The sequence below is a fragment of the Palleronia rufa genome, assembly GCF_000743715.1.
Lineage (GTDB): Bacteria > Pseudomonadota > Alphaproteobacteria > Rhodobacterales > Rhodobacteraceae > Palleronia > Palleronia rufa.
The window spans coordinates 57672-169442 of the sequence record NZ_JQEY01000004.1; the positions used below are offsets into that span (position 1 = coordinate 57672).

The window sequence follows — 111771 nt, forward strand, 5'->3', positions numbered from 1 at the left end:
CTTCAGGGGGCATATCGGCAGAACGGGGCCGGCTGTCAAGGGCCGTCGCCCCGGGGGTGCGGCTGTGCGATGCCCGTCCATGGCGCAGGCGTCGCCGCCCCCCGGCGACGGCGCCGCGCCGCGGCCCGGCGCCGCCGGCTCAGCCCGGGCGGGTGGCGGTTCCGTCCAGGTCGATGACAAGGGAAAACTCGGTTCCGGAGGCGTCCGATTTCACGGTCATCCGGCCGCCGTGGGCCTTGGCGATCTGGTCGGAGATGAACAGCCCCAGACCGAGTCCCTGGAGCGAATTGTCGTCGCTCGTTCGGGAGAACGCCTGGAACAGCCGGGGACGCACGGCGTCCGGTATGGGCGTTCCGTGGTTGTGCACGGACATCACGAAGGCGCCCCGGTCCTTGAGCACGGACACGCGAATCGTGCGGTTCGAACTGCCGTGGGTTATCGCATTCGCGATCAAGTTGGACAGCACCTGCTCCAGTCGGCCGGGATCGCAGCGGAGCGGGCCGTCGAATGCGTAGCGGAACGCGATCGCCCTGTCGGGATGCGCCAGACGAATTTCGGTGATGACCTTCTCGAAACGCTCGGCCAGGTCGTGAACCTCGGTCATGGCGACCGGGATCCCGCCGCCGAGTCTGGCCCTTGCGAAATCCATGATCGTCTCGATCAGTCCGTGCATCCGGGCGGAACTGTCCCTGATCGCGGTCAACATGTTGGAGGTGGTTTCGCCGTTGTTCTCCCGGGACGCCATGCGGACCGCCGCGTTGATCGCCGCCAGGGGATTGCGCAGGTCATGGCCCAGGATGGCGATCAGTTGCTCTCTCAGCAGAGCCTCGTCCTCATAGGTCTGCAGGCTGGTTTCCCGCTCCTTTACGCGGGTCACATCGCGCGCGGTGCAATAGAAGTGTTCGCCTTCCTGGACCGCGACCCAGGACAGCCAGCGGTAAGACCCGTCGTTGCACCGGTACCGGTTCTCGAAATAGACGACCGGCGTGCCCCGCTTCAGCGCGTCGAAGACCTCCGTGCTCCGCTCCATGTCGTCGGGGTGCAGGAAGTCGCGGAACGTCCTGTCGCGGATCTCGGCTTCGCTCCAGCCGAGCGTCGCCTGCCACGCGGGGTTGGCGTCGACGAAGCGGCCCTCGCCGTCCAGGACGCCCAGCAGGTCCGGGGACAGGCGCCAGGTCTCGGACTGCGGGGAACCGGGGTCAGCCATAAGTCGATCCGCAACGCGTCATCCGCAAACCCCGGGAAAAAATCGGTTTCAGGGTAGGGGCCGGTCCGGGCCGAGACAATAGCGCATCGGGGGGGGCGGCGATCGCCGGCGGCCGCGCCGCTCAGGGCAGAAGGGTCTTGGTCATCCGGTGGGTCGGCACGGCGATGCGCAGGTCGATGCCGGGCGGAACCCAGAGCGGGCTGTCGAAGGTTGCGGCGATGCGCCAGCCCCGCCGCAGGTAGAACCGCCGCGCGCGGTCGTTGCCGGCGGTGCAGAACAGATGCGCGCGGGCGGTCCCGCCGGCGCGCAGGGCGTCCTCTGCCCGGGCGAGGAGGGCGCCCGCCACTCCGGTTCCGCGGGCCGCGCGGTCCACGAAGAGGCGGCTCAGCTCATCGCCCGTCACGGCGACCATGCCAAGGATCCGGGGGTCCGCCGCGACCCAGGTCGGCCCTGCCGCCGCGGCGCGCCAGATGCGGAAATGTTCCGGGTCGCGCCAGGCCAGGACCGCGGGCGGGACCAGCGCCGCATGGGCGTCGTGCCATCCCCGGTGCCACAGGCGCAGGATCCGCGCCGCGTCCCCTGGCCGGGCCGCGCGGACCGCCATGGCGGCGGTCATTGCAGGTCGGAGAAGGCGTCGGTCAGGCGGGCGCAGGCCTCTTCGATCTGGGCGCGGGGCATGGCGATGTTGAAGCGCAGGAAGCCGTCCCCGCCGGCGCCGAAGGTGGGGCCGTGGTTGACGCAGAGCCTGGCCTCTTCCTCGACCCGGTACAGGACCTCTGCCTGGGTCATCCCGGTGCCGGAGAAATCCACCCACGCCAGATAGGTGGCCTCCAGCGGCATGGAGGCCAGGCCCGGGATCGCCGCCACCGTGTCGTCGAAGAGCCTGCGGTTGGCGTCGAGATAGGCCATCAGGTCGTCCACCCAGGCCGCCCCCTCCGGACTATAGGCGGCCTCTGCCATCACCAGCCCGAAGGAGTTGGGCGACAGGCCCAGGGCGGCCAGCCGCGTCTTGAACCGGGCGCGCAGGGTGTCGTCGGCGATGGTGACGTTGCCGGTGTGGCCGCCGGCCAGGTTGAAGGTCTTGGTGGTGGCGGTCATGGTCACCAGCCGGTCCCGCGTCCCCTCGACCAGCGCCATGGGGATGTGGCGGTGGCCGGGGAATACCAGGTCCTGGTGGATCTCGTCGGAGACCAGCACCAGATCGTGGCGGCGGGCGAATTCGGCCAGCGCCTCGTTCTCCGCGCGGGTCCAGACCCGGCCTCCGGGGTTGTGCGGAGAGCACCAGATCAGCATCGTCTCGCGGCCGGTCATCCGCGCGTCGAAGGCGTCCCAGTCGGGCAGGTAGCGGTCGCCTTGCAGGGACAATTCCAGCTCGCGCACCTCGCGCCCCGCGGCGCGGATGACCCGGGCGAAGGCGTGATAGACGGGGGTGAAGAGCACCACGGCGTCGCCCGGTTGGGTAAAGGCGTCCACGCAGAGCCCGGTGCCGTTCACCAGACCGTGGGTGGTGGTCACATGCGCGGGGTCGAGCGTCCAGCCGTGCCGCGTCTCCATCCACCAGCGGATCCGCTCCAGATAGGCGGCGTCGTCGCCGTAATAGCCGTACACGCCGTGGTCGATCATGGCCCGCAGCGCGTCCTGCACGACATCGGGCGGGCGGAACTCCATGTCGGCCACCCACATGGCCAGCCCGTCGTCGGCGGGAACGCCGTAGATCGCCTCCATGCTGTCCCACTTGGCCGAATGGGTGCCGCGGCGGTCGATGATGTCGTCGAAGCTCATGCTGACTCCTGTGCTGCGCCGGGTGACAGTGGGGCACCGGGCGCCGGGATCAAGGCCGAAGCCGTGCGCATCCCGGCGCCGTCGGGCCGGAAGGGAGAGGCCCGGCCGGGTGGACGGCGGGTTGCGCGGCCGGGGGAGCGGCCCCGTCGAAGCCGCGGAATGTCGCCGGGGGGGGGACGTCCCGGCGTCCGCGGATGCCGCGCCGGCGTGGCGGACGGGCTGGGCATTGCGCGGCGGCGGCCCGTCGCCTAAATCGGGGCAATGTCGATCCTGCCCATCCTTCTCCACCCCGATCCGCGCCTGAAGACCCGCGCCGAGGAGATCGGAGTTCCCGACGCCGCGGTGCGCGATCTGGCGGCCCGGATGCTCGACACCATGTACGACGCGCCCGGCATCGGCCTGGCCGCCCCGCAGGTGGGGGTGCTGCGGCGGCTGATCGTGATGGATTGCGTCAAGGAAGAGGGCGCCGCCCCCCGGCCCATGGCCCTGGTCGATCCGGCGGTGGAATGGGTGTCGGAGGCCATGGCCACCTATGAGGAAGGCTGCCTGTCGATCCCCGACCAGTACGGCGACGTGGAGCGCCCCGCGGAGGTCGAGGTCACATGGACCGACCTTGACGGGGTGCGGCGGCGGGAGCGCTTCGCCGGGCTCTGGGCGACCTGCGTGCAGCATGAGATCGACCACCTGGATGGCAAGCTCTTCATCGATTACCTCAAACCGCTGAAGCGTCAGATGATCACCCGCAAGATGCAGAAGCTGAAGCGCGAGCGGGCGCGCACGGCTTCGGCATGACGCGCGCCGCCACCCCGCGCCGGTGACCCCGGCCGAGATCTACCGCCCCCGGCCCCTGCGCGCCCTGCCGGGCTGGCGCGTCGGCGGTCTGCGGCTGAAGCTCTACCATATCGGCACCGCCGCCCCGGGGGAGGCGCTTCTGGCCCTGGCGCGGGACGAGGCCGCGCGGATCGCGCCGGAGGCGGCGCGGGAGGGCGGCGCCCACGGTCTGGGATTTGCGGTGCTGCACGAGGGCGAGGACGGGACCTGGCTGCTTTTGGACTGGTGGGCCCATGGCGGGATCCTGTGCCAGCGCCTGTCGCTGTCGACCGGGGCGGGGTTCGATCCGGTCGCGCCGCGCCCGCTGGTGGCCTGCGTGTGGGAACTGCCGGTCCTGGCCCATGAGCGCGACGCCTGGGTGCGGCACATGATGCGCGATCCGGCCTCGCCGGAGGGCTACCTGGCAGACCTGCGCCCCGGCGCGACGGTATGACCGCGCAAGGGGGGCGCGGCGACCGGCCGGCCCCCGGTCCGGGGCGGCGGGGACGCGGATGGCACCCGTCCGCCCTGGCGTGCGCCGTGGCGTCTGCGCGCCGCCCGGCGCGTGCCGGGCCCGGGCGCGTGGCGCCACGCGCCTGATGGCCCGCCGCGCCATCCTCGTCTGGCCGGACCGGCGGCTGAGGACGCCCGCCGCTGAGGTGGCGCGGGTGGACGACGCGGTGCGGGCGGTCTGGGCGGACATGATCGACACGATGGAGGCGATGCCGGGCGTCGGCCTTGCCGCGGTACAGATCGGCGTCATGCAAAGGCTGGCGGTGGTCGATGCGAGCGAGACGCGCGGGCAGGCGGTGCGCATGGCGAACCCGGTGGTGCGCCATGCCGGCGAAACGCTCTGCACGCATGAAGAAGCCTCTCCCTGCCTGCCCGGCGTCTCCGCCCGGGTCGCGCGGCCCTGCGCGGTGACGGTGACCTATCTGGACGAGACCGGCGCCCCGGCCGAGCGCGCGTTCGCCGGGCTCTGGGCGGTCTCCGTACAGCACCAGATCGACCACCTGGCCGGGCGGCTCTACGTCCACCGGCTGAGCCGGGTGCGGCGCGACATGCTTCTGAAACGCGCGGCGCGCGGCTGACCGCGCGGGCGCGTGCGGCGCTGCCGGACAGTGCCGAAGGGCCCCGGCCGCGCCCTTGGCCCGGGCTGCCCGCCAGGCTAGGTCGGGCGCAGGCGCCGGTGCGCGCCGGCCGGATCCGGTGCGCGCGCCGGGCGGGACCAGTCCTGCCCGGCCTGAGCGCGCGAGACCGGCCAGGGCGCGGCGGAGACGCGGGCGCCGAGGGTATCACAGAGGGAAAGAGCCATGCGCATCGTCTTCATGGGAACGCCGGAATTCTCCGTACCCGCCCTGCGGGCGCTGGTGGCCGCGGGGCATGAGGTGGCGTGCTGCTATACCCAGCCGCCGCGCCCGGCGGGGCGGGGCAGGCGCGACCGGCCTTCGGCCGTGCAGCTGGCGGCGCGCGAGCTTGGCATCGACGTGCGGCACCCCGTCTCGCTGAAAGGCGCCGACGCGCAGCGGGCCTTTGCCGATCTGGGCGCGGAGGTGGCGGTGGTCGTGGCCTACGGGCTGATCCTGCCGCGCGCGGTGCTCGACGCGGTTCCGCGCGGGTGTCTGAACATCCACGCGTCGCTGTTGCCGCGATGGCGCGGCGCGGCCCCGATCCAGCGCGCCGTGATGGCGGGCGACGCGGAGACCGGCGTGTGCATCATGCGCATGGACGCGGGGCTGGACACCGGGCCGGTGCTTCTGCGCGCGCCCACGCCGATCGGTCCGGAGGAGACGGCCGGCGACCTGCACGACCGGCTGTCGGACCTGGGCGCCGCGGCGGTGGTGTCGGCCCTGGACCGGCTGGACACGCTCGACGCACAGCCGCAGCCCGCCGCCGGCGTCACCTATGCCGCCAAGATCGACAAGGCCGAGGCGCGGGTGGACTGGACCCGGCCCGCGCCGCAGGTGGACGGGCTGATCCGCGGGCTGTCGCCGTTTCCGGGCGCGTGGTGCACGGTCTCTGGCGCGCGGGTGAAGCTGTTGCGCAGCCGCCTGGCGGAGGGCGGCGGCGCACCCGGCACGGTGCTGGGCGCATTGACGGTGGCCTGCGGCGCGGGGGCGGTGGAGATCACCGAACTCCAGCGCGAAGGCCGCCGCCCGCAACCCGCGGCGGAGGCGCTGCGGGGCATGGCGCTGCCCGCCCGGCTGGACTGAGCGGCCGGGCGGTCCTGCCGCCGCGGGAGGGCTGGCACCGGCACCGCCTGAGCGCGCGTTCGCCCGGATGTGTCACCGCCGCAGACAAGGACAGGCCGTCTCCATGGACGACAAGTTGGCGGTGCACCGGGTTTGTCGCATCGACTCTCGTTCGGCCCGCGTTCCGCCGGTGCCGACCCGAAAACGCCCATGAAACGGTGTGTATCGTCCCGCAAACGCGCGGCGTGCGGTCTCTTCCGGCAACGAACCGAGTGAGACGGCGTGAGAAACCCGGTGAACGTCTACAAGGCCCCTGCGCGCCTCGCGGCGCCCCAGAAGGGGTTAGGGGTGCGGCGGCGGGGGCGCGCGGGGACGGCTTTCCAGGGCGGCCCGGCCTCTTATATCTGACGGATGGGCAAGGACGACCTGGCGCAAGAGCGCACCGACTGGGCCGAGGACCGGACCGACTGGGCCGAGGACCGCACGCGGCTGGCCGCCGAGCGCACCTTCGCGGGCTGGGTGCGGACCGGGCTGACCGCCATCGTCGTGGCGCTGGGCCTGCAGGCGGTGTTCCGCCCGTTCGAGCCGACCTGGATGCCCAAGGCGGTGGCCACCGCGTTCCTGCTGACGGCGCTGGTGATCTTCGTCGCCGGCTGGCAGGAGGCGCGCCGGTCCTGCCGCGCCATCGACACGCACAGCGCGGACGCGCAGCCGCTGCGCCGGATCTCTGTCCTGTCGGCGCTTCTGGCAATCGGGACGGTGGGGATCGGCGCGGTGCTCTGGCTGCTCTGAGCCGGGCGCGCTAGTCTGGCCGCGCCCCTGCGCCGAGTCGCCCCATCTCCCCCGAACCGACCGAGGTCCCATGCCAGACGCCCCCGCCTACCAGGTCCTTGCCCGCAAGTACCGCCCCCAGACCTTCGCCGATCTGGTCGGCCAGGACGCCATGGTGCGGGTGCTCAGCAACGCGTTCGAGGCCGACCGCATCGCCCAGGCCTTCATCATGACCGGCATCCGCGGCACCGGAAAGACCACCACCGCGCGGATCATCGCCAAGGGGATGAATTGCGTCGGCCCGGACGGGCAGGGCGGCCCCACGGTCAGCCCCTGCGGCGCGTGCGAGCCCTGCCGCGCCATCGCCGAAGGGCGCCACGTGGACGTGATGGAGATGGACGGCGCGTCGCAGACCGGGGTGGGCGACATCCGCGACAACATCATCTCGACGGTCAGCTACGCGCCGGCCTCGGCGCGCTACAAGATCTACATCATCGACGAGGTCCACATGCTGTCGACCAGCGCGTTCAACGCGCTCTTGAAGACGCTGGAGGAACCCCCCGCCCACGTGAAGTTCATCTTCGCCACCACCGAGATCCGCAAGGTGCCGGTCACCGTCCTGTCGCGCTGCCAGCGGTTCGACCTGCGCCGGATCGAGCCGGAGCAGATGATCGCCATGCTGGGCCGCATCGCCGCGGCGGAGGGGGCGGCCGTCTCGGACGAGGCGCTGGCGCTGATCGCCCGCGCCGCCGAAGGCTCTGCCCGCGACGCGCAGAGCCTGCTCGACCAGGCGATCAGCCACGGCGCGGGAGAGACCACCGCCGAGCAGGTGCGCGCCATGCTGGGGCTGGCGGACCGGGGCCGGGTGCTGGATCTGTTCGACATGGTGATGCGCGGCGATGCGGCCGCGGCGCTGTCCGAACTGTCCGGGCAGTATGCGGACGGCGCCGATCCGCTGGCGGTGCTGCGCGACCTGGCCGAGATCACCCACTGGATCAGCGTGGTCAAGATCACGCCCGGTGCGGCCGACGATCCCACCGTCGGCCCGGACGAGCGGGCGCGGGGCCGCGACATGGCCGACCGGCTGCCGATGCGGGCGCTGACGCGGATGTGGCAGATGCTGCTCAAGGCCCTGGAAGAGGTGGGCCACGCCCCCAACGCGATGATGGCTGCGGAGATGGCGATCATCCGCCTGACCCATGTGGCGGACCTGCCCAGCCCCGGCGATCTGGTGCGCCGGCTGAACGATGCGCCGCCGCCGGAGACCGCGTCCCCCGCTCCCGGCCCGTCCCCCGCTTCCGGCCCCGCCCCCGCCGCGCCGCCGCAGGCGCCGTCCGGCGGCGCGCCGGTCGGGCGGGGCGGCGGCACCGGCAGCGGCAGCGGTGGCGGCGGCGCGACCGTTCTGGCGCAGCGGCCCGACGATGCGCTGGCGCGCTACGCCCGTTTCGACCAGGTGGTGGAGATGATCCGCGCCAACCGGGATGCCAAGCTGCTGATCGACGTGGAGACCGGCGTGCGCCTGGTGGCCTACGTCCCCGGGCGTATCGAGTTCGAGCCGGCGGACTCCGCGCCGCGCGACCTGGCCGCCCGGCTTTCGGGTGCGCTGCAACGCTGGACGGGCGTGCGCTGGGCCGTCTCAGTGGTCTCCGGCGGCGGCGCCCCCACCATCGCCGAAACGCGCGACGCGGCGGCGCTGTCGCTGCGCGAAGCGGCGCTGGCCCATCCGATGATGCAGGCGGTGCTGGACGCCTTCCCGGACGCCCGGATCGTCCATATCCGCACCCCCGAGGAGATCGCCGCCGAGGCGCGGGCCGACGCCCTGCCGGAGGTCGATGACGAATGGGACCCCTTCGCGGAAGACTGACCGCGCCGCCACGCGCGGTGGAACCCGGACGGGGGCTGCGGGTGTTGTGCCCCGCAGGGAGCGCATGTCGTGGTCCCATACCATTCAAGAGGAAACGCCATGCTTCGCTCCATCATCTACATCGTCGGCCTCATCGTCGTGGTCCTGATCGTGCTGCGCCTGCTCGGCGCCGCCTGACCCTGCCCCGGCCGCGCGGGCGCCCGGTCCGGGGCCTTGCGCGGTCGGCCCGCCGTCCGTATCTGACACCCGACACCAGCTTCGGGAGAGCGATATGTTCAAGGGATTGGGCGGCCTGGGCGACATGGGCAAGATGATGAAGGCCGCGCAGGAGATGCAGGGCAAGATGGAGTCGCTGCAGGACGATCTGCGCGCCATCACGGTCACCGGCGAAAGCGGGGCCGGGATGGTCCGCGCGACCTCCACCGCGAAGGGCGAGCTTGTGGGCCTCGATATCGATCCGTCGATCTTCAATGCCGACGAAAAGGAGGTCGTCGAGGACCTGATCCTGGCCGCGATCAAGGATGCGCAGCAGAAGGCCTCTGACAAGAGCCAGGAAGAGATGCGCAAACTGACCGAGGGGCTCGGACTGCCGCCCGGCATGAAGCTGCCGTTCTAGGCCGGCCCGGATGCCGTCCGGCCCGCAGCTTGCGAAAGCGCGTCGCGATCCGTCGCGGCCATGAGCGACGGGTCCGACCGGATCCAGGCGCTCATCGACCTGATGGCGCGGCTGCCGGGGCTGGGGCCGCGCTCGGCCCGGCGCGCGGTGCTGCATCTGATCAAGAAGCGCGGCGCGCTGATGCGCCCCCTGGCGCAGGCGATGCTGGACGTGGCCGACGACGCGCGCGAGTGCCTGGTCTGCGGCAATGTCGGAACGGACGAGATCTGCGCCATCTGCCGCAGCGACAAGCGCGCCACCGGCGAGATCTGCGTGGTCGAGGACGTGGCCGACCTCTGGGCGATGGAGCGGGCGGGGGTGTTCCGCGGACGCTACCACGTGCTGGGCGGCACCCTGTCCGCCCTGGACGCCGTCGGCCCGGATGAGCTGCGCATTCCCCGGCTGGAATCGCGCATCGCCGAGGACGGCATCACCGAGGTCATCCTGGCGCTGGGCGCGACCGTGGACGGGCAAACCACCGCCCATTACATCTCGGACCGGCTGGCGGGCCGGGAGGGGCTGTCGGTGACCAGCCTGGCCCAGGGCGTTCCGGTGGGCGGTGAGCTGGACTATCTCGACGACGGCACCATCGGCGCGGCGCTGCGGGCGCGCAGGGCGCTCTGACCGGGCCGCGTCGCCGGCCATCTGGTAGGCGGCCACGCGCTTTCCACAACTTGTTGCAGGTCCGCCCCAAATAAAGCCTTTACAGGCCGGGCCTCATTCAACACCATATCTTGTAAGGGCAGGGGGCCCGACCTCCCGTCCTTGGGGCAGGCACCGATCTCTGGTGCGATCGCGGATCGCGGCGGAGTGAAACAGGCGGAGGCGATCATGTCGCTCAGCGCGCAATTCATCGAAACCGACGATCTCGACCCGATCGACATGGTCGAGAATCTGGCGGAATACAACGACTGGGAATTCGACCGCGTGGCCGAGGACCAGATCGCCATGGCCGTGAAGGGGCGCTGGCGCACCTATTCGCTGACGCTCGCCTGGGCGCCCTGCGACGAGACGCTGCGGCTGATCGCGACCTTCGAGATGGAGCCGCCCGCGCACCGCCTGCCGGCCCTCTACGAGGTGCTGAGCGAGGCCAACGACAATTGCTGGCTGGGGGCCTTCACCTATTGGGCGGAGCCCAGGCTGATGGTCTATCGCTACGCGCTGACCCTGACCGGCGGGCAGATCGCCACGGCCCAGCAGATCGACCGCATGATCGACGCCGCGGTGCGCAACTCCGAGCGGTTCTACCCGGCGTTCCAGCTGGTCTGCTGGGGGGACCGGACCCCGTCGGACGCCATGCAGGTGGCCATCGCCGAAGCCTACGGCACGGCCTGACCGCAGCGGCGCGAGGCGGCGCCCGCGCGGCGACGGCAGGGGCCTGCGTCTGTCGCGCGGGGCGACGATGCGGGGCGGACCCGTGCGGGTCCGGGACCGCGCGGCAAGGGCAAAGCGGCCCGGCACGGACGCGGGGCGGGCGTCAGGACAGCTTGGCGTGAACCTCGTCCAGGTCGATCTCTCCCAGCGGAAGCTTGTTGCCGGGATTGTGGAAATCGTAGCGGAACAGCCGGAAATCGCGGTGGTAGATCTCCCACATCAGGTGCATGGAGAGATCGTCGAAATAGGCCTCGACCGGGTGGGCGCGTCTGGGGCCGTGGCCCTCGCTCTCGTTGAAGCGGGGGATGGCGTCCAGGTCCACCGCATGGCGCGCGTCGATCCGGTCGAGCACCTGGCCCATCCCGTCGTTGAACGTCTCCGTCCACACGATCCGGTCGTAGCGCCCGCCATTGGCGATGAAGGTAGAGACATGGCCCGAGGTGGCCGACCAGTGGATGTCCGGATCCATCGGCTTGCGCCAGCGGATGGTGTCGCGCACGAAGAGCAGGAACCGCCGGAACGACGCGATCTGGTCGAACGGCTCCTCTCCCGACGCGCCGCCCACATCGACGCCGTATTTCTGCATCAGCATCGGCACCATGTTGCCGCGGTAGCGCTTGCCGTTGCGCTGGATGCCGCAGATCTTGTCGAAGAAGGACGACAGGATGCGCGTGTAGGGGTTCCGCACGCAGGTAAAGGAATAGACCTGGTGCGAGGTGACGGCGCGCACGATCTGCGCCTGGCTGTCCTCCATCGCCCATTTGTGCAGGCCGGAGGCGGCGTCGTGGATGTCGCCGTCGAAGAACGTGCCATGGTCGGAATAGTACATGATCTGCCCGATGGTCGAGCAGGCGCATTTCGGCACGACGCGGTAGACCATGCTTTCGCTCGTCGTCATCCAGGTGCCTGGAAAGCCCATCGGTCCCGTTCTCCCTGACGGTCGCAGCCCCCGCCGCGCGAAAAAAGCAAACGGGGCCTGTAATTGCAATCTCGCTTCACGCTATGAGGGCGAGACCTGGCCGGTTGAGGGAGGGGATACGCCACAAATGGCTAAGATCGCGTATATTCTGCTCTGCCACACCGATCCTCACGCGATCATCGCCCAGGCCCACCGGATGACGTCGGTGGGCGATTTCATCTCCATCCACTTCGACCGCCGCTCTTCCCAGGCTGAGTTCGACCTGCTGGCCAAGGCGTTCCGGGACAACCCGCGGGTGGTTCTGGCCGATCGGGTCAGGTGCGGCTGGGGCGAATGGAGCCTGGTCGCGGCGACGCTGAACGCCCTGCGCGCGGCGATCGACAGCTTCCCCAGGGCCACGCATTTCTACCTGCTGTCGGGCGATTGCATGCCGATCAAGTCGGCCGAACATTGTCGCGCCATGCTCGACCGCGAGAACGTGGATTTCATCGAAAGCCACGACTATCACCGGTCGGACTGGATCAAGACCGGCTTCACCGAGGAGCGGCTGATCTACCGGCACTACTTCAACGAACGCACCCAGAGGCGTCTGTTCTATGCCTCCTACGAGGTGCAGAAGCGGCTGGGGGTGACCCGCGCGCCGCCCCGCGACCTGCAGGTGATGATCGGCTCGCAATGGTGGTGCCTCAGGCGCGCCACGGTCCAATCGGTGCTGGCCTTCTGCGCGGCGCGGCGCGACGTGATCGCGTTCTTCCGCACCACCTGGATTCCCGATGAGGTGTTCTTTCAGACCCTCGTGCGCCACCTGGTGCCCCATGTGGAGCTGCGCAACCGGACGCTGACCTTCCTGATCTTCTCCGACTACGGGATGCCGGTGAATTTCTACGACGACCATTACGATCTGCTGCTGGGGCAGGACTATCTGTTCGCGCGCAAGATCAGCCCCGGCGCGCTGGACCTCAAGCGGCGGCTGGGCGATCTCTATGCGCGCACCGGGGTGACGTTCGCGCCGGCCGGCGACGGGCGGAGGATCCACGCCTTCCTGACCGGGCGCGGCCGGATCGGGCGGCGGTTCGCGCCGCGGTTCTGGGAACGGGGGGCCACGCTGGGGCTGGACCGCGAGCTGACGCTGCTGGTGTGCAAGAAATGGCATGTGGCCAAGCGCCTGGCCGCGCGGATCACGGAGGTGACGGGCGTCCCCAGCCTGGGATACCTGTTCAACGAGGTCGAGGCGGGGCTTCCCGATCTGGGCGGGATCGAGAAGACCCTGGCCAAGCGCCAGCGCCACCGCAGGGCGCTGCTGCGTCTGGTGCTGGACCATTTCGGCGGCGACCGGCTGGTTCTTTGCCTGGACAGCGACGCGATCGACATCATGCGCGACTTCGACGCGGACCGCTGCACGGTGCGCATCGTGGAGCTGGAATGCGCCTTCGGCGACGACTACCTGGCCGGCCACGCCCGGCGTCTGGGCCTGCTGGGAGAGGACGCCTCCGCCGCCGCGCTGGGCCGGCTCCTGCCCACCCTGCGCGCAGACATCGCCTTTGAGAGCGATGCGATCCGCGACGCGGGGTTTGCCCATCTGACGCGCCTTTCGGAGCGGCAGAGCCCGGACGAGCGGGTGCGCCACCTGGCCGAGGGGCTGGAGATCCCCGGAGAGACCGCCGCCCGGATCCTCGACCTGCCGCATCTGTTCAGCGACTGACCCGAACCCAAGGAGACGACGATGCCCCACGCCTATGACGACCAGAACGTGTTCGCCAAGATCCTGCGCGGCGAGATTCCCAACGATACCGTGCTGGAGACCGAGCATACGCTCGCCTTCAACGACATCGGCCCGCAGGCGCCGGTGCATGTGCTGGTGATCCCCAAGGGCGCCTATGTCAGCCACGACCATTTCTGCGCCGAGGCAGAGGATGCCGAACTGCTGGATTTCGCCCGGGCCACGGCGCGGATCGTCGCCGAGAAGGGCCTGTCGCTGGCGGAGGGCGGCGCGGGCTACCGCGTGATCTCGAATGCCGGGGTGCACGGCGTGCAGGAGGTGCCGCATTATCATCTGCACATCCTGGGCGGCCGCCGCCTGGGACGGATGCTGGAAAAGACCTGAGCGACGGTACGGCTCCGTACATCCAAGGCGCGGACCGTCCCCGGCCCGCCGACCGTGGATTCGTCGGCCCGGCCACGCCCTTCGCGGGGCAGCGTCTGTCACCTCGGCACGGCCCTTTCCGTCGGCACGGCCTTCACGTCGGAACCGTACTTCGTGTGAGGGCGCGCGTCGCGTCGAGACGGCCCCCGGCCACAATGGTGGGGCGGCCGTCAGCGGTGGATGTCGCGGTCCAGGGCGCGGGCGCCGACGAAGGCCCAGGCGGCGTCCTCATCGTCGAAGGTGCGCACATCCACGGGAATCAGCGCGCCCATGGTCCGGATCATGCTTTCCGCGCTGTCGGGGGCGTTGACCACCGCGTATTTGTCCACGTTGGTGAGCGACCGAAGCCGCGACTTGATGACCGACCAGTCGGCGTTCGCGCCGCGCTCGGCACCGCCGTACCGGTCGAAGATCAGCAGCATCGACACCTTGTCATGGGTGTCGAAGGCGCGGTTCATGTAATCGGCCATGGCCGACATGTCCTCTGCGCTGACCTCGCCCATGATGTGGAAGGCATAGACGCCGTCCGTGTCGTTGGGCGTTTCGCGGACGCTGGCGGTCGTGAACATGGCTGGGCCTCCTGTCTGCTTTCCTTGGGTAGAGGCGCGAAACGGCGGAACGGTTCCCGCGAACCGCCGGTCAGCTGCCGCGCCGCGACAGCGCATCGGCGATGCGGGACTGGCGCGGAACGTCGCCGGCGCCCGCGGGCCAACCCTCGCGCTGGCGGGTCCGGTCGCCGTCGGTATCCTCTGTCTGGTCGTGGAGCAGCAGCACCCGGGTCGGGTAGGGCAGATCCACCCCTTCGGCGTCGAGCGCGGCATAGACGCGCTGGATCACCCGGCCCCAGATCCCCACGGTGCTGGCGCGGTCCGAGGCCGTCCACCAGCGCAGGCGGATGAGGTTGCCGTCTGCCTCCATGGCCCAGGGGATCGCTTCCGGGGCGGGGTCGGACAGGATGCCGTCGATGGCGCGGCAGGTGTCGACCATGACCCGGCAGGCGGTGTCGAAATCGTCCGAGCAGCCGATCAGCACGTCGTATTCGGAACGCGCCGTGGCGAAGGCGGTCTTGACCACCACGGAATCGGTGTAGATGTCGGAATTTGGGATCACCACGCGGCGATTGTCGTAGGTGCGGATCAGCGTCGCGCGGGTCTCGATCCGCTCCACGGTGCCCTCATGCCCGCCGGAGACGGCGATCTGGTCGCCCACCTCGAAGGGCTGGCGCACCAGGATCAGCACGCCGGCCAGCAGATTCTGGAGGATGTCCTTGAACGCGAAGCCGATCGCGACCGACCCGATGCCCAGCGCGCCGAACAGGTCCGCCGGGGTGATCGACGGGGCGATGATCGTCACCGCCAGCATCACCGCCAGGATCATCACCATCCAGCGCACCAGCGCGCCGGCGACGTCGCCCAGGTTGGCGCGCCCCCGCCGCGTCGCCGCGTGCCGCGCCCAGCGCGCCAGCAGCCGGCCCAGCAGGTAGAACAGCAGCAGGATCGCCAGCGCCGCGATCATATTGGGCACCAGCCGCACGGACCCCTCGATCCAGCTCTCCAGCTTGTCGATGATCCGCCCGGTATCGGCCTCGATCTGGTCCATGTCGCGCGCCCCCTCGCGGCCAAGTGCGGGGATGCGGCCCGGGTTCCCTCAGGCGGCGTGGTCCGGGGCGCGGGTCAGGTCCAGGAACACGTCCTCCAGATGCGGCTCTTCGATGGACACGTCCGCGATCTCTATGCCTGCCTCGCGCAGCGCCGACAGGATGTCGCCGGGCTTGACCTTGGTTCGGGCGTAGTTGAACGCCAGCCGCCCGTCGTCGCGGCGGTCCATCTGGACGCCGTCGGGCAGCGGCAGGTCGCCCGTGAGCGGCGTCGCCGGCTCGATCACCAGCGTCTTGGTGTCGATGCGCGCGATCAGCCGTTTCGTGGTGTCGCGGATCAGCAGCTCGCCGTGGTGGATGATGGCGATCTCGTCGCACATCGCCTCGGCCTCTTCCAGGTAATGGGTGGTCAGGATGATCGTCATGCCGCGGCGGTTCAGCTTGCGCACATTGGCCCAGAGCATCTGGCGCAGTTCGATGTCAACGCCCGCCGTGGGTTCGTCCAGAACCAGGATCTGCGGGTCGTGGACCAGCGCCTTGCCCAGAAGCAGCCGGCGGCGCATCCCGCCCGACAGGGCGCGCGCATAGGCGTTGGCCTTGTCCGACAGGCCGATCAGCTCCAGGATCTCATCGGTCCGGCGCTGGGCGCGCGGCACGCCATACAGCCCGGCCTGTACCTCCAGACTGCCCCGCGGGGTGAAGAACGGGTCGAGGTTCAGCTCCTGCGGCATGACGCCGATCGCCGCGCGGGACTGGCGCGGGTTCACGTCCTGATCGAACCCCCAGATGCCGACCCGGCCGGAGGTCTTGGTCACGAGTCCCGCCAGGATGTTGATGAGCGTGGACTTTCCCGCCCCGTTCGGCCCCAGCAGACCGAACACGGATCCCTGCGGAATGTCGAGGTCGATGCCCTTGAGCGCCTGTTTCGGCGGCTCGCCCTTGTGGCCCGCGTAGGTCTTGGTCAGACCCCTGAGTTCGATGGCATTGCCACCCATGTGAACCGCCCCGCCTTGTCGCTGCCGCATTGTCCGGTAACATTCCGGCTCGACCTAACCTCCGTCCTGCGGGGCGGCAAGTGCCGAAGGAACCGACCCATGTCAGAGAAACCCGTCGATCTGGAGGGACCGCTGCCCCCCACCGGCGCCCATGACGAACCGGAGACCGAGCAGGTGACGACCGCGCGGGTCTCCTGCGACGGCGGCATGACCCATCCGCGGGTCTGGCTGCAGATCCCGGAGGCCCGCGGCTGGGTGGAATGCGGCTATTGCGACAAGCGGTTCGTGCTGGCGGACGGTGCGGACGGGCACTGACATCGGACGCCGGGCCCCCGGCCGCGCCGCGGCGCTGGCGGGCGCGCTTGCGGTGCTGCTGGCCGCAGCGCCTCTGGCGGCCGCGCAGACGCGCCCGGCCCATGGCCTGGTCGAGACGCGGACCGGCCTGCCGCGCACCCTGCCCCTGGTGGTGGCCGGGCCCGACGGGCGCGACGCCTTCGTGGAGATGCGGGACGCCCGCACGGGTGACGTGGCGCTGACCGCCTATGCGCGGGCCGGCCGGCCGTTGCGGGTGCTGATGCCGCCGGGACGCTACACGCTGCGGGCCGCCCTGGGGCGGGACTGGCAGGGGCCGGAGCGTCTGTTCGGCGACGAAACCGGCCGCTACGTCCATCCCGTCCCGCTCGACTTCCGCGCCGGCTACGCCAGGAAGCGCGGGCAGTTCGTCGATCTGGCGGCCGGGTCGGCGCGCGGCATCGCCACCTGCGGTGTCGCCGTCATGGCCGGGCGCGACCGCCCGACGCCGCCCGTGCCCGGTGCCGACACGGCCCCCGGGGTCAGCACCTCGGTCGCGCCGGACACTCCGGCCGGTCCGGTCTTGCCGCCCGGCCCGCGCGATCCCATGCTCGACGGATGGCCGGATCTGGGGGCGAGCTACGCCGACATCGTTCCCGATGTGCCGATCGGCCAGAAGCTGGGAGAGGGGCGGCTTCCGTCGCTGGACCCGCCCGCGTTCGACGTGCCGCGCCGCACCGTCCTGCGCGAACGGGCCTGCGATCCCGACTGACCGGCACGGCGGACCCGGCCGGAGACGCTGCGGGCGCGCCGGAACCGCGGGGTCCGGCCCGCGCCCCGCGACGGCGCCGGGCGGCGCGGTCAGGCCGACCACACCGCCCCTCTCGCGGCCCGCCCGGCGGCGCTGGTCCCCGGCGCGGGATCGTGTCAAACAGATGCGGTCAATCCAACAAGGGGGGCGCCACGTGCCGTTCGGCAAGGGCCATCACCTGCATCTGGTCGATGGATCGGCCTTCATCTTCCGCGCCTTCCACGCGCTGCCGCCGCTCACCCGCAAGTCCGACGGGCTGCCGGTGGGCGCGGTCTCGGGATTCGTGAACATGCTGTGGAAGACCATCCAGGACAACAAGGGTCCGGACGCGCCGACCCATGCGGCGGTGGTGTTCGACAAGGGTTCGCACACGTTCCGCAACGACATGTACGATCTCTACAAGGCCAACCGGGACGAGATGCCCGAGGCCCTGCGCCCGCAGATCCCGCTGACCCGCGAGGCCACGCGCGCCTTCAACGTCGCCTGTCTGGAGCAGGAGGGGTTCGAGGCCGACGACATCATCGCCACCCTCGCCTGCAAGGCGCGCGACGCGGGCGGACGGGTCACCATCGTGTCCTCGGACAAGGACCTGATGCAGCTTGTCGGCGGCGGCGTGGTGATGTTCGACGCCATGAAGAACACCGTCATCGACCGCGACGGGGTCGAGGCCAAGTTCGGCGTCGGGCCGGAGCGGGTGGTGGACGTCCAGGCGCTGGCCGGGGATTCGGTGGACAACGTGCCCGGCGCGCCCGGCATCGGCATCAAGACCGCCGCGCAACTCATCAACGACTACGGCTCGCTTGAGGAGCTTCTCGACCGCGCCGGAGAGATCACCCAGCCAAAACGCCGCCAGACCCTCATCGACCACCGCGCCCAGATCGAGCTGTCCAAGCGGCTCGTCCAGCTCGATTGCGGTATGGACCTCGGCTACGATCTGGACACGCTGGAGGTGCGCGACCCCGACCCCGAGGCGCTGATCGGGTTCCTGACGGGGATGGAGTTCCGCACCATCGTCCGCCGCGTGTCCGAGGAACTGGGCGTCGCGGCCCCCGCCATTCCGGAATCCGCCCCGGCCGCAGAGGCGGAGGCGGCCGAGCAGCCACCGTTTCCCGAGGACTACACCTGGATCCGGACCGAGCCGGAACTGGCCGACTGGATCGCCCGCGCGACCGCCCAGGGCTACGTCGCCCTCGACACCGAAACCACCGCCCTCAATGAGATGCGGGCCCTTCTGGTCGGCGTGTCGCTGGCGCTGGAACCGGGTGTCGCGTGCTACATCCCCCTGGCGCACAAGCAGAACCCGGAGGCCGATCTCTTCGCCTCCGACGCGCTGGCCGAGGGGCAGGTGCCCTTCGACGCGGCCCTGGCGCTGCTGAAACCGCTGCTGGAAGACGCTTCCGTGCTGAAGATCCTGCAGAACGCCAAGTACGACACCAAGATCCTGGCGCGGCTCGGCATCGACGTGGCCCCCATCGACGACACCATGCTGCTCAGCTACGCGCTCCACGCCGGTCTGCACGGGCACGGGATGGACACGCTGTCCGAGCGCTACCTGGGCCACAACCCGATCCCCATCAAGGAGCTGATCGGGTCGGGCAAGGCTCAGGTCACCTTCGACAGGGTCGATTGCGTCAAGGCGGTGCGATACGCGGCAGAGGACGCCGACATCACGCTGCGCCTGCACGACCTGTTCAAGCCGCAGCTGCACCGCCACAGCGTCACCACCGTCTACGAGACGCTCGAACGCCCGCTGATCCCGGTCCTTGCGCGCATGGAGATGGCCGGCATCCAGGTGGACCGCGACACGCTGTCCCGCATGTCGGGCGCCTTCGCGCAGAAGATGGCTGGGCTGGAGGACGAGATCCACGCCCTGGCCGGGGATCGCTTCAACGTCGGGAGCCCCGCGCAGGTCGGTGAGATCCTGTTCGACCGGCTCGGCCTGCCCGGCGGCAAGAAGGGCAAGAACGGCAAATACGCCACCCCCGCCGACGTGCTGGAGGATCTGGCGACCGAACATGCCCTGCCGGGCCGGATCCTCGACTGGCGGCAGGTGTCCAAGCTGAAATCGACCTACACCGACGCGCTGCAGGACCATATCGACCCCGCGACGGGACGGGTCCACACCTCCTATTCCATCGCCGGGGCCAATACCGGACGGCTCGCCTCGACCGACCCGAACCTGCAGAACATCCCCATCCGCACCGAAGAAGGCCGCCGCATCCGCGAGGCCTTCGTGGCGCCGCAGGGCCGGGTGCTGGTCAGCCTCGACTATTCGCAGATCGAGTTGCGGATCCTGGCCCATATCGCCGGGATCGACGCGCTGAAGGCGGCGTTCAGGGACGGCCAGGACATCCACGCCGCCACCGCGTCGGAGATGTTCAACGTGCCCCTGGACCAGATGACGCCGGAGATCCGCCGCCAGGCCAAGGCGATCAATTTCGGCGTGATCTACGGGATTTCGGGCTTCGGGCTGGCGCGCAACCTGCGCATCCCCCGCGACGAGGCGCAGGGCTTCATCGACCGCTATTTCGAGCGTTTCCCCGGCATCAGGGACTACATGGCGGAGACGACCGCCTTCGCAAAGGAGCACGGCTACGTCCAGACGCTGTTCGGTCGCCGGATCAACACGCCCGAGATCAACGCCCGCGGGCCCGGGGCGGGCTTCGCCAAACGCGCGGCGATCAACGCGCCGATCCAGGGCACGGCCGCCGACGTGATCCGCCGCGCCATGATCCGCATGGAGGCCGCCATCGCCGGCCTGCCCGCGACAATGCTGTTGCAGGTGCACGACGAGTTGCTGTTCGAGGTCGAGGAGGGGCACCAGGACGCGCTGATCGCCCGCGCGCGGGAGGTGATGGAGCAGGCCAGCCTGCCGGCGGTCGCCCTGTCGGTGCCGCTGCTGGCGGATGCGGGGCAGGGCGCCAATTGGGCCGAGGCGCATTGAGCGCCCCGGCCTGAGCGGCTCAGCGCGCAGTCGCGGCGTTGCCGTGCCAGTCGGGGCCGGCGGTCGCCACCGGGGCGAAGGCGTCCCCGGACTGGGCCAGAAGCATGATCGCCAGCGCGACGGCCAGTTTCAGCGTCAGGACCATCCCGAGGCGGGACAGGTCGGCGGCGCGCTGGTCGGCGCAGGGGCGCGCCGGCGCGGCGGGATCGGGGTGGGTGTGTGACAGGATCATGGGGTATCTCCGTGCGGAAGAGTGGGCGTCCTCTCCGGAACTACATCGGCGTACGCATCTTGTGAAACGAATGATCGGCAGGGCTTCCATCACGAAAATAGATGCAATGCGGCCCCAGCCCGCCACCGCGGCGGGCCGGGCGCGGCCATGAGCCGTCCGCGCAGGCCCGCCGCCGTCCCGTCGCGGCTGGTGGCGTTCAACAAGCCGATGAACGTCCTCAGCCAGTTCACCCCGGACGGCCGCTGGCCGGGTCTGGGCGCGCATCTGGACCTGCCCGGGCTCTATCCGGCGGGGCGGCTCGACCGCGACAGCGAGGGTCTGCTGCTGCTGACCGACGACGGCCGGTTGCAGGCGCGGCTGACCGATCCCCGCTACAAGATGCCCAAGACCTATCTTGTCCAGGTCGAGGGCACGCCGTCGGACGATCAGCTTCGCGCCCTGCGCGCCGGGGTGACGCTGAAGGACGGGCCGACCCGCCCGGCGGGGGCCGAACGCATCGCCCCGCCGGGTCTCTGGCCGCGCGACCCGCCGGTGAGGTCGCGCAAGACCGTTGCCGATTCGTGGCTGCGCCTGACCCTGCGGGAGGGGCGCAACCGCCAGGTCCGCCGCATGACCGCTCATGTCGGGCTGCCGTGCCTGCGGCTGGTGCGCTGGGCGATCGGTCCGGTCGACCTGGACGGGCTTGCGCCCGGCGCCTGGCGCGCGCTCGACCCCCGGACGATCAGCCCGGACGGCCGGATCGGCGCGATTCCGCCGATGTGACCGGGGTGTGACGTTCGGCGGCCAAAACGGCAAGCGGACCGACCGCGGGCATGACAGCCCGGCCGATCGCTGCGACGTTCCCCCGGTATCCGAAGACATCCGCAAGGAGGCCCGCCATGGTCGCACGCTTCATTCTGCCCGTTCTTTGCCTGATGGCAAGCCCCGCCCTGGCCGAGCGGACGGCGGTCCGCGACATGGTCTCGAAATCCGGCGAGGTCTATGCCGAAACGCGGCTGCCCGCCGGCAGCCGGCTGACCGGCGCCGGAAAGGTCATCCGGCTGAGCGCCGATTGCCGCGCGGAAATCGCGGGAGAAGGCGAGGGGCGCTGGTTCTGGACCGCAGAGGGCACGACCGTGCGCGTCGCTGGACGCGCTATTCGGTTCCGCGACGTGCCGCTGCTGTCTCTGGTGCGCTGCGTGGGTTAGTGCGGGGCCGCGCGTCATCGGGTCACGGCCGGGAACGAATGGCGCGCCGATGCGCTGACCGGGCGACACGCAACGACCCGAGGATTTTTGTCATGCCCACCACCCCCACACCCGACGCCAAGGCCCCCGATCTCAAGCTGCCGCTGATCATCGGCACGGATTGGGAGCTTTCCGCCCAGTCGCCGGGCGCCTTCACCCAGATCATCGTCTATCGCGGCCTGCATTGCCCGGTCTGCAAGAGCTATCTCGGCCAGAGCCGCGCGCTCTACGACCGGTTTCTGGAAAAGGGCGTGGAGACCATCCACGTCTCCATGGACAGCGAGGACCGCGCGCGGCAGGCCCATGAGGACTGGGGGCTGGACCCGATCCCCATGGGCTACGGGATGACCGCCGACCAGGCCGCGGACTGGGGCCTTTATGTCTCGCAGCCGATCCAGGACAGCGAAAAGGCGGATTTCGCGGAACCGGCTGTGTTCTGGGTGCGCCCGGACGGACGGCTCTATCTGGCCGCCGTGTCGAACTCGCCCTTCGCGCGCCCGGATCTTGAGGCACTGTTGGGCAAGGTCGACTTCATCAAGAACAACGACTACCCCGCCCGCGGCCAGCAAAAGGCTGCCTGAGCGCCCGCGCCGCCGACCATGGCCGGATGTCCCGGTGCGCGTTGTCCCGCGCGTCACCGGCCGACCCGGCGACACGACGCCGGGCCTCTTCTGTCGTGCCACGCGGATGCGGCCGCCGCCGTCTCCTTGAGGGCGGTTTCAATCCGTGACAGGGCGGGCGGCGATCCGCCGCGCGCGGTGGGCATTCCGTTGCAAGACGCGCGCGGCGGATCGGCCAGGCCGACATGCCTTGTCACGTCCGGGCACCAAGTGCAGGGCATGTCCGCGTCGGTCGCGACGCGGCGAGCGCTGATCATCGAGCCGCCCGGACGGGAACCGAGATTGCAGTTGGGCCAGTCCCGGCCGCAGATCGCGACACGCAGTCCCTGAGTTGCGGTTTTACGATGGCCGATCCCGAGCCTGCGGATGCAGGGCGCGGCGACGCAATCTGTGATGTTGTTGAAGTCGCACCGCAGGCGTGTTCGAGCCAACGGAAACCGTTCGATCGCGTCGAAGGCCCGGTCGACGGTTCGGACGGCCCGACAGCGCGGTTGACCGTGAATGAGCGCGGTCACGCCGGATGCCCGGATTGCGAAGGGCGCCGCCAAGCGAAAATATCCAAGGTCGCCCGCGACACCGTGGCTGAGGCAAAGAGGACCGGCCACCTCCGGCGCGGTGCCCGGGCGTGAGAAACGAGCGCACCGGATGGCTGCCCGCGTCCGTCACGGTGGGGATCCTGGTCGCCAGACCTCCCCCCGTCCGGCCGACCGCGTGTTCCGAGCGCCCCTTTTTCCACCGGCGGCGCGCTGACCGCGCGGTATCGGATGGCCGGGATCGTCAGCCGGTCATCACCCCGCCAAGCCTCCTGGCTTGCCTGAGAGACGCGGCGCGATGACCGCCCACTCGGTTTCGCTCAGTTCGTGTCCGCCCGTCAGCGCGCCACGACAACGCAGAAGTGGAATCCGTCCACGGGGTCACGACCCAGCCGGAGGTCCGTGCCCGTCGCAGGCGTAAAAAACGTCGAGCGTGCGGCCGGGCGCGTCCGCGAACGTGCCCGCGGCGGTCAGCCTCCGCATCCGGTCGACGCGGAACATGCGGAAATCGTCTCTGAGTTCGCACCAGGCGATCAACGTCCAGACCTTGCCCCAGAACACCAGCGACAGCGGCCGCACATGGCGCAGTGTCGGCGTCCCCGCCTCGTCGCGGTAGTCCATCGCCAGCCGCGTCCGCCGGTCGATGGCGTCGTCCAGCAGGTCCAGCCTGGCGCGGGTCGCCGCGTCCAAATCAGGCGTCTCGAACGCGTGGATCGGCACCCGGTCGGCGGCGCGGGCAAGGTCCGGTGGCATCACGGCCGCGATCTTGGCCAGCGCGTCCGCCGCCGCCCCCGCCATCGCGCGCCCGCCCCAGGCCTGGACCAGCCGCGCGCCGGTCACCAGGGCCGAGACCTCGGGGCGGGTGAACATCAGCGGCGGCAGATCGAAACCGGGGCGCATCACATAGCCCACGCCGGCCTCGCCCTCGATCGGTACGCCGGAGGCCATCAGGTCGGCGATGTCGCGGTAGATCGTCCGCTCGCTGACCTCCAGGCGTTCGGACAAGCGCCGGGCCGTCGTCAGCCGGCCGCCGCGCAGAAGCTCGACCAGGCGGTAGAGACGGTCGGCCCGGCGCATCGCTCAGGCGAACAGGCCGATGGAATTGCCGTCCGGGTCGGTGGCGTAGAAGAACGTGCCCGCCGGGATCTCGATCGGGTCGGACACGACCGTGCCGCCGTTCTCGCGGATGCGCGCGGCGGCCGTGTCCAGACCGTCCGGGGCGGCCAGGTGGATCGTCGGGCCGCTGCCGGCGGCGGCGGGCGTGCCGGGGTAGAGGTGCCCGCTCACGCCATCGTCGTCCATCCCGGTCAGCGCGACGATCGGGTTCGGTCCGCCGTTTCGGGTCTCCAGATCGCGGCCCATCAGGGCGCTGTAGAACGTCCGCGCACGCTCCAGATCCGTCACCGGGATCTCGAACCAGACACAGGTGTTGCTCGTGGTCATCGCGTTCTCCTTTGCGGGTTGCACGGGACCGGGTCTAGCGCCCCCCTGCTGACAGCATCCTGTCAGCAGACTGTCAGCGCGGTGCCGCAACGGCAAGCCAGCGGCGGCCGGAGCCGTCCGTGACGCCGGTCGGCCAGGGATCAGTCGGGCAATTCCGCGGCCGGGATGATCGCAAAGAACGTGTCGCGCGACACCACGCCGAACCAGTCGGTGCCGTCCTGGTCGCGCACCTCTCCCAGATCGACCAGCCGGTAGAAACTCTTGCGGTCGATCCGCGCCTCGAGGTTGCGGCGCACCGTCACATAGGGCGCCGGCGCGCCGTCGGCGTCGCGCACCACCCGGATCGGGTGCTCCGGGTCGGCGGTCACCGTGTCGCCGACGTTGGTGGTAAAGGTCAGCGCGCCGTCCGCGGCCTCCACGTCCACGGCGATGAACGGCACGTCCTCGACCACGATGCCCAGTTTCTCGACCGGTGTGACCAGGAAATAGGCGTCGCCCTCCTTTTTCAGCACGGTGGAGAACAGCCGCACCAGCTTGTGCCGCCCGATGGGCGTGCCCTCGTAGAACCACGTGCCGTCGCGCCGGATCCGCATGTCCATGTCGCCGCAGAACTCGGGGTTCCACTTGTCGATGGGCGGCAATCCGCCCTTCGCGGCGGCGCGGGTCACCTCTTCCAGCGCCTTGGCGTCCGGCATCACAGCCATTTGTCCCACCCCCTGTTTTGTCATTTGCGCAGGGTGCGATACCTCTGCACGATGCCGGCCATTACCTAGACGCCAACGGAGCAATGTCATGTCGGACCCCATTCTCGACGAGATCGACGCCCTCGGCGGCAAGCTGGCGCAGGCGCGGGACTCGATCACCCGGCGCTTCATCGGCCAGACCCGCGTGGTCGATCTGGTGCTCTCCACGCTGCTCTGCGGCGGCCACGGGCTGCTGATCGGCCTGCCGGGGCTGGGCAAGACCCGTCTGGTAGAGACCCTGTCCACGGTCATGGGGCTGGACGGCAAGCGCGTGCAGTTCACCCCGGACCTGATGCCCGCCGACATCCTGGGGTCGGAGGTGCTGGAGACCGGCGCCGACGGCTCGCGCGCGTTCAAGTTCATCGAAGGGCCGGTGTTCTGCCAGCTCCTCATGGCCGATGAGATCAACCGCGCCAGCCCCCGCACCCAGTCCGCGCTGCTGCAGGCGATGCAGGAGAAATCCGTGACCGTGGCGGGTCAGCCCCACGCGCTGGCCGCGCCGTTCCACGTGCTGGCCACCCAGAACCCGATCGAGCAGGAGGGGACCTATCCGCTGCCCGAGGCGCAGCTCGACCGGTTCCTGGTGCAGATCGACGTGCCCTACCCGGACCGCGAGACCGAGCGCGACATCCTGCTGGCCACCACCGGCGCCGAGGAGGAGGCCGCCCATGCCGTCCTCACCGACCATGAACTGATCGCGGCGCAACTGCTGCTGCGCCGGATGCCCGTGGGCGACGGGGTGACCGAGGCGATCCTGGATCTGGTGCGCGCCTGCCGCCCGGAGGATCCCACCGCATCGGCGGCGATTTCCGAACATGTCGGCTGGGGGCCGGGCCCGCGTGCGGCGCAGGCGCTGATGCTCACCGTGCGGGCGCGGGCGCTGCTGGACGGCCGCCTTGCGCCCAACGTGGAGGACGTGGCCGAGATGGCCGCGCCGGTCCTGATCCACCGCATGGCCCTGACCTTCGCCGCCCGCGCCCGCGGAGAGGACCTGTCGCACCTCATCGCCGACACGATCCAGGGCCTGACGCGCACCCGGTCCGCGGCGTGAGCGATCCCGTCGCCCTGAGATCCCGCGCCGAAGCGCTCGCAGCGCCCCTGCCGCCGCTGCTGGCGGGCGCGCGGCATCTGGCGGCGTCGGTGATCCTGGGCGCGCACGGACGCCGCAGGGCCGGGCAGGGGGACGAATTCTGGCAGTACCGCCCGCTGGTGGCGGGCGACGAATCGCGCGCCATCGACTGGCGCCGCTCGGGCCGGTCGGACGCGCATTTCGTGCGCCAGAAGGAGTGGCAGGCGGCGCAGTCGGTGTCGCTCTGGGTGGATGCCTCAGCGGCCATGGGGTTCGCGTCCGACGCGCGGCTGCCGCCCAAGCGGGACCGCGCGGTGGAACTGGCGCTGGCCCTTGCGATCCTTCTGGTCCGCGCCGGCGAAAGGGTGGGCCTGTCGGGCCGGACGCTGCCGCCGCGCGGGGGAGAGGTGCAGTTGCTGCGGCTGGCACAGGCGCTGGAGACGGCGCGCGACCGGGGCGAATACGGCGCGCCGGAGGCGCGGGCCATGCCGTCGCGGTCGCGCGCCGTGTTCCTGTCGGACTTTCTGGGCGACATCGGCCCGGCCCGCGACGCGCTGACCTCGGCCGCCGACCGGGGCGTGTCGGGCGTGCTGATCCAGGTGCTCGACCCGCAGGAAGAGGCGTTTCCCTTCGACGGGCGCACGATCTTCGAAAGCATGGGCGGCGGCATCCGGCATGAGACCCTCAAGGCCCGCGATCTGCGCGGCCGCTACCTGGACCGGCTCGCCGCCCGCAAGGCAGAGCTGGCCGATCTCGCCCGCGCCACCGGCTGGCAATACAGCACCCACCACACCGACCATCCGGCCTCGACCGCGCTGCTCTGGGCCCATGCCGCGCTCGAAAGGGTGGTGTGATGCTGGTGCTCGGGCCCCTGGGCTTCACCGCTCCGTGGCTGCTGGCCGGGCTGGTGGCGCTGCCGGTCCTGTGGATCCTGCTGCGCGCCGTGCCGCCCGCGCCGATCCGGCGGCGGTTTCCGGGCGTGGCGCTGCTGCTGGGTCTGGCCGATGACGAGCAGCAGTCCGACCGGACGCCCTGGTGGCTGCTGGTGCTGCGGTCCGTCGCCGTGGCGCTGCTGATCCTGGGCTTCGCCGGCCCGGTGCTGAACCCCGACACGCGCGAACCGGGCTCCGGTCCGCTGCTGGTGCTCATGGACGGCACCTGGGCCGATGCGCGCGACTGGCCGCGCCGGCTCGACCGGGCCCGCCAGGCGCTGGACGAGGCCGAGCGCGACGGCCGCCCCGCCGCCGTGGTGCTGCTGACCGCGCGACCGGAGGGCGACCTGCCGTTCCGCGCCGCCCAGAGCTGGTCCGCGCAACTGGCCGGGCTGACGCCGTCGCCCTGGGCGCCCCGGGATGCCGCGGCCTGGGCCGGGGGGCTGTCCGGGCGGTTCGACACGATCTGGCTGTCGGACGGGCTCGACTACGACTGGCGCGCGCCGGTTCTCGCGGCGCTGGAGGATCGCGGCGCCGTGCGCGTGTTCGAAAGCCCGCGCCCGATCTACGGGCTGCGCCCCGCCGCCTTCGAGGACGGGGCCATCGCGCTGTCCGCCACGCGGGCGAAGGGTGCGGGCGCGGCGGGGCTGCGGATCGCCGCGCACGGGCTGGATCCGAACGGCGTCGAACGCGAACTGGCCACCACCGACCTGACCTTCGAGGACGGCGCGACAGAGGCCGAAACCGCCCTGTCCCTGCCGCCGGAACTGCGCAACCGCATCACCCGGTTCGAGATCGCCGGCAGCCGGTCCGCCGCCGCCGTCAGCCTGACCGACGACGCGCTGAAGCGGCGCGAGGTGGCGCTGATCGCCGGGCGCGACGACCGCGAGGGGCTGCAGCTTCTGTCGCCCACCCACTACCTCGAGCGGGCGCTTGCGCCGGTCGCGGACCTGCTGGGCGGATCGCTCGACGATGTGCTGCTGGCCAACCCGGACGCCATCGTGCTGGCGGATGTGGCGACCCTGCCAGGCGCGCAGGCCGACGCGCTGGCCGACTGGGTCCGGGACGGCGGCCTTCTGGTGCGCTTCGCCGGGCCGCGGCTGGCGGCGTCCGACAGCACGCGCGGCGACGCCGATCCGCTGATGCCGGTGGACCTGCGGGCCGGGGGCCGCTCGGTCGGGGGCGCGATGAGCTGGGGCGAGCCGAAGAGGCTCAGCGCCTTTCCCGAAGCCTCTCCCTTCGCCGGGCTGCCGGTGCCCGATGACGTCACCGTCAACGCCCAGGTGCTGGCCCAGCCGGGTCCCGCCCTGTCAGAGCGCACCATCGCCTCGCTCGCCGACGGCACGCCGCTGGTGACCCGCGCCCGGCTGGGCGACGGGCAGGTGGTGCTGTTCCACGTCACGGCCAATGCGGAATGGTCGTCGTTGCCGCTGTCGGGCCTGTTCGTGTCGATGCTCGAACGGCTGGCCGTGTCCACCCGCCCGGCGCGTCCGGAAGCCGGCGAACTGGACGGCACCACCTGGGTGGCCGACAGCCGCCTGACCGCCTTCGGCCGGGTCGAGGACGCCGGAACCCTGCCCGGCGTGCCGGGCGCGCGTCTGGCCGGCGAGGCGCCCGGCCCGGACATGCCGCCCGGCCTCTACGCCGGCGAGGACCGCCGCATCGCGCTCAACGTCATCGGTCCCGACACGCGTCTGGCGCGGACCGGCTGGCCCGCGCGGATCGCGGTCGAGGGGCTTGCGACCACGCGCGAGACGCCGCTGGGCGGGCCGCTGCTGTCGCTGGCGGTGCTGCTGCTGGCGCTCGACGTGCTGGCGGCGCTGTGGCTGGCCGGACGGCTGACCGGCCCGCGCGCGGCGGCGGCGGTCCTGGCGCTGGCCCTGGCGTGGCCGGGCGCCGACCCGGCCCTGGCCCAGCAGACGGCACCCGGTGCCGTCGCCACCGACGAATCCTTCGCCGTCGAGGCCACGGCAGAGGTCACCCTGGCCCATGTGGTCACCGGCGACGCCGACGTGGACCGCGTGGCCAGGGCCGGTCTGCTGGGGCTGGGGCGCACGTTGGCGCGGCGCACGTCGGTCGAGCCGGCGGAGCCGATCGGCGTGGATCTCGAGACCGACGAGCTGGCGTTCTTCCCGCTGCTCTACTGGCCGGTCACCGTCGACCAGCCGATGCCGTCGGACGCGGCCTATGCGCGGCTCAACGCCTATCTCAGAACCGGCGGCATGATCCTCTTCGACACCCGCGACGCCGATCTGTCGGCCTCCGGCGGGACCACGCCGGCCGGGCGCAAGCTGCAGGACCTGGCCCGCCCGCTGGACATCCCGCCGCTGGAGCCGATCCCGGGCGACCACGTGCTGACCCGGACGTTCTACCTGCTGCAGGAATTCCCCGGCCGGTTCCCGACCGGCCCGATCTGGGTCGAGGCCGCGCCCCCCGATGCCGTGCAGGTCGAGGGGATGCCGTTTCGCGACCTCAACGACAACGTGACCCCGGTGGTGATCGGCGGCAACGACTGGGCCTCCGCCTGGGCAGTGGACGAGACGGGGCGGGCGCTGTTGCCCGTCGGCCGGGGCTATGCCGGCGAGAGGCAGCGCGAGATCGCCTATCGCTTCGGGGTGAACCTGGTGATGCATGTGCTGACCGGGAACTACAAGTCGGACCAGGTGCATGTGCCGGCCCTGCTCGACCGGCTGGGCAACTGAGCGGTGCGGCGGGAGGGGGCTTTGCGCCCCCGCTGCCTGCGGCAGCCCCCCGCAGGATACTTGTGGAAAGATGAAGGCGCGAAGATGAAGGACAGAGCCGTTTGACCCAGAGCGTGATCTTCGACCCGGCCGTGGGCTGGACCGTGCTGGCGGTGCTGGCGGCGGTGGCGGCGGCGGTCGTCGGGCTGGCGCTCTGGCGCGGGCTGGCGGGCTGGTGGCTGCGCGCGCTGGCCGCGCTGGCGCTGCTGGCCGCCCTGTCCGGTCCGTCGCTGCAGAGCGAGGACCGCGCGGCGCTGTCGGACATCGTCATCGCCGTCGTGGACGACAGCGCGTCGCAGCGCCTGTCGGACCGGGCGGCGCAGAGCGAGGCCGCCCTGGCGAAACTGCGCGCGGAGATCGCCGCCCTGCCGGACACCGAGCTGCGGGTGGTCCGACTGGACGACGGGGCGGGCGACGAGGGCACGCTGCTGATGACCGCGCTCGCCGAGGCCATGGCCGGGGAGCCGCGCGACCGGATCGCCGGGGCGGTGCTGATCTCTGACGGGCGGCTCCACGACATCGCGCGCGCGCCGGACCTGCCGGCGCCGCTGCACCTGCTGCGCACGGGGCGCGACACCGACTGGGACCGCCGCCTGGAGATCACCACCGCGCCGGCCTTTGCCATTCTGGGCGAGGAGGTGGCGCTGCGCCTCAGGATCGACGATCAGGGCGCGGTGCCGGACAGCGAGACGGGGCGCGTGTCGCTGGAGATCTCCGTGGACGGGGCCGAGCCGCAGAGCTTCGACGTGCCCACCGGAGAGGAGCTGGAGCTGCCCGTCCGCCTGAGCCACGCGGGCCGCAACGTCATCCAGTTCCGCGTGCCCGGGGCCGAAGGCGAGCTGACCGACCGCAACAACGCCGCCGTGGTCCAGGTCAACGGCGTGCGCGACCGGCTGCGGGTGCTGCTGGTGTCGGGCGAGCCCTATGCCGGCGAGCGGACCTGGCGCAACCTGCTGAAGGCCGACGGCAGCGTGGATCTGGTGCATTTCACCATCCTGCGCCCGCCCGAGAAGCAGGACGGCGTGCCGGTGTCGGAACTGTCGCTGATCGCCTTTCCGACCCGTGAGCTGTTCCTGGAGAAGATCGACGAGTTCGACCTGATCATCTTCGACCGGTACCAGCGTCGCGGGATCCTGCCGGCGCTCTATCTCGACAATGTGCGCCGGTACGTGGAGGACGGCGGCGCGGTGCTGGTCGCCGCCGGACCGGATTTCGCCACCGCCGCGTCGCTCTACCGCTCGCCCCTGGGCGACATCCTGCCCGCCGCGCCGACCAGCCGCGTCCTGGAACAGGCGTTTCTGCCGGAACTGACCGACACCGGCCGCCGCCATCCCGTGACCGAGGGGCTGGACGGCGGCGGCGACGCGCCCGACTGGGGCCGCTGGCTGCGCCAGATCGAGCTGGAGCCGCGGTCCGGCGAGGTGGTGATGACCGGCGTGGAGGGCAGCCCGCTGCTGGTGCTGGACCGCGTCGGGGAGGGACGCGTGGCGCTTCTGGGGTCCGATCAGGCCTGGCTATGGTCGCGCGGCTTCGAGGGCGGCGGGCCGCAGCTCGACCTGCTGCGGCGGCTGGCGCACTGGACCATGAAGGAGCCGGAGCTGGAGGAGGAGGCGCTGACCGCCACCGCCGAGGGCCAGCGGATGACCGTCACCCGGCGCACCCTGAAGGCGGAGGTGCCGCCGGTGACGGTGGAGGGGCCGGATGGCGAGAGCGTCACCCTGGAGTTGCAGGAGGTGTCCCCCGGCCGGTTCGAGGCCCGCTATTCGGGGCCGCAGATCGGGCTCTATCGCCTGACCCAGGGAGAGGAGAGCGCGGTGATCGCGCTCGGGCCCCAGAGCCCGCGCGAGTTCGAAGAGACCGTGGCCAGCGGCGACGCCCTGGAGCCGCTGATCGAGGGCACCGGCGGCGGCATCCGCGCCATCGAGGACGGCGTGCCGGACATCCGTCAGGTGCGCGAGGGGCGTCCCGCCGCGGGGCGCGGCTGGCTGGGGATCACGCCGCGCGGCGCCTACCTGACCGCCGACGTGACCGCGGTGCCGCTGCTGCCGGCCTGGCTGTGGCTGCTGCTGGGCGCCGGGCTGGCCGTGGCCGCCTGGCTGCGCGAGGGGCGCCGCTGAGCGAACCGGAGGCCGCGCGCCCCGGAACCGACCCGGCCGGGCCGGTTTCGCCGCGCGGCGCCCCGGACCGTCGGCCGGCATCGTGGGTCCCAGATACGCTCCGCCGATCCGTCCAGTCGGCGTGCGGACGGCGCGCGGCGCGGCGGTCCGGCCCGGCGCGGGCACCGATCCCGTGCCGGGGGCCGCTGCCGGCCACCCGGCGGTGCGGCGGCGGGGGCCATGCGGGACATGACGGCCCACTGGACGGGCCGGCCGCCCGCCGGGTCAGGCGAAGATCACGTAGGTCGAGGCCACGACCGCGACGATGATCGCGCCCACTGGCTTGGCCAGCCTCCAGGTGTTCAGGTCAACGTCGCCGGAATCCTCGGCCACGTAATCCGTCGCGCGGGGATAGAGCCGCCCGATCGCCAGCATCACCGCCACGTTGAACACGAAGAGCAGCGCCATGACGTGCAGGTAGTGGGGGTAGTTCTCTGCGCCGACGACGAAGGGCTTCAGCACGAACTGGCTGAGGATGTAGAGCCCGACGCCTGAGGCAAGCCCGATCTTGGCCGCCACGGGCGGCACGCGCTTGGTGAAGATGCCCACCAGGATGATCGTCAGGATCGGGATCGAATAGGCGCCGTTGACTTCCTGCAGATAGCCGAACAGCCCTTGCGGCGCGTTGGCGATGAAGGGCGCGATGGTCATGGCCGCCAGCGCCAGCAGCCCGCCGAAGACCTTGCCGGCGCGGATCGTCTCCCGGTCGCCGGCGGAGGGCTTGAGGTACTGCTTGTAGAGGTCGCTGCCGAAGAGCGTCACGCTGGAGTTGAGCGCGGAGTTGAAGGACGACAGGATCGCCCCGAAGAGCACCGCGGCGAAGAGACCGCGCAGCGGAAAGGGCAGCACCTCGGACACCAGCATCCCGTAGGCCTTGTCGCCGGTTTCGAGCTCACCGGGAAACATCTGCCAGGCGATCAGCCCCGGCAGCACCACGATGATCGGCCCCAGCACCTTGAGCACCCCGGCATAGAGCAGCCCCTTCTGGCCCTCCCTGAGGTCCCTTGCCGCCAGGGCGCGCTGGATGATCGCCTGGTTGGTGCCCCAGTAGAACAGCTGCACCAGCATCATGCCGGTGAAGATCGTGGCGAAGGGCACCGGATCGTCGGGGCCGCCGATGATCTCGAACTTGTCGGGGTTCTCGGCCCAGAGCACCGACAGCCCCCGGGTCAAGCTGCCCCCGCCGATGGCCATGAGGCCGAAGACCGGCACCAGCAAACCGCCCAGGAACAGCCCCACCGCGTTGATCGTGTCCGACACCGCGACCGCCTTGAGCCCGCCGAAGATCGCGTAGACAGATCCGACCAGGCCGATCGCCCAGACCGTGATCCACAGCGCGGCGGTGTCGTTCACCCCCAGAACGCCGGCGACGCCGAACATCTCCGACAGGGCCAGGGCGCCGGAATAGAGCACGATGGGCAGCAGGATCACCGCATAGCCGGTCAGGAACAGCAGCGACGTTGCGGACCTGGTCTGGGCGTCGTAGCGCCCCTCCAGGAAGGCGGGGATGGTCGAGACCCCGCGCTGGAGGTACTTGGGTAGCAGCACCAGCGCCGTGACCACCATGGCGATGGCCGCCAGCGTCTCCCAGGCCATCACCAGGATGCCGTAGCTGTAGGCCTGTCCGGTCAGGCCGACGATCTGTTCGGTGGACAGGTTGGTGAGCAGCAGCGACCCGGCGATCACCGGCGCCGTCAGGCTGCGCCCGCCCAGATAGTAGCCCTCACCCGATCCGGCATCCGTGCCGCGCGTCCAGAGCCAAGACAAAATGGCCACCATGGCCGTGAATCCCACGAACATGGCGATGTTGAACGCGCCCATGCCAACCCTCCCCTGTGGCCCTGCCTGCGTTCACCACCTAGGGCTGTGCGCCGCCGGAACCAGACGGGCGCGGGGACGGCGCCGTGCGCTGCCGGCGCGGCCGGGTCGGGACCCGCGGCGGCGATGCGGAACGGGCGCGTCCGCGGCGCACGCCGCCGGGCAGGCGGCTGCGGCGGGGCGGCGCCGGTCAGTCCAGCGGCAGCGCCAGGCGGTCGTCGCCCCAGCCCCCTGTCAGGGTGCGGGCACGGATATGCACCCTGTCCACGTCTGCCGGCACGGCGACGCCGCCAAGGCTGCGGGTGAAGGGCTGTTCGGTCACATGCGGGTGGACCAGTTCGCGGGTGGCCAGAACCGTGCCGTCCTCCAGCTCGACCCGCCCGGCGTCGGCGTAGTCCTCCCAGCCAATATCGCCGTGGCGCAGGGTGACGGAGACCTGCCGGCCCGCGCCGTCGGGCGCGGATGTCGCGGCGACGATACGGGCGGGGTCGGCGCCGGCGGCGCCCGCGGCGACGAGCGCCAGCAGACAGAGGGGCAGGCGGGACATGGGCATCTCCGGTCGGGTCGCGCGCAGCATAGCGCGGCGGGCCGGGCCCGCAGCCCCCGTCGTCGGCCCTGGTCAGCCGGTGCCGTCCCCGTCCGCGCCGCGCGCGCCGCGATCCCGGTCCGGGGCGGCATCGACCGCCGCAGGCCCCGCCCCGGCGCCGGGTTCGGCGCCGCCGTCGGGCCGGTGCCCGCCGATCAGGATCGCGCGGGGCAGGGACCGGAACTCCCGCGCCCAGATCGTCCAGAGCACCGCTGCGGCCGCGAGCATCAGCGCGACCCACCCCGCCAGCCACGCCACCGCCGCCAGCGCCACGTAGAGCGCCCTGAGCCCGCGGTTGAAGTTCCACGCGGCGCGGATGTTCAGCTCGGCGGCGCGGCCCGCGCGGGCGACCGCCTCAGGGTGTCCGGGGTCGTTGGGGACCGCCGCCATCACCACCGCGCAATAGCCAAAAAGCCGGTTCGCCCAGACGAACTTCAGGAATCCCTCGGTCAACAGCAGCGCGACCAGCGCCAGCTTGATCCGGTAGACCACCGGCGGCGCCTTTTCTCCGAACTCGGTGGCCACGCCGCTCAGCGTCTCGGCATTGCCGATCAGCGCCAGCACCCCGCCGATGGCGATCACCGTGGTCGAGGCGTAGAACGACGTGCTCTGCCGCAGCCCGCCCAGGATGGTCGCGTCGAAGATGCGCGGCTGGCGGGTCAGCATCTGCCGCATCCAGTCGCGCCGTTCGCGCATCATCAGAACCGTCACCGACGGCCGGTCGGCGCCGACGCGCTCGATCGCGCGGCCAACGATCCACCAGCCGCCAAAGAGCAGCAGCAGCGCCGCCGCGTCGCCCGCCGAAAAGAGCCGGATGTGGTCGATCAGGGCCATGCTGCGTACCTATGCCGCCCATCGACCGCTTGCCAGTGCCCGCCCGCGGTCCTAGCCTTGGCGGCAGGAGGACCGTTCCATGCAGATGCCCACGCCCGATACCGCGATCCTGTCGCGCCGCGCTGCGGTGCTGCGCCGGCTGGCGGCGGCGCTGCCGGAGCCGGCGCTGATCTCCGATCCGGCGGCGCTCAGGACCTACGAATGCGACGCGCTCACCGCCTATCGCTGCCCGCCCATGGCCGTGGTCCTGCCCGGTTCCACCCAGGAGGTGTCGGCCTGTCTGCGGATCTGCCACGAAGAAGGCGTGCCGGTCGTGCCGCGCGGGTCGGGCACGTCGCTGGCCGGCGGCGCGCTTCCCACGGCGGATTCGATCATCCTGGGCGTCAGCCGCATGACTGAGGTGCTGGAAACCAGCCTGGCCGACCGCATCATCCGGGTCCAGACCGGAATCACCAACCTGTCGGTCAGCGGCGCCGTCGAGGACGACGGGTTCTTCTACGCGCCGGACCCGTCCTCGCAGCTGGCCTGCGCCATCGCCGGCAACATCGCCATGAACTCCGGCGGCGCGCATTGTCTGAAATACGGGGTGACCACCAACAACCTGCTGGGCGTGACCCTGGTGCTGATGGACGGCACCGTGGTCGAGATCGGCGGCGGCCACATGGACGCTCCGGGGCTGGACCTGCTGTCGGTCATCTGCGGTTCCGAGGGCCAGCTGGGCGTCGTGACCGAGGCGATGCTGCGGATCCTGCCCCGCCCCGAAGGCGCCCGGCCGGTGCTGATCGGCTACGACAGTTCCGAGACCGCGGGACAATGCGTCAGCGACATCATCAAGGCCGGGATCCTGCCGGTGGCGATCGAGTTCATGGACCGTCCCTGCATCCGCGCCACGGACGAGTTTTCCGGCGCGGGCTATCCCGACTGCGAGGCGATGCTGATCGTGGAGGTCGAAGGCTCCGACCCCGAGATCGACGAGCAGCTCGGCATCATCAGCCAGATCGCCCGCCGGCTCGACCCGGTGGAGCTGCGGGTGAGCGGGAGCGCCGAGGAAAGCGCGCGGATCTGGCTGGGGCGCAAGTCGGCCTTCGGGGCGATGGGGCAGATCAACGACTACATCTGCCTCGACGGCACGATCCCGGTGAGCGAGCTGCCCGCCATGCTGCGCGGCATCGCCGATCTGTCCGGCAGATACGGGCTTGAGGTGGCCAATGTGTTCCACGCCGGCGACGGCAACATGCACCCGCTGATCCTGTTCGACGCCAACGCGGACGGCGAGCTGGAAAAGGCCGAGGAGCTGGGCGCGGAGATCCTGACCCTGTGCGTGAAGGTCGGCGGCTGTCTGACCGGAGAGCACGGCGTTGGTGTGGAAAAACGCGACCTGATGGAGACCCAGTTCGACCCCGCCGATCTGGAGGCGCAGATGCGGGTCAAGGACGTGTTTGATCCGGGATGGCTGCTCAACCCGGCCAAGGTGTTTCCGCTTTCGGTCAGCGCGGGACGCCGGGGGATCGCGGCGGAGTAGATTTTCGGAATCGAAAATCTGCGCTCCGCGGGGGATATTTGTGGAAAGATGAAGATGCTGGAGCCCGTATCGGAGAGCGCGCTCGCCCAGGCGGTCAGGGGCGCGGACGGCCCGCTGGCGATCCGCGGCGGCGGCACGCGGGGCGGGGCGCCGCCGCGGGACGGCACCGTGCTGTCCGTCGCCGGTTTGACCGGGATCACCCTCTATGAGCCCGGCGCTCTGACGCTGGTGGCGCGGGCGGGCACGCCGATGGCCGAGATCGACGCCGCCCTGGAGGCGGAGGGGCAGCGGCTGGCCTTCGAGCCGTGGGACGCGCGCGCCGTGCTGGGGCGTGACGGGGTGCCGACCCTGGGCGGCTGCGTGGCGACCAATGCCAGCGGCCCGCGCCGCATGGTCGCCGGGGCGGCGCGCGACAGCGTGATCGGGATGCGCTTCGTGGACGGGACCGGCACGGCGGTGAAATCCGGCGGCCGGGTGATGAAGAACGTTACCGGGCTGGACCTGGCCAAGCTGCTCTGCGGCTCCCGCGGGGCGCTGGGCGTCATCACCGAGGTCAGCCTGAAGCTGCTCCCCGGCATCGCCGCCACCGCGACCCTGGCCGCCGACGGCCTGTCGCCCGACGCGGCCGTCGCCGCCATGTCCGCGGCGCTGTGCACGCCCTATGAGGTCACGGGCGCCGTCCACGATCCGGCCGGACCGCGCACCCTGCTGAGGCTGGAGGGCACGGAGGCGTCGGTCTCCTACCGCGCCGATGCGCTGGCCCGCGCGTTGTCCCGCCACGGCGACTGGCGCGCAGAGCACGGTCCCGGCCCCTGGGCCGACCTGCGCGACGCGCGCGATTTCGCGGGCGGGGCGGGCGATCTGTGGCGCATCTCGCTGCGGCCGTCCGACGCGCCCGCAACCGTCGCCGCCCTTCCGGGCCGCTGGCGGATGGACTGGGGCGGCGGGCTGATCTGGGCCGAGGCGCCCGAGGGCACCGACCTGCGCGCGGCCCTTGCCGGCGCCGGCCACGCGACGCTGGTCCGGGCCGGCGCAGACACCCACCGGGCGCTGGGCACGCTGCACCCCGAACCGGCCCCCGTCGCCCGGCTGACCGACGGGCTGCGCGCCCGGTTCGACCCGCGCGGCCTCTTTTCCGCCCATCCCGGCGTGCCGGCATGAGCGTCCCCACCCGCATCCGAAGGGCCTGACCGCCATGCAGACCAGCTTTAGCCCCGAACAGTTGCGCGACCCCGCGACCGCCCGCTCGAACGAGGTGCTGCGCGCCTGCGTCCACTGCGGCTTCTGCACCGCGACCTGCCCGACCTACCAGGTCCTGGGGGACGAGAACGACAGCCCCCGCGGCCGGATCTACCTCATCAAGGACATGCTGGAGAACGACCGCCCGGCCGACGCCAGGACGGTGAAGCACATCGACCGCTGCCTGTCCTGCCTGGCCTGCATGACCACCTGCCCGTCGGGCGTGCACTACATGCACCTGGTGGACCACGCCCGCGCCCATATCGAGCGGACCTACCGCCGCCCCGCCAGGGACCGGGCGCTGCGCTGGATGCTGGCGCGGATCCTGCCCTATCCCGCCCGGTTCCGGCTGGCCCTGCGCGCGGCGCGGCTGGGCCGTCCGTTCCGCCGCATGATGCCGGATCCGCGCCTGGCCGCGATGCTCGACATGGCGCCGGACCGGGTGGCGCCGCGCTCGCCGGTGGACCGGCCCCAGACCCACGCGGCGGACGGCGCCCGCCGGATGCGGGTGGCGCTGCTGACGGGCTGCGCGCAATCCGCACTCGACCCGGCCATCAACGAGGCCACCGTCCGCCTTTTGACCCGTCTGGGGTGCGAGGTGGTGGTGGCCCGCGGCATGGGCTGCTGCGGCGCGCTGGTCCACCACATGGGCAAGGAGGCCGAAAGCCACGCCCAGGCCGGCGCCAACATCCGCGCCTGGCAGGCGGTCAGGCGCGACGGCGGGCTGGACGCGGTGGTGGTCAACACCTCCGGCTGCGGCACGACGGTCAAGGACTACGGCCACATGATGCGCACCACCGACATGGCCGAGGCGGCCGCCGAGATCAGCGCGCTGACCGTGGACATCTCCGAACTGCTGGGCCGCCTGCTGCCGGGCACGGACCCGATCGCGCCCGTCAACGAAGCCGCCGAGGACATCGCCGGCACCGACGCCGTGGCCCCGCGCAACGCCGGCCACGGGCTGCGCGTTGCCTACCACGCCGCGTGCTCGCTCCAGCACGGCCAGCAGGTCAAGGCGCCGCCGAAGTCGCTTCTGGCGCGTGCCGGGTTCGAGGTGGTCGAGCCCAAGGACAGCCATCTGTGCTGCGGCTCCGCCGGCACCTACAACCTGATGCAGCCCAAGATCGCCGCGGAGCTGAAGGCGCGCAAGCTTCGGACGCTGGCGGCGAAAAGCCCGCAGGTGATCGCCGCCGGCAATATAGGCTGCATGGTCCAGCTTTCGGGCGGCACGGACATTCCCGTGGTCCACACGGTCGAGCTTCTGGACTGGGCCACCGGCGGCCCGCGCCCGGCCAAGATCCCGCCGTCCATGGCGCGGCCCCGCCCCGGTGCCGGCGCGTCCGGTGCGTAGCCGCCGCGCCCGGGGGTCCGGACGCGGCGTCCGGCCGCTCTCGCGGATCGTGGCCCTGTTCGCGTTGGTGCTGCTGGTCGCGGGACAGGCGGGCACCGCGGCTCCGGCCGGGACCGCGGACCGCGCCTATGGCGCCGTCGGGCGGCTCCAGATCGCGGGGCGCGGCTTTTGCACCGCCACGCTCATCGCGCCCCGGCTGGTGCTGACCGCCGCCCATTGCGTGACCCGGGACGACGGCAGCCTGCGCGCCCCGGACGACCTGCGCTTCGACGCGGGCCTGCGGGCGGGCGTGTCGAACGCCCGCCGCGTCGCGTCCCGCGTGGTCGTGCCCGACGGCTACCGCCCGTCCCTCGCCCTGACCCAGATCGCCCGCGACGTCGCCCTGATCCAGCTTCGCCGCCCGATCGGCGCGCGCCAGGTCGATCCGCTGCCCGTGGGCCGGGCCGCGGGCCGCCGCGTGTCGGTCGTGTCCTACGCCAAGGACCGCGCCGACAGCCCGGCCCTGCAGAGCGCGTGCAACATGCTGGGACGGCGTGAGGGGGCGATGCTGCTCGACTGCGCGGCCGGGTTCGGCAGTTCCGGCGCGCCGGTCCTGTCGCGCGCCGGCGGGGTGACGCGCATCGTCGCGGTGATCTCGGCCAAGGCCACCGCCGACGGCCGCCTCGTCACCCTGTCCACCGAGCTCGACGGCGTCCTGCCGCGGCTTCTGGCCCGGATCCCGGACGCGTTCTGACCGAGCCCTGTCCAAGCCGTTGACCGGACTACGACTTTTTTGCCTATCCCGGCTCTTGAACGGGCGGGCGGCGTTTCACATATCTGTTCCGTCGGATGCCGCATCAGGGTCCGGCGCACCGCCCGTTCCCGTTTCAGGGGAGGGCACACATTGGTAATCGCTTCGAAAAGGATCAATCCGATGAGAACCTTCGACCTCGCCCCGCTCTACCGCGCCTCGGTCGGCTTCGACCAGATGGCCGAGCTTCTGGACCGCGTCCAGCGCGACAGTTCCGGGGCCCAGACCTATCCGCCCTACAACATCGAGAAGACCGGCGACGACGCCTGGGCGATCGAGATTGCCGTGGCCGGTTTCAGCGACGCCGACCTGTCGGTGGAGCAGCGCGAGAACGCGCTGATCGTCACCGCCAGGAAGGCCGATGACGACGCCGAGCGGACCTATCTGCACCGCGGCATCGCCACCCGCGCGTTCGAGCGGCGCTTTCACCTGGCCGATCACGTTCGCGTGGACGGGGCGCGCCATGCCAACGGGATGCTGGTGATCGAGCTGAAGCGCGAAGTCCCGGAGGCGCTGAAGCCCCGCCGCATCGCCATCGAAGGCTCCGGCCAGACCGTCGATCATCAGATCGCGGCCGAGTAACCTTCACCCGACCCCACCGAAGGCCGCGCCACCCGCGCGGCCTTTTTCGTGTCCTGCGCCGGGGCCGGGTCGCGGCGGCGCCCTCCGGCCGGCGGCTTTCCTCCCCCGCCTGTCTCACGACGCCGGACCGCCTCCCCGGACGCGGTCGTGTCGCGCCGGGGCAGGGTCGCGGCAGCACCGCCGGCCGGCGGCCTTTTCCACGACGCCGGAACGCCTCCCCGGATGCGGTCGTGTCCTGCGCCGGGGCAGGGATCGGAACGGGGGTCCGCCGTGCGACCGCTTCTCGGGGCCGGAACCGGAGCCAGAGCCGACCGCGAAGCAGAAGCCGGGTAGAACCGCGACGGGGGTTGGACCGGGGCACGACCATCGCTCGTTCGGCTGCCGAAGGCGGCGCCACGCCAGCCCGGCGCGCGACCGGTCGTCTGCGCCGCGTCCGAAAGGATCCTGCCCCGGCGCCATGGGTGCCGTCCGCCTTTCGGAGCCGGAGCCGGAGCCGGAGCCGACCGCGAAGCCGAACCCGGGCCGGACCGCGACGGGGGCCGGACCGGGGCACGACCATCGCTCGTTCGGCTGCCCAAGGCGGCGCCACGCCAGCCCGGCGCGCGGCCGGTCGTCTGCGCCGCGTCCGAAAGGATCCTGCCCCGGCGCCATGGGGTGCCGCCTCCGCCCACGGACCCCTGTCCGCGGGCCCATGGGCCTCCCGCCTCAGGTCCCGCGCCGCTTCGCCCGCAGGGTCGGGTCGGCCCGGCCCGGATCCTCCGGCCAGGGATGGCGCGGATACCGCGCGCGCATGTCCTTGGCCACATCCGCGTAGGATCCCGCCCAGAACCCGGGCAGATCCTGCGTCACCTGCACCGGACGCCCCGCCGGCGACAGCAGCGACAGCCGCAAGGGCCGCCCGGCCACCACCGGATGCCGCGTCATCCCGAACAGCTCCTGCACCCGGATCGCCACCTGGGGCGCGTCGCCGCCGTAGTCGATGGGCACCCGCCGGCCCAGCGGCGTCACCAGATGCTCCGGCGCCTCGCGGTCGAGCACCCGGGCCTCCTCACGGGACAGCCGCCCCCGGAGCGGCTGCAGCAGATCGAACCGCGCCCAGTCTTCGGCCGAGCGCACCCCGGTCAGCCAGGGCAGCAGCCAAGCATCTGCCGTCTCCAGCAATGCCTCCTCCGCCGTGTCGAAGAGCCCGGCCAGCGCCACCCGCGCCAGGAACCGCCGCGCCGCGTCGGAGGGCCGCAGACCCAGGAGCCGCACCCCCTCCAGCATCGCCGCCGCCACCCGGTCGGGCGGCGCGTCGGGCCAGGTCCGGTCGTCCAGCGCGATGGCGCCCAGCCGCTCCTGGCGGCGGGCCACCACGCGCCCCTCGCGCCGCGACCATGCGCAGACCTCCACCCAGCCGATGCGCTCGCCCAGCACGGCGCGCAGCTCCGCCTCCGCGATCGCCGCGGCCTGACGGATCCGCGCCTCGCGCGGGTGGCCGTCGGTGTCGGTCACCACGATCAGCCGCTGCCCGGCCAGCGCGTCGCCCTCGGCCATGGCGGCGCCCTTGCCCCCCGACAGGAGCCAGCGCGGCGCCTCCCCCGGCCGGCGCAACCCGATCCGGTCCGGATAGGCCAGCGCGGCCTGCTGCGCCGCGCTCAGCCCCCGGTCCGGGCCGCCGTACCGCCTGAGCCGCCGCGCCTCGTCCCGGATGCGGCCCACGGCGCCCATGGCCGCCCCGAACGCCCCCGGCGACCCAAGCGCCCGGAGCCGCAGCGTCAGATCGACGCCCCGATCCCTCAGGATGTCCCGGTCCGACAGCAAGGCCGCCAGATCGGCGGCCTCGCGCCCCCCGCGATGCAGCATGTGGGCCAGCCGCGGATGCAGCGGCACCGCCGCCAGCGCCCGGCCGTGGTCGCTGATCCGCCCGTCCTCCAGCGCCCCGAGCGCTGCCAGAAGCGCCCGCGCCTCGGCCAGCGCGCCCTCGGGCGGCGGCGTGAGAAAGGGCAGGGCGGTGCCCTCCGGATCGCCCCAGAGCGCCAGGTCCAGCGCCAGCCCGGTCAGGTCCGCCGCCGCGATCTCGGGCGGCGCATGGGCCGGCAGCGCGCCGTCCTCGCCGCGGGTCCAGAGCTTCCAGGCCACCCCCGGCGCCACCCGGCCCGCCCGGCCCGCCCGCTGCGCCGCCTCGGCGCGGCTGACCCGCTCGGTCACCAGCCGCGTCATGCCGCTGCCGGGATCGAACCGCGCCCGCCGCGCCCGTCCCCCGTCCACCACGATGCGCACGTCCTCGATGGTCAGGGAGGTCTCGGCGATGGCCGTCGCCAGCACCAGCTTGCGCCCGGGCGACGGCGCGATGGCGGCCCGCTGCTCGGCAAAGGGCAGCGCGCCGTAGAGCGGCCGCACCTCCACCCCCGGCAGGTCCAGCCGCGCCATCACCCGGCGGATCTCTCCCTCGCCGGGCAGGAACGCCAGCACGCCGCCGGCGTCCTCCGCCACCGCGCGGCCGATCAGCGCCGCCATCGCCGCGTCGAACCGCATGTCCCTGGCCACCCGCCGCTCCAGCCAGCGCGGCGCCACGGCGAACGCCCGGCCGGCACTCGTCACCACCGGCGCGTCCCCCAGCAGCGCCGCCACGGGGCCTGCGTCCAGCGTCGCAGACATCACCACCACGGCCAGATCCGCGCGCAGCGCCTGGCGCACCTCCCAGACCAGCGCCAGCCCCAGGTCGGCGTTCAGCGACCGCTCGTGGAACTCGTCGAAGATCACGCAGCCGACGCCCTCCAGCCCGGGATCGCGTTGCAGGCGCCGGGTCAGGATCCCTTCCGTCACCACCTCGATCCGCGTCGCCTCCGACACCACCCGGTCGCCGCGCACCGCATAGCCCACGGTCGCGCCCACCCGCTCGCCCAGGGTCCGGGCCATCCGCTCGGCCGCCGCCCGCGCCGCCAGCCGCCGCGGCTCCAGCATCACGATCCGCCCGGGGATCTGCTCCAGCAGCGCCAGCGGCACGCGCGTGGTCTTGCCGGCGCCCGGCGGCGCCTGCAGCACCGCACGCCCCGCCGACGCCAGCGCGGCGCGCAACTCTCCCAGAACGGCGTCGATGGGCAACTCCATGTCCCCGGCCTACAATCCCGCACGCCCCTTGCCCAGCCGCCCGCCCGTTCATCTTTCCCCAAATATCCCGGGGGGCCGCGCAGCGGCGGGGGCAGCGCCCCCTTTCCCTTTGCGGCGCGCGCGGCCCGCTCTGGACAAGAGCCGCCCGCGCCAGCATCAAGCGGCCATGGACACCGACGCCCTCGCCACCCGCCTTCTCGACGGCGACCGCCGCGCGCTGTCGCGCGCCATCACGCTGGTGGAAAGCGCGCGCGCCGACCACCGCGCCGCGGCGGTGAAGCTTCTTGCCCGCGTCGCCGACCCCGCGCGCCAGGCGCTCAGGATCGGCCTTTCCGGCACGCCCGGCGTCGGCAAGTCCACCTTCGTCGACGCCTTCGGCACGCGGCTCACGGGGCAGGGGCTCCGCGTCGCGGTGCTTGCGGTGGACCCGTCCTCGACCCGGTCCGGCGGCTCGATCCTGGGCGACAAGACCCGCATGGACCGGCTGGCCCGCGACCCCGCCGCCTTCATCCGCCCGTCGCCCAGCCAGACGGAACTGGGCGGCGTCGCCCGCCGCTCGCGCGAGGCCATCGCGCTGTGCGAGGCCGCGGGCTTCGACGCGGTGATCGTCGAGACCGTCGGCGTCGGCCAGTCCGAGACCATGGTCGCCCGCATGACCGACCTCTTCGTGCTGCTGCTGGCCCCGGGCGGCGGGGATGAGCTGCAGGGCGTCAAGCGCGGCATCATGGAGACCGCCGACCTGATCCTGATCAACAAGGCCGACGGCGCGCTGACCGCCCAGGCCCAGGCCACCCGCGCCGACTACGCCGGCGCCCTGCGGCTCCTGCGGCGGCGCGACGGCGATCCCGACGGCTTTCCCAAGGCGCTCGCCGTCTCGGCCGTCTCCGGCGACGGGCTCGACACCGCCTGGAAAGAGATGCAGGTCCTCGCCGCCCATCGGCGCGACACCGGACACTGGGACCGCACCCGCGCCGCCCAGAACCGCCACTGGTTCGAGGATGCCGTGCGGCAGGGCGTCATGCGCCACCTCGGCAGCGACCCCGCCACCCGCGACGCCATGGACGCCCTGGGCCGCGCCGTGGCCGACGGGCGCACCCCCCCCGGCGCCGCGGCCGAGCAGATGCTCGCCACGCTCCTGGGTTCCGCCCGCGACCGGGCCGCGGGCGGCCACGGCACGGGTTGACGCCCCCGCCCGCTTCCCCTAATGCGCGTCAACTCAACCATCCCACGTCCACGGGCCCCGCCGCCCGGGCACGCATTCAAAGGACAATGCCATGTCGCGCGTCTGCGAACTGACCGGCAAGGGCCCGATCACGGGCAACAATGTCAGCCACGCCAACAACCGGACCCGGCGCCGCTTCCTGCCGAACCTGAACGACGTCACCCTGATGTCGGAAACCCTGGGCCGCACCGTCAAGCTGCGCATCTCCGCGGCGGCCCTGCGCACGGTCGATCACCGCGGCGGTCTCGACGGGTTCATGGCCAAGGCCAGGGAGTCCGAGCTTTCGGCCCGCGCCCTGAAGATCAAGAAAGAGATAGAGAAGTCGCTGACCGCCGCCTGACCGGCGCGGTTCGCAGCGCCCCGGGCGGCCCGCGGCGGCCGTGAACCCGACCGGCCCCGCATCTCCCGCTCCGGCCGCGCCGGACCGGCGGCCGGCCCCCGGCAGTGGCTCCCACAGCAGGTCCGCCCCGCCGCCCGAATGGCTGCCGCTCCGCCCTGACCGGCGATACCCGGACCGCTCCGCCCGGCGGGCGCCGTGACCGCCTCGCCGGGACGGTAACTTCACCGCCTCGCCTGGGTCCCACACTCATAAATCGCTAGCGGCGTTTGGGGATGCTGATTCACTCTGAGAAAAGAGGAGGGCAGCATGGTGCTACGTCGCTACGAACTGACCGAATTCGAATGGTCGATCATCGAACCGCTTTTGCCGAACAAGCCGCGTGGTGTGCCGCGCGTCGATGACCGTGGGGTGCTGAACGGCATTTACTGGCGTCTCAAGACCGGTTTGCCCTAGGCCGACATTCCCGAACGCTATGGCCCCTATACGACCTGCGACAACCGGTTTGTTCGCTGGGCGAGGCTGGGTGTTTGGGACCGAATATTCCAAGCGGTGTCAGAGGTTTGCGAAGGTTCCGCGCAATCCGTGGACAGTTCGTCCATCCGCGTCCACCAGCACGGGGCGAACGCAAAACGGGGGGCGAAGCGGCCACCGGCCCCGCCGGTCTGGCTGACCTTCGAGCCGTCTGCATGGGGCGCTCGCGAGGCGGTCTGACGACCAGGATACACGCCGTCACCGATGCGCGCGGGCTGCCGATCACGCTGAAACTGACCGCCGGACAGGCCCATGACGGCCGCTCCGCCGACGACATGTTGGGCACGGCCGGGCCAGACCCTGCTGGCGGATCCGGCCTGCGACAGCAACCGCTGCGCGATCAACTCGCAGCGGTTGGCGCGAAAGCGGTCCTCAGGCCGATCTCACGCCGTACCGCCCCGCCACCGTTGGACAAGGAGGCTTACCGCCGCCGCAACCGGATCGAGCGGTTCTTCTCAAAACTCAAGCATTACAGGGCGATAGCGACCCGATACGAGAAACACGACGCCAACTTCCTCGCATTCGTCAAACTCGCCGCAACACGCATCTGGTTGCGCGTCTATGAGTCGGTGACCTAGGCCGCCGCCGTGACCGGCCACGGCCACGCCGCATCCATCCGGCCCGTTTCCGCCGCGGCCCGGTCTCCGTCACGGGCCGCATCGAGGCGCGCACACCCGGCCACCGTCCGAGGCCCCTCCCAGCGGCGTCACCCGCCCGGCTGAGGTCACCGCGCCACCTCCGCCACGCCCCGCCGCCTCCGTCATGCCCCGGACGCCGCCGCCTTCCGTCCGCGGCGCGCCCTCCGCGTCCCGAACGCCGCCGCCTCCCGTCCGCGGCGCGCCCTCCGCGTCCCGAACGCCGCCTCCGTCGCGCCCCATCGCTTCCGCGCGCCCCGAACGCAGATCTCCGTCACGCCCCCACCACCTCCGCGTGCCCCGGACGCCGCCGCCTCCCGCCCGCGGCGCGCCCTCCGCGTCCCGAACGCCGCCTCCGTCACGCCCAACCGCTTCCACGCGTTCCGAACGCACACCTCCCGTCCGCGGCGCGCCCCGGCGCCCCGGACGCCGCCGCCTCATGTCCGCGGCGGGCCCAGCACCTCGTCCACCCAGGCGGGGACGACCTCGCTCGCCGGGCCATAGCGCGCGTCGTCGAACCGCCCGCCGGTCCGCTCCAGGTTCAGCTCCAGCGTCGCCACCCCCGCGTCTCGCGCGGCGTCCACGAACCCCGCCGCCGGATAGACCGTGCCGCTGGTGCCCACCGCCACGAACAGCGCCGCCCGCGCCAGCCCCGCCTCGATCTCGTCGAGCCCATAGGGCATCTCTCCGAACCACACCACGTCGGGCCGCACCGCCTGGGCGCCGCAATTGGGGCAGGCGTCGAACGGGCACATGACCTCGGGCGCCTCCCAGGACCGGCGGCACCTGTTGCAAAGCGCGCGGTCCAGCCGCCCGTGCATGTGCAGCACGTCAGCGGCTCCCGCGGCCTCCAGAAGCCCGTCCACGTTCTGCGTCACCAGCATCGCGCCCGCCTCGCGCTCCAGCCGCGCCAGCGCCCCGTGGGCCGCATTGGGCCGCGCGCCCGCCGCATTGGCCCGCCGCGCGTTGTAGAAGTCCAGAACCCTGACCGGGTCCCGGGCATAGCCCTGCGGCGTCGCGACATCCTCCAGGTCGTATCGCGACCAGATCCCGCCGGCGTCGCGGAACGTTCCCAGCCCGCTTTCGGCGGACAGCCCCGCCCCGGTCAGAACGAAGATCATCGGCCCCTCCCTCCGCGATGCGGTCCCTGACTACGGACAATCCCGGCGGCCCGCAATTCTGGACGCGCCCGCACCCGTGCCCTAGCTCACGACCCATGGCGCGCCGCATCCTCTTCGTCTGTCTGGGCAATATCTGCCGCTCACCCGCGGCAGAGGCGGTGCTGCGCCACAAGGCCGGCCGCGCCGGCCGCCGGCTCGAGATCGCGTCGGCCGGCACCGGCGACTGGCACGCGGGCGACCCGCCGCACCCGCCCATGGTCCGCGCCGCGCGGGCCCGCGGATACGACCTGAGCGGCCAGCGCGCGCGCCAGATCTCGCCCGGGGACTTCGACCGCTTCGACCTGATCCTGGTGGCCGACGACGCCAACCTGCGCGACGTGGAGGCGATCAGACCCCCCGGCAACGCCACCCCGGTGAAACTCTTCGCGCCCTATGCGGGCGGGGCGGAGACGGCGATCCCCGATCCCTACTACACGGGGGATTCGACGGCGCCCTGGATCTGGTCGAGCGCGCCGCCGACGGGCTTCTGGATCAGCTGCAGTAGCTCTCCGCGGCGGTGCCGAAGGCGCGGTACTTGCGCCAGAAGACCTCGTCGCTGTCGCGGTCGGACTGGCGGATCTCCTGCGCGCGGGCCGGTTCGCTGAAGAATTTCGCGGCCATCTTCTGGTCGCGCCGGTCCAGCGTGATGTCCGCGACCTGCTGGATGCAGCCGCAAAGCTGCCGCTTTCCCGCGCCGCGGTCCGATTGCTGGCAGGCGCGCTCGATCGGACCGGCACTGGCGCATCCCGCAACGATCACGCCCGAAAGGGCCAAGGCCCAGGTTTTTCTCATGTTCTGCCTCATATGTCTGCCGGCGCCGGGATTGTCCCCGGTTCTGTCCGGTTCGTTGCCGTGGGCGGGACGCTAGCACGGCCCGCCCGGCGGCACCAATTCACGATATGCCGGCAGGCGCGGGGCGTTTCCCGAAACCCACAGTCAGCCGCGGATCTCCATGCCGCGGCATCCCTCCGGCTCCGCCGCCGCGGCGTCGACGCCGTCCACGCGCGCGGCGGACGGCCCCGTGCCCAGCCGGTCGATCATCGCGTCCAGCGCCGCGCCGTCGCCCTCCAGATGCGCCTCCACCGTGCCGTGGGGGCTGTTGCGGACCCAGCCCGAAACGCCCGTTTCCTGGCCCGTGTCGCGCAGCCAGGCGCGGAAGCCCACGCCCTGCACCCGCCCCCGGACCGTCACCCGCCGTGCCTGTGTCATCCCGTCCTCCTGTTCAACGCCGCCCTTCCACCTAAGATGATCGGGGCGATCCGCCATGAGAGAGAGCCATGACCGAGCAGAGCGACACCGCCCGCATCCTGACCTTCGCCACCCAGGTCGGCGCCCCCGACACCCCGCCCGAGGACACCGCCCGCGCCCGCGGCTGGCTGGACGACGCCGGCGCCCCCACCGACGAAGGCCGCGCCCTCGTCAAGAGCCTCGACGACCAGACCGGAACGCGGTCGGTGTTCCGTTAGGCGGCGGGGCGCGGCCGGGCGGGCCGGGACGCCTGCGGACGACGCCCGGGAAAGCCGCGGTGCTGCCCTCTCCCCTCCATGCCGCGGGCGGACCGGATACCGGCCGTGGCGCCGCCGCCGCATCGACCCTGCGCGCACCGCAAACACGCCCGCGATTGGCCGGGCCGTGCCCCAAGGCTACTCCGACGGAACCCGAGCCGCCTTGCCGGGGTGTGCAACGGGTCGCGCCGAGTCTCGCTCCGCCACGAAATCGAGCAGCCTTTCGAAACTGGGAGAGATCATCCTCAGCGCGGTGGCGATCTCGGCGTTGGACATCTGCTGCGGCGGCCCGGCGGGCGTGTTGTTGACATCCACGACGTAGATCCGTCCGTCTTTCCTGTCGCGCAGCACGTCCAGTTCGCCGTAGTCCAGCCCCAGTTCCCTCGCGAACATGAGCAGGCCGTCACGCTCGGACGGTGAATATACGTCTTCGGGATCGCATATCTTCGCCGATGTATGGTCCTTCAGCCCGCCGGACTGCGGCCGACGTTTCGCGTAGACGATGGGGATCTCCTGCCCGTAGACCGGCGTCCGCAGGTCCACCGCCTCTCCCGCCACGACCGTATCGATATAGCGTTCGTAGACACGGTCCGGGTCGATGTCCTCTTGCCGCAGGGGCCCGTGCAGGATCCGGCCCTCGAAGGTATAGTTGCCGTTCGGCTTCTCGACCATTGCGCCGTCATGGCTCTGCGGTGCGACCGCAAGCGCATAGCCGAAGACCTTCTCGAACACCTCCGCGACCCGCCGCTTCGACACGTCGCCGCAATCGCGATTGACGGTCGGCTTGTCAGAGGGGAACCGGCAGGGCTGAACGCGATATTCGAAGTGAAAGGCGACATCGTGCGGCTCTTTCGGATCGGTGACGATCCGAAATCCGTTCAGCGCGCAGAGCTTGAACAGCACCTGATAGCGGGACGGCACGTCGGGCCAGGCCAGGATGCGCCGGCTGGGGCGAAGCGCCAGCCGCAGCACGACCGGCGCGGGTTCCACAAGATGCGCCATCTCCCATCCGACATCCACGGATCTGCGCATGTCGGACCTGGCCGGCTCCGGCAGGACGCGTGCAATTCGCTTGAGCAATTTGAGTGACAGGATAACGGAAACTCCCTCCCGAGAAGAACGAGGCGGTCATGATCCTGAAATCCGGTCAGGGTCATGCGGCGGCGGCAACGCAATCAACTCGGCAAGGTCGTGGACTACAGACGTAGGCGGGGGGGTTGATGACCTTTCGACCCGTTCGTGTCCAGAGAATTCCGGCGCATTGTCCCTCGAATGTGGATCGGCCGAATGGGTTTTCGTTATTGCATTGGCCGGTTTGGTTATCTGGGTTGAATTGCGGCGCCGGACTGCAATTCCAGGGGGCGTACCGTCGTCCCGTATCCGGACGCGGCCCGGCGCGGCACCGGTCCCCGGCGACTGACGGACACGTGGATGCGCACCGGAACCGGGGGCGCCGGCGAACCCGGGTGTCCCACGCGCTCCGGTCCCTCCCGGGCGCTCCGTCCGACAGCCATCGCCCGCGACGCTCAGGCCCCCCGGGCCCGGTGCGGCCCCGACCGCGTCACCCCACCCCCTCGACAACACCCCCGAACGCCCGCATATCCTGCGGCCATGACCGAGCTCGCACACATCCGCAACTTCTCCATCGTCGCCCATATCGACCACGGGAAATCCACCCTGGCCGATCGGCTGATCCAGCTCACCGGCACCGTGGCCGAGCGCGACATGAAAGAGCAGCTCCTCGACGCCATGGACATCGAGCGTGAGCGCGGCATCACCATCAAGGCCAACACCGTCCGCATCGAGTATCCCGCCCGCGACGGCCACACCTATGTGCTCAACCTCATCGACACGCCGGGCCACGTGGACTTCGCCTATGAGGTGTCGCGCTCCATGCGCGCGGTGGAGGGCTCGCTGCTGGTCGTGGACGCCTCCCAGGGGGTCGAGGCGCAGACGCTCGCCAATGTCTACACCGCCATCGAGGCCGACCATGAGATCGTGCCCGTCCTCAACAAGGTGGACCTTCCCGCCGCCGAGCCCGACCGCGTGGCCGAGCAGATCGAGGACGTCATCGGGATCGAGGCGCACGACGCCGTCCATATCTCCGCCAAGACCGGCCTCGGCATCCCGGAGGTGCTGGAGGCCATCGTCACCCGCCTGCCGCCGCCCCATTCCGGCGACCGTGCCGCGCCCCTCAAGGCGATGCTGGTGGACAGCAAGTACGACGCCTACCTCGGGGTCATCGTCATCGTGCGGATCATCGACGGGGTGCTGAAAAAGGGCGACCGCATCCGCATGATGAAGACCGGCGGCACCTACGACGTGGACGACGTGGGCGTGTACCGCCCCGCCATGACCGCCGCCGCGGAGCTGGGGCCGGGTGAGATCGGCTATCTCAACGCCTCGATCAAGCAGGTCCGCGACACCCGCGTGGGCGACACGATCACCCACGAAAAACGCCCCTGCGACGCGCCGCTGCCCGGCTTCAAGCCGTCGATCCCGGTGGTGTTCTGCGGCCTCTTCCCGGTCGACGCCAACGACTTCAACGACATGCGCGACGCAATGGAAAAGCTGGCGCTCAACGACGCCTCCTTCACCTTCGAAATGGAGACCTCCGCCGCGCTGGGCTTCGGCTTCCGCTGCGGGTTCCTGGGCCTGCTCCACCTTGAGGTCATCCGCGACCGGCTGGAGCGCGAGTACGACATCGACCTGATCACCACCGCGCCGTCGGTGATCTACCACATCCACCAGCGCGACGGCACGATGACCGAGCTGCACAACCCGGCCGATTTCCCCGACCCCGGCACCATCGACCGGGTGGAAGAGCCGCGCATCAAGGCCACCATCCTGGTCCCCGACGACTACCTCGGCGACGTGCTCAAGCTCTGCCAGGACCGCCGCGGCATCCAGATGGACCTGACCTATGCCGGCTCCCGCGCCATGGCGGTCTACGACCTGCCGCTGAACGAGGTCGTGTTCGACTTCTACGACCGGCTCAAATCGGTCACCAAGGGCTATGCCAGCTTCGACTACCAGATGATCGGCTACCGAGAGGACACGCTGGTGAAGATGTCGATCCTGGTCAACGACGAACCCGTGGACGCCCTGTCGATGATGGTCCACCGCGACCGGGCCGAGATGCGCGGCCGCGCCATGTGCGAGAAGCTGAAAGAGCTGATTCCCCGCCACATGTTCAAGATCCCGATCCAGGCCGCCATCGGCGGCCGCGTCATCGCCCGAGAGACCCTGTCGGCCATGCGCAAGGACGTGACGGCGAAATGCTACGGCGGCGACGCCACGCGCAAGAAGAAGCTGCTGGAGAAACAGAAAGCCGGCAAGAAGAAGATGCGCCAGTTCGGCAAGGTCGAGATCCCGCAGGAGGCGTTCATCAACGCGCTAAAAATGGATGGGTGAGGCGCGGTCCGGGCTTTGCCCGGATTGATCTGTCCAGCGGACCGATCAAAGCGCCGAACGCCCGAGGCCATGCCGAGGGCCGGGGGTGGCTATAAAGAGTTGAAGAGCGACATATTGGGAGAGAAAGCACATTGGAAGAAAGTAAGTTTATGTCTGCGGAGGAGGAGAAGCTTCGCGAAACATATCTAAAATATCTAGGGATAGAGGGCAAACATAATAAAAATAAGCGACGAACCGCGCTTGATCGAGCGTGGAGCACAAGAAATTTTGAAATTGAAATGTATTGGAAGCGTTCGATCTATTTCTGGGGCTTTCAAATTGTATTCCTTGGATCTTTCCTGCTGCTGATTGGCGCGTACATAGATTCCGAGGCGAGTAACAGAATTCTAGTCTTTGTCATCCTCGTCAGTATCGCTTTACTTGCGAGCTTTTTTGCCTTCGTTTGGACCCTTGTAGAGCGCGGCTCAAAAGACTGGCAGGACAATTGGGAGAGGCACATCGACTTGTTGGGGGACGAGTTTACTGGCGCACTTTACAAAACTTATCTGTTTTCAAAAGTGAACAAAAAAGACGGGTACGCCCCCTATAGCGTGTCAAAACTTAATTCTCTTACAACCAAAGCCGTTATGTGTTTCTGGGTTTTCGTTTCGATGTTGACAGTTGCAGACGGTATCCGTGTGTTGCTCGACCAAGAGATTGCCGCCCTTTCAATGCAAATTATGTTGGTCGCAGGATTTTTTGCGCTCTTTATGATCACGCTAACTATCATGCACATGATCGGAACTAATTCTCTCAAGTCGTCCGATCTCGGGAAAAGGGTAAGTAAGCATACTTCAGATGATCATTGTGGTCGTACCCGGTATTTCGTTCAGAGAAGGTGGCTTAACGATCCGTGCAAGAGGGGCTAACGCTACTAACAGGAAATGTTGTCTCTGAACGCGCGTTTGGATATGAGTGTTGGATACTCACGTCTTTAACACTGTTTGTGCGAGTGAGCTTCACTCTATCGCTTGGAGTTTCCGCCTCTTCCGTCAGCACTCGGACGTGCGCTCCGCGCCGCGGTCCCCAGATCGTCCACCGGTCGGTTCATTGCTTGCACTCTCCCATCCACGGCTCAATCATCAGGGACAGTCCACTCCGTCCCCGTATCGCTCCGTCGCCGCTGTCAGCCGCGACCGTCCTGCGATCCGTCGCCGCCGTCAGCGGCGACCGTCCCTGCGCTGCGCGCGTTCGGTCCTTGAACCGTCCGCTGGACGGTTCATCGCTTGCGCGAACCGGACCTCACCCCGGGAAACCACATCCCCATCCAGATCTCGACCCATTGGGTCATCATCTGGGTCTGGGCATTCTGCATCTCGGCCATCATCTGGCCGCGGGCGGGGGCGGCGATCTGGTTGGCGGCGCTGAGCCAGGCGCTCATGTAGGGGTTCTTCATGTCACTCTCCTCGGGGATGTGCGCGGTGTGCCGCTGACCAAAGGTAAGAAGGCGGCCCCGTTCCCGGAACCGCCCGCCTCAGACTTTCGTCGGTGTCGGCGGAATGCCGCCGACGGCGTGGCTCAGAGGTCGTTCTCGACCTGTTGCGCGGTGCCTTCCACGGCGCGGCCCGCGGACTGGATGTCCTGCCCGGCGCCGCCGATGGTCTCGCAGGCGGTGAGGCCGAAGAGGCCCAGAAAGATGAGGATGCGTGCGGTCATGTCGGTCTCCAGATGGGTTGGTGGCAGTCCCGGTCCAACGCGCGCCGCGCGGCGCGCGTTCCGGGCGCGGCGTCAGTGCGCGCGTGCCGGTGTGGCGGGGCGGGCGGACAGCGCGTAGACCGCCGTCGCCACCAGCGCATAGACGCCGTTCACCAGGAATACGAAGCCCCAGGGCGCGCCGGCGCCCCAGATCAGCTTGGCCGACAGCGACGCCAGCAGGTCCAGCACCACGATGCCGGTGATCCAGGCCGTGGCGCGGTTCATTCGCGCAAAGATCGGGATCAGCGCCAGGGCGAAGACGACGGACCAGAACGCGCGACCGGCCGACAGGATCAGCGGCATCAGCTCGGCCCCCGCCAGCGCGGTGATGGCGATCGCGTTGCCGATCAGCCCCAGGATGCCGGCAATGACGGCGGCGAGGACGGTGCGGGTGGTGAACATGGCGGTGCAGGCTCCTGCGATTGGGTCATGTATCAAGCGCCCGGGCGCGCCGGCGGTTCCATCCCGCGCCTCAGTCGGGAAGGTCGAGTCCGCGGCGCAACTCCTCCCAGGCGGTCAGCAGACGGTCGTTCCGGCGGCGCTGTTCGGCCACCGTATAGTCGCAGACCTGGGCGATCAGATCGGCCTGGCGGACCGGCACCACCGCGGCCATCCTCTGCCCGTGGCTGGTCAGGTAGAGATGCCCGCTTTCCTGCCGCACCCAGTCGAGATGGTGCGACACCCGGGCGCGGAACAGGCTCACGGTGGTGGTCTGGAACTTGGGCAGCATCGCGGGGCTCCGTCCGGTCGGCGATGGGGGCATCCTGGGCGCGAAAGGTTGCCGAGGGCCTGCGGCACCGTGCGCCCGCGCGCAAATCGGCGGATTTTTGACGCGGGGCGTACGAAACGGGCCGATTTCGGGCGCGGGGCGTACAATCCGCGGGCGGGTTTCGGCGCGTCAGGCGTCGAGAAAGGCGCGCACCGCCGCCACGAACTCCCGCGGGCGGGCGGCGTGCAGCCAATGATCCGCGCCGGGGATCGCGGCAAAGCGCGCCTTGGGAAAGAGCGTGCGGATCGCATCGTGCATGTCCCGCGTGACGTAGTCGCTGTCCCCGCCCGACAGGAACAGCGCCGGGGCCCCGTAGCTGCCCCGCGTGTCCGGCCAGCCAGAGATCGCGCCCATCTCCCGGCCCAGAACGTCGAGGTTCAGAAGCCAGCGTTTGTCTTTCATATCAAGGCTTTGCAGCAGAAACGACCGCACGGCCGGGGTGTCCACCTGCGCCGCCAGGGCCGCGTCCGCATCGCGCCGGGTGTCGATCGCGGCAAGGTCCAGCGCCTGCATCGCCCGCACCAGATGCGCATGGCTGTGCCCGTAGGCCACCGGCGCGATGTCCGCGACCACCAGCCGCCGCACCCGTTCGGGCTGCCGCAACGCCAGCACCATTGCCGCCTTGCCGCCCATGGAGTGGCCCAGAACGTCCCACCCCGGCTCCATCGCCCCGGCAAGATCGTCCGCCAAGGCATCGTAATCATGGGTCTTTTCGCGGGGGGAGTCGCCATGGTTGCGCATGTCGACCGCCCGCACCGGACCCCGGTCGGACAGCCGCCTGGCGATCACATTCCAGTTTCGTGCCGACCCGAAGAGCCCGTGGGCGATCAGCAGCGGCGGCGCCGGGCCGTCGCTGTCGTAGTCCACATGGGCCAGATCGACCATCAGAGGCCGGGGTAGATCGGATACCGTCCGCAGAGCTCCGCGACCTCGGCCCGGACCTCGGCCTCGACCGTGTCGTTGCCGTCGCCGCCGTTGGCCGCCAACCCGTCCACGACCCGCACGATCCAGTCCGCGATCCGGCGGAACTCGGGCTCCGCGAAGCCGCGGGTCGTGCCGGCGGGCGTGCCCAGCCGGATGCCGCTGGTGATCGTCGGCTTTTCGTCGTCGAAGGGGATGCCGTTCTTGTTGCAGGTGATATGCGCGCGGCCCAGGGCGGTCTCCGTCGCGTTCCCCTTCACGCCCTTGGGACGCAGGTCCACAAGCATCAGATGGCTGTCGGTGCCGTCGGTGACGATGTCGAGCCCACCCTTCATCAGCTGGTCGGCCAGGGCGCGGGCGTTGGCGATCACCTGCCGCTGGTAGGTCTTGAAGCCCGGCTCGAGCGCCTCCTTGAACGCCACCGCCTTGGCGGCGATCACATGCATCAGCGGTCCGCCCTGGATGCCGGGGAAGATGGCCGAATTGACCTTTTTCGCGATCGCCTCGTCATCGGTCAGGATCATGCCGCCACGGGGGCCGCGCAGGGTCTTGTGGGTGGTGGTGGTCGCCACATGGGCATGGGGGAAGGGAGAGGGGTATTCGCCGGCCGCCACCAGCCCCGCGAAATGCGCCATGTCCACCAGCAGCCATGCCCCAACTATATCGGCAATCTCGCGCATCCGGGCGAAATCCAGGATCCGCGGAATGGCCGATCCGCCGGCGATGATCATCTTGGGCCGATGCTCCTTGGCGAGCGCCTCGATCTGGTCGTAATCGGGCAGCAGCGTGTCGCGCTTGACGCCGTATTGCACCGCGTTGAACCACTTGCCGGACTGGTTGGGCCGGGCGCCGTGGGTCAGGTGCCCGCCCGCGTCCAGGCTCATGCCCAGGATCGTGTCGCCGGGGGTCAGCAGCGCCGTGAACACCCCCTGGTTGGCCTGGCTGCCGGAGTTCGGCTGCACATTGGCGAAGCCGCAGGAGAACAGCTGCCTGGCGCGCTCGATGGCCAGCGTCTCGGCGATGTCCACGTACTGGCAGCCGCCGTAATAGCGCCGGCCGGGATAGCCCTCGGCGTATTTGTTGGTCAGCACGGAGCCCTGGGCCTCCAGCACCGCGCGGCTGACGATGTTCTCGCTCGCGATCAGCTCGATCTCGTCGCGCTGGCGGCCAAGTTCCCTGTCGATCGCCGAGGAAAGCTCGGGATCGGCGGTGGCAAGGCCGGTGGTGAAGAAACCTTCGTCGCGGTGCGGCGCATTCATGGGGCAGCTCCTTTTCGCATGGGCGAGAACCGGATGCGCGGTGCTTATCGCATGGTCGCGCGCCGGGAAAGTCCCGCGTGCGACACGCTGCTTGTCATTCCCGTCATGGCGGGCAACCGTGCGCGCGGGGGAGGGACGCCGATGGACCGCAGGATCGCCTTCGTGGCCGGGCGCAGCGACGTGGCGCAGCAGGCGCTGGGCGTGCTCAGTCGCCGCTACGGCAACGTCACCGTGGAAAAGGCCGACACGATCGTGGCGCTGGGGGGCGACGGGCACATGCTGCGCACGCTGCACGACACCCAGGCCCTGAACGCGCCGGTTTACGGCATGAATTGCGGCACCATCGGGTTCCTGATGAACGAATACGCAGAGGACGGGCTTCAGGAACGGCTCGCCGCGGCCGAGACCGAGACGATCAACCCGCTGTCGATGGTCGCGACGCGCGCCGACGGATCGGTGGAGAACCATCTTGCGATCAACGAGGTCTCGCTCCTGCGGCAGGGCCCGCAGGCGGCCAAGCTGTCGATCCGCTTGGACGGCCGGATGCGGATGGCGGAACTGGTCTGCGACGGCGCCCTGGTGGCGACCCCGGCGGGTTCGACGGCCTACAACTACTCGGCCCACGGCCCGATCCTGCCCATCGGCGCGGACGTGCTGGCGCTGACGGCCATGGCGGCGTTCCGGCCCCGCCGCTGGCGCGGCGCGCTCTTGCCCAAGACGGTGACGGTGCGCTTCGACGTGCTGGAGGCCGACAAGCGTCCGGTGATGTCGGATGCCGACGGCCATTCGGTGCGCGACGTGGTCACGGTCGAGGTCCGGTCGGCCCCCGACATCTCTCATGCGATCCTGTTCGATCCCGGCCACGGCCTGCAGGAGCGGCTGATCCAGGAGCAGTTCACCTAGAGGCGCGGCGCCGGGCCCAGCGGCACCGGGCCAAGGTAGATCCGCCCGTCCCGGAACGTCAGCGGCACCGTCAGCTTGCCCGATCCGCCGGACATCGCCGCCAGCATCGACATAGCCTGCCGCGCCGTTGCGACCTGTTCGGGCGGCAGCAGTCCGGCGCCGGAGGCGATCTCCAGCGCGCGGGGCCAGTTGGTGAGCACCGCCTCGATCTCTCCGGTGGGGATGCCCGCGCCGTCCACCTCCAGGTCTCCGCTGGCCGCCAGGGACACCTCGCCCCACGCGATCTCCAGCGTCTCGACCCGGATCTCCCGGACGCGGATCGGCGCGCCTTGCAGCGCGCGGCGGTCCAGAGGCTCGGACAGGCGCAGGGTGGCGTCCAGCGTCGCGCTGTCGATCCGCGCGGCACCGGCACCTCCCAGGCGGGCGGCCAGAACGCCCGGCAGGTCGATGCCGTCCAGCGTGACGCCGATGTTCTGAACCGTCCCGTCCGTCTCTCCCTCCGGCAGGCGCGTGGCGGCCAGAAGCCGCGCCATTGTTACCTTCTGCCCGGCACCGGCGACCGCCAGCCCCTCCGCGACAAGGTTGGCATGGTCCAGCGTCAGCGACGGGCCGGGTTTGAACGTCGCCGCCGCGCGGGCGGTGTCGGTCTCTATTCGCAGGGTGCCGAACGGCCCCTCGATCCGCTGCGTGTCCGGCAGGACGGCGATGATCCGGTTCGGCCGGTAGCTCAGCGCGAAGAGCCGCAGGAACGGTGCCGACCAGGCGATGCCCGATTGCGGGAACCCCAGCCGCGGCGCGTCGATGATCGTGTCGAAGCGGTTGGGAAAGCCGGTGACCTTCAGCCTGTCGGTCTCGACCTCGATACCGGAGTCGCGCGCGTCCTCGATCCCGGCACGGATCGCGCGGTCGAGCGCGCGGGCGCCCACGAACCAATAGGCCGACCAGCTGGCCGCGACGATCACGATGAGGACGATCAGGATGCGCATCGGGTCCTTTCGAAGACTTGGGATGGGGGATATAGGCAGGGCCATGGACAGACCAGAGACAAGCGGCGCCATGTGGGTCTTCGGCTACGGATCGCTGGTATGGAACCCCGAATTCCCGGTGGCGGAGATGGCCGTCGCGCGGCTGGCCGGTTACGTGCGCAGCTTCTGCATGCGTTCGATCCACCACCGCGGCACGCCCCAGGATCCGGGTCTGGTGCTGGCGCTGGACGCGCGCGACGGGGCGATCTGCACCGGACTCGCCCTGCGGGTCCAGCCCGGGGCGGAGGAGGCGACCCTGGCGCAGCTGCGCGAGCGGGAGCTGGTGTCCTCTGCCTATGTGGAGCAGCGCCTGCCCGTCACGCTGGAGGACGGGCGCGACGTGGAGGCCGTGGCCTATGTGATCGACCCCGACCATGAGCAGTATCTGGGTGCGCTGGCTCTGGAGGAACAGGCGCGGATTATCGCCCATGCCGTGGGCGGGCGCGGTCCGAATCACGAATACCTGGCAAACACCAGCAGCCACCTGACCGAACTGGGTATCGGCGATCCCGATCTCGACTGGTTGGCCGAGAGGGTGGCCCAATTGCGCAGGGGCGCCTGACCGGCCGCTGCTTGCGCCATGGGTCAAAGTCACTAACCTGCCGCGAAAGCAAGAAGGCAAAGGGGCCGATGCAGCCATTCCCGGACCGGGATCCGCGTCCGATCTTCACGCAGCCGATCCGCCAGATCGTGTCGATGGTGCTGGTGCTGATCCTGTTCGGCATCGGCATCTTCGTTGCGCTGCCCAGCGTGCTGCCGGTGTTCCTGGCCAACCCGTATCTCAACGGCTTCATCGGGCTGGTGTTTCTCATCGGCATCGCGGCGTGTTTCTGGCAGGTCTGGCAGCTCATTTCCTCGGTCGGCTGGATCGAAGGCTTTCTGGAGGACGACGCGGGCCACAGCGTCTCGGCCGCGCCGCGCCTGCTGGCGCCGCTCGCCGCGCTGATGCGCGCGCGCGGCCGGCAGGTGCAGATCTCGTCCTCGTCTTCGCGCTCAATCCTGGACAGCGTCGCCACCCGCATCGACGAGGCGCGCGACATCACCCGCTATCTTGTCAACCTGCTGATATTTCTGGGTCTTCTGGGGACGTTCTACGGTTTGGCGACCACCGTGCCGGCCATCGTGGACACGATCCGCGCCCTGGCCCCCGCCGAAGGAGAGGACGGCCTGGCGATCTTCGGGCGTCTGATGGATGGCCTGGAGGCGCAGCTTGGCGGCATGGGCGTGGCCTTCGGATCGTCGCTGCTGGGGCTGGCCGGGTCGCTGGTCGTGGGGCTTTTGGAACTGTTCGCCAGCCACGGTCAGAACCGGTTCTACCGAGAGCTTGAGGAATGGCTTTCCAGCATCACGCGGCTGGGGTTCGCGGGCGCGGACGGCGACGGTGCCGGAGAGCAGATCGCCAGCGTCGCGATCCTCGAACATATGGCCACCCAGATCGACCGGCTCGAACATCTGTTCCGCCAGGGAGAGGCCGCGCGGAGCACCACGGACGCGCGGCTGGCGGAAATCGCCGACGGTTTGTCGCAGGACGGCGGCGCCGCCGGGCGCGACGGCCTTCTGGACGCGCTCGACCGCGTGGCCGCGGGACAGGAGCGGATGGTCGACGCGCTGGGCGACGCCTCCGGATTTCAGGGGTTGGACGCCGAAAGCCGGATGCGCCTGCGCTCTATCGACGTACAGCTCTTGCGGCTTCTGGAAGAGATCGCCGCCGGCCGGCAGGAGACGACCCAGGATCTGCGCCGGGAGCTGCGCAAGGTCGCGCGCAGCTTCGCACGGTCGCAAGGCTAGGGGAGGGGGGCCGTGCCGCTCAGCCGCCGCGGATCGTCCCGGATGACGGCCAATATCTGGCCGGGATTCGTCGATGCCGTGACCTCGCTCCTCATGGTGATGACCTTCGTTCTGACGATCTTCATCGTCGTGCAATACGTCCTGAGAGAGGAAATCTCGGGCCAGCGGTCGCAGCTGGACCGTCTGACCTCGGAGATTTCCGGACTGACGGAGATGCTGGGCCTGTCGGATGCCGAGGTTGACCGGCTGGAGGCCGAGACCGCGCGTCAGTCCGAAACGATCTCTGCCCTCGAGGACCGGACCGGGGCGCAGGAGGGCCGCATCGACTCCTTCGAGCGGCAGGTGGCGTCGCTGCTGGCCGAGCGCGATCGGGCGGCGTCCCGCATCGGCGGCCTGGAGGATCTGCGCGACACGCTGATGTCCGAGCAGGAGGCGCTGACCGCCGCCCTGTCCCGCGCCCGCGCCGAGACCGACGCGGAGGCGGAGGCCGCGCGCCTGGCCGCCGCACGGGCCGACGCGCTGGACGCCCTGGCCGCGTCCCTGCGCGCCGACGCGGCGGCGCAGGACATGGCGCTGGCCACGCTGGAGGACGCCCTGTCGGCAAAGGAACAGGCCCGCCTGTCGGAAGCGGCTGCGGCGGAAGCGTTGCGGGCCCGGCTCCAGGAGGCGGATTCGGAACTGACCGCCATGACCCTGGCCCTGGAGGAAGAGCGGCGCGCCGCGGAAGAGACGCTGACGCTTCTAGCCGCCGCGCGCGCCGCCGAATCCGACATGACGGAGCGGCTCACCGCCGCCCTTCTGGCCCAGGATGCGACCGACGACGACCTCAAAGCCCTCCGCGCCGAGCGTGACGGTCTGACAACCCGCCTGGCCGCCGCCGAGGACCGCGCCGATGCGCTGGAAGGCGTGGAGCGCGACCTTGCCGCCGCGACGGAGGCCCGCAGCGCCGCGGAGACAGAGGCGGACCGCACCCGCGCCCTGCTCCAGGCCGCGCTGCGCCAGAATGAGGCCCAGACCGCCGAGATGGCCGCCATCTCCGACGCGCTCGATGCCGCCAAGGCGGCGCGCGTGGCGTTCCAGGGCGATCTGGAGGCGGCGCGCGCCGCGGTGGCCGCGGCAGAGGCGGACCTGGCCGACCTGCGCGCCCGGGCGGGGCAGGAGGCCGATGAGCGCGACCGCCTGGCCGCCGCCCTCGACGCCGCAAGGGCGGAGGCCGCGGCGTTGCAAGGTGCGGCCGAAGCCGAAACCGACCTCCGCGATCAACTGGAACAAGCGCTGGCCCTCAAGCTTCAGGCCGAATCCGCCGCCGCGGAGCGTCTGACCGAAGCGGAGCGCCAGGCCGCCCTGCTGGCGACGGCGCGCGCCGAACTGTCCGATGCCGGCGCCGCCTCTGCCGCGGACCGGCGCCGTATCGAGGCCCTGAACGGGCAGATCGCCCAGCTTCGCCGGCAACTGGGGAGCCTGCAGTCCCTGCTCGACACCGCCGCCGCCGACGATGCCGAAAGCGACGCCCGGATCGAGTCCCTGGGCGAGAAGCTCAACGCCGCGCTCGCCCGTCAGGCGCGCGAACAGACGCGCATCGCCGAGTTGGAAGCCGCCGAGCGCGAACGCCTGGAGCGCATCGCCGAACTGGAAGCCGCGGAGCGCGCGCGGCTCGAACGCTACCAGTCGGAATTCTTCGGCCGCCTGCGCGACGTGCTGGGCGACCGCGAGGGCGTGCGGATCGTCGGCGACCGCTTCGTCTTCGACAGCGAGGTTCTGTTCCCCTCCGGTTCCGCCATCCTGGCGCCCGCCGGCCGCGTCCAGATCGCCCGCGTCGCCCGCCTGCTGGAGGATGTGGCCGATGAGATCCCGGAGACCATCGACTGGGTGATCCGCGTGGACGGCCACACCGACGACGTGCCGCTGTCCGGCAATGGCCGCTACAGCGACAACTGGCAGCTCAGCCAGGCCCGGGCCCTGTCGGTGGTGCGCTTCATGGCCGACGACCTGGGCTTTCCGGCGTGGCGGCTGGCACCCACCGGCTTTGGAGAGTATCGCCCCGTGGATCCCCGCCGCACCCCTGAGGCGCGGGCCCGCAACCGCCGGATCGAGCTGAAACTGACGGAGCGCTAGTGCAGCTTCAGCTTCGGGCGCGTGACCTTGTTGACCTCGTGCACGGCGATCTGGATCGGCCCCCTGACCCAGCCATGCACCGCGATGAGATGCATCCGGTAGAGCGACATATAGGCCAGCCGCGCAATCCGCCCCTCGATCGCCATCTTGCCGCCCACCAGGTTGCCCATCAGCGAGCCCAGCGTCGCGAACCGGCTGAGCGACACCAGGCTGCCCTTGTCGCGATAGACGAAATCGGTGAGCGGCTGGCCCTTCTGCGCGCGGTCGAGCTGGCCGACCATGTGATCCGCCATCTGCTGGGCGGATTGCGCGCGCGGCGGCACCGGCGTCTCCGTTCCCGGCAACACGCAATGGCAGCAGTCGCCGATGGCGAAGATGCGCTCATCGGTCTCGGTCCGCAGCGTCGGCGCAACCACCACGCGGCCCTGTCCGGACAGCTTCAGGTCGCTCATCCGGGCGATGGCGTGATCCCCGCGCACGCCGGTGGCCCACAGGATCATCTCGGCCTCCATGGTGCGGCCGTCCTTGGTGGACACGCTCTTTTTGCCGATCTCGGTCACCATGGTCTCCAGTCGCACATTTACGCCGAGCGCGCGGAGCTCATCCAGCACCTTGGCCGACACCTCCTCGGGCAGCGCCGGAAGCAGCCGCGGACCGGCCTCGATCAGCGTGATCTCCACGGCGCTGTCGTCGAACACCTCAAGCCCGTAGGCCCGCAGCGACTGTGTGGCATGGACCAGCTCTGCAGAGAGTTCGACCCCGGTGGCGCCGCCGCCGACGATGCAGATCGGCAGCCTGGCGTCGGCGCCGTCGCGCTGGCGACGCTCGTTCACCCTGAGGCAGGCGTTCAGCAGTCTGCGCCGGAAGCGGTCCGCCTGCCTGCGGTTCTCCAGGAACATCGCGTTCTCGCGCACGCCGGTGATGCCGAAATCGTTCGATACCCCGCCGATGGCAAGCACCAGGTAGTCGTATCGGATCGTGTGCCGGTCGATGATGACCTCCCCCTCCTCGTCGAGAAGGGGCGCCGTGGTGATCGTCCGGGCAACGCGGTCGATCTTTTCCAGCGCGCCGTTGAAGAACCGATAGCCCCAGCGCGCCGCGTGTCCGCCATAGCCGACCTCGTCCGCGTTGGCGTCCATGGATCCGGCCGCGACCTCATGCAGAAGCGGCTTCCAGACATGGGTGCGGTTGGGCTCGACCAGGATGATGTCATGGGTGTCGCGGCTGTATTTCGCGCCCAGTTTGCGCACCAGTCCCAGCCCCGCCGCCCCTCCGCCGGCCACGACGATCTGCGTCTTCCGCTTGGTCATCGTCAAACTCCCGTCATGCGACCTGGCGACCGAACCGGCCCGGCCGTCAGCTGCGATGCGCACCTTCGGACAGGCTCCGCACAAAGGCCAGGACCTCCTCGACCGGCTTGCCCGCGGCGTGCTCGGCGACGATGGCAGAGCCGACGACACAGCCATCGGCCACGCGCGCGAACTCCTCCGCGGCCTCCGGGGTGCGGATGCCGAAACCCACCACCACCGGCAGCCCGCTGGCCTCCTGGATCCGGGCGACCTCCGGGCCGACGTCCGCGGCTTGCGCCGTGGCGGCCCCGGTGATCCCGGTGATAGAGACATAATAGACGAAGCCGCTGGTGTTCTGCAGTACCTTGGGAAGCCGCGCGGCGTCCGTCGTGGGCGTGGCCAGGCGGATGAAGTCGATGCCGCGCGCCCGGGCCGGCAGGCACAGCTCGTCATCCTCCTCGGGCGGCAGGTCAACGATGATGAGCCCGTCGATCCCCGCCGCCGTGGCGTCGTCCAGGAACCGCGCGACTCCGCGCGAATAGATGGGGTTGTAGTAGCCCATCATCACCACCGGCGTGTCCGTGTCGGTGTCGCGGAAGGTGCGCACCATCTCCAGCGTCCGGTCCAGCGTCTGCCCCGCCGCCAGCGCCCGCTGCCCGGCCAACTGGATCGTCGCGCCGTCGGCCATGGGATCGGTGAACGGCATCCCCAGCTCGACGATATCCACTCCCGCCCCCGGAAGACCGGTCATCAGCGCCAGGGAGCGGTCGTAATCGGGGTCTCCGGCCATGATGTAGGCCACGAAGGCCTTGCGACCCTCATCCCGGAGCGTTTCGAAGCGGTCTGCGATACGGCTCATCTTCATCTTTCCAGAAATATCCCGGGGTCGGGGGCAGAGCCCCCGCCTTGCCCGCGCTTTGTGGCGAAGCGCGGGATATTGTGCAATGCCCTCGCCGCCCCCATATACCGCTTCATGAACTACGTACTTGCCCTGCTGCTCCCGCCGCTGTCGATCCTGCTTCTCGGCCGGGTCATCCTGTCCATCATCGTGTTCCTGATCTGGGTGCCCGCGATCCTGTTCTCCGGCGGGCTCACGCACCCGATGTTCATCGTCCTGGCCTGGATCCTGATCTATCAGGATCACGCCGACCGGCGCGGCGCCTGACGCACGGCCGATCCGGTTGACCCCGCTTGCCCCGCGGCGCATAGGGGCGCCGATCTCTGGCTTGGGGGCGACATGGGTTTCAAGATGGGCATCGTCGGTCTGCCGAATGTCGGCAAGTCGACGCTTTTCAACGCGCTGACGCGGACCGCCGCCGCGCAGGCCGCCAACTTTCCCTTCTGCACGATAGAGCCCAACGTGGGAGAGGTCGCGGTGCCCGATCCGCGGCTCGACCGGCTGGCGGCCATCGCCGGGTCCAGGCAGATCGTGCCGACGCGGATGACCTTCGTGGATATCGCCGGGTTGGTGAAAGGCGCCTCGCGCGGAGAGGGTCTGGGCAACCAGTTCCTGGCCAATATCCGCGAATGCGACGCCATCGCTCATGTCCTGCGCTGTTTCCAGGACGACGACGTGACCCATGTGGAAGGCCGCGTCGATCCCGTCGCCGATGCCGAGACCATCGAGACCGAGCTGATGCTGGCGGACCTCGACTCCGTCGAGCGGCGGCTCCAGGGCCTCACCCGCAAGGTCCGCGGCGGCGACCGCGAGGCCGTCCAGCAGGAAAGGTTGCTGAAGGCCGCACAGGCCGTGCTGGAAGAGGGCCGCCCGGCACGCACCGTCGCCGTGTCCGAGGAGGACGCGAAAGCCTGGAGGAGCCTCCAGCTTCTGACCGCGAAGCCGATCCTCTACGTCTGCAACGTGGCCGAGGACGAGGCCGCCGCCGGCAATGCCCTGACCGCACGCGTGGCGGAAATGGCACGGGCGGAGGGGGCCGGAACGGTGGTGATCTCCGCCCGGATCGAGGAAGAGATCGCCCAGCTCGACGCGGCCGAGTCCGCCGAATTCCTGCAGGAGCTGGGCCTGGAAGAGGCCGGGCTCGACCGGCTCATCAAGGCCGGATACGCGCTTCTGGGCCTGCAGACCTATTTTACCGTCGGCCCGAAGGAGGCGCGCGCCTGGACGATCCGTCAGGGCACATTGGCGCCCCAGGCCGCCGGCGTCATCCACGGCGATTTCGAGCGCGGGTTCATCCGCGCCGAAACCACCGCCTACGGGGACTACGTGGCGCTAGGGGGCGAAGCGGGCGCCAAGGACGCCGGCAAGATGCGGGTAGAGGGCAAGTCCTACCTGGTCAGGGACGGCGACGTGATGCACTTTCTCTTCAACGCCTGACCCGCACCGCCGCCGATGCCCTATTCCGCGCGCTCCCCCCGCATCAGGACGACCGCCCCGCTTGCCATGATGATCGCCGCCCCGGCCCATGTGGCCGCGTCCGGCACGTCGCGCCAGATCGCCCATCCCAGCGCCGTCGCCCAGATGAGCGCCGTATAGTCGAACGGTGCGACGACCGCCGCCGGCGCGATCCGAAACGCCTGCGTCATCAGCGTGATGCCCAGCGTTCCGAACAGCGCGATCCCGGCAAAGAGCCACGCATCGGCCGCCTGGAGCGGCGTCCAGACCGCGAGACTCGCCAATCCCGCGACCAGCGCCCCGGCGCCGACCAGATAGAGCATCATCGTCCACCACGCTCTCGCGCGGATCGACCCACCTGGCAGAGATCATCAGCGCCGCGTAGACGAACGCGGTGCCCAGCGGGAACAGGGCCGCGGGCTGGAAGGCCGCACCGCCCGGCCGCACCACGACCAGCACGCCGGCGAACCCCAGCCCCACCGCGCCCCAGCGCCAGCGCCCCACGCGTTCCTTCAACACCAGCGCCGACAGGGCGGTGATGAAGATCGGCGCGGCGAACAGGATCGCCGTCGCCTCTGCCAGACCCAAGCGTCCCAGCCCGGTGAAGAACAGCGCCGCCGCACAAAGCCACAGCGCACCCCGCACCAGATGCGCCAGCGGCCGGGCGGTGCGCAGCGCCGCGGGCCCGCCGATGCGCCAGGCGATCAGCATCGCCACCGGCAGCGCGATGAGGTTGCGCAGGAACAGGATCTGTACCGCCGGATAGTGGGCGGTCAGGACCTTGCCGATGGCGTCGTTGGCGCTGAGGAACGCGACACCGGCCGACATCAGCCCGATGCCCGCCAGCGCGTCTCCGGCCGCCGGGCCCCGGCCTTGCGTCACGCCGCGCCGTCCGCATCCGACAGCCACGCGACGGCGCGCTCCAGGTCGGCGCGGAAGTCCCGCTCCGCTGCCGCCTTGGCCGCGGCGTTCGGCACCCGCAGCAGATAGGACGGGTGCAGCGTCAGCAGGACAGGCGTGCCGTCTCCCGCCGCCTCGAACGTGCCGCGCCGCTTCATGATCCCGTCCCCCCGCCCGGTCAGCGACAGCGCCGCCGTGGCTCCCATCCCCAGGATCAGCCGGGGCCGCACCAGGCGGCGTTCGGCCTCCAGCCACCAGCGGCAGGCCTGAACCTCGCTTGCGTCCGGGCGCTGGTGGATCCGCCGCTTGCCCTTGGCCGCGAACTTGAAATGCTTCACCGCATTGGTCACGAAAGCCGCATCCCGGTCCAGGCCGACCTCCTGTGCCATCCGGTCGAAAAGCTGCCCCGCCGGCCCGACGAAAGGCCGGCCGGCCAGATCCTCCCGGTCGCCGGGCTGTTCGCCCACGATCATCAGCGGCGCCTCGCGCGGCCCTTCTCCCATCACCACCTGCGTGGCGTCGCGGTGGAGCGGGCAGCGTTCGCAGCCCGCCGCCTCGCGGGCCAGCGCCTCCAGATCGCTTGCCGCCGGTTCGTCCTCAACCATCCTGAGCCTCTCCGTGATCTTGCGCGCCCGCGCCGGGGCCAGGGTGGGCGCCGCCGCCTGCATCGCCCGCGCGCGCGCTTCCGCCGTGGCGATCATCTCCGGGATCGCCGCCGCCTCCGGCAGGTTTTTCCAGTATTTCTTCGGCATCTCCGCCTGCATCGCCTTCACCTTCAGCCGCGCCGGGTTGAAGATGTTGCGGTAATAGGTCGTCCAGAGCGCATCGGTCGCATCTTCGGACGGCGGCGGCGCCGACTGACCGGGCAGAAGCGCGATCCGCCCGCCGGTGAATTCCACCGTCCGGTCCGGCGTCACGATGATCCAGTCCATGTCCCCGAAGCGCCGCGCGAAGAACCCGGCCATGGGTTCGGCGATATGATGCGCAGGCTCGAACCACGCGGCGAAGCGCCTGCGGCCCCCGGCGCCGCCGATCTCGCGGAACCGCACGAAGGCCTTCATCTTGTGCATGTCGCGCCGCACCGCCTTCTCCATGTCCCTGAGACGCGTTAGATCCGCGTCGCCCCGGTCGCCGACCAGGGCAGGGGTCGCGCGCAGCCGCCAGAGCAGCGCGTAGAGCCGCGCGAACCGTTCCGGATCCGCGTGCCAGCAGACGGTTTCGGCCAGAGCGACGAAGCTGCGGGGCACGGTGGCCGAACCGCCGGCGAACGCGGCGGGCTCCATGGCGAAGAGATCGCCCGGACCGCCGTCATAGGCCCAGAGCACATCCTCGGGGGGAACGTTCGCGCCCAGCAGCCCGCGCGCCGCATCCCGCCAGGCCGACGCGGTCCCCAAAGCGGGAACGGTGACCCCGGGCATCAGAAAAGCGCCAGCTGCTCTGGCGGCGGCGCGAAGCGGGCCCGGAGACCGGCCGAGTCGGTCAGCGCCCCCGGCGTCCAGCCGCCGCAGGTGACGAAGGCCCGCGCTTTCCTCATCCCCGCCCCCATACGGGTCAGATCCTCATAGGTCAGGCTGCGATGGCGCCGCGTGGTCAGGATCCGGTTCACGGTCTTGATGCCGAAGCCCGGCACGCGCAGCAGCAACTCCCGCGCGGCCCGGTTCACGTCCAGAGGAAAGGCGTGGCGGTTCTGCAGCGCCCAGGCCAGCTTGGGGTCGATCTGCAGATCCAGGTTCCCGTCCGGCAGGGCGCCGGTGATCTCCGCCAGATCGAACCCGTAGAAGCGCAGCAGCCAGTCGGCCTGATAGAGCCTGTGCTCGCGCTCCAGGGGCGGGCGGATCAGCGGCAGCGCGGCCGTGGCGTCCGGGATCGGCGAGAAGGCCGAGTAATAGACCCGCTTGAGCTTGTAGCTGGAATAGAGCCGCGTGGACTGTCCCAGCACGGTCGCGTCGCTGGCGCCGTCCGCGCCCACGATCATCTGCGTGGACTGCCCCGCGGGCGCGAAGCGGGGCGGGCGCTTGCCGGTGTGGGACCGCTCGGTGCCCGCCTCCTTGCGCAGCCGGACGTCGGCCATGACCTTGCGGATCGTGGCGGGCGATTTCTCCGGCGCATAGGTCCTGACGCTGGCGTCGGTCGGAAGCTCCACGTTGATCGACAGCCGGTCCGCGAAAAGCCCGGCCCGTTCGATCAGATCCGGATCGGCGTCCGGGATCGTCTTGAGGTGGATATATCCCCGGAACCGCTCGTCCTGGCGCAGGCGGCGGGCGATCTCGACCATCTCGCCCATGGTCTCGTCGGGGCTGCGCACGATGCCGGACGACAGGAACAGCCCCTCTATGTAATTGCGCCGGTAGAACTCCACGGTCAGGGACACGACCTCGTCGACGGTGAACCGCGCCCGCTTCACGTTCGAGCTGACGCGGTTGATGCAATAGGCGCAGTCGTAGATGCAGAAATTCGTCAGCAGGATCTTCAGCAACGAAATGCACCGCCCGTCCGGCGCATAGGCGTGACAGATGCCCGATCCTTCGGTGGATCCCAGTCCCGATCCGTCGCGGGAGCTTCGCTTCGCTGTGCCCGACGACGCGCATGAGGCGTCGTATTTCGCCGCGTCCGACAGGATCGCCAGTTTTTCGTCCAGGGTGAATCGCGCCATCCGTTCATCATACGTTCCCGCGCACGCCACGGAAAGGCCCTGCGACACCCTGCCATTCATCTTTCCCCAAATATCCCCGCCGGAGGCAGAACTTCGGTCCGGAAGCCTGCCCGGCCGATGGGCCACGGTGATCGCGCCTCGTGTCGTCGAGCGGCGCGAACCCGCGGCGGCCGAAGAATTCCCTGGCTCTGGATCATGTCGGCGGTGCCCCGCGCGGCGCGCATGGCATCGAGACGGCCCAGGCCCGCGGCCGGCGCCGGAACCTGGCGGCCGGTCGGCAGGGCCGCTACCGCAACCGGCCTCAGACCCGGCGCCGCCCCATGTTCCCGTTCCGACGAGGCCGATGCCGGATCCGCGCATGTCTTTCCTCCGCCGATCCGGTCGCTAGCTAGAACGGTTGGCAAAGGGGAAACGGCTTGGTCGGATACGATATCGTCATCGTCGGCGCGGGGATCATGGGCGCCTCCGTGGCGTGGCACCTGACCGAAGCCGGGTCCGATGCCCGCATCGCGGTGATCGAACGCGACCCCCGTTTCACCCGCGCCGGTTCGACGGCCACCAACTCCTGCCTGCGCCAGCAGTTCACCACCCCGACCAATATCCTGGCCTCGCGCTATACCGCAGAGATCATCCGCGACTTCCCTGCCCATGCGCGCGATGCCCGGGCCCCCGGGATCGCCCTCGATCCGTTCGGATACCTCTATCTGGCCGCCGATCCGCCCGCCGCCGACGCGCTGCGCCGCGCCCATGCGCTCCAGACCTCCCTCGGGGCCGGAACGGTGCTGCTGGACCGGGCCGCCCTTGCCGCGCGATTCCCGTTCATCCGCGGCGGCGACATCGTGCTGGCAAGCTGGGGCAGCCGGGACGAGGGCTATTTCGACGGCCACGCCATGTGGTCCCACTGGCGCCGGGCGGCGCGCGACCGCGGCGTCGTTTTTCTGGAGGGAGAGGTCGCCGCCGTCTCCCGGGCCGCCGAGCTGGGCCGCGTTACCGGCGTGTCGCTGGCCGACGGAACGCGCCTGGCCTGCGGCTGGCTGGTCAACGCCGCGGGCGGGCGCGCGGCGGACCTGGCCGCCATGGCCGGGATCTCCATTCCCGTGGAGCGGCGCAAGCGCTTCACCTACGTGTTCGAGGCAGAGCGTCCGCTGCCCGCGCCACTGCCCCTCACGGTCGATCCCTGCGGCGTTCACATGCGCAGCGACGGCCGCCTCTACATGGCCGGTGCCGCACCGCAGCCGGACCTGCCCGTGTCGGCGGACGATTTCGACGACCGCCCCGCGCTCTGGGAAGAGCGCGTGTGGCCCGCGCTCGCCGCCCGCGTCCCCGCGTTCGAGGCGATCCGCCTGCGCCGCTCCTGGGTCGGGCACTACGATTTCAACACTTTCGATCGGAACGCGCTTCTGGGTCCGGCGCCGGACTGTCCCAACCTGATCCTGTGCTGCGGATTCTCCGGGCACGGGTTGCAGCACGCCCCGGCCGTGGGGCGCGGCGCGGCGGAGCTGATCCTGACCGGCGCCTTCCGCAGCCTCGATCTCGGCGCCTATGCGCCGACGCGGCTGGCCGCACCGCCCGCATCCGCCGAAGGGGCGGTGATCTGAGGCCCGGCACCGCGCCGGGACACTTTACCCCGCGCCGGCACCGGTCTAGGCATGGTCGGACCGGGCAGGGGAGCGTCAGGTGAGGCAAGGGCGAAGTGCAAGGGCAAGTGCCGCGGCGGCGACCGCGCTCGGGTTGGCTGCCGCGTCGGCGGGTGGTGCCTGGGCGCAGCAGTCCTCGGTCGACCTGCCGCACCTGAACTTCTACGGCATGACCGGCGCCATCGACACGCCGACCGCGCTCAGCCAGCCGGACGGAGAGCTGGCGTTCACCGCCTCGACCCTGGGGCTTAACATCAACCGCTACACCCTCAGCTTCCAGGTGCTGCCGCGGGTCCAGGCGTCGTTCCGCTATTCGGGGTTCCTGGACTTCGACCCGGAGGGCGGCAGCGATACGTTCGACTTCTATGACCGCAGCTTCGATGTCACGGTCGAGGTGCTCAAGGAACGCCGCTACCTGCCGTCGCTCAAGATCGGCCTGCAGGACTTCATCGGCACCGGGATCCAGACCTCGGAATACATCGTCGCCAGCAAGCGGTTCCTCGACGACCGGCTGACCGTCTCTGGCGGCCTGGGCTGGGGGCGGCTGGGCGGCAGCGACGATCTGGGCACGCCCTTCGGCGACCGGCCCGCGCGCGATTTCGGACGCGGCGGGAACCTGCAGCTGGAGCAGGCCTTCCGCGGACCGGTCTCGCCCTTCGGGTCGGTCATGTACCGCGCCACCGATGCGCTGACGCTGGTGGCGGAATACTCTCCCGATCCCTACGCGCTGGAAACCGGGTCCCAGGGCACCAGCCGGAACGACCTCTTCACCCGCGAGTCGTCCCTGAACTTCGGCGCCTCCTACCGGATCAACGACGCGGTGGAACTGGGGCTCTACTCTCTCTACGGCTCAGAGGTCGGGTTCCGCCTGTCGTTCAACGGCAATCCGTATCGCCCGCCGGTGGTAGGCTCTCTCGACGCCGCGCCGGGCCGGGTTGCGCCGCGCGCCCCGCGTGAGACCGCGCCCCAGCAATGGTCCACCCGCTGGCGTGCCATCCCGGACGTGGAAAGCGGCCTGATCAAGCGGCTGAACGGTGAGCTGGCCGAACAGGGGCTGATCGTCACCGGACTGCGTGTCGTCTCCGCCACCCAGGTGGAGGTGCAGTACCGCAACGGCTACAGCCGCACCCAGGCGACAGGCGTGGGCCGCGTGGCGCGGGCGATGACCCGGATCATGCCCAGCGCGGTCGAAACCTTCCGCATTGTCCCTGAGACCGCCAACATGGGCACCGCCGCGGTGGTCATCCGCCGCTCGGACCTGGAGCGGCTGGTCGCCGCGCCGGACCGGGAGGCGGCGCTGCTGGCGCGCACCGGTTTTGTCGACGACGCGCCCAGAGAGGCGGGCACCGTCCTGTCCCAAGACGTGTTCCCGCGCCTCAGCTACGGCATCGGCCCCTATGTGCGACGGGTATTCTTCGACCCCAACCAGCCGATCCGGTTCGAGGCCGGTCTGCGCTTTCAGGGCGAATACGAGCCCGTCGCCGGCCTCATCCTGTCCACCAGCCTGTCGACCCGCCTGTTCGGCAAGGCCGCGACCGACAACGACCAGGCCAGCGCGCTGCCGCCCGTCAGGACCGAGTTCAACCGCTATGCCGAAGGCGCCGACTTCGCCATGGATCGGCTCCAGGCGGCCTATTACGTCAAGCCGACCCGGACGACCTATGCGCGCGTCACCGCCGGCTACCTGGAGCGCATGTTCGGCGGCGTCTCGGCCGAGCTTCTGTGGAAGCCCGCCGCCAGCAGGCTGGGGCTGGGCGCAGAGGTCAACTATGCCCGCAAGCGCGATTACGGCGTCGACTTCGGGTTTCTCGACTACGATGTGGTGACCGGCCATGTCTCGGCCTATTACGAACTGCCGAACGGGTTCGACGCGCAGATCGACGTGGGCCGGTATCTGGCCGGCGACGTGGGCGCGACCTTCACCCTGTCGCGCACCTTCCGCAACGGCTGGGAGATCGGCGCCTACGCCACCGTCACCGACGTGGATGCGGAAACCTTCGGAGAGGGGTCGTTCGACAAGGGCATCAAGGTGTCGATCCCGGTGGAATGGTTCACCGGCAAGCCCTCCACGACCGCGATCGGAACCACGCTCAGCTCGATCACCCGGGACGGCGGCGCGCGGCTGAACGTGAACGGGCGGCTCTACGACACGGTGGTGGACAGCCAGAAGACGGGCGTGACGGATCAATGGGGGTCGGTATGGCGGTGACGCGGATGCTGGCCGTCGCCGGCCTGGCCCTTGCGCTGGCGGGCTGCGGCGATGCGGACCGGCGCGGCGGCAGCCTGACGCTGATCGGCCAGTCCGTGGCGGCGCTGGCCAAGAGCGCGCGCGGCGACACGCCGGTATCGCGGATCACCGCCAGCAATGCCGCGCTGAACGCGGCAGAGGTGAACCTTTTGCTGGTGCGGACAGAGACCACCGGCAGCCGGGCGGGCTTCGCGCTCGACTCGGTCAATGGCGATGCGATGACCTGGCGCTCGACCGACGGGGTCAGCGTGGTCACCCGCGGCGGGCAGTTGAACGGCACCGCCGGATTCGGGTTCGACCTGTCCTCGGCCGCGCTGCCGGCCTTCCGGCCGGGCGGCACCGTCACCCGCACCCACTACCGCCTGCGCGGCGACGAGGTGGTGGCGCCCGAGACCTTCACCTGCGTCCAGAGCCTGGGCCCGGCAGAGGCCATCACCGTCACCGGCCGCCGCTTCGCCACCCAGAAGCTGGTGGAAACCTGCCGGTCGGCCGAGCGCGACGGCATCGAGAACGCCTATTGGATCGACGCCTCCGGCGTGGTCCGCAAATCCCGCCAATGGGCCAGCCCCGGGATCGGCTATCTGGTCCTGGAGGACGTTCACGGCGGGCTGCGCTGACGGTCCGGCCCGCTGTCCCTTGCGGTCCCCCAGCGTCGGTCCCGGCGGACCGGCGACCGTCCCGGTCCCGGCTGCCCCAAGGCGCAGGGCCCCCAGGGTGCAGGCACACGATCTGAAGGGCGCGTAGGTCGCCCGGCACTCCGTTCCGCGCCGCCGCTTCCCCGAACCTCGGAGCGTCCGCTCCCCGGGCAGGCCAGCCGCACTTGGGCAGCGCGTGTGTGGCCAGGCCGGTCGGCCGCCCAGCGCCCCAGCTCCGCAGAGCCGCTCACCGCGATCGCGGCCCCTCCCGACCGCGGGGCTTGCCGCCGCCGCCTTGCCCGTGGGGGTCACAGGCCTGCACCCGGCGCGGTGCCTTCCAGGGGGCGCGCGGGCGCCCGGCCTGTCAGAGCGGCCCTCCGGCCCCGGAGAACGCGGCCATCTGATCCTCTGCCCAGGCGCGGATGTCGTATTTCCGGATCGTCTCGCGCATGTTCCTCATGCGGTTCTCCTGCTCGTCCTCGGACATGTTCAGCGCCTGCAGCAGCGCCCTGTCCATGGACTTGTGCGAGAACGGGTTGGCCATCACCGCCGACCCCATCTCGATCGCCGCGCCGGCGAATTCCGACAGCACCAGCGCCCCGCGGTTGTCGGTGCGGCAGGCCGCGAATTCCTTGGCCACCAGGTTCATCCCGTCGGCCAGCGGCGTGATCCAGGCCACGTCACAGGCGCGGTAATAGGCCACCAGGTCGTCGAACGGGATCGCCCGGCTCATCAACGTCACCGGCGTCCAGTCGAACGTGCCGAAGCGCCCGTTGATGCGGCCCACCGTGGCCTCGATCTCGTTCTGGATGCCCTCGTAGACGGTCATGTTGCGGTTCGCGCTCACCGACACATGCAAAAGGCGCACCTTCCGATGCAGGTCCGGGTTGTCGTCCAGGATCCGCTCGAAGCTTGACAGCTGGTCCGTTCCGCCCTTGGTGTAGTCGGTCCGCCCGACGCTGAGCACCATCGCCGTGTCGCCCATCTCGGCGCGGATCTCGGCCGCGCGGTCGGTCGTCTCCTGGGTGCCGGCCTTGCCCTCGATATACTCCAGATCGACCCCGACCGGAGAGGCCAGAACCTGCACCCGGTGCCCCTTGTAGGTCACCTCCCGCGCCACCTTGCGGTCGCTCAGCGCCACATGCTGCTTGATGAAGTCGGGGTTCACCGGCTCCCGCGGGCCGGTCTCGACCTCGAACAGGCTTTCGGCCACGCCGACGAAATTCGCCGCATAGCGCGGGATGTGAAAGCCCACCACATCGCAGGCCAGAAGCGATTCCACGATCTCGCGCCGCCAGGGCAGGACGTTGAACATGTCCGCCGACGGAAAGGGTGTGTGGTGGAAAAAGCTGATCCGAAGGTCGGGGCGCAGCTTGCGCAGATAGCCCGGCACCAGCCACAGATTGTAGTCGTGGACCCAGACGACCGCCCCTTCGGCGGCCTCGTGGGCGGCGGCCTCGGCAAAGGCCCAGTTGACCTCTCGGAAGGTCGGCCAGTCCACCGGGTCGTAGTTGTACTTCTCCTTGAAGGAATGGAGGATCGGCCAGAACGCCTCCTTCGACGTGACGTGATAGAACGACTTCACGTGATCCTCGGTCAGCGGCAGCCGCGAGACGGAGTATGTCCCGTAGCTGTCCTCGATCTCCACGATCCGCTCGAAACCGGGGTTGGCCGGGTCCTCGGCCAGCTTCCAGGCCACCCAGGCGCCCTTGTCGACGCGCCCGAAGAAGCCCTTGAGCGTCGGCACGATGCCGTTGGGGCTCTTGTTCTCCTTGAAAACGATCTTTCCGTTTTCCTCTACCTCCTCATAGGGCTGGCGGTGGTAGACGATGACCAGATCGGACGGCATGTTTGGTTCCTTGGTTGGGATGATGGGGGCCGGTCAGCCCTTTTGCGGCACGTCGTGCAGGTCCAGCGCGTCGATCGCCTCCAGGATGCCACCCGCGCCGGCGCGCCTGGCGACATAGACATGGGGCAGGGGTTCGACCCGTTCGACCAGCGCCGGTTCGGACCCGCCGACGGCGACGGCGGGCAGGCCGCATTCCAGCATGGACAGGTCGTTGAGCGTATCCCCGGCGCACAGCACCTTGTTGGGCGGGATGCCCAGATGCGCGACCAGCTTCTTGATCGACGGGCCCTTCGACACGCCCTTGGGCAGCACGTCGAAATACTTTCCGTCCGAGCAGATCCAGTCGAAGCCCATCTCCTCGACGGTCTCGGCGCTCGCGCGGGTAAAGGCGTCGCGGTTCATGTCGTAGCTGACGCGGTAGCGGAAATCGGTCGGTTGCAGCGTCAGGCCGGGCGCGTCCGACAGCGCCTCCCGCACCCGCTCTCCGGCGTCGTTCCAGCGTTCGGCGATGTCCTCTTCCAGCGCGTCGATGGGGATCAGCTCGCGGCCCCGGACCTCGGCGATGGTGGTGCCCACGTCGCCCACGACGTATTCCGGCCAGGGCACGCCGCCGTCGCAGAGCTCGGCTATGAACTTCGGGTCGCGCCCGGTGACGAAGATCAGGCCGATGCTGTCGCGGCTGGCCTCGATCCAGTCGTAGAGCGTGCTGCGGTCCTCTTCGGAGCCGCCCAGAAAGGTGCCGTCCAGATCGGTGGCCAGCACGAAGCGGGAGCCTCCGATGTCGCGCGCGGGTCTGTCGCTCATGCCGTCTCTCCGAATGGATGCTTGAACTGAAAGCCCATGCCCTTGGGCTCGGCCTCGATGGGGCGCGCCCAGAGCGCGCGGAAGGTCCGGGGGATGTCGGCGCCCTCGTGCAGGACCGCGTGGACGGCCTCGCAGATCGGCAGCGTGACCCCGATCCGGTCGGCCAGGTCCATGACCGAGACGGAGTTGACCTCGCCCTCGACCACCACCGGCTTGCCGTCGAAGCACTCCTCGCGCTTCAGGCCCTGACCAAGCTGGGTGCCGAGGCTCATGTTGCGCGACGTGGTGGAGGAACAGGTCAGCGTCAGGTCGCCGGCGCCGGACAGGCCGGTGACGGTCTCGCGCCGCCCGCCCAGATTCTCGGCCAGTGTCTTCATCTCGTCCATGCCGCGGGTGATGAGGGCGGCGCGGGTGTTTTCGGCAAACCCCGCCCCCGACATCATCCCGCAGGCGATGGCGATGACGTTCTTGACCGCGCCGCCGATCTCAACCCCCACCAGATCGTCGGAAATATAGGGCCGGAAGCTTTCGGAACTCATCGAGATGGCCAACCGCGCCGCCGGGCTCTTCGACGGCTCCAGCCGGTCGTGGTAGGTGAACTCGAACGCGACGGTGGCGGCGGTGGGGTGGCCCAGAACGGTCTCTTTGGCAAAGGTCGGCCCCGACAGGGCGCCGATGGGATGGCCCGGCAGCTCCATCGCCGCGGCCTCGCCCAGCAGCAGGCCGGTGCGCGCCTCGATCCCCTTGGCGCAGAGCGCCACCGGCGTGCCGGGCGCCAGATGCGGCCGCATCTGCGCGCAGATGTCGCGCAGTGTCGTCGAGGGCGTGACGATCAGCACCGCCTGCGCCCCGCTCAGCGCCTCTTCCATGTCGGTCGTGGCCTCGATCCCGTCCGGCAGGGCGACCTCCGGCAGGTACTTGGGGTTCTCGCTCCGGTCGCGGATCGCCTCGATCACCTCCGGATCGCGGCCCCAGATGATCACCTCGCGGCCCGCGCGCCGGGCGACCGTGGCCAGTGCCGTGCCCCAGGATCCCGCGCCCACGACCGCGATCCGCCCGTAGGGTTCGGCCTGCGCCGCGACGGCGCGCGCTTCGATCCTGCTCAGTGTCATGCTGTCGTACCTGTCCTGATCCGTCGGAAGGCGGCGGCCGGTCCCGCCGCGCCGCCATGGCGGCCCCGGCTGAACCTAAGGTCGCGGACGGTCCCTTCAACAGCGCCCCGCGGAGCCGCCCTACAGAAACACCCGTTCCACGAACCAGTACGCCCCGACCGCGGCGATGACAACGGAAGCCGGGTTGGCGATCCACGCCTTGTACCAGGGCTTGCGCCCGAACCAAAGCCCCACCGTGAGGAAGGCCGCCGCGATGACCGCCAGCTGGCCAAATTCGACCCCGACGTTGAACCCGATCAGCTTGGCCATGAAATTCGACGATCCCAGGTCGTATTCGCTGAGCACCCCCGCGAAGCCCAGACCGTGCAGCAGGCCGAAGAGCAGCACCACCAGCGGCCGCCAGGGCGACATGCGGCGCGACAGCACGTTTTCCACCCCCACATAGACGATGGAGGCGGCGATCAGAGGCTCGACGATCGCCGCGGAAACGCTGACGATCCCCAGCGCCGCCAGCGCCAGCGTCAGCGTATGCGCGGCGGTGAAGGCGGTGACCTGTGCCAGGAGGGGCCGCAGGTTCATCGACAGAAAGAACAGCCCCAGCACGAACAGGATATGGTCGATGCCCAGCGGCATGATATGCGCGAAGCCTACCGGGACGTAGCTCTGGAACGCCGCCCAGCCGCCTTGCGCGGATCCGCCCGTACGCGGGATCGGATCGCTCTGCCCGCCGGAGGCCAGATAGCCGGTATAGCCTTCCTGGCCGGCACCCATCTGGCGGATCGCCACACCGCCCAGCCGCGGCGCCCAGTCCACCACCACCGGCGCGTCGCCCTCCGGCAACGGCCCCGTGGCGGTGAACCGCGTGGTTCTGGGCAGATCCGGATCGCCCACCTCCGGCACCGCGATGTCCTGCAGCTCCAGCGGCACCGGGGTGCCGTCCACCAGCAGCTGCAGATCCTCCGACAGCGCCGGCCAGGCGTCGCGCAGCGCCTGCGACAGCTCCTGCGGCGGCATGTTGCGCAGCCGGTCGTTCGCCTCGGACCGCGCGCTCTCGTTGGTGTTGGACAGCCCGTCCAGGTCCAGCCCGGCGATGAACGGCTCCACCGTCGCGTCGACCGACACCGTGGCGGTGCCGTCCGCCAGGGTCAGGTCCAGCACCGACGGCTGCACCTCATGGGCGCGGGCGGGCGATGACAACACCGCGAGCACCACGGCCAGCGCCGCCACCGTCCTTGACAGGCATCGCCACGCCGCCACTCTCCGGTCAAACGTCTTATCGGGGAACCGCATTGATGAACTTTCTTTTTCCGACCCTTGTCGTCGGACTTGCCGCGATCGGCGCCGCCCCGTCCGCGGCCCATGAATTCTGGATCGAATCGGACGACTATGCCCTCGATCCCGGTCAGGATCTGGTAGCCACGGTTCGTGTGGGACAAAAGTTCCAGGGCACCTCCTACCCGTATTTTCCGCCCAACTTCACCCTTTTCGCCACAGTGGCGCCGGGCGCGGATGAGATGGTGCCGGTGCGGATGCGGCTGGGCGACCGGCCGGCGTTGTCGATGCCGGTCGAGCAGGAGGGGTTGACCACGGTGCTCCATGTCTCGCGCTATTTCGACCTGACCTGGGAAAGCTGGGAAAAGTTCGACGATTTCGTTCGCGAAAAGGACGGCGACTGGGTGATCGACGCCCATGCCGAACGGGGTTTCGAGCAGGTCGAGGGCATCCGGGAGGCCTATGCCCGCTTCGCCAAGGCGCTCTATGCCGTGGGCGACGGTGCCGGCGAGGATCGCGCCTACGGGCTGGAAACAGAGATCGTGGCGCTGGAAAACCCCTACACGGATGCCGCTTCGGACGGTCTGGACGTTCAGGTGCTCTATGACGGCGCCCCCCGCGCCGATGCCCAGATCGAGGTCTTTTCGAAGCCTCTCGGCGACGACCAGGCAGAGGCGACCGTGACCAAGGTCCAGACCGACGCCGACGGCCGCGCGACCGTGACGGTCGAAAATGGCCGTCAGTACCTTCTGGACTCGGTGGTGTTCCGCGAACCTGCCGACGACCTGATGGCCGGGTTCGATCCCCAGTGGGAGACCCTCTGGGCCAGCCTGACCTTCGGCCTGCCCGCCGATTGAGGCGCGGTGCCGCCCATGGCGCGCCCCGTGTCGTCGTCCCCGGTGGCCAGATCGCCGCGGGGCCCCTAGAAGGGGCGGGCACAGTGACAGGAGGCCCCATGCAGGACGATGAAACCCCGGCCGTCGAGCACGACTGGTATTCCAACGAGACGGCGACCTTCGGCGACCGCCTGGCCGACGCGCGTGCGGCCCTGGGCCTGTCGCAGAAGGATCTGGCCCGCCAGCTGGGGGTGCGCGAAAAGACGCTCGACTCGTGGGAGAACGACCTGTCCGAGCCGCGTGCCAACCGCCTGTCGATCCTGGCGGGGCTGCTCAACGTGTCGCTGCGCTGGCTGCTGACCGGAGAGGGAGAGGGGCTGGCCGCCCCCGACACCGCCGCCCCCCCCCCCGCCGACAGCGCCGAGATCCTGTCCGACCTGCGCCAGCTCCAGTCCGACCTGGCGCGCTGCGCCGACCGTCTGGGGCGGATCGAAAAGCGCCTTCGCACCCGGGGCGGCGCATGAGCGGCACCGACGACGCGACGCTCCGGCGGCTGCGGATGCGCTCGATCCGCCGCGGCATCAAGGAGATGGACCTGATCCTGTCGGCCTATGCCGACCGCCGTCTCGACGCGCTTTCTGCCGATGATCTGGCCCTCTACGAGGCGCTGCTGTTCGAGAACGACCAGGACCTCTATCGCTGGGTGAGCGGGCAGGAGGCGGCTCCGCCGCGTTTTTCGAAAATTGTCCTGGATATTGCCGAAACGGCGGAAAAAGCGGCCCGGGAGGCGCGATTCCGCGCGTCTTGACGGATTTTTAGGATTTTGCGCACAAAGCTGGCTGCATCAGATGATCGCGGCGGAGCAAAAGATGAACGTGCAGCACGACATAGCGCAGGGCCCGGAGTTCACGGCGACCGACCGGGGGTTTGCAGCGGAATACCTGGACAGCCTGGCCCTGGTCGAACGGTTGCACCGGCTCCTCCTCGATGTGGTCAAGGATGAGTTCGAGCGTGTCGGCGTGCTTGAGATCAATCCCGTGCAGGCGCTCTTGCTCTTCAATGTCGGCGACAATGAGGTGACGGCCGGGGAGCTCAAGACCCGCGGCTACTATCAGGGCTCCAACGTGTCCTACAATCTCAAGAAGCTGGTCGAGATGGGCTATATGCACCACAAGCGGTGCCAGGTCGATCGCCGCGCCGTGCGGGTCCGCCTGACCACCAAGGGTCGGGACGTGCATGAGAACGTCGCCCGGCTCTTCGCCCGCCACGCCCAGGGACTGCAGAAGAAAGGCGTGCTGAGCCTCGACCAGATTGACCAGATCAACGGCACGCTGCGCCGGGTCGAACGCTACTGGACCGATCAGATCCGCTATATCTACTGACCGGCCGGCTGGCCCCGGACCGGGCGCCCGCCCGCCGGCCCCGGTCGCATCCACCGCCCCGGCGACGCCCGCGCGTCCCACGGGCCACGGCGACGCCGCGCGCAGGGCGGGGCTCTCAGTCGGCCAGGCCCAGCGTCCTTGCGCCCATCTCCCGCTCCAGCTTGCGGCGCATGGCGCGCTCGAAATCCTCGAACCCTTGGGCCACCTCCATGAAGGCGCCGGGCCCGTGCAGCATCTCGCGCTCGTAGAAGGTCACCACCGACGGGTCATGCCCGGCGATCGGCAGCCCGTTCACCGTCACCTCGTCGAAGGGGAAGTTCTCATAGGCCAGCGCCGGCGGGAAACCCTCGTTGTTGATACCGTCTCCGGACATGTCCAGCGTGCGGAACAGGCAGTCCGGCGCGCGCGCCATCAGCGTCGTCGCATGGCCCAGCGCGTATCCCGCCGCGGTCGGGAAATCGGCATACGACCGGGTGGAGGCCGCGAGTCTGTCCGCCGCGCGGGTCAGGTCCGCGGGCCCCTCCAGCAGCGTCCAGTCCAGGATCAGATCCTGCTGCCAGCGCCCGGACCACTCGAACACCGCCAGCGCCACGAAACTGCCCGGGATCGCCAGGGCGGCCGCCGCCACCTCCGGCGCGCGCAGCGCCGCCGCCAGCCCCTGCCTCTGCAGCGCGTCCTCCTCCGCGTCCACCGAAGACGAGATGTCGAGCCCCAGCAGCAGCGCCAGCCGGCACTCCGCCGCCGCCGGCCCGGCGGCCAGCGACAGCGCCAGGGCCAGGGCCAGCCGCCCGATCACCAGTGGCCCGTGTTATCCATGCTGGCCCAGGGTTCTTGCGGCGCTTTCGCCTCGCCCTTCTGCAACAGCTCCACCGAGATGTTGTCTGGCGAGCGCACGAACGCCATGTGGCCGTCGCGCGGCGGGCGGTTGATGGTCACACCGGCGTTCTGCAGCGTCTCGCACATCGCGTAGATGTCATCGACCCGATAGGCGAGGTGGCCGAAATGCCGGCCGTCGTCGGGCAGCTTGTCGTCGCCGTCCCAATTGTAGGTGATCTCCACGTCGGCGCGCCCGTCGTCCTGGCCCGGCGGGCACATGAACACCAGCGTGAACCGCCCGCCCTCGTTCTCCATCCGCCGCCGCTCGCGCAGGCCGAGCATCTCGAAGAACGCCATCGTCCTGTCCAGATCCTTCGCCCGGACCATCGTGTGCAGATATTCGATCGCCATGCCACTCTTTCCCTTTCGCTGCGGAAAAACCCGCCCCGCAGGTAGTCCGGCGGGGCGCCGGGTCGACCCCGCCGCGGGACTTGAGGCCGTCGCCGCGACCTTCTACGCCCAAGGGGTCGCCCCCGACTCATACGAAAGGACGCCGCCATGCCCCTTACCCCGGATCAGCAGGCCGAGATCGACGCGCAGCGCTCCGACCCGCGGCAAACGCTCCGCGCCACCGCACCGGGGATCGAGCGGCACCTCTACCATGCCCGGCCCTGTCTCGATCACGGGTTCGTGCGCGTCATCGACTACATGGGCGACGACGCGGCGATCTGCCAGGCCGCGCGGGTCTCCTACGGGCGCGGCACCAAGGCGGTGTCCAGCGACGAGGGGCTGATCCGCTATCTCATGCGCCACTGGCACTCGACCCCCTTCGAGATGTGCGAGATCAAGCTCCACGTGAAGCTGCCGGTGTTCGTCGCCCGCCAGTGGATCCGCCACCGCACCGCCAACGTGAACGAATACTCCGCCCGCTACTCGGTCCTCGACCGCGAGTTCTACGTCCCCGCGCCGGAGCATCTGGCCGCCCAGTCGGCCCAGAACAACCAGGGCCGCGGCGCGGTGCTGGAGGGCGAGGAGGCGCAGCGCGTGCTCGACACGCTCCGCGCCGACGCCGACCGCGCCTACGACCACTATCAGGAAATGCTGTCCACCGATGGCCAGCAGGGCCTGGCCCGCGAACTCGCGCGGATGAACCTGCCCGCCAACGTCTACACCCAATGGTACTGGAAGGTGGACCTGCACAACCTCTTCCACTTCCTGCGCCTGCGCGCCGACCCCCACGCCCAGTACGAGATCCGCGTCTATGCCGACGCCATCTGCGAAATCGCCCGCGACTGGGTCCCGCTCGCCTACGCCGCCTTCGACGACTACCGCCTGGGCGGCGCCCACCTGTCCCGCGGCGCCGTGGACGCCCTGCGCCGGATGCTGGCGGGCGAGGAGGTCACGCAGGAGAATAGCGGGCTGACAAAGCGGGAGTGGGGGGAAGTGATGGGAATTTTGGACTGACGTAGATGATTGTTTTGTTGACAAAGTCCCTCCTCGCAGAGCGAGAGAGGCAACTATCCAGCTTACCCATTTTTCGAAATGCCCAAGGAGCGCACATACTTACATACGAAGATGTTTTGGATGCACACTTCTGTATCGCCGATTTTTTCTCCCGCGAAGGATACGGCATGGGCGGCATTGGAGTAAGGAATTCAGATCTATTCGTGTCAACCGTAGAGCGCCAATTTACCGGCTACCAAGGCTTCATAGTCTACGATACTCCGTATGAGCAAATTGCTACGCTTTGCTATGGAATCATTAAAAATCACCCATTTTATGACGGCAACAAAAGAACAGCGTTTCTATGTGCGCTGCTGCAATTACATAAAATGGGCCGCGTGATTGAGGTGTCAGAAATCGAATTCGAAAATCTGATGGTTCAAATTGCAGAAGGCTCCCTCGGCAAAAGATCTGCTCTCAAGGCACTTACCAAATCAGGGGTATCGCATCCTGAGATAAGGTATCTGGGGCGATATCTCGAAAAAAATTCCAGAAAGAGGGCGCATCTTAGAAAAACCATTAATTTCAGGGAGCTCCGAAAAATAGTCGAGGCTAACGGTTTTGCTTTTCGAAATCCAAATCGCGGCTCGATAGACTTAGTCCAAATTACGGAAACGGTAACGCATAGATATTTTTTTAGGGACAAAGTAAAAAGACACGAACGTGTTGTCGTTAACATTGCTTATCATGGAGAAGGTGTTGATGTCCCAGATAATACGGTCCGCCTTGTACGCCAGCATTGCGGTTTGACTGATCAAGATGGGTTCGACGGCGAAGTGCTACTTAGAGATGCTCAACCTACCTTTCAGCTGATCCATAGCTATCGTGGGGCTTTACAGCGGCTCGCATATAGATAGATCTGAGTTGCGAGCTAGGTCGCCCATGAGTATTCGTCGGAGACCCCCATGATCGCCCTCTACCTCACCACCGCCGTCATCTTCCTCGTGGTCGATGCCATCATGCTCTCGCTCGTGATGAAGCCGCTGTTCGAGTCGCATTTGGGCGACACCATGCGCGACAGCCCGATGCTGCTGCCCGCCGCCGGGTTCTACCTCGCCTATGTGGCGGGGCTGGTGTACCTCGTTTCCGCCCCGGCGCTGGCCGCGGGGGATCCGGGGGCGGCGCTTCTGAAGGGCGCGATCCTCGGGGCCATGGCCTATGGGACCTATGAGTTCACCTCCATGTCCGTCATGCGCGACTGGTCCTGGCAGATGGTCGCCACGGACACGATCTGGGGCGCGGTGCTGACCGGCGGATCGGCCTGGGCCGGGGTCGCGCTCGTGTTGCGCTTCGGCTGAGGGCAGCGGCCGCACCTGACCTGAGACCCGACGTCCCTCCGGCCTTACGCGGAGTCCGCCGGTTGATGTTGGCGTTGCGCGGCACGTGGCGCCGGGGCCGTTCTTTGCCCCGAACGCGGCTGGCGGAATGGTCCTGAGCCCCGAGTGGGGGCAATGATGGTTGCAGTGGTCTTGCCGGGCCCGGATTTTCTGACGGCGTCGACCGGAGTGGGACGGGTCGGCGCGCTTGCGCCCGCCCCGGCGGGGCACCTGAAGCTTCTCCTCGCGGCAGAGCCGCCTTGGCTCCTTCAGGTTCGTCACGATCCCCTGGCGCGCGAGCGTCACGTGAATGCGCCGGTAGCCGAACCGCCGCCGCCGGGCGGCCGCCGCTTTCATCGACGTCCGAGCTTCGGCATCGTCCGGCCGCATGCCGCGATAGCGCAAGCCGGAGCGATCGGCCAGGATCCTGCACGCCTCTGGCGCGGTGCGCCGACCCGGCTCATCCCCGTGGACCTCCACGCCACTGCCCCCCCGCTCTACACCGGGCGCGACCGTTTTTTTTGTGGCGACATCCTTCGGGGCTGGCGAGCATGGCCTCGGCGAGCGGCTTCTTCAGCGTGCCGTGCTCCTCTTCCAGCCCCTCCAGCCGCCGCGCATCCGAAACCTCGCGCCCGCCATAGCGCGCCTTTCATCTGTAGAACGTTGCGCTGCTGACACCGTGCTTCCGGCACGGGTCGGCCATCGACATCCTTGTCTCCTGCTCCTTCAGCACCCCGATGATCTGCTCTTCGCTGAACCTTGAACGCTTCATTGCCCGTCTTCTCGTCGGAGCGGACTCCACCTCGAACGAAAGGGCGAAACGGGGCTCGGGTCACACCCTCCTACAGGACTCTTACAGGTCTCCGACGCCGCTCATACGTCGTGATCGGGGGCCCGCCGCCGCCGGGACCGGGTCAGAGCGGCTGGAGCTCTCCGGCCGATTCGCGCCCGTCCCGGCCGGAGATCAGCTCATATCTGACCTTCTGGTTATCGGCGAGCCCGGTGAGTCCCGCCCTCTCGACCGCCGAGATGTGGACGAACACGTCCTTGCCGCCCGAATCCGGGGCGATGAAGCCGTAGCCTTTGGTGGTGTTGAACCATTTGACGGTGCCAGTGGGCATGTCCATGTCTCCGAGTGGTGTCGCAGCCGGTGCCTTCCTTGCCGGCCGCTCGCGAAAGAGACGTCGCCTTTTGTCGAAGGAAAGACCCTGAAATTGTGAGAACATCCTGGACGGTTTTTCAAGATGTCCGTGATACCGAACAAGGAGAATTCGATGGAACTCTACGGGCTGAAGACCTGCGACACCTGCCGCAAGGCGGTGAAGGATCTTGAAAACGCGGGGAAATCCGTGCGATTCGTCGACATCCGGGCGGAGGGTCTGCCGCGAACGGAGCTGATGCGGTTCCACGCCGCGTTCGGGGACGCGCTGGTGAACCGCCGCTCGACGACCTGGCGGGGTCTGGCACAGGACCGGCGCGCGGGCGATCCCGTGGCGCTGATCGCCGCCCATCCCGCGCTGATGAAGCGCCCGGTCATCGACGACGGCGGGGTGCTCCATCTGGGCTGGGGACAGGACGTGCGCGCGGCGCTTCTGGGCTGAGGTTCAGCGCAGGTCTGGGGGCAGCGCCTCTGCCCGCAGCATCGCCACGGCCTCATCCAAAGGAAGGGCGGTCTGCTGCTTGTCGCCCAGCCGCCGCAGGGACACACTGCGCTCCTCGACCTCGCGCGCGCCCAGTGCCAGGATCGCCGGGACCTTGGCCATGGAATGCTCGCGGACCTTGTAGTTGATCTTTTCGTTCCGTGTATCAGCTTCGGCCCGTAACCCTGCCTTTCGCAAGGCGGAAACGACCTCTGCCGCGTAGTCGTCGGCATCGGACACGATGGTGGCCACCACCACTTGCCGCGGCGCCAGCCAGAGCGGAAAGCGGCCGGTATAGTTCTCGATCAGGATGCCGATGAACCGCTCGAAACTGCCCAGGATCGCCCGGTGGAGCATGTAGGGGCGGTGCTTCGCGCCATCCTCCCCCACATAGCTGGCACCCAGCCGCTCGGGCAGGTTGGGATCGACCTGGAAGGTGCCAAGCTGCCAGACCCGGCCGATCGCATCGGTCAGCTTGAAGTCCAGCTTTGGCCCGTAGAACGCGCCCTCTCCGGGATCGAGCGTAAAGCTCCGCCCCGTCGCCCTGATCGCCTGCTCCAGCGCGGTTTCCACCTGGTCCCAGGACTCTTCGGAGCCCACGCGCTTGTCCGGCCGGGTGGCGAACATGATCTCGAAATCCTCGAACCCCAGGTCGCGGTAGACGGTTTCGAGCATCCGGATGAAGCCCGCGCATTCGGCCTCGATCTGGTCCTTCGTGCAGAAGATATGCGCGTCGTCCTGGGTAAAGCCGCGCACCCGCATGATGCCGTGCAGCGCACCGGAAGGCTCATAGCGGTTGCAGGATCCGAACTCCGCCATGCGCAGGGGCAGGTCGCGGTAGGATTTGAGCCCCTGGTTATAGACCTGCACGTGGCAGGGGCAGTTCATGGGTTTCAGGGCGTTGACCGCCTTCTCGCGGGCGTGTTCCTCATCCACCTCGACGATGAACATGTGCTCCTGGTACTTGTCCCAGTGGCCAGATGCCTCCCAGAGCTTGCGGTCCACGACCTGGGGGGTGTTGACCTCGACGTAGCCATGCGCGCGCTGCTGGCGGCGCATGTAGTCCTGCAAGGTGGTGTAGATGGTCCAGCCGTCGGGGTGCCAGAACACCTGCCCGGGCGCTTCCTCCTGCATGTGGAACAGGTCCATCTCCCGGCCCAGCCGGCGATGGTCCCGCCTGGCCGCCTCTTCGAGCATGTGAAGATGCGCGTCGAGTTCTTTTTTGGTCCTGAAACCAACGCCGTAGATGCGCTGCAGCATGGGGCGGGTGCTGTCGCCGCGCCAGTAGGCGCCGGCCACGTTCATCAGCTTGAAAGCGTTGGCCGGCACCTGTCCGGTGTGCTGGAGGTGCGGCCCGCGGCAGAGATCCTGCCAGTCGCCATGCCAGTACATCCGCAGCGGCTGGTCGCCGGGGATGGCCTCGATCAATTCGACCTTGTAGGGTTCGTCCAGCGCCTCGTAATGCGATACCGCGCGGGGACGGTCCCAGACCTCGGTGCGAACGTCGTCCCGCAAGGCGATGATTTCCTTCATTTGTTCTTCGATGCGGCCAAGGTCCTCCGGGGTGAAGGGCTCCTCCCGGTCGAAGTCGTAGTACCAGCCGTTGGCGATGACGGGACCGATGGTCACCTTCACCTCGGGCCAGATTTCCTGCACCGCGCGGGCCATGATATGCGCCAGGTCGTGGCGGATCAGTTCCAGCGCCGGGGCCTCGTCGTCCATGGTGTGGATGGCGATGGCCGCGTCTTGCTCCACGGGCCATTGCAGATCCCAGTGGCGCCCATCCACCGAAGCGGAAATCGCTTTCTTCGACAATGACTTGGAGATCGCAGCTGCGACATCGGCCGGGGTGATGCCGGTGTCGAATTCGCGCGCATTGCCGTCGGGAAAGGTCAGGGAGATCTGGGCCATCGCGGGCCTCCTCGTCGGTTTGGCGCCCACGGAACGCCCGGTTGCAAGTATGGTCCCGCCTAGGTGGGCGAGGCGATCGGCACTGTCAACCGCGCCGGCCGCGATCGCGGCGCATCTGCCCGCAGGGCCGCAGGCGGCAGGTGGCCGTCGCATCGCGCCTTGACGGGGTCGCGCGGGGCCGGGACAGTCGCGGCCATGACCGAGCATCTGCACACGGACCAGGGGCGGCGCATCGCCTATCACCGCACGCCGGGGCAGGGCCCGTGGGTCGTGTTTCTGGGCGGCTTCAAGTCCGACATGGCCGGCACCAAGGCCGTGCATCTGGACCGTTGGGCGCGGACGCGGGGCCGTGCCTTCCTGCGGTTCGACTATTCGGGCCATGGAAAAAGTTCCGGCGCCTTCGAGGACGGCGCCATTGGCGACTGGGCCCAGGATGCCGTGGCCGCGATCGAGGCGCTGACGGAGGGGCCCGTGGTCCTTGTCGGCTCTTCCATGGGCGGCTGGATCGCGCTCCTGGCGATGCGGCGGGTGGCGCGGATCGCCGGGCTGGTCGGGATCGCGGCGGCGCCGGATTTCACCGAGGACAGCATGTGGGCGGGGTTCGACGCGGGGCAGCGCGCGGCGCTGGACCGCGACGGCCGGGTGGCGCTGCCGTCCGAGTACGGCGATCCCTACGTGATCACCCGGCGGCTGATCGAGGACGGGCGCGACCATCTGGTGCTGCGCTCCGTCCAGCCCGTCTCGGGACCGGTGCGGCTGCTGCAGGGAACGGAGGACGCCGATGTGGACCGTGACGTGGCACTCCGGCTTCTGGACCATTTGTCAGGCGACGTGCGGCTGACGCTGGTCAAGGGCGCCGATCACCGGTTCTCGAATCCGGCCTGCCTGGCGTTGATCGAGCGGACATTGGAAGAGGTCCTGGGATGCGTCTGATCCTGCGGCTTCTGGTCGTGCTTGCGGTGCTGGGCGGAATCGCCTGGGTCGCGCTGCCGCGCGCGCAGATGGGGCCGATGCCGGGGTACGATTCGGTCGCGCTTGGCGACGATCTCGACGCATGGCTCGCGGCGCGGGAGGCGCGGTTCGACGACATCGTTCCGGGGACGGAGGCGCGGATCCGCTGGGCCGGAACGCCGGGCGCGCAGACCGACTGGGCGCTGGTCTATCTGCACGGGTTTTCCGCCTCCGCCCAGGAGATCCGCCCGGTCCCGGAGGACGTCGCCCGGGCTTTGGGCGCGAACCTCTACTACGCCCGGTTTGCCGGTCACGGGCGCGACGGAGCGGCCATGGCGGAGGCCTCTGCCGATGACTGGGCGCGCGACACCGCGCAAGCCGTCGCCGTGGCGCGGCGGCTGGGAAAGCGGGTGGCGGTGATCTCCACATCGACGGGCGGCACGCTGGCCGCCATCGCCGCGGCCGAGATCGGCGGTGTCGATGCGATGGTGATGATTTCGCCCAATTTCGGCCCGCGGAACCCTGCGGCGCCCCTGCTGAACCTGCCCGGCGCGCGCTGGTGGATCCCGCTGATCGCCGGCGAGACGCGGAGCTTCGAGCCCGTGAACGACGCGCAGGCCCGGTACTGGACAGAGCGTTACCCCACCGTCGCGGTGCTGCCGATGCAGGCGGCCGTGGACCGGGCCCGCGCGGCGGATCTGGGCGGGACCGACATCCCGGCACTGGTGATCTATTCGGAGGCCGACGAGGTGGTGCGTCCCGACGCCACGCGGACGGCCATGGCCGATTGGGGCGGGACGGTGTCCTGGGTGCGGCTGGCGCCGGGTCCGGGGGTCGATCCGTCCGCCCATGTTCTGGCCGGCGACATCCTGAGCCCTGCGTTGACCGCGCGGGTCACGGACCGGATCCTTGCCTTTCTGCAAGATCTCTGACGCGGGGGGCCGCTATTCGTCGAGTCGGCGACGCCCTTCAGAACGGAGGGCAGGGGCGGGGACGTGAGATGACGGGATGTGGGGCGGCGGTACACCTCCGGTCCGACGGGCCCGGTGGCGGGAATGCCAGTTCTTCGGCGGTTTCGCTGGGACGGAACCTGGCCGGCTTGACGCCGGAATGATACGGTCGATCTGCCGTTCAGAGGGCGCGGTACTCTGACAGCCCGGCAGCGCCGCCGTACCGTCCCTGAGCCACCCCGCCGGAGTTGCCGTTTTTCTCTCCGCGTTCCCTCATTATCCGGAGTCCCGCGTTCCGTGGCATTATTTGACGTCGCCGTCCCGACCGCGGAGTGGCGGTCGGGCGGCTCTCCAAGTCGGTCAGACCGGAATCGAACTCGACGACGGGCGTTCCGGCTTCTTGCTCGGCGGCCGTTTGGCATTGGCGGCGGTCAGGGTCGCCGGACGGCCGGCGTTGCGGTCGATGAAGTCGATGACCAGCGGACGGATCTGGTTGCGCCAGGATCGGCCCGCGAAAATGCCGTAGTGACCGGCGCCCGGTTCCAGATGGGTCACGATCTTGTCCTTGGGAAGATTCGGCAAAAGGTCCAGCGCGGCGATGCACTGTCCGGGAGCCGAAATATCGTCCTTTTCCCCTTCGACGATCATGGTCGCCACGGCGGAAATCTTGGTGATGTCCACAGGCTGTCCGTCGATCTCGAACGCATTGCGGGCGATGTCGCGGCGCTTGAACACACGATCGACGGTCGACAGGTAGAACTCTGCCGTCATGTCCATCACGGCGAGATATTCGTCGTAGAACTTGTTGTGCTTGTCGTGATCGCCGGCCTCGCCTTTGGCGACCCGCATGATCTGGTCGGAGAAGGCCTTGCCGTGAAGCTCTGTGTTCATCGAGATGAACGAGGCGAGCTGCAGCAGCCCCGGATAGACCGGGCGCCCGGCACCCGCATATTTGAAACCGACGCGCTGGATCACCATCCGCTCCAGCTGGCCCATGGTGACGCGGCGGCCGAAATCGGTCACTTCCGTGGGCGCGGCGTCCGGATCCACCGGCCCACCGATCAGGGTCATGGTGGCGGGCTGGTGTTCGGGGTCGTGCTCGGCCATCCAGCCGACGGCGGCCAGCGTCAGCGGCACGGGCTGGCAGACGGCCACAACGTTCGTGTCCGGCCCGAGATGGCGGAGGAAGGCGACGATGTACCGGGCGTAATCTTCAACATCGAACTTACCCTTGGACACGGGGATGTCGCGGGCGTTCTTCCAGTCGGTGATCCAGACCTCGCAATCGGGCAGCAAGGAGGCGACGGTCGACCGCAGCAGCGTCGCGTAGTGGCCCGACATGGGGGCGACCAGAAGCACCCGGCGCGCCTTGTCCGGCCGGCCCTGGACGCGGAAGCGGATGAGGTCTCCGAAGTCCTGCTCGACCACCTTTTCGACCGACACCACGTGATCGCGCCCGTCATCGCCGACCACCGTGTCGATGGCCCAGTCGGGCTTGACCACCATTCTGTCGAACGATCGCTCCGTTACGTCACCCCAGGCCGAGAGGGTCTGGAAGAACGGATTCGGCGCCAGGCCGTGGGCGGGGTAGGAGCCGAAGGCCTGCGCGGTCGCGCCCAGCCACTGGTTGGTCACGCGGACCGTCTCCATCCAATCGTAGGCCATCATATTGTGCATTTCGTTCCTCTTCTCCGGAGCCGCTGCGACTTTTCTTCGCGGCCCGCACCGCTACGTAAACCCGGGCAAGCGATGCGTCCGGGCAGGGCGATCCGGTCGCTTGCGGCCGCGGCACGGATCGCTGCCATGCAGCATTAATCATCGGAGGGGATCATGGCAACGAAAGATGAGGAAAGCGGTAACACCGTCGCGGACTATTCCGAATCGATGTCCAGAAACCTCGCTCGGATGGAGGAGCTATCTGCCCGTCTGGCCGCCGTCATGGCGCAAAAGCGCGAGGTTCCTCCGTCGCTGCAGGCGCCCAGCCCTGACTTCTACATGAAGGCGGGCGCGGCCTTCATGCGGGAGGCGGTGGCCAACCCCACCAAGATCATGCAGACGCAGATCGACTTCTGGGGCAAGACGCTCACCCACTACATCGAGGCGCAACAAAAACTCATGCGTGGCGATCTGACCCCGCCCGACGACCCCACGGGCCCCGATTCGCGGTTCTCGGACGAGGCCTGGCAGGTCCATCCGATGTTCAATTACCTCAAGCAGCAATATCTGATGAACGCGGAACTGGTGCGCAAGGCGGTTGCCGACATCGACGGGCTTGATCCGGGAGACAAGCGACGGCTGACCTACTTCAGCGAGCAGATCGTGGACATGATGAGCCCCACGAACTTTCTGGGCACGAATCCAGAGGCCCTGGCCCTCGCCGTGGAGACGGAAGGTCAGAGCCTCGTGGACGGGCTGGAGAACCTTGTCCGCGATCTCGAACGCAACGACGGCGAGCTGGTGGTGACCCTGGCCGACCCGGAGGCGTTCAAGGTCGGCGAGAACCTGGCCACCACCCCCGGACAGGTCGTCTATCGCAACCGCATGATGGAGCTCATCCAGTACGCGCCGGCGACCGAGACTGTCCACAAGACGCCGCTGGTGATCTTTCCGCCCTGGATCAACAAATTCTACATCCTGGATCTGAAAGAGAAGAACAGCCTGATCCGCTGGATCGTCGAGCAGGGTTTCACGCTCTTCGTGGTGTCCTGGAAGAACCCCGACCGCAACTACGCGGACGTCGGGCTGAGCGAGTATGTCGAGGAGGGGTATCTGGAGGCGATCCGCGAAATCAAGGAGATCACCGGCGAAAAGCAGGTCAACGCGGTGGGGTACTGCATCGCCGGCACCGTCCTGTCCATGACGCTGGGGCTCTTGAACAAGCGCGGCGACAAGTCGGTGAAATCGGCGACGTTCTTCACGACGCTCACGGATTTCTCGGACCGGGGAGAGGTCGGCGTCTTTCTCGACGACGATTTCGTCAGCGGGATCGAGAAGGAGGTCGACCGGGAGGGGTACCTGGACAGCTTCTACATGAGCCGGACGTTCTCTTTCCTGCGGTCGAACGACCTCGTCTACAAGCCGGCGGTCAGGAACTACATGATGGGCCAGACCCCGCCGGCCTTCGATCTGCTCTATTGGAACGGGGACGGAACGAACCTGCCCCGCGACATGGCCAAGGAGTATTTGCGCAACCTCTGCCAAGGCGACCGGCTGGCCACCGATGGCTATGAGATCTGTGGCGAGACCGTGACGCTGAAGGACGTGAACGTACCGCTCATGGCCATCGCCTGCGAGACCGACCACATCGCCGCCTGGAAGTCGTCGTTCCGCGGCATTCAGAAGATGGGCGGACGGTCGAAGACCTTCATCCTGTCGGAATCGGGTCACATCGCCGGGATCGTGAACCCGCCGTCCAAGAAGAAATACGGCCACTATACCAACGGCGACTGGTCCGGCACGCCGGAGGACTGGCAGGCCGCAGCCGATTTCCATGAGGGCACCTGGTGGATGCGCTGGGGCGAGTGGCTGTCGAAACGGTCCGGAAAGCAGGTCGAGCCGCGCGAACCGGGTGCCGGGCGCGAAACGCTGGCCCCCGCGCCCGGGACATATGTGGTGGAACGCCCGGCCGCCTGATCCGCGTCGGGCGGTGTGACGCGGCCGTGGGCGGGGTCGGGCGTCCACCCGGCGGACTCCCGCCGACCGCCAGGCGCTTATGCACGTGCAGCATTACGCAAGGAGAGGTCTGCGCGAGAGCGCACGGATGGCGGGTGGTCTGCTGTATTGTTCGCTTGGGTGTTCTTGAAGAATACGCCTTAGTTTTATAGCTGTATCCGACAGTGCACTGTGCGGCTCGCTCCCGCAGAAAAAATGCTGCGGCGCGGAAAGAACGGCTTGAAATGCCGCAGTGCAGCGTTATATGAAGGGTACAGACAGACAAGAAGGGGTCGAAAGCCCCCTCCCGCCCGAAAGACCGAAACGACGATCTGGAGAACTGACATGGCCACCAAGACCACCGATTACACCAAGATGATGCAAGAGATGATGGCGTCCCTGCCGACCGACATGTCGGCTTATCAGGACACCTTCAAGTCCTACGCCTCCTTCGGAGAGCGGATGTCCAAGGTTGCGCTTGAGGCTGCCGAAAAATCCACCGAGATTTCCTCGAAGTGGACGAAGGACACGCTGTCCAAGCTGAACGGCGTCGCCGTCGTCCGCGAAGAGCCGGCCGATTACGGCAAGGCCGTGACCGACTTTGCCTCTGCTCAGGCCGAAGCCACCGCCGAGACGCTCGCCGCCTTCGCCGAGGTCGCGAAGAACGTGCAGATGGAAACGGTCGAGCTGATGCTCTCCGCCGGCAAGGACATGTCCGAGGATTTCACCGCTGCCGCCAAGAAGGCCTCTTCTGAAGCCACCTCGGCCGCGAAGAAGGCCACCGCGAAGTAAGCGGGTCTTCGGACAACATAGACACGTCGCTTACTCCTCCCTGGCGGCGTGACGACTGGGCGGGCTTCGGTCCGCCCTTTCTTTTTGCCTCCAGGTCTGCGATGCGGCGTCGGCGATCGCGCCCGATGTGTCCTGCGACGCTTGACAGGTCGATGCGCCCTTTATTTCCGCATGGCGTCACCTTAACGTCGTGCGGTATTCCGAATGCCCGGGAGGGATCAGATGTCGGACGAACAAAAGCCCCTGCTCATCAAGCGCTACGCCAGTCGACGCCTCTACAACACAGAGACCAGCGATTACGTGACGCTGGAGGATATCGCGGGGTTCATCCGCGACGGCCGCGACGTGAAGATCGTCGACCTCAAGTCCGGTGCGGAGCTCACGCGGCAGTACCTGTTGCAGATCGTTGCCGAACACGAGTCAAAGGGCGAGAGCGTCCTGCCGATCGAGGTGCTGACCGATCTCGTGCGGTCCTACAGCACCAAGGCGAATTCCATCGTGCCGCAGTTTCTGCAGATCAGCTTCGACATGCTGCGCGAGAGCCAGTCCAAGATGATGGGACCGATGGCGATCGTGCCGGGGTTCGAGGCGATGAGAAAGCAGCAGGAGGCGTTCATCAAGGCGATGACCGGTGGCTGGACGCCGGGCAGTCCGGACCCCGATCAGCCCGAGGCCCAGCCCGCACCGGGCGCTGAGTCGGCGGAACTGGATGAGATCCGCCGCCAACTGGCGGAGATGCGCGAAGTCCTCAAGAAGATGAACGGCTGAGGTCAGTCGCGCCCCATGACCGTGCCGCGCTCGGCCCAGAGCACCAGGGCCAGCGACACGACGGACAGTCCCAGAAACCCCGCCAGAAGCGGGACCAGTGTGCCGTCGAAGAAATAGGCGATGAGCCCGCCGAGCGTCCCGCCGATCAACATCTGCGTCGCTCCCAGCACTGCCGAGGCAACGCCCGCCACATGGCCCATGGGCTCCATCGCCAAGGCGTTGAGGTTGGGCGGCACGAAGCCGAATGTGCACATCGTCAGGATGAAGAGCGCGATGAACAGGGGAAAGGGCGTCTGCCCCCCGAAGGTCAGCGCCAGGCCCAGATGCAGCGCGGAGAGCGCGATGAATGCCGCAAGGGCCGTCTGCGACAACCGCTTGATGCCAAGCCGTTCGGCAAGTCGGGAGTTGGTGAAGCTCGACCCGGCCATGAAGACCGCCACCAGCGAGAAATAGAGCGTGAAGGCGGGCCCGAGACCGTAGACCTCTGTAAAGATCTGCTCGGCCTGGTTCACGAAGGCGAAGAGCACCCCGAAGAAGGCCGCGAGCGCGCCGGTATAGCCCGCCGCGATGCGGTTCGTGGCGACGACGCGGAACGCCTCGGCCACGCGTTTGCCGGTAAGGGGGCGGCGATCGCCCGGCGACAGGGTTTCGGGCAGGCGCAGCCCGGCCCAGACGAAGGCGATGATGCCGATCAGTGCCATCACCAGCCCCAGCGCGTGCCAGTCGCCGAACGCCAGGACCAGCGCCCCGAGGTTGGGCGCCAGGATCGGCATGATCATGAATACCATCATCACCAGCGACATGACGCTGGCCATGGCGGCACCGCGGAACCGGTCGCGTACCACGGCGGTGGCGACCACCCGGGTCGAGGCCGCGCCGACGCCCTGGACGAACCGCATGAGGAGAAGGGCTGCGAAGCTGGGCGCGAACAGTGCCGCGAAGGCCCCGGCGATGTAGATCGCCAGACCCGCCAGCAGCACCGGGCGCCGCCCGAAACGGTCCGCCAGCGGGCCGAATGCAAGCTGCGCGATGCCGAAGCCAAGGATATAGGCGGTGATGACGAATTGCCGGTCGTTCGAGCCGGCGATGCCGTAGGTCTCTCCGATCGTCCGGAGCGCGGGAATGAACACGTCGATGGCCGCCGCGTTCAACGCCATGAGGAACGCGATCAGGGCGACGAATTCGATCCGCGAAAGCGGCGCCCGGACCGCGGGATCTGTCGTGATGGCCATCGTGGAACTCCGCGTCCGTGTCGGGCGCTACATGCGCCTTGGGAAGCTGCGGCGCAACGGTCCCGGCCGCACGGACGCACAGACGGATCAGTCGGCGCGCGGCAGCGACATCATTCCCGCGGTCCAGGGCAGCGCCTCATCCGCAAAGGCCTGTCTTTCCGGTGCCATTGACGCCGGGTCGGCCAGGGTGGCGATGTAGAAATGCGTCTCTCCGGGCAGGGCGTCGGTCCGGTAGGCCATCTGCGTGCCGCAGGTGCCGCAGAACTCTCGGGTGACCCCGGGCGACGACACGTAGGAGGCCGGCGTCCGCCCGGTCCAGCGCCACGCGGTATCGGGCAGGGCGAAGCCTGCCGTCAGGGGCGATGCGGTCGCGCGGCGGCAGCTTGCGCAATGGCAGATGTCCGGCCTGGACACGCGGGTGCGGTCGAAGGCCAGGCGGATCGCGCCGCAAAGGCAGTGGGCGATCGAACTCATGGTCGGGCCTCACACGTTGATCAGCAGATGCTCTCGCTCCCAGGGCGAGATGACCTGCAGATATTCGTCGTATTCGGTGCGCTTGACCACCGAATAGACCTTGGAAAACTCCGGCGACAGCAATGACTGCAGGGAGCCGGCGGCGTCGAAGATTTCCAGCGCGTCGAACAGCCCGCGCGGCACGCCCATGTCGCTGTCGTAGGCGTCGCCTTTGCATTCGGGCTGCGGTTCGCGCGATTCGATCAGGCCCAGAAGCCCGCAGGCGAGGGAGGCGGCGATCCCAAGGTACGGGTTGCAGTCCATTCCGCCGATGCGGTTCTCCACCCGGCGGGCCTGCGGATCGGAGACCGGGACCCGAAGTCCGGCGGTGCGGTTGTCCCGTCCCCACTCCAGATTCACCGGGGCCGCGAAATCCTTCACGTAGCGCCGGTAGGAATTCACGTAAGGCGCCAGCAGCGCCGCGGCAGAGGGCAGGTGGTGCTGCAGCCCGCCGATGAAGTGACGGAAGGCGTCGGTCTCTTCTCCGTCTGGCCCGGCGAAGATGTTGCGTCCGTCCGCGTCCAGCACCGAATGGTGGATATGCATGGACGAGCCCGGTTCACGCTCGATCGGCTTTGCCATGAAGGTGGCGAAACAGCCGTGGCGGAGTGCTGCCTCGCGGATCAGGCGCTTGAAGAAGAACACCTCGTCGGCAAGCTTCACGGGGTTGCCGTGGCGCAGGTTGATCTCCAGCTGGCCCGCCCCGCCTTCCTGGGTGATGCCGTCGATCTCGAACCCCTGGGCCTCCGCGAAATCGTAGATGTCGTCGATCACCGGCCCGTATTCGTCCACCGCCGACAGGGAATAGGCCTGCCGCGCGGCGGCGGCGCGGCCCGTCCGGCCGATCATCGGCTCGATCTCCTTGGCCGGGTCGGTATTGCGCGCGACCAGGTAGAATTCCATCTCCGGAGCGACCACTGGGGTCATGCCGAGCTCGGCATAGGCGGCGATGACCCGCTTGAGGACGTTGCGGGGCGCGGCGGGAACGGGGCCGCCCTCCTGCAGCTCCATATCGTGGATCACCTGCAATGTGCGGTCCGCGGTCCAGGGCGCGGCGGTGGCGGTGGCATAGTCCGGCGTCAGGATCATGTCGGGTTCGATCTTGGCCTCGGGCACGGGCACCCGGGCCCAGACGCCGGTGATGGTCTGGTGAAAGATCGTGCGCGGCAGAAAGAACCGCGTCTGACGCGCGAATTTCGAGGCGGGCATGGCCTTCCCCCGGGCGATGCCGGGCAGGTCGGACACGATGCATTCGATCTCGTCCGGGGCGCGGCCGTCGAGATAGAGGCGCGCAGCCTCAGGGGCGTGGTCGATCCAGCCGGTCATGTCCGGTCACTCATGGGGGCGTCTCCGCGGAAAAAGGCGGCAAGGCGCGCGCCGGTTGCAACATTGTCGACCGGGGCCGCGACGGCGGCCGCGGCGGAGGCCAGCAGCGGGTCGGGAACGATGCCCCGGCCCACCGCCGGGATCATGTCGGCGATGAGCGCCGACGGGAATTCCGGATGCGGCTGAAGGGTCAGGGTGGCGGGGCCGATGGCGAACCCGGCATGGACGGTAAAGGCGCTGGACATCACCGTGCGCGCGCCGGGCGGCGGCACGGCGACCTGGTCCTGATGCCAGGCGTTCAGGTGCAGGCTGCGGCCGTTCCAGTCATAGCGGTGCCGCCCCACCGACCAACCGGTTGGATGCTTGCGGACCGTGCCGCCAAGGGCCTGCGCCACGATCTGGTGACCGAAGCAGATCCCGACGAGCGGTCTTTGGCCGTGGATGCGACGGATCAGATCCTCCAGCGGCGGGATCCAGCGGTGGGGTTCGTAGGCGCCATGGCGCGAGCCGGAGACGAGCCATCCGTCGCAGGCATCCGGCGCGGGAATTTCCCCCTCGAAGACGCGAAAGGTGCGCCAGTCGAACCCGGGGCCCAGCAGGCCGGCATAGAGGGTCGGGTAGTCGCCATGGGTCGCGGCCAGTCCGGGCCGGACCGCACCGCATTGCAGAAGGCCGATGCGCACTCAATCGCCTTCGTAGGCGCAGAGCGCCTCGACCCTGAGGCCCAGTCCCTCAAGCCTCGCGCGGCCGCCCAGGTCCGGCAGATCGACGATGAAGGCGCATCCGACGATATCCGCGCCCAGCCGTTCGCAGAGCTTCACGCCCGCCTCGGCGGTGCCGCCCGTGGCCAGCAGATCGTCCACCAGCAGGACCTTCTCTCCGGCACGGAGCGCGTCGTCGTGGATCTCCATCACCGCGTCGCCGTATTCCAGCGTGTATTCCTCCCGCAGGGTCGCGCCGGGCAGCTTGCCTTGCTTGCGGATCGGCACGAAGCCGACGTTGAGTTGATGCGCGATGGCACCGCCCATGATAAATCCGCGGCTTTCCAGTGCCGCCACCTTGTCGAAGCGCTCGTCCGCGAAGGGATGGAGAAGCTGGTCGATGCAGATACGGAAACCGCGCGGATCGGCAAAGAGCGTGGTCACGTCGCGGAACCTGATGCCGGGTCTGGGAAAGTCGGGAATCGTGCGGATGTAATCGCGCACCGACTTCTTCGGCGTGTTGGTCATCGGCAGGCTCCTTGCGCGGCACGGGGGTGGGGTAGCACCGGCGCACCGGCGAGACCAGAGCCGGAGCGCATGGAGATCAGCGGCTGTGGCGCCGGAGCGGTCCCGTCCGTGGGCGACAGGAGCACCGAGACGGGACTGCAAAGGAGAGAACGGCTTTCATGTCCCGTAAGCGTCTGGGTGAAGACGTCACCGAAGGGTCTGAAGACGTCCCCGGCCGGTTCGTCGTGAACCCGATCGTCGCCCGCGCGTGGCACCCGGCACCGGCAAGGCGGCGCCGGCGCGGGGGCCTGTGGCTGGGATGAGCGGCTTTGGAATGGCGACGCTCCACCCGCCAGCTGGTCTTGCTTCGCGTCCGACTGGAAAGGACAGCATCCGAAGGTCCTTTGGCAGGCTATCAGGAAGCATGCGGCGTCTCATCGTTTACGGGCAAACCACGGCCGGGCAGGGGACGACCCTGCGAGGTGCGGAGTTCTACCGGTCCAGCGACATCCGCAAGGTCGCAGTGAGCGTCCGATCGTCTGTGTATGAGCGATCCGGTCCATGCGTCGCCGACAGGACGCATGAATGACGATCTCCAGGGAGACACGGGACGAGCTTCTGAAGGGCGTTGACTGCCCCGAAGGGTTTTTCGGCAACACCGGGCTGATGAAAGCACTGGAAATCCGTCTGACAAAACGGATGCCGGGGGCGGAGCCGACCGCGCATCCGGGCGATGGAGAGAGTAGGCGAGCCCCGCCCGGTCAGGCCAATCGCCGAAACGGCAGGAGAAGCAAGGTGCTGAAAGGCCGGAACGGTGGATTGCCGGTGGCGGTGCCGCGGGACCGCGACAGCAGCTTCGAGCCGGAGCCGGTCAGGAGGGGCCAGACCCGCATCGACGGCGTGGATGACAGGATCGGCGGGCTCTATGCCGCCGGGCTGACGGTCCGGGACATCCAGGGCATATGCCTCCATCGCCCCGGCCTGGCGTCGGCCGTGGCAAGAGTTGATCCCGTTCTCCGCCTTCGATCCGGCGAACCGAAAAATCATCCACACCACGAATGCCATCGAGAGCCTGAACCGGGTGATCCGAAGACCGAGACGCGCGGTTCATTCCCCGCCGATGGGACCGCCACAAACCGATCGACCTCGCCATCCGCACCTTCGAAAAGGATGGCAGACATGCCAGGGAACGGTTCGCGGCCCGCAACCGGTTCGCCAGAATATCCGGCGCGCGCCTTGCCGCTCGAACGTCTCCCGAAACCGCATGGGCCGGGCCGGATACATTGAGTTTAGGACACTCCCAAGGTCGCTTGCATGGCCCGTCAGTCTCCACCCGCAGGCGGGGCTCGCCCGCACCCGGATGCCCGCCTCGACGATCCGCTCCGTGGCGCCGCAGGACCGCCCCGGAAAAGGGCCATATCCCTGCATGCCGTCGTTCGTCAGAGGACGCCGGCGGCCCTCCCGGATAGGGACGTCGAAAGGCAATCCGTGACCCCCCTGCGTGCAAATACGATCCGATCGCCAGGTGGCCAGGTGCGCCCTTCCAACCTTCCCGACGCCGACGAACGGCACGTCGACCTCCCCAAGCCCGCCCATGGAGGCCAACGAAAATGTCAGCGCCGCCACCGGGCACTTTCCTGCATCTGACGGTGAGCGAGGAAATCACCATCATGTTGCACCGGGTGGACCTGCCAGTGAGCTTCGACACGAATTTCGCTCGACGTGGCCGAAACGCGATGTTTGCACCCCCGTGGCGACACGCGTGATCCTGTTCGCAACTGAGCCAGTCAGGCCGGCCCCGATAGTCGCAGCGCATGTGGTCGAGAAACGAGCGATGTTTGTAGCGCAGAGGCCGGATACCTGCGGTCAGCTCATGTTGAAAAATGGCGGATCCACAGCCGGGTCGACGTGATGTCGATGACGCTAGGGACGCTCTGTGCGGTCTTGTCGTAGCGGGTTGCGACGCGGCGGGCGTTCGTCGGCTTGTTGACGCGGCGCTCGGCCAGGTTGCGCAGCCCGTAGAGGGAGCGATCCACGCCGACGCGTATCTTATGTGACTTGCGCATGGGGATCATCGGGAGGTTCCATGGCTTTCCTGATGCTCTCAGCGTGATGGCCTCGGTCGGCGGGCAAGACGCCCGGCGCGGGCGGTTGTCGGCCATCACCAGATCGAAGCCGAGATGTTCCGGGGTCCGGCCGGGCGTACCATCGGATCTCATGGGCCGCCCGGCCGCGTTGACGCGGAGATGGATCTGGTCGTGAACCGCCGCGCGCACGGCCGAGACCCTGTCGCGGAGTCCCCCTTTCGCGCCCGCTGCCTGATGGCGGGCGCGGGGCGCGGTGCTGTCCTCTGCCCGGCAGGCGATCTGCAGAGAGGGATCATCCGGAGCGCGTCCGGCACGGCCCCGCTCCAGCGCCTCCATGATATCCGTTCAGGGTCCGGCGCCGGACCTGCCGGTAGACGCTCGACCACTTGCCGAACCCTTCCGGCAGGTCTCGCCAGGGCGATCCGGTTCGCGCGATCCAGGAACTCCATTCAAGAACAAGGGGGTGATTGTCGGGTCCGCGTCCGCTTGAGGGGCGAACGGCCAGGATCAAGCACCCGAAGAATGCCCACTCCCCGTCCGACATCGGTCTCGTGCCAAGCTGATTTCCCATGCAGACACCAGCTTGAACCACGCCCGCAGTACGTCGTGAAACTCTTTCGGCAACAGGCGCTAGGGGTCCTGCGAGTCGGAGGGGTGGTTGCGCCCGTCCGACCACGGGATCGGCTCCAGCGCCCGGATGTCCACGCCCTCGATACAGGCGGCGTTGACGCCGTATTCGTCCGGATCGGATCGGCGGCGATGGTGGGTATAGATGCCGCAGACCGCGCAGAAATGGTGCTCTGCCGTCATCGTCCCCCATCGGTAGAGCGTCAGGCTGTCCTGCCCCCGGACCACTTCTATGTCGGCCGCCAGCGCCGAGACGGGGGCGGCCTGCCGCCGCGCGCAGAACGAACAGTCGCAGCGCCGGATCGTGGCCAGCCCGTCGACCAGCGTGGCGGCGATCTCGACCGCTCCGCAATGGCAGGTGGCCCGGATCCTCATCGGCGTCTCCTCATCTGCGGCGCCCCGCCCGGGGGATCGGGGATCTGCGGGTCCGGTATTGCGCTTCGGGGTGTGGCGGATGGCCTGCGGTGCGGGCCCAGAACGCGGTGCCGCCCAGGCGCAGAAACAGCGGCACGGTCAGCGCCAGCCCGGCCATGAACCCGCCCGCATGGGCCCAGTAGGCGACGCCGCCCATCCCGGACGGTGTCGCGGCGCCCGACGCGACCTGGATGGCGAACCAGACACCCAGCACGATCCAGGCCGGTATCGGGAAGATCTTGAAGAACACCACAAAGATGAAAAGCACATCCACGCGGGCTCTGGGAAAGAGCAGCAGATACCCGCCCATCACCCCGGCGATCGCCCCCGACGCGCCGATCATGGGAATGGTCGAGACCGGGTCCGACAGGGTCTGCGCCAGCCCCGCCGCCACGCCGGACGCAAGGTAGAACCCCAGAAACGGCAGCGCGCCCATCCGGTCCTCAAGGTTGTCGCCGAAGATCCACAGGAACAGCATGTTGCCGGCCAGGTGCAGCAGGCCGCCATGAAGGAACTGCGACGTCAGATAGGTCGGCGCGGAGGACAGTGCCGGGATCAGCGCCCAGTCGGCCATGAAGTGCGGATCGCCGGTGGATGCGAAGGTCAGCGCGAAAACCGCGACGTTCAGCGCGATCAGCCCGTGGGTGACATAGGCCGTGCCGGTCGAAGGGTTGTGATCGCGGATCGGGAACATGGCTCAGACGTGGCCGAGCCGCCTGCCGGATGCAAGCGCCGCCCGCGCCGCCGGAACGGGCCGTGGCGGGCGGCGCCTGTCCGGACCGGACAGTCCGGCCGGGTCCGGCGGCGGCGCCACGCCGGCGGACGGGGTCAGACGTGCGGCCCGGTGGACGGGGCCTCTCCCTTGGCGCGGGGGTCTTCCCGGGCCACCTCTGCAAGAAGCTGGGCGTTGCCGCCCGACGCGGTGGTGTCGATGCAGAGATGACGCTCATGCAGCACGTCCGGCACCGTGATGGCGCCGGTCACCAGCCCCAGAAGCGGGCCCTGCCGCTGCGCGAGCTCTTCGGCCAGGCGGCGGGCGGTGTCGTCGTCCCCCCACCAGACGGCCGAGCCGAACTCCGGTTCCTGGCTCAGGTCGCGCTCCGCGGACCCTTCGCGCGCGGTGCCGCCCAGTCGCTCCACCGCCTTTTTCTGCGCGGCCTTGTCCTCTTCGGTCGGGCCGAGGCACAGGACCGACGGGCGCGGCACCAGGCTCAGACGGTTCGATTCGCCCGTGGGGCCGGGCAGGTCGATGGGGCTGTCGGGCACCGGGGGCTCTACGGGTTTCTGGAACCGCGGCAGGTAGAACGGGCCGCCCGCCTTGGGGCCGGTTCCCGAGAGCCCCTCGCCTCCGAACGGCTGCGAGCCGACGATGGCGCCGATCTGGTTGCGGTTGACGTAGAGGTTGCCGGCATGGATTCGGTCGGTGATATGCTGCACGCGGTCGTCGATCCGGGTGTGCAGCCCGAAGGTCAGCCCGTAGCCGGTGCTGTTGATCGCGTCGATCACGCGGTCGATGCCGCTGGCCTTGAAGGTGGCGACATGGAGCACCGGGCCGAAGATCTCCCGGTCCATGGACTGGATGCCGTCCACCCGGACCAGCGCGGGGGCCAGGAAATGGCCGGTCTCGGGCGCCTCTATCTGATGGATCAGGCGGCCCTGATCCCGTGCGGCGTCCACGTAATCGGAGATGGCGGCATGGGCGTCGGCGTCGATGAGCGGGCCGGAGTCGGATTCCAGCATCCACGGATCTGCCGGGCGGAACGCGTCCATGGCGCCCGTCAGCATCTTCAGGAACCCGTCCTCTATGTCGTCTTGCACATAGACGCAGCGGCAGGCAGAGCACCGCTGTCCGGCCGACTGAAAGGCCGATTGCAGCAGGTCGCGGACCGCCTGTTCGGGCAGCGCGGTGCTGTCCACGATCATCGCGTTCAGCCCGCCGGTCTCTGCGATCAGCGGCGCGCCGGGGGCGCAGTTGGCGGCCATGGCCTCCTTGATCTTGCGCGCGGTGGCGGTCGAGCCGGTGAAGGCCACGCCGTCGATCCGCGTGTCCGACGTGAGCGCCGCGCCGATCTCTCCCGATCCGGGGAGGAGTTGCAGCACCTCGCGCGGCACGCCCGCCTCATGCATGAGGCGGGCCCCGAGGTGTGAGATCAGCGGCGTCTGCTCGGCCGGTTTGGCCAGCACCGCGTTGCCGGCGGCAAGAGCGGCGGCGATCTGGCCGGTGAAGATCGCCAGGGGAAAGTTCCACGGGCTGATGCAGACGAAGCGGCCCCGGGGCTCGCTGTCGAGGCGGGCCAGTTCCTCTGCGTAGTAGTTCAGGAAATCCACCGCCTCGCGCAGTTCCGCGACGGCGTCGGGGATGGTCTTGCCGGCCTCGCGGGCGAGCACGGCGAAGATCTCTCCGAAATTCTCCTCATAGAGGTCGGCGGTGCGTTTGAGCACCCGGGCGCGCTCCTCCTTGGAGGCGGTCCAGGACCGCGCGGCGGTCAGAGCGGCCTCCACGTCCGCGGTGGAGGCGAAGCGGGTGACGCCGACCACGTCCGACGGGTCGGACGGGTTCAGGCGCTCTGCCTCGTCTTCGGGCCGGGCGTCCACGGCCAGCAGCGGCCCGGCCACGAACCGGGTGGTGCGGAACGGGGCGCGGGCCTGCTCGATCTCTTCGAGATGCTCGGCCGCGGTCAGGTCCCAGCCGCGGGAATTGCGGCGCATGGGCAGGAAGATCTCTGTTCCGGGCGTGACGGGGGCGGCATAGCCCAGCGCGGCGAACGGATCCTCGGCCACGGTTTCGGGGGGCACCTCCTCATCCACGATCTGGTTCACGAAGGAGGAGTTGGCGCCGTTTTCCAGCAGGCGGCGCACCAGATAGGCCAGCAGGTCCTTGTGCTCGCCCACGGGGGCGTAGATCCGGCAGCGGATCTTCTCGTCCTTCATCACCATGTCGTAGAGCGCCTCTCCCATGCCGTGGAGGCGCTGAAACTCGTATTGCTCGCGGCCCACGCCCATGGCTTTCGCCATGTGCAGCACGGTGGCGACGGTATGGGCGTTGTGGGTGGCGAATTGCGGATAGATCCGGTCGCGGCGGGCCAGCAGCTTGCGCGCGTTGGCGGCAAAGCTCACGTCCGTGGCGGGCTTGCGCGAGAATACCGGAAAGCGTTCCAGCCCTTCCTGCTGGGCCAGCTTGATCTCCGTGTCCCAGTAGGCGCCCTTGACCAGTCGCACCATCAGCTTGCGGTCGAGCCGTTCGGCCGTGTCGCCGATCCAGTCGATCGCCGCCGCGGCGCGCGGCCCGAAGGCCTGCACGACGATGCCGAAGCCGTTCCAGCCGGCCAGGCGCTCGTCCTCCAGCACGCGCTCGATCACCTCCAGCGACAGTTCCAGCCGGTCCTGCTCCTCGGCATCGACGTTGAAGCCGATCTTGAGCTTGGCCGCCCGGGCGGCGAGGTCGCGGACCACGGGCACCAGATTTTCGAGCACGCGGTCGCGCTGGCTGACCTCATAGCGCGGATGCAGGGCGGAGAACTTCACCGAGATGCCGGGATTGGTGGCGATGTCGCCCTTGGTCGCGGCCCTTGCGATCCTGTCGATGGCGGTGGCGTAGGCGCGGCGGTAGCGCTCTGCATCGCCATATGTGCGCGCGGCCTCTCCCAGCATGTCGTAGGAATAGGTGTAGCCCTTGGCCTCCATCTTCGCGGCGCGGTCCATGGCCTTGTCCATGGTCTCTCCCAGCACGAACTGGCGGCCCATCACCTTCATGGCCTGGCCCGTGGCGCGGCGGATCACCGGCTCTCCCATGCGCTTGACCGCGCCGCGCAGGGCCTTGAGCGGACGCGAGTCGCGCTCGTCCAGCACGCGGCCGGTGAACATCAGCGCCCAGGTGGAAGCGTTGACCAGCGAAGAAGAGGAATGGCCCAGATGCTGGGACCACGCACCCGGGGCGATCTTGTCCTCGATCAGCTCATCGACGGTCTCCGCGTCGGGAACGCGCAGCAGCGCCTCTGCCAGACACATGAGGGCGATGCCCTCTTCCGTCGAAAGGCCGTATTCGGCCAGAAAGACCTCCATCAGGCCGGGCGAGGCGTCGGCGCGCAGGCGCTTGACCAGATCGACGGCGTGTTCCTTGATCCGGGCGCGCGCGTCCGGCGGAAGATCCGCGGTCTCGACCAGTTGCTGAAGGATCGCGTCGGGGTCGGGGTAGGGCGAAAGGGGCAGGATCGACGGCGGCAGATTGGTGTCTCTCGGCATGGCGGGCTCCCTTGCGGCTGTCCTTAAGGATAGGGCGAAGTCGGCAAGCTGACAGACTAAGGTGCCGTCTTGTCGCGGACGAATCTCCCGGAGAAAGGGTTGCGGGCCATGCAAACGAAGCGCAACGATCTGGATCGCTTTGATCGGGCGATTCTCGACATCCTGGGATCGGACGGGCGGATCAGCGTGACCGAACTGGCGGCGCGGGTCGGGTTGTCGAAAAGTCCCGTCCAGGCGCGGCTGAAGCGGCTGGAGCAGGACGGCATCATCACCGGATACCGCGCGACCATCGATCCGGTGCGCCTGGACCGCGAGCATGTGGCCTTCGTCAAGGTCAAGCTGTCGGACACGCGGGAGACGGCGCTGGCGGCGTTCAACGCCGCGGTGCAGGCGATCCCGGAGGTAGAGCAGTGCCACCTGATCGCCGGGGATTTCGACTACCTGATGAAGGTCCGGACATCGGACATGACCCGCTACCGGGCGATCCTGGCCAGCCGGATCTCGACCCTGCCGCATGTGGCGCATACCTCGACCTTCGTGGCGATGCAGGCGGTCAAGGATTCTGCCTGGGCGGTGGCGGAGGCTTAGGCGGGAACCCGGCGGCGCCCCCGGCGCGTTGGAGGCGGACACGTCAGAAGGAGGCTCCCCATGCCCGTCACGACAATCGGCCCGGCCGCGATCCCGTCGCTGGGTCTTGGCACTTTTCAGATGGACAGCGGCAAGACCGCCGAGCTGGTCCGCGCCGCCCTGGCGGAGGGATACCGCCATATCGACACCGCGCAGGCCTACGGGAACGAGGCCGAGGTTGGCCAGGGCATCCGCGATGCCGACGTGCCGCGCGACCAGGTGTTCCTGACCACCAAGATCCTGCCGGAGAACCACGCCGCGGACGCGTTCCGGGCCGCCGCGGAGGAGTCGCTGGAGCGGCTGGGCACCGGGCATATCGACCTGTTGCTGCTCCACTGGCCGTCCCGGGAGGTGCCGCTGTCGGAGACGCTGCCGGTGCTCGACGCGCTCATCGACGAGGGCAAGGTGCGCTTCGGCGGCGTGTCGAACTTCACCGTGGCGCTGCTGGAAGAGGCGAGCGGCATCCTGTCCCATCCGATCGCCGCCAACCAGGTGGAGATGCATCCGTTCATCCCGCAACAGACGCTGCTGGCGGGCATGGAACGGCTGGGCATCCCGGTCGAGGCCTATTCCCCGCTGGCGCGCGGGCAGGTCATGGACGACGCGACCCTGGCCGAGATCGCCGAAGCCCATGACGCCAGTGCCGCGCAGGTGTCGGTCGCGTGGATCCTGGCCAAGGGCGGCATCGCGATCCCCAAGACCTCGACGCCCGGGCGGCTGGCCGACAACCTGGCCTCGGCCGAGCTGTCGCTGACCGAAGACGAGATCGCCCGGATCGACGCGCTGGCGCGGCCGGACGGGCGGATCATCTCTCCGGACGGGATGGCGCCCGACTGGGACGACTGAGTGCCGCTGCGTCCGGCTTTCGCCGCGGCGGCGGGCAAGGCTACATGGTCCGCGAACCGGAGGACCCCATGCAGCCATTCGAGACCCTGAAGATCCCCGCCATCGCGGCCCCCATGTTCCTGACCTCCGGTCCGGACCTGGTGGTGGAATGTTGCCGGTCCGGCGTGCTGGGCACGTTCCCGGCGCTGAACCAGCGCACCACCGAGGGGTTCGGCGACTGGCTGACCCAGATCGAGGAACGGCTGGAGGGTGAGGACGCGCCCGCCCCCTATGGCGTGAACCTCATCGTCCACGGGTCGAACAGCCGGGTGAAGCCGGACCTGGAACTGTGCGTGAAGCACAAGGTGCCGCTGGTCATCACGTCGCTGGGGGCGGTGAAGGAGGTCGTGGACGCGGTCCACTCCTACGGGGGCAGGATCTATCACGACGTGATCAAGACGCGCCACGCGGAAAAGGCCGTGGAGGCCGGGGTGGACGGGCTGATCGCCGTCTGCGCGGGCGCCGGCGGCCATGGCGGTCTGCTGTCGCCCTTCGGGTTCATCCCGGAGATCCGGTCGTTCTTCGACGGCACCATCGTGCTGTCGGGCGCCATCTCCACGGGTGCGCAGGTGGCCGCGGCCCGCGCCATGGGGGCGGACCTGGCCTATCTGGGCACGCGGTTCATCGCCACGAAGGAGGCGATGGTGTCGCAGGACAACAAGCGGATGGTGGTGGAGTCCAAGACCACCGACATCGTCTACACGCCGAAGATCTCCGGTGTGAACGCGAATTTCATGCGCCAGTCCATCGCCGCGGCGGGGCTGGATCCCGACAACCTGCCCGACCACGGACCCATGGACATGGAAAGCGAGGCCAAGGCCTGGAAGAACATCTGGTCCGCCGGCCACGGCGTCGCGGCCATCGACGATATTCCCGCCGCCGCGGATCTCTGCGCCCGACTGATCGCGGAGTACCGCGAGACCTGCGCCCGCCTGGGCGCCGAGGCGTAGGCGGGCGCAGTCTCCGCCCCGGTGGACCGGGCGGGTCCGGGGTCTTGCCTGGCGGCGGGATGACCGTGCGTCGCGGAACCGGCCGGACAGAGGGCGGCACCGCGAACGGCGAGGGCGACGGCGGACGATCCGCCTCCGCCTTCGCTGGCCATCGTCCCCGGCGACCGCCGCGCGGCGCCGCCGTTGCCCCGCGCGCAAAACAATGGGTCGGCGCGGTCGCGTGGACAGGCCCGTGGGAACCGGGGGCAGCGTCGGTGGCGGTGCCGGGCGTCGGGTTTTTGGGCCGCGGGCCGGGTCTCTTCCGGCGCCGGTTCCAACGCGCCGGCCAGACGTGCGCCGGTGCGAGGCGGGTGTGCGTCGGTCGGCCATCCGCCGTTGCCGGGCGGCCGGGTCTCAGGTGCGCTGGCGGTCGATCTCTCGCGCCAGCGCGCAGAACTCCGTTAGCGACAGTTCTTCGGCGCGGCGGGTAGGGGCGATGCCGGCCGCCTCCAGCCGGGCGACGATGTCCGGCGCCTGGCCCCTCAGCGCGGCGCGCAGCATCTTGCGGCGCTGGTTGAAGGCCGCCGCGGTCAGGCCGAAGAGCGTGGCGGCCCGCGCGGGGAAAAGCGGTTCGCTGCGGACCGTAAGATGCACCACCGAGGAGCGGACCTTGGGCGGCGGGGTGAAGGCCTCTGGCGGCAGGTCCATGACGATCCGCGCATCGGTGCGCCACTGGCACAGGAGCGAAAGCCGGCCGTAGGCCTTGGAACCGGGGGTGGCGACGATGCGCTGCGCGACCTCCTTCTGGAACATCAGCGTCAGGCTCTGCCAGGCGGGCGGCCAGGCCGGCGGGTCGAGCCAGCGGGTCAGAAGCTCCGTTCCGACGTTGTAGGGCAGGTTGGCGACGATGCGGATCGGCGGCGTGAGATGGTCCAGCGGGTCGAGCTTCAGCGCATCGGCGTTGAGGATCCGCAGCCGGCCGGGATAGGCCGCGGCGATGTCCTGAAGCGCGGGCAGGCAGCGGGCGTCCTTTTCCACGGCCAGGACGTGTCGCGCGCCTTCGGCCAGCAGGCCGCGGGTGAGTCCGCCGGGACCGGGCCCGACTTCCAGCACGTCGGCGCCCGTCAGGTCGCCCGCCTGGCGCGCGATCTTGGCGGTCAGGTTCAGGTCCAGCAGGAAATTCTGCCCAAGCGACTTGCGCGCCGACAGCCCGTGTTCGGCGATGAC

At 69.3% G+C, this 111771-nt stretch carries 109 protein-coding genes and 4 pseudogenes (1 of these 113 cut by a window edge); 60 read left to right on the top strand and 53 right to left on the bottom strand.

Going from position 1 to position 111771, the window contains the following annotated elements; genetic code table 11:
- Window positions 1–139 precede the first annotated feature (139 nt).
- The 3 genes from KW83_RS07675 to KW83_RS07685 form a co-directional block, all read right to left on the bottom strand.
- Complete coding sequence (locus KW83_RS07675) at window positions 140–1207, bottom strand: PAS domain-containing sensor histidine kinase (RefSeq protein ID WP_036177078.1); 1068 nt, start codon at window positions 1205–1207, stop codon at window positions 140–142.
- 121 nt (window positions 1208–1328) lie between these two features.
- Window positions 1329–1811: a GNAT family N-acetyltransferase gene (locus KW83_RS07680; RefSeq protein ID WP_036177079.1), complete on the bottom strand. Its 483-nt coding sequence runs from the start codon at window positions 1809–1811 to the stop codon at window positions 1329–1331.
- Window positions 1812–1819: 8 nt separating this feature from the next.
- Window positions 1820–2989, bottom strand: a complete 1170-nt coding sequence (locus tag KW83_RS07685; protein WP_036177081.1) for a MalY/PatB family protein — start codon at window positions 2987–2989, stop codon at window positions 1820–1822.
- 261 nt (window positions 2990–3250) lie between these two features.
- Between KW83_RS07685 and def (KW83_RS07690) the strand changes: the two genes are divergently transcribed.
- From def (KW83_RS07690) to KW83_RS07730, 9 genes are all read left to right on the top strand, one after another.
- A complete protein-coding gene (gene def / locus KW83_RS07690; RefSeq protein ID WP_036177083.1) occupies window positions 3251–3781 on the top strand; it encodes a peptide deformylase in 531 nt (176 codons plus the stop codon).
- A gap of 22 nt (window positions 3782–3803) precedes the next feature.
- Window positions 3804–4253 carry a hypothetical protein gene (locus KW83_RS07695; RefSeq protein ID WP_036177085.1) on the top strand — a complete coding sequence of 150 codons (450 nt, stop codon included), beginning with the start codon at window positions 3804–3806 and terminating at the stop codon, window positions 4251–4253.
- 145 nt (window positions 4254–4398) lie between these two features.
- Entirely contained in the window at window positions 4399–4890 is a 492-nt protein-coding gene (def, locus tag KW83_RS07700) for a peptide deformylase (RefSeq protein ID WP_036177086.1), read from the top strand.
- Between the two features lie 222 nt (window positions 4891–5112).
- Complete coding sequence (gene fmt, locus KW83_RS07705; RefSeq protein ID WP_036177087.1) at window positions 5113–6012, top strand: methionyl-tRNA formyltransferase; 900 nt, start codon at window positions 5113–5115, stop codon at window positions 6010–6012.
- 390 nt (window positions 6013–6402) lie between these two features.
- Window positions 6403–6783 (top strand): YidH family protein, encoded by a 381-nt coding sequence (locus KW83_RS07710; RefSeq protein ID WP_036177088.1) that lies wholly within the window; start codon window positions 6403–6405, stop codon window positions 6781–6783.
- Between the two features lie 70 nt (window positions 6784–6853).
- The gene (locus KW83_RS07715) at window positions 6854–8626 is read left to right on the top strand and encodes a DNA polymerase III subunit gamma/tau (protein WP_036177089.1); all 1773 of its coding nucleotides are present in this window, start codon (window positions 6854–6856) and stop codon (window positions 8624–8626) included.
- A 271-nt stretch (window positions 8627–8897) separates the two neighbouring features.
- A complete protein-coding gene (locus tag KW83_RS07720) occupies window positions 8898–9242 on the top strand; it encodes a YbaB/EbfC family nucleoid-associated protein (RefSeq protein WP_036177090.1) in 345 nt (114 codons plus the stop codon).
- A gap of 60 nt (window positions 9243–9302) precedes the next feature.
- Complete coding sequence (gene recR / locus KW83_RS07725; RefSeq protein ID WP_036177092.1) at window positions 9303–9905, top strand: recombination mediator RecR; 603 nt, start codon at window positions 9303–9305, stop codon at window positions 9903–9905.
- Window positions 9906–10112: 207 nt separating this feature from the next.
- Window positions 10113–10616 (top strand): type III secretion system chaperone family protein, encoded by a 504-nt coding sequence (locus tag KW83_RS07730; protein ID WP_036177348.1) that lies wholly within the window; start codon window positions 10113–10115, stop codon window positions 10614–10616.
- Window positions 10617–10758: 142 nt separating this feature from the next.
- Here KW83_RS07730 and KW83_RS07735 read toward each other — a convergent pair whose 3' ends face one another.
- Window positions 10759–11574, bottom strand: coding sequence for a sulfotransferase family protein (locus tag KW83_RS07735; RefSeq protein ID WP_036177094.1), 816 nt, complete (start codon window positions 11572–11574; stop codon window positions 10759–10761).
- Window positions 11575–11701: 127 nt separating this feature from the next.
- On the opposite strand from KW83_RS07735, the gene KW83_RS07740 reads away from it, so the two are divergent.
- Together KW83_RS07740 and KW83_RS07745 are read left to right on the top strand one after the other, a co-directional pair.
- Complete coding sequence (locus tag KW83_RS07740) at window positions 11702–13276, top strand: DUF5928 domain-containing protein (protein ID WP_036177096.1); 1575 nt, start codon at window positions 11702–11704, stop codon at window positions 13274–13276.
- A gap of 21 nt (window positions 13277–13297) precedes the next feature.
- Window positions 13298–13678, top strand: a complete 381-nt coding sequence (locus tag KW83_RS07745; RefSeq protein ID WP_036177098.1) for an HIT domain-containing protein — start codon at window positions 13298–13300, stop codon at window positions 13676–13678.
- Between the two features lie 209 nt (window positions 13679–13887).
- Here the strand turns inward: KW83_RS07745 and KW83_RS07750 are convergent, their stop codons facing one another.
- The 3 genes from KW83_RS07750 to KW83_RS07760 all read right to left on the bottom strand — a co-directional run bounded on the left by KW83_RS07750 (window position 13888) and on the right by KW83_RS07760 (window position 16309).
- The gene (locus KW83_RS07750) at window positions 13888–14286 is read right to left on the bottom strand and encodes a SpoIIAA family protein (protein WP_036177099.1); all 399 of its coding nucleotides are present in this window, start codon (window positions 14284–14286) and stop codon (window positions 13888–13890) included.
- A gap of 70 nt (window positions 14287–14356) precedes the next feature.
- Window positions 14357–15316 carry a mechanosensitive ion channel family protein gene (locus tag KW83_RS07755; RefSeq protein ID WP_051928352.1) on the bottom strand — a complete coding sequence of 320 codons (960 nt, stop codon included), beginning with the start codon at window positions 15314–15316 and terminating at the stop codon, window positions 14357–14359.
- A 48-nt stretch (window positions 15317–15364) separates the two neighbouring features.
- A complete protein-coding gene (locus KW83_RS07760) occupies window positions 15365–16309 on the bottom strand; it encodes an ABC transporter ATP-binding protein (RefSeq protein ID WP_036177101.1) in 945 nt (314 codons plus the stop codon).
- A 99-nt stretch (window positions 16310–16408) separates the two neighbouring features.
- Between KW83_RS07760 and KW83_RS07765 the strand changes: the two genes are divergently transcribed.
- The 3 genes from KW83_RS07765 (at window position 16409) to polA (ending at window position 20355) form a co-directional block, all read left to right on the top strand.
- Entirely contained in the window at window positions 16409–16624 is a 216-nt protein-coding gene (locus KW83_RS07765; RefSeq protein WP_051928353.1) for a zinc-finger domain-containing protein, read from the top strand.
- Entirely contained in the window at window positions 16608–17372 is a 765-nt protein-coding gene (locus tag KW83_RS19070; RefSeq protein ID WP_051928354.1) for a hypothetical protein, read from the top strand. Before KW83_RS07765 ends, KW83_RS19070 begins: the two co-directional genes overlap by 17 nt.
- Before the next feature lie 163 nt (window positions 17373–17535).
- Entirely contained in the window at window positions 17536–20355 is a 2820-nt protein-coding gene (gene polA, locus KW83_RS07775) for a DNA polymerase I (protein ID WP_200879669.1), read from the top strand.
- A gap of 19 nt (window positions 20356–20374) precedes the next feature.
- Here the strand turns inward: polA and KW83_RS07780 are convergent, their stop codons facing one another.
- Window positions 20375–20587 carry a hypothetical protein gene (locus KW83_RS07780; protein ID WP_036177105.1) on the bottom strand — a complete coding sequence of 71 codons (213 nt, stop codon included), beginning with the start codon at window positions 20585–20587 and terminating at the stop codon, window positions 20375–20377.
- Window positions 20588–20734: 147 nt separating this feature from the next.
- Between KW83_RS07780 and KW83_RS07785 the strand changes: the two genes are divergently transcribed.
- The 3 genes from KW83_RS07785 to KW83_RS07795 all read left to right on the top strand — a co-directional run bounded on the left by KW83_RS07785 (window position 20735) and on the right by KW83_RS07795 (window position 22394).
- Window positions 20735–21349: a pseudouridine synthase gene (locus KW83_RS07785; RefSeq protein ID WP_051928355.1), complete on the top strand. Its 615-nt coding sequence runs from the start codon at window positions 20735–20737 to the stop codon at window positions 21347–21349.
- Window positions 21350–21465: 116 nt separating this feature from the next.
- Window positions 21466–21774 carry a hypothetical protein gene (locus KW83_RS07790; protein ID WP_036177106.1) on the top strand — a complete coding sequence of 103 codons (309 nt, stop codon included), beginning with the start codon at window positions 21466–21468 and terminating at the stop codon, window positions 21772–21774.
- A gap of 92 nt (window positions 21775–21866) precedes the next feature.
- Window positions 21867–22394: a redoxin domain-containing protein gene (locus KW83_RS07795; protein WP_036177108.1), complete on the top strand. Its 528-nt coding sequence runs from the start codon at window positions 21867–21869 to the stop codon at window positions 22392–22394.
- A gap of 53 nt (window positions 22395–22447) precedes the next feature.
- Here the strand turns inward: KW83_RS07795 and KW83_RS20510 are convergent, their stop codons facing one another.
- From KW83_RS20510 to KW83_RS07810, 4 genes are all read right to left on the bottom strand, one after another.
- Window positions 22448–22981, bottom strand: a complete 534-nt coding sequence (locus KW83_RS20510; RefSeq protein ID WP_152563515.1) for a hypothetical protein — start codon at window positions 22979–22981, stop codon at window positions 22448–22450.
- 366 nt (window positions 22982–23347) lie between these two features.
- Window positions 23348–24043 carry a helix-turn-helix transcriptional regulator gene (locus tag KW83_RS07800; protein ID WP_036177110.1) on the bottom strand — a complete coding sequence of 232 codons (696 nt, stop codon included), beginning with the start codon at window positions 24041–24043 and terminating at the stop codon, window positions 23348–23350.
- Window positions 24044–24046: 3 nt separating this feature from the next.
- The gene (locus tag KW83_RS07805) at window positions 24047–24409 is read right to left on the bottom strand and encodes a VOC family protein (protein ID WP_036177112.1); all 363 of its coding nucleotides are present in this window, start codon (window positions 24407–24409) and stop codon (window positions 24047–24049) included.
- Window positions 24410–24549: 140 nt separating this feature from the next.
- Complete coding sequence (locus tag KW83_RS07810) at window positions 24550–25113, bottom strand: DUF1285 domain-containing protein (RefSeq protein WP_235191381.1); 564 nt, start codon at window positions 25111–25113, stop codon at window positions 24550–24552.
- 88 nt (window positions 25114–25201) lie between these two features.
- Between KW83_RS07810 and KW83_RS07815 the strand changes: the two genes are divergently transcribed.
- The 4 genes from KW83_RS07815 (at window position 25202) to KW83_RS07830 (ending at window position 32011) form a co-directional block, all read left to right on the top strand.
- Window positions 25202–26203, top strand: coding sequence for an AAA family ATPase (locus tag KW83_RS07815; protein ID WP_036177115.1), 1002 nt, complete (start codon window positions 25202–25204; stop codon window positions 26201–26203).
- Complete coding sequence (locus KW83_RS07820; RefSeq protein WP_036177117.1) at window positions 26200–27075, top strand: DUF58 domain-containing protein; 876 nt, start codon at window positions 26200–26202, stop codon at window positions 27073–27075. The genes KW83_RS07815 and KW83_RS07820 overlap by 4 nt, the downstream gene beginning before the upstream one ends.
- Window positions 27075–29855, top strand: coding sequence for a DUF4159 domain-containing protein (locus KW83_RS07825; RefSeq protein WP_036177119.1), 2781 nt, complete (start codon window positions 27075–27077; stop codon window positions 29853–29855). Before KW83_RS07820 ends, KW83_RS07825 begins: the two co-directional genes overlap by 1 nt.
- 101 nt (window positions 29856–29956) lie before the next feature.
- Window positions 29957–32011: a DUF7408 domain-containing protein gene (locus KW83_RS07830; RefSeq protein WP_036177121.1), complete on the top strand. Its 2055-nt coding sequence runs from the start codon at window positions 29957–29959 to the stop codon at window positions 32009–32011.
- Window positions 32012–32275: 264 nt separating this feature from the next.
- Here the strand turns inward: KW83_RS07830 and KW83_RS07835 are convergent, their stop codons facing one another.
- From KW83_RS07835 to KW83_RS07845, 3 genes are all read right to left on the bottom strand, one after another.
- On the bottom strand, window positions 32276–33871 hold the full coding sequence (locus KW83_RS07835; protein ID WP_036177123.1) for a solute:sodium symporter family transporter: 1596 nt from the start codon (window positions 33869–33871) through the stop codon (window positions 32276–32278).
- 187 nt (window positions 33872–34058) lie between these two features.
- Complete coding sequence (locus KW83_RS07840; protein ID WP_036177124.1) at window positions 34059–34415, bottom strand: hypothetical protein; 357 nt, start codon at window positions 34413–34415, stop codon at window positions 34059–34061.
- Between the two features lie 72 nt (window positions 34416–34487).
- Entirely contained in the window at window positions 34488–35288 is an 801-nt protein-coding gene (locus KW83_RS07845; RefSeq protein WP_081904512.1) for a DUF599 domain-containing protein, read from the bottom strand.
- Window positions 35289–35367: 79 nt separating this feature from the next.
- On the opposite strand from KW83_RS07845, the gene KW83_RS07850 reads away from it, so the two are divergent.
- The 5 genes from KW83_RS07850 to KW83_RS07870 all read left to right on the top strand — a co-directional run bounded on the left by KW83_RS07850 (window position 35368) and on the right by KW83_RS07870 (window position 40772).
- Window positions 35368–36810 (top strand): FAD-linked oxidase C-terminal domain-containing protein, encoded by a 1443-nt coding sequence (locus tag KW83_RS07850; RefSeq protein ID WP_036177126.1) that lies wholly within the window; start codon window positions 35368–35370, stop codon window positions 36808–36810.
- A gap of 57 nt (window positions 36811–36867) precedes the next feature.
- The gene (locus KW83_RS07855; RefSeq protein WP_081904525.1) at window positions 36868–37971 is read left to right on the top strand and encodes an FAD-binding protein; all 1104 of its coding nucleotides are present in this window, start codon (window positions 36868–36870) and stop codon (window positions 37969–37971) included.
- Between the two features lie 34 nt (window positions 37972–38005).
- The gene (glcF, locus tag KW83_RS07860; protein ID WP_036177128.1) at window positions 38006–39400 is read left to right on the top strand and encodes a glycolate oxidase subunit GlcF; all 1395 of its coding nucleotides are present in this window, start codon (window positions 38006–38008) and stop codon (window positions 39398–39400) included.
- A gap of 49 nt (window positions 39401–39449) precedes the next feature.
- A complete protein-coding gene (locus tag KW83_RS07865; protein WP_161785464.1) occupies window positions 39450–40133 on the top strand; it encodes a trypsin-like serine peptidase in 684 nt (227 codons plus the stop codon).
- A 180-nt stretch (window positions 40134–40313) separates the two neighbouring features.
- Window positions 40314–40772: an Hsp20 family protein gene (locus KW83_RS07870; protein WP_036177130.1), complete on the top strand. Its 459-nt coding sequence runs from the start codon at window positions 40314–40316 to the stop codon at window positions 40770–40772.
- Between the two features lie 705 nt (window positions 40773–41477).
- Here KW83_RS07870 and hrpB read toward each other — a convergent pair.
- Window positions 41478–43865 (bottom strand): ATP-dependent helicase HrpB, encoded by a 2388-nt coding sequence (gene hrpB / locus KW83_RS07875; protein WP_036177134.1) that lies wholly within the window; start codon window positions 43863–43865, stop codon window positions 41478–41480.
- A gap of 166 nt (window positions 43866–44031) precedes the next feature.
- Here hrpB and meaB point away from each other — a divergent pair, with 166 nt between their 5' ends.
- The 3 genes and pseudogenes from meaB (at window position 44032) to KW83_RS19775 (ending at window position 46536) form a co-directional block, all read left to right on the top strand.
- Window positions 44032–45048 (top strand): methylmalonyl Co-A mutase-associated GTPase MeaB, encoded by a 1017-nt coding sequence (gene meaB, locus KW83_RS07880; protein WP_051928357.1) that lies wholly within the window; start codon window positions 44032–44034, stop codon window positions 45046–45048.
- 91 nt (window positions 45049–45139) lie between these two features.
- Window positions 45140–45427 carry a 50S ribosomal protein L28 gene (rpmB, locus tag KW83_RS07885; RefSeq protein ID WP_036177135.1) on the top strand — a complete coding sequence of 96 codons (288 nt, stop codon included), beginning with the start codon at window positions 45140–45142 and terminating at the stop codon, window positions 45425–45427.
- A 306-nt stretch (window positions 45428–45733) separates the two neighbouring features.
- Window positions 45734–46536, top strand: a pseudogene (locus KW83_RS19775) (IS5 family transposase).
- A 494-nt stretch (window positions 46537–47030) separates the two neighbouring features.
- Here the strand turns inward: KW83_RS19775 and KW83_RS07900 are convergent.
- Window positions 47031–47714 carry an NAD-dependent deacylase gene (locus tag KW83_RS07900; RefSeq protein WP_036177140.1) on the bottom strand — a complete coding sequence of 228 codons (684 nt, stop codon included), beginning with the start codon at window positions 47712–47714 and terminating at the stop codon, window positions 47031–47033.
- Between the two features lie 95 nt (window positions 47715–47809).
- Here KW83_RS07900 and KW83_RS19785 point away from each other — a divergent pair, with 95 nt between their 5' ends.
- A complete protein-coding gene (locus KW83_RS19785; protein WP_327203961.1) occupies window positions 47810–48358 on the top strand; it encodes a low molecular weight protein-tyrosine-phosphatase in 549 nt (182 codons plus the stop codon).
- Here KW83_RS19785 and KW83_RS07905 read toward each other — a convergent pair.
- Together KW83_RS07905 and KW83_RS07910 are read right to left on the bottom strand one after the other, a co-directional pair.
- A complete protein-coding gene (locus KW83_RS07905) occupies window positions 48246–48545 on the bottom strand; it encodes a hypothetical protein (protein ID WP_036177374.1) in 300 nt (99 codons plus the stop codon). The two genes, KW83_RS19785 and KW83_RS07905, sit on opposite strands and share 113 nt — an antisense overlap.
- 144 nt (window positions 48546–48689) lie before the next feature.
- Window positions 48690–48962, bottom strand: a complete 273-nt coding sequence (locus tag KW83_RS07910; RefSeq protein WP_036177142.1) for an acylphosphatase — start codon at window positions 48960–48962, stop codon at window positions 48690–48692.
- A gap of 68 nt (window positions 48963–49030) precedes the next feature.
- Here KW83_RS07910 and KW83_RS07915 point away from each other — a divergent pair, with 68 nt between their 5' ends.
- Window positions 49031–49219 (top strand): hypothetical protein, encoded by a 189-nt coding sequence (locus tag KW83_RS07915; RefSeq protein ID WP_036177144.1) that lies wholly within the window; start codon window positions 49031–49033, stop codon window positions 49217–49219.
- A gap of 177 nt (window positions 49220–49396) precedes the next feature.
- On the opposite strand, the gene KW83_RS19075 is transcribed toward KW83_RS07915, so the two are convergent.
- Complete coding sequence (locus KW83_RS19075) at window positions 49397–50260, bottom strand: ATP-grasp domain-containing protein (RefSeq protein WP_161785465.1); 864 nt, start codon at window positions 50258–50260, stop codon at window positions 49397–49399.
- Between the two features lie 609 nt (window positions 50261–50869).
- On the opposite strand from KW83_RS19075, the gene lepA reads away from it, so the two are divergent.
- Window positions 50870–52672 carry a translation elongation factor 4 gene (gene lepA / locus KW83_RS07925; RefSeq protein WP_036177146.1) on the top strand — a complete coding sequence of 601 codons (1803 nt, stop codon included), beginning with the start codon at window positions 50870–50872 and terminating at the stop codon, window positions 52670–52672.
- A 149-nt stretch (window positions 52673–52821) separates the two neighbouring features.
- A complete protein-coding gene (locus tag KW83_RS19080; protein WP_161785466.1) occupies window positions 52822–53580 on the top strand; it encodes a RipA family octameric membrane protein in 759 nt (252 codons plus the stop codon).
- A 350-nt stretch (window positions 53581–53930) separates the two neighbouring features.
- Here the strand turns inward: KW83_RS19080 and KW83_RS20915 are convergent, their stop codons facing one another.
- From KW83_RS20915 to glyA, 6 genes are all read right to left on the bottom strand, one after another.
- Window positions 53931–54107 carry a hypothetical protein gene (locus KW83_RS20915; RefSeq protein WP_161785467.1) on the bottom strand — a complete coding sequence of 59 codons (177 nt, stop codon included), beginning with the start codon at window positions 54105–54107 and terminating at the stop codon, window positions 53931–53933.
- A gap of 122 nt (window positions 54108–54229) precedes the next feature.
- Window positions 54230–54367, bottom strand: a complete 138-nt coding sequence (locus tag KW83_RS19790) for an entericidin A/B family lipoprotein (RefSeq protein WP_081904514.1) — start codon at window positions 54365–54367, stop codon at window positions 54230–54232.
- A 72-nt stretch (window positions 54368–54439) separates the two neighbouring features.
- Entirely contained in the window at window positions 54440–54808 is a 369-nt protein-coding gene (locus KW83_RS07935) for a hypothetical protein (RefSeq protein ID WP_036177147.1), read from the bottom strand.
- 70 nt (window positions 54809–54878) lie between these two features.
- The gene (locus tag KW83_RS07940; RefSeq protein WP_036177149.1) at window positions 54879–55136 is read right to left on the bottom strand and encodes a hypothetical protein; all 258 of its coding nucleotides are present in this window, start codon (window positions 55134–55136) and stop codon (window positions 54879–54881) included.
- Between the two features lie 168 nt (window positions 55137–55304).
- Complete coding sequence (locus KW83_RS07945) at window positions 55305–56060, bottom strand: alpha/beta fold hydrolase (RefSeq protein ID WP_036177151.1); 756 nt, start codon at window positions 56058–56060, stop codon at window positions 55305–55307.
- A complete protein-coding gene (gene glyA, locus KW83_RS07950) occupies window positions 56060–57355 on the bottom strand; it encodes a serine hydroxymethyltransferase (RefSeq protein ID WP_036177153.1) in 1296 nt (431 codons plus the stop codon). Before glyA ends, KW83_RS07945 begins: the two co-directional genes overlap by 1 nt.
- 141 nt (window positions 57356–57496) lie before the next feature.
- On the opposite strand from glyA, the gene KW83_RS07955 reads away from it, so the two are divergent.
- Complete coding sequence (locus tag KW83_RS07955; RefSeq protein WP_036177383.1) at window positions 57497–58258, top strand: NAD kinase; 762 nt, start codon at window positions 57497–57499, stop codon at window positions 58256–58258.
- Here the strand turns inward: KW83_RS07955 and KW83_RS07960 are convergent.
- The gene (locus KW83_RS07960) at window positions 58255–59244 is read right to left on the bottom strand and encodes a DUF2125 domain-containing protein (protein WP_036177155.1); all 990 of its coding nucleotides are present in this window, start codon (window positions 59242–59244) and stop codon (window positions 58255–58257) included. The genes KW83_RS07955 and KW83_RS07960 overlap by 4 nt on opposite strands.
- 43 nt (window positions 59245–59287) lie before the next feature.
- Between KW83_RS07960 and KW83_RS07965 the strand changes: the two genes are divergently transcribed.
- The 3 genes from KW83_RS07965 (at window position 59288) to KW83_RS07975 (ending at window position 63186) form a co-directional block, all read left to right on the top strand.
- Window positions 59288–59845: a gamma-glutamylcyclotransferase gene (locus KW83_RS07965; protein WP_235191382.1), complete on the top strand. Its 558-nt coding sequence runs from the start codon at window positions 59288–59290 to the stop codon at window positions 59843–59845.
- 68 nt (window positions 59846–59913) lie between these two features.
- On the top strand, window positions 59914–61071 hold the full coding sequence (locus tag KW83_RS07970) for a hypothetical protein (protein WP_036177159.1): 1158 nt from the start codon (window positions 59914–59916) through the stop codon (window positions 61069–61071).
- A 12-nt stretch (window positions 61072–61083) separates the two neighbouring features.
- Complete coding sequence (locus tag KW83_RS07975; protein ID WP_051928360.1) at window positions 61084–63186, top strand: peptidoglycan -binding protein; 2103 nt, start codon at window positions 61084–61086, stop codon at window positions 63184–63186.
- Here KW83_RS07975 and KW83_RS07980 read toward each other — a convergent pair.
- Both KW83_RS07980 and trpA read right to left on the bottom strand, forming a co-directional pair.
- Window positions 63183–64496 carry an NAD(P)/FAD-dependent oxidoreductase gene (locus KW83_RS07980; RefSeq protein WP_036177163.1) on the bottom strand — a complete coding sequence of 438 codons (1314 nt, stop codon included), beginning with the start codon at window positions 64494–64496 and terminating at the stop codon, window positions 63183–63185. The genes KW83_RS07975 and KW83_RS07980 overlap by 4 nt on opposite strands.
- A gap of 46 nt (window positions 64497–64542) precedes the next feature.
- Window positions 64543–65334 carry a tryptophan synthase subunit alpha gene (gene trpA / locus KW83_RS07985; protein ID WP_036177386.1) on the bottom strand — a complete coding sequence of 264 codons (792 nt, stop codon included), beginning with the start codon at window positions 65332–65334 and terminating at the stop codon, window positions 64543–64545.
- Window positions 65335–65448: 114 nt separating this feature from the next.
- Between trpA and KW83_RS07990 the strand changes: the two genes are divergently transcribed.
- Together KW83_RS07990 and ychF are read left to right on the top strand one after the other, a co-directional pair.
- A complete protein-coding gene (locus KW83_RS07990; RefSeq protein ID WP_036177389.1) occupies window positions 65449–65640 on the top strand; it encodes a hypothetical protein in 192 nt (63 codons plus the stop codon).
- 72 nt (window positions 65641–65712) lie between these two features.
- Complete coding sequence (gene ychF / locus KW83_RS07995) at window positions 65713–66810, top strand: redox-regulated ATPase YchF (RefSeq protein ID WP_036177165.1); 1098 nt, start codon at window positions 65713–65715, stop codon at window positions 66808–66810.
- Here ychF and KW83_RS22120 read toward each other — a convergent pair.
- Genes KW83_RS22120 through KW83_RS08010 form a run of 3 tightly spaced genes read right to left on the bottom strand, consistent with a single transcriptional unit; the run spans window position 66706 to window position 70381 of the window.
- Window positions 66706–67710 (bottom strand): DMT family transporter, encoded by a 1005-nt coding sequence (locus KW83_RS22120; protein WP_456088816.1) that lies wholly within the window; start codon window positions 67708–67710, stop codon window positions 66706–66708. The genes ychF and KW83_RS22120 overlap by 105 nt on opposite strands.
- The gene (locus KW83_RS08005; RefSeq protein ID WP_036177167.1) at window positions 67707–69146 is read right to left on the bottom strand and encodes a UdgX family uracil-DNA binding protein; all 1440 of its coding nucleotides are present in this window, start codon (window positions 69144–69146) and stop codon (window positions 67707–67709) included. The genes KW83_RS22120 and KW83_RS08005 overlap by 4 nt, the downstream gene beginning before the upstream one ends.
- Window positions 69146–70381 (bottom strand): putative DNA modification/repair radical SAM protein, encoded by a 1236-nt coding sequence (locus KW83_RS08010; RefSeq protein WP_036177169.1) that lies wholly within the window; start codon window positions 70379–70381, stop codon window positions 69146–69148. The genes KW83_RS08005 and KW83_RS08010 overlap by 1 nt, the downstream gene beginning before the upstream one ends.
- A gap of 416 nt (window positions 70382–70797) precedes the next feature.
- Between KW83_RS08010 and KW83_RS08015 the strand changes: the two genes are divergently transcribed.
- The 3 genes from KW83_RS08015 to KW83_RS08025 all read left to right on the top strand — a co-directional run bounded on the left by KW83_RS08015 (window position 70798) and on the right by KW83_RS08025 (window position 74883).
- On the top strand, window positions 70798–71979 hold the full coding sequence (locus KW83_RS08015; protein ID WP_036177171.1) for an NAD(P)/FAD-dependent oxidoreductase: 1182 nt from the start codon (window positions 70798–70800) through the stop codon (window positions 71977–71979).
- Between the two features lie 79 nt (window positions 71980–72058).
- Window positions 72059–74227: a YjbH domain-containing protein gene (locus KW83_RS08020; protein ID WP_036177173.1), complete on the top strand. Its 2169-nt coding sequence runs from the start codon at window positions 72059–72061 to the stop codon at window positions 74225–74227.
- Window positions 74206–74883 (top strand): YjbF family lipoprotein, encoded by a 678-nt coding sequence (locus tag KW83_RS08025; protein ID WP_161785468.1) that lies wholly within the window; start codon window positions 74206–74208, stop codon window positions 74881–74883. The genes KW83_RS08020 and KW83_RS08025 overlap by 22 nt, the downstream gene beginning before the upstream one ends.
- A 382-nt stretch (window positions 74884–75265) precedes the next feature.
- Here KW83_RS08025 and ggpS read toward each other — a convergent pair whose 3' ends face one another.
- The 4 genes from ggpS to KW83_RS08045 all read right to left on the bottom strand — a co-directional run bounded on the left by ggpS (window position 75266) and on the right by KW83_RS08045 (window position 79893).
- Window positions 75266–76750, bottom strand: coding sequence for a glucosylglycerol-phosphate synthase (gene ggpS, locus KW83_RS08030; protein WP_036177177.1), 1485 nt, complete (start codon window positions 76748–76750; stop codon window positions 75266–75268).
- A gap of 33 nt (window positions 76751–76783) precedes the next feature.
- Complete coding sequence (locus KW83_RS08035) at window positions 76784–77554, bottom strand: HAD-IIB family hydrolase (RefSeq protein WP_036177179.1); 771 nt, start codon at window positions 77552–77554, stop codon at window positions 76784–76786.
- Window positions 77551–78666, bottom strand: a complete 1116-nt coding sequence (locus KW83_RS08040) for an NAD(P)H-dependent glycerol-3-phosphate dehydrogenase (protein WP_051928362.1) — start codon at window positions 78664–78666, stop codon at window positions 77551–77553. Before KW83_RS08040 ends, KW83_RS08035 begins: the two co-directional genes overlap by 4 nt.
- A gap of 120 nt (window positions 78667–78786) precedes the next feature.
- Complete coding sequence (locus KW83_RS08045; RefSeq protein WP_327203962.1) at window positions 78787–79893, bottom strand: HupE/UreJ family protein; 1107 nt, start codon at window positions 79891–79893, stop codon at window positions 78787–78789.
- 65 nt (window positions 79894–79958) lie between these two features.
- Here KW83_RS08045 and KW83_RS08050 point away from each other — a divergent pair, with 65 nt between their 5' ends.
- The 4 genes from KW83_RS08050 to KW83_RS08065 all read left to right on the top strand — a co-directional run bounded on the left by KW83_RS08050 (window position 79959) and on the right by KW83_RS08065 (window position 82156).
- Window positions 79959–80795: a DUF4198 domain-containing protein gene (locus KW83_RS08050; protein WP_036177181.1), complete on the top strand. Its 837-nt coding sequence runs from the start codon at window positions 79959–79961 to the stop codon at window positions 80793–80795.
- Between the two features lie 98 nt (window positions 80796–80893).
- Complete coding sequence (locus KW83_RS08055) at window positions 80894–81298, top strand: helix-turn-helix domain-containing protein (protein ID WP_036177183.1); 405 nt, start codon at window positions 80894–80896, stop codon at window positions 81296–81298.
- The gene (locus KW83_RS08060; protein ID WP_036177185.1) at window positions 81295–81582 is read left to right on the top strand and encodes a succinate dehydrogenase assembly factor 2; all 288 of its coding nucleotides are present in this window, start codon (window positions 81295–81297) and stop codon (window positions 81580–81582) included. The genes KW83_RS08055 and KW83_RS08060 overlap by 4 nt, the downstream gene beginning before the upstream one ends.
- A gap of 61 nt (window positions 81583–81643) precedes the next feature.
- Window positions 81644–82156 (top strand): MarR family winged helix-turn-helix transcriptional regulator, encoded by a 513-nt coding sequence (locus KW83_RS08065; protein WP_051928375.1) that lies wholly within the window; start codon window positions 81644–81646, stop codon window positions 82154–82156.
- Window positions 82157–82271: 115 nt separating this feature from the next.
- On the opposite strand, the gene KW83_RS08070 is transcribed toward KW83_RS08065, so the two are convergent.
- Window positions 82272–82952, bottom strand: a complete 681-nt coding sequence (locus tag KW83_RS08070; RefSeq protein ID WP_407667850.1) for a DUF1194 domain-containing protein — start codon at window positions 82950–82952, stop codon at window positions 82272–82274.
- Window positions 82949–83383, bottom strand: a complete 435-nt coding sequence (locus tag KW83_RS08075; RefSeq protein WP_036177187.1) for a VOC family protein — start codon at window positions 83381–83383, stop codon at window positions 82949–82951. Before KW83_RS08075 ends, KW83_RS08070 begins: the two co-directional genes overlap by 4 nt.
- A 147-nt stretch (window positions 83384–83530) precedes the next feature.
- Between KW83_RS08075 and thyX the strand changes: the two genes are divergently transcribed.
- The 3 genes from thyX to KW83_RS08085 are packed head-to-tail and all read left to right on the top strand — an operon-like array spanning window position 83531 to window position 85773.
- Window positions 83531–84436, top strand: a complete 906-nt coding sequence (gene thyX, locus KW83_RS08080) for an FAD-dependent thymidylate synthase (protein ID WP_036177189.1) — start codon at window positions 83531–83533, stop codon at window positions 84434–84436.
- Between the two features lie 5 nt (window positions 84437–84441).
- Window positions 84442–85332, top strand: coding sequence for a type II toxin-antitoxin system death-on-curing family toxin (locus KW83_RS19795; RefSeq protein ID WP_081904517.1), 891 nt, complete (start codon window positions 84442–84444; stop codon window positions 85330–85332).
- Window positions 85333–85380: 48 nt separating this feature from the next.
- On the top strand, window positions 85381–85773 hold the full coding sequence (locus KW83_RS08085) for a DUF2177 family protein (protein ID WP_036177191.1): 393 nt from the start codon (window positions 85381–85383) through the stop codon (window positions 85771–85773).
- Window positions 85774–86019: 246 nt separating this feature from the next.
- On the opposite strand, the pseudogene KW83_RS21860 reads toward KW83_RS08085, so the two are convergent.
- The 3 genes and pseudogenes from KW83_RS21860 to KW83_RS08095 all read right to left on the bottom strand — a co-directional run.
- Window positions 86020–86181: pseudogene (locus KW83_RS21860) on the bottom strand (IS3 family transposase); the annotation flags it as partial.
- Window positions 86182–86440: 259 nt separating this feature from the next.
- Window positions 86441–86563: a transposase gene (locus KW83_RS20520; protein ID WP_152563517.1), complete on the bottom strand. Its 123-nt coding sequence runs from the start codon at window positions 86561–86563 to the stop codon at window positions 86441–86443.
- Between the two features lie 142 nt (window positions 86564–86705).
- Window positions 86706–86912, bottom strand: coding sequence for a cold-shock protein (locus KW83_RS08095; RefSeq protein ID WP_036177402.1), 207 nt, complete (start codon window positions 86910–86912; stop codon window positions 86706–86708).
- Window positions 86913–87035: 123 nt separating this feature from the next.
- Between KW83_RS08095 and KW83_RS08100 the strand changes: the two genes are divergently transcribed.
- Window positions 87036–87392 carry an arsenate reductase family protein gene (locus KW83_RS08100; protein WP_407667851.1) on the top strand — a complete coding sequence of 119 codons (357 nt, stop codon included), beginning with the start codon at window positions 87036–87038 and terminating at the stop codon, window positions 87390–87392.
- 3 nt (window positions 87393–87395) lie between these two features.
- Here KW83_RS08100 and thrS read toward each other — a convergent pair whose 3' ends face one another.
- On the bottom strand, window positions 87396–89342 hold the full coding sequence (thrS, locus tag KW83_RS08105; RefSeq protein ID WP_036177195.1) for a threonine--tRNA ligase: 1947 nt from the start codon (window positions 89340–89342) through the stop codon (window positions 87396–87398).
- Between the two features lie 195 nt (window positions 89343–89537).
- On the opposite strand from thrS, the gene KW83_RS08110 reads away from it, so the two are divergent.
- A complete protein-coding gene (locus KW83_RS08110) occupies window positions 89538–90275 on the top strand; it encodes an alpha/beta fold hydrolase (protein WP_036177197.1) in 738 nt (245 codons plus the stop codon).
- Window positions 90266–91225: an alpha/beta hydrolase gene (locus tag KW83_RS08115; protein WP_036177199.1), complete on the top strand. Its 960-nt coding sequence runs from the start codon at window positions 90266–90268 to the stop codon at window positions 91223–91225. The genes KW83_RS08110 and KW83_RS08115 overlap by 10 nt, the downstream gene beginning before the upstream one ends.
- Before the next feature lie 378 nt (window positions 91226–91603).
- Here KW83_RS08115 and phaZ read toward each other — a convergent pair whose 3' ends face one another.
- On the bottom strand, window positions 91604–92920 hold the full coding sequence (gene phaZ / locus KW83_RS08120; RefSeq protein WP_036177201.1) for a polyhydroxyalkanoate depolymerase: 1317 nt from the start codon (window positions 92918–92920) through the stop codon (window positions 91604–91606).
- Window positions 92921–93073: 153 nt separating this feature from the next.
- Here phaZ and KW83_RS08125 point away from each other — a divergent pair, with 153 nt between their 5' ends.
- The 3 genes from KW83_RS08125 (at window position 93074) to phaR (ending at window position 96454) form a co-directional block, all read left to right on the top strand.
- The gene (locus KW83_RS08125; RefSeq protein WP_036177202.1) at window positions 93074–94876 is read left to right on the top strand and encodes a PHA/PHB synthase family protein; all 1803 of its coding nucleotides are present in this window, start codon (window positions 93074–93076) and stop codon (window positions 94874–94876) included.
- Window positions 94877–95239: 363 nt separating this feature from the next.
- A complete protein-coding gene (locus KW83_RS08130) occupies window positions 95240–95686 on the top strand; it encodes a hypothetical protein (RefSeq protein WP_036177203.1) in 447 nt (148 codons plus the stop codon).
- Window positions 95687–95908: 222 nt separating this feature from the next.
- Complete coding sequence (gene phaR, locus KW83_RS08135) at window positions 95909–96454, top strand: polyhydroxyalkanoate synthesis repressor PhaR (protein ID WP_036177204.1); 546 nt, start codon at window positions 95909–95911, stop codon at window positions 96452–96454.
- 2 nt (window positions 96455–96456) lie between these two features.
- Here the strand turns inward: phaR and KW83_RS08140 are convergent, their stop codons facing one another.
- The 5 genes from KW83_RS08140 to KW83_RS08160 form a co-directional block, all read right to left on the bottom strand.
- Window positions 96457–97686, bottom strand: a complete 1230-nt coding sequence (locus KW83_RS08140; RefSeq protein WP_036177205.1) for a multidrug effflux MFS transporter — start codon at window positions 97684–97686, stop codon at window positions 96457–96459.
- 87 nt (window positions 97687–97773) lie between these two features.
- Window positions 97774–98160, bottom strand: a complete 387-nt coding sequence (locus KW83_RS08145) for a GFA family protein (protein ID WP_051928363.1) — start codon at window positions 98158–98160, stop codon at window positions 97774–97776.
- Between the two features lie 9 nt (window positions 98161–98169).
- Window positions 98170–99525, bottom strand: a complete 1356-nt coding sequence (locus KW83_RS08150; protein ID WP_036177208.1) for a glutamine synthetase family protein — start codon at window positions 99523–99525, stop codon at window positions 98170–98172.
- Complete coding sequence (locus KW83_RS08155; protein ID WP_036177210.1) at window positions 99522–100208, bottom strand: type 1 glutamine amidotransferase; 687 nt, start codon at window positions 100206–100208, stop codon at window positions 99522–99524. The genes KW83_RS08150 and KW83_RS08155 overlap by 4 nt, the downstream gene beginning before the upstream one ends.
- A complete protein-coding gene (locus KW83_RS08160; protein WP_036177212.1) occupies window positions 100209–100754 on the bottom strand; it encodes an adenine phosphoribosyltransferase in 546 nt (181 codons plus the stop codon).
- Window positions 100755–100912: 158 nt separating this feature from the next.
- On the opposite strand from KW83_RS08160, the gene KW83_RS20920 reads away from it, so the two are divergent.
- Together KW83_RS20920 and KW83_RS22125 are read left to right on the top strand one after the other, a co-directional pair.
- Window positions 100913–101056, top strand: coding sequence for a hypothetical protein (locus tag KW83_RS20920; RefSeq protein ID WP_161785469.1), 144 nt, complete (start codon window positions 100913–100915; stop codon window positions 101054–101056).
- A gap of 262 nt (window positions 101057–101318) precedes the next feature.
- Window positions 101319–101977: pseudogene (locus KW83_RS22125) on the top strand (transposase); the annotation flags it as partial.
- A gap of 627 nt (window positions 101978–102604) precedes the next feature.
- Here KW83_RS22125 and KW83_RS19805 read toward each other — a convergent pair.
- From KW83_RS19805 to putA, 4 genes and pseudogenes are all read right to left on the bottom strand, one after another.
- Window positions 102605–103391, bottom strand: a pseudogene (locus KW83_RS19805) (IS5 family transposase).
- 59 nt (window positions 103392–103450) lie between these two features.
- Window positions 103451–103822 (bottom strand): GFA family protein, encoded by a 372-nt coding sequence (locus KW83_RS08170; protein ID WP_200879670.1) that lies wholly within the window; start codon window positions 103820–103822, stop codon window positions 103451–103453.
- Between the two features lie 10 nt (window positions 103823–103832).
- On the bottom strand, window positions 103833–104555 hold the full coding sequence (locus tag KW83_RS08175; RefSeq protein WP_036177214.1) for a rhomboid family intramembrane serine protease: 723 nt from the start codon (window positions 104553–104555) through the stop codon (window positions 103833–103835).
- A gap of 134 nt (window positions 104556–104689) precedes the next feature.
- On the bottom strand, window positions 104690–108103 hold the full coding sequence (gene putA, locus KW83_RS08180) for a bifunctional proline dehydrogenase/L-glutamate gamma-semialdehyde dehydrogenase PutA (protein ID WP_036177215.1): 3414 nt from the start codon (window positions 108101–108103) through the stop codon (window positions 104690–104692).
- A gap of 108 nt (window positions 108104–108211) precedes the next feature.
- Here putA and KW83_RS08185 point away from each other — a divergent pair, with 108 nt between their 5' ends.
- The 3 genes from KW83_RS08185 to KW83_RS08195 all read left to right on the top strand — a co-directional run bounded on the left by KW83_RS08185 (window position 108212) and on the right by KW83_RS08195 (window position 110565).
- On the top strand, window positions 108212–108691 hold the full coding sequence (locus KW83_RS08185; RefSeq protein ID WP_036177216.1) for an Lrp/AsnC family transcriptional regulator: 480 nt from the start codon (window positions 108212–108214) through the stop codon (window positions 108689–108691).
- 60 nt (window positions 108692–108751) lie between these two features.
- On the top strand, window positions 108752–109576 hold the full coding sequence (locus KW83_RS08190) for an aldo/keto reductase (RefSeq protein WP_036177217.1): 825 nt from the start codon (window positions 108752–108754) through the stop codon (window positions 109574–109576).
- Window positions 109577–109644: 68 nt separating this feature from the next.
- Window positions 109645–110565: an NAD(P)H-dependent flavin oxidoreductase gene (locus KW83_RS08195; RefSeq protein ID WP_036177218.1), complete on the top strand. Its 921-nt coding sequence runs from the start codon at window positions 109645–109647 to the stop codon at window positions 110563–110565.
- Between the two features lie 393 nt (window positions 110566–110958).
- On the opposite strand, the gene rsmA is transcribed toward KW83_RS08195, so the two are convergent.
- Window positions 110959–111771: the 3' portion of a 16S rRNA (adenine(1518)-N(6)/adenine(1519)-N(6))-dimethyltransferase RsmA gene (gene rsmA, locus KW83_RS08200; RefSeq protein ID WP_036177219.1), read on the bottom strand. Its footprint extends 36 nt past the window's final position; the window shows 813 of its 849 coding nt (coding positions 37–849); the start codon falls outside the window, past its right edge — the gene reads right to left on this strand; the stop codon is at window positions 110959–110961.

Coding starts and splice junctions, on each gene's coding strand:
- KW83_RS07850 (WP_036177126.1), top strand. CDS start 35,368: ATGCAGATGCCCACGCCCGATACCGCGATCCTGTCGCGCCGCGCTGCG.
- KW83_RS07915 (WP_036177144.1), top strand. CDS start 49,031: ATGACCGAGCAGAGCGACACCGCCCGCATCCTGACCTTCGCCACCCAG.
- KW83_RS07905 (WP_036177374.1), bottom strand. CDS start 48,545: ATGAGAAAAACCTGGGCCTTGGCCCTTTCGGGCGTGATCGTTGCGGGA.
- KW83_RS07740 (WP_036177096.1), top strand. CDS start 11,702: ATGGCTAAGATCGCGTATATTCTGCTCTGCCACACCGATCCTCACGCG.
- KW83_RS07680 (WP_036177079.1), bottom strand. CDS start 1,811: ATGGCGGTCCGCGCGGCCCGGCCAGGGGACGCGGCGCGGATCCTGCGC.
- KW83_RS07765 (WP_051928353.1), top strand. CDS start 16,409: ATGTCAGAGAAACCCGTCGATCTGGAGGGACCGCTGCCCCCCACCGGC.
- KW83_RS19790 (WP_081904514.1), bottom strand. CDS start 54,367: ATGACCGCACGCATCCTCATCTTTCTGGGCCTCTTCGGCCTCACCGCC.
- KW83_RS07980 (WP_036177163.1), bottom strand. CDS start 64,496: ATGACCAAGCGGAAGACGCAGATCGTCGTGGCCGGCGGAGGGGCGGCG.
- KW83_RS08175 (WP_036177214.1), bottom strand. CDS start 104,555: ATGTTCCCGATCCGCGATCACAACCCTTCGACCGGCACGGCCTATGTC.
- KW83_RS07960 (WP_036177155.1), bottom strand. CDS start 59,244: ATGCGCATCCTGATCGTCCTCATCGTGATCGTCGCGGCCAGCTGGTCG.
- KW83_RS08190 (WP_036177217.1), top strand. CDS start 108,752: ATGCCCGTCACGACAATCGGCCCGGCCGCGATCCCGTCGCTGGGTCTT.
- KW83_RS19080 (WP_161785466.1), top strand. CDS start 52,822: ATGTCTGCGGAGGAGGAGAAGCTTCGCGAAACATATCTAAAATATCTA.
- KW83_RS07840 (WP_036177124.1), bottom strand. CDS start 34,415: ATGTCCCGCCTGCCCCTCTGTCTGCTGGCGCTCGTCGCCGCGGGCGCC.
- KW83_RS08055 (WP_036177183.1), top strand. CDS start 80,894: ATGCAGGACGATGAAACCCCGGCCGTCGAGCACGACTGGTATTCCAAC.
- KW83_RS07720 (WP_036177090.1), top strand. CDS start 8,898: ATGTTCAAGGGATTGGGCGGCCTGGGCGACATGGGCAAGATGATGAAG.
- KW83_RS07795 (WP_036177108.1), top strand. CDS start 21,867: ATGCCCACCACCCCCACACCCGACGCCAAGGCCCCCGATCTCAAGCTG.
- KW83_RS07780 (WP_036177105.1), bottom strand. CDS start 20,587: ATGATCCTGTCACACACCCACCCCGATCCCGCCGCGCCGGCGCGCCCC.
- KW83_RS07685 (WP_036177081.1), bottom strand. CDS start 2,989: ATGAGCTTCGACGACATCATCGACCGCCGCGGCACCCATTCGGCCAAG.
- KW83_RS08075 (WP_036177187.1), bottom strand. CDS start 83,383: ATGGCGATCGAATATCTGCACACGATGGTCCGGGCGAAGGATCTGGAC.
- KW83_RS08060 (WP_036177185.1), top strand. CDS start 81,295: ATGAGCGGCACCGACGACGCGACGCTCCGGCGGCTGCGGATGCGCTCG.
- glyA (WP_036177153.1), bottom strand. CDS start 57,355: ATGAATGCGCCGCACCGCGACGAAGGTTTCTTCACCACCGGCCTTGCC.
- KW83_RS20520 (WP_152563517.1), bottom strand. CDS start 86,563: ATGAAGCGTTCAAGGTTCAGCGAAGAGCAGATCATCGGGGTGCTGAAG.
- KW83_RS07940 (WP_036177149.1), bottom strand. CDS start 55,136: ATGCTGCCCAAGTTCCAGACCACCACCGTGAGCCTGTTCCGCGCCCGG.
- KW83_RS07715 (WP_036177089.1), top strand. CDS start 6,854: ATGCCAGACGCCCCCGCCTACCAGGTCCTTGCCCGCAAGTACCGCCCC.
- KW83_RS07965 (WP_235191382.1), top strand. CDS start 59,288: ATGGACAGACCAGAGACAAGCGGCGCCATGTGGGTCTTCGGCTACGGA.
- trpA (WP_036177386.1), bottom strand. CDS start 65,334: ATGAGCCGTATCGCAGACCGCTTCGAAACGCTCCGGGATGAGGGTCGC.
- def (WP_036177086.1), top strand. CDS start 4,399: ATGGCCCGCCGCGCCATCCTCGTCTGGCCGGACCGGCGGCTGAGGACG.
- KW83_RS08125 (WP_036177202.1), top strand. CDS start 93,074: ATGGCAACGAAAGATGAGGAAAGCGGTAACACCGTCGCGGACTATTCC.
- KW83_RS08100 (WP_407667851.1), top strand. CDS start 87,036: ATGTCCGTGATACCGAACAAGGAGAATTCGATGGAACTCTACGGGCTG.
- KW83_RS07710 (WP_036177088.1), top strand. CDS start 6,403: ATGGGCAAGGACGACCTGGCGCAAGAGCGCACCGACTGGGCCGAGGAC.
- KW83_RS07945 (WP_036177151.1), bottom strand. CDS start 56,060: ATGGTCGATCTGGCCCATGTGGACTACGACAGCGACGGCCCGGCGCCG.
- KW83_RS08095 (WP_036177402.1), bottom strand. CDS start 86,912: ATGCCCACTGGCACCGTCAAATGGTTCAACACCACCAAAGGCTACGGC.
- KW83_RS07970 (WP_036177159.1), top strand. CDS start 59,914: ATGCAGCCATTCCCGGACCGGGATCCGCGTCCGATCTTCACGCAGCCG.
- KW83_RS07900 (WP_036177140.1), bottom strand. CDS start 47,714: ATGATCTTCGTTCTGACCGGGGCGGGGCTGTCCGCCGAAAGCGGGCTG.
- KW83_RS07825 (WP_036177119.1), top strand. CDS start 27,075: ATGCTGGTGCTCGGGCCCCTGGGCTTCACCGCTCCGTGGCTGCTGGCC.
- KW83_RS07845 (WP_081904512.1), bottom strand. CDS start 35,288: ATGGCCCTGATCGACCACATCCGGCTCTTTTCGGCGGGCGACGCGGCG.
- KW83_RS07910 (WP_036177142.1), bottom strand. CDS start 48,962: ATGACACAGGCACGGCGGGTGACGGTCCGGGGGCGGGTGCAGGGCGTG.
- KW83_RS20920 (WP_161785469.1), top strand. CDS start 100,913: ATGTCCCGTAAGCGTCTGGGTGAAGACGTCACCGAAGGGTCTGAAGAC.
- KW83_RS07745 (WP_036177098.1), top strand. CDS start 13,298: ATGCCCCACGCCTATGACGACCAGAACGTGTTCGCCAAGATCCTGCGC.
- KW83_RS07805 (WP_036177112.1), bottom strand. CDS start 24,409: ATGACCACGAGCAACACCTGTGTCTGGTTCGAGATCCCGGTGACGGAT.
- KW83_RS08170 (WP_200879670.1), bottom strand. CDS start 103,822: ATGAGGATCCGGGCCACCTGCCATTGCGGAGCGGTCGAGATCGCCGCC.
- KW83_RS08010 (WP_036177169.1), bottom strand. CDS start 70,381: ATGGCGCGATTCACCCTGGACGAAAAACTGGCGATCCTGTCGGACGCG.
- KW83_RS07735 (WP_036177094.1), bottom strand. CDS start 11,574: ATGGGCTTTCCAGGCACCTGGATGACGACGAGCGAAAGCATGGTCTAC.
- KW83_RS19795 (WP_081904517.1), top strand. CDS start 84,442: ATGATTGTTTTGTTGACAAAGTCCCTCCTCGCAGAGCGAGAGAGGCAA.
- recR (WP_036177092.1), top strand. CDS start 9,303: ATGAGCGACGGGTCCGACCGGATCCAGGCGCTCATCGACCTGATGGCG.
- rpmB (WP_036177135.1), top strand. CDS start 45,140: ATGTCGCGCGTCTGCGAACTGACCGGCAAGGGCCCGATCACGGGCAAC.
- ggpS (WP_036177177.1), bottom strand. CDS start 76,750: ATGCCGTCCGATCTGGTCATCGTCTACCACCGCCAGCCCTATGAGGAG.
- KW83_RS08035 (WP_036177179.1), bottom strand. CDS start 77,554: ATGAGCGACAGACCCGCGCGCGACATCGGAGGCTCCCGCTTCGTGCTG.
- thyX (WP_036177189.1), top strand. CDS start 83,531: ATGCCCCTTACCCCGGATCAGCAGGCCGAGATCGACGCGCAGCGCTCC.
- putA (WP_036177215.1), bottom strand. CDS start 108,103: ATGCCGAGAGACACCAATCTGCCGCCGTCGATCCTGCCCCTTTCGCCC.
- KW83_RS19785 (WP_327203961.1), top strand. CDS start 47,810: ATGGCGCGCCGCATCCTCTTCGTCTGTCTGGGCAATATCTGCCGCTCA.
- KW83_RS08185 (WP_036177216.1), top strand. CDS start 108,212: ATGCAAACGAAGCGCAACGATCTGGATCGCTTTGATCGGGCGATTCTC.
- KW83_RS08025 (WP_161785468.1), top strand. CDS start 74,206: ATGGGGGTCGGTATGGCGGTGACGCGGATGCTGGCCGTCGCCGGCCTG.
- KW83_RS07810 (WP_235191381.1), bottom strand. CDS start 25,113: ATGGCTGTGATGCCGGACGCCAAGGCGCTGGAAGAGGTGACCCGCGCC.
- KW83_RS08115 (WP_036177199.1), top strand. CDS start 90,266: ATGCGTCTGATCCTGCGGCTTCTGGTCGTGCTTGCGGTGCTGGGCGGA.
- KW83_RS08130 (WP_036177203.1), top strand. CDS start 95,240: ATGGCCACCAAGACCACCGATTACACCAAGATGATGCAAGAGATGATG.
- KW83_RS08005 (WP_036177167.1), bottom strand. CDS start 69,146: ATGCCCGGGGTCACCGTTCCCGCTTTGGGGACCGCGTCGGCCTGGCGG.
- KW83_RS08140 (WP_036177205.1), bottom strand. CDS start 97,686: ATGGCCATCACGACAGATCCCGCGGTCCGGGCGCCGCTTTCGCGGATC.
- KW83_RS07815 (WP_036177115.1), top strand. CDS start 25,202: ATGTCGGACCCCATTCTCGACGAGATCGACGCCCTCGGCGGCAAGCTG.
- KW83_RS08150 (WP_036177208.1), bottom strand. CDS start 99,525: ATGACCGGCTGGATCGACCACGCCCCTGAGGCTGCGCGCCTCTATCTC.
- KW83_RS07785 (WP_051928355.1), top strand. CDS start 20,735: ATGAGCCGTCCGCGCAGGCCCGCCGCCGTCCCGTCGCGGCTGGTGGCG.
- meaB (WP_051928357.1), top strand. CDS start 44,032: ATGGACACCGACGCCCTCGCCACCCGCCTTCTCGACGGCGACCGCCGC.
- KW83_RS07750 (WP_036177099.1), bottom strand. CDS start 14,286: ATGTTCACGACCGCCAGCGTCCGCGAAACGCCCAACGACACGGACGGC.
- polA (WP_200879669.1), top strand. CDS start 17,536: ATGCGGTCAATCCAACAAGGGGGGCGCCACGTGCCGTTCGGCAAGGGC.
- def (WP_036177083.1), top strand. CDS start 3,251: ATGTCGATCCTGCCCATCCTTCTCCACCCCGATCCGCGCCTGAAGACC.
- KW83_RS08110 (WP_036177197.1), top strand. CDS start 89,538: ATGACCGAGCATCTGCACACGGACCAGGGGCGGCGCATCGCCTATCAC.
- KW83_RS07760 (WP_036177101.1), bottom strand. CDS start 16,309: ATGGGTGGCAATGCCATCGAACTCAGGGGTCTGACCAAGACCTACGCG.
- KW83_RS08145 (WP_051928363.1), bottom strand. CDS start 98,160: ATGAGTTCGATCGCCCACTGCCTTTGCGGCGCGATCCGCCTGGCCTTC.
- KW83_RS19075 (WP_161785465.1), bottom strand. CDS start 50,260: ATGGCGCATCTTGTGGAACCCGCGCCGGTCGTGCTGCGGCTGGCGCTT.
- KW83_RS07935 (WP_036177147.1), bottom strand. CDS start 54,808: ATGTTCACCACCCGCACCGTCCTCGCCGCCGTCATTGCCGGCATCCTG.
- KW83_RS08195 (WP_036177218.1), top strand. CDS start 109,645: ATGCAGCCATTCGAGACCCTGAAGATCCCCGCCATCGCGGCCCCCATG.
- KW83_RS07675 (WP_036177078.1), bottom strand. CDS start 1,207: ATGGCTGACCCCGGTTCCCCGCAGTCCGAGACCTGGCGCCTGTCCCCG.
- KW83_RS07835 (WP_036177123.1), bottom strand. CDS start 33,871: ATGGGCGCGTTCAACATCGCCATGTTCGTGGGATTCACGGCCATGGTG.
- fmt (WP_036177087.1), top strand. CDS start 5,113: ATGCGCATCGTCTTCATGGGAACGCCGGAATTCTCCGTACCCGCCCTG.
- lepA (WP_036177146.1), top strand. CDS start 50,870: ATGACCGAGCTCGCACACATCCGCAACTTCTCCATCGTCGCCCATATC.
- phaR (WP_036177204.1), top strand. CDS start 95,909: ATGTCGGACGAACAAAAGCCCCTGCTCATCAAGCGCTACGCCAGTCGA.
- KW83_RS07990 (WP_036177389.1), top strand. CDS start 65,449: ATGAACTACGTACTTGCCCTGCTGCTCCCGCCGCTGTCGATCCTGCTT.
- KW83_RS07755 (WP_051928352.1), bottom strand. CDS start 15,316: ATGGACCAGATCGAGGCCGATACCGGGCGGATCATCGACAAGCTGGAG.
- KW83_RS07790 (WP_036177106.1), top strand. CDS start 21,466: ATGGTCGCACGCTTCATTCTGCCCGTTCTTTGCCTGATGGCAAGCCCC.
- KW83_RS07730 (WP_036177348.1), top strand. CDS start 10,113: ATGTCGCTCAGCGCGCAATTCATCGAAACCGACGATCTCGACCCGATC.
- KW83_RS07955 (WP_036177383.1), top strand. CDS start 57,497: ATGGACCGCAGGATCGCCTTCGTGGCCGGGCGCAGCGACGTGGCGCAG.
- hrpB (WP_036177134.1), bottom strand. CDS start 43,865: ATGGAGTTGCCCATCGACGCCGTTCTGGGAGAGTTGCGCGCCGCGCTG.
- glcF (WP_036177128.1), top strand. CDS start 38,006: ATGCAGACCAGCTTTAGCCCCGAACAGTTGCGCGACCCCGCGACCGCC.
- thrS (WP_036177195.1), bottom strand. CDS start 89,342: ATGGCCCAGATCTCCCTGACCTTTCCCGACGGCAATGCGCGCGAATTC.
- phaZ (WP_036177201.1), bottom strand. CDS start 92,920: ATGCACAATATGATGGCCTACGATTGGATGGAGACGGTCCGCGTGACC.
- KW83_RS08040 (WP_051928362.1), bottom strand. CDS start 78,666: ATGACACTGAGCAGGATCGAAGCGCGCGCCGTCGCGGCGCAGGCCGAA.
- ychF (WP_036177165.1), top strand. CDS start 65,713: ATGGGTTTCAAGATGGGCATCGTCGGTCTGCCGAATGTCGGCAAGTCG.
- KW83_RS20915 (WP_161785467.1), bottom strand. CDS start 54,107: ATGAAGAACCCCTACATGAGCGCCTGGCTCAGCGCCGCCAACCAGATC.
- KW83_RS07870 (WP_036177130.1), top strand. CDS start 40,314: ATGAGAACCTTCGACCTCGCCCCGCTCTACCGCGCCTCGGTCGGCTTC.
- KW83_RS07800 (WP_036177110.1), bottom strand. CDS start 24,043: ATGCGCCGGGCCGACCGTCTCTACCGCCTGGTCGAGCTTCTGCGCGGC.
- KW83_RS08160 (WP_036177212.1), bottom strand. CDS start 100,754: ATGACCAACACGCCGAAGAAGTCGGTGCGCGATTACATCCGCACGATT.
- KW83_RS08050 (WP_036177181.1), top strand. CDS start 79,959: ATGAACTTTCTTTTTCCGACCCTTGTCGTCGGACTTGCCGCGATCGGC.
- KW83_RS08065 (WP_051928375.1), top strand. CDS start 81,644: ATGAACGTGCAGCACGACATAGCGCAGGGCCCGGAGTTCACGGCGACC.
- KW83_RS08085 (WP_036177191.1), top strand. CDS start 85,381: ATGATCGCCCTCTACCTCACCACCGCCGTCATCTTCCTCGTGGTCGAT.